Origin of the sequence: Neopararhizobium haloflavum (genome assembly GCF_002750855.1) — a bacterium.
Taxonomy (GTDB): Bacteria; Pseudomonadota; Alphaproteobacteria; order Rhizobiales; family Rhizobiaceae; genus Georhizobium; species Georhizobium haloflavum.
Map to the genome: position 1 here is coordinate 1 of NZ_NWUC01000003.1, position 113,217 is coordinate 113,217.

111 protein-coding genes, 2 tRNA genes and 1 pseudogene (1 of these 114 only partly in view) are annotated in these 113,217 nt (G+C 62.3%); 48 read left to right on the forward strand and 66 right to left on the reverse strand.

From position 1 onward, the window contains the following. Positions 1-259 precede the first annotated feature (259 nt). From CN673_RS07530 to CN673_RS07550, 5 genes are all read right to left on the reverse strand, one after another. Positions 260-892, reverse strand: coding sequence for a tyrosine-type recombinase/integrase (locus CN673_RS07530; RefSeq protein ID WP_099865671.1), 633 nt, complete (start codon positions 890-892; stop codon positions 260-262). Positions 893-1,268: 376 nt separating this feature from the next. Continuing rightward, entirely contained in the window at positions 1,269-4,709 is a 3,441-nt protein-coding gene (locus CN673_RS07535) for an ATP-binding protein (protein ID WP_099865672.1), read from the reverse strand. A gap of 2 nt (positions 4,710-4,711) precedes the next feature. Next, positions 4,712-5,962 carry a metallophosphoesterase family protein gene (locus tag CN673_RS07540; RefSeq protein WP_198585940.1) on the reverse strand — a complete coding sequence of 417 codons (1,251 nt, stop codon included), beginning with the start codon at positions 5,960-5,962 and terminating at the stop codon, positions 4,712-4,714. A gap of 142 nt (positions 5,963-6,104) precedes the next feature. Then, the gene (locus CN673_RS07545; RefSeq protein ID WP_099865673.1) at positions 6,105-7,868 is read right to left on the reverse strand and encodes a UvrD-helicase domain-containing protein; all 1,764 of its coding nucleotides are present in this window, start codon (positions 7,866-7,868) and stop codon (positions 6,105-6,107) included. Continuing rightward, complete coding sequence (locus CN673_RS07550) at positions 7,861-9,936, reverse strand: ATP-dependent nuclease (protein WP_099866077.1); 2,076 nt, start codon at positions 9,934-9,936, stop codon at positions 7,861-7,863. The genes CN673_RS07545 and CN673_RS07550 overlap by 8 nt, the downstream gene beginning before the upstream one ends. A 141-nt stretch (positions 9,937-10,077) precedes the next feature. Here CN673_RS07550 and CN673_RS07555 point away from each other — a divergent pair, with 141 nt between their 5' ends. Further along, a complete protein-coding gene (locus CN673_RS07555) occupies positions 10,078-11,013 on the forward strand; it encodes a hypothetical protein (RefSeq protein ID WP_099865674.1) in 936 nt (311 codons plus the stop codon). Positions 11,014-11,131: 118 nt separating this feature from the next. Here CN673_RS07555 and CN673_RS07560 read toward each other — a convergent pair whose 3' ends face one another. From CN673_RS07560 to CN673_RS07570, 3 genes are all read right to left on the reverse strand, one after another. Beyond that, positions 11,132-11,560 carry a tyrosine-type recombinase/integrase gene (locus CN673_RS07560; RefSeq protein WP_198585941.1) on the reverse strand — a complete coding sequence of 143 codons (429 nt, stop codon included), beginning with the start codon at positions 11,558-11,560 and terminating at the stop codon, positions 11,132-11,134. Continuing rightward, complete coding sequence (locus CN673_RS07565) at positions 11,560-12,375, reverse strand: tyrosine-type recombinase/integrase (protein WP_099865676.1); 816 nt, start codon at positions 12,373-12,375, stop codon at positions 11,560-11,562. Before CN673_RS07565 ends, CN673_RS07560 begins: the two co-directional genes overlap by 1 nt. Positions 12,376-12,547: 172 nt before the next feature. Continuing rightward, positions 12,548-12,632, reverse strand: a tRNA-Leu gene (locus tag CN673_RS07570). Positions 12,633-12,798: 166 nt separating this feature from the next. Here CN673_RS07570 and CN673_RS07575 point away from each other — a divergent pair. From CN673_RS07575 to CN673_RS07585, 3 genes are read left to right on the forward strand one after another with little or no spacing between them, the layout of a single operon-like run. Further along, positions 12,799-13,383, forward strand: coding sequence for a YqaA family protein (locus tag CN673_RS07575; protein ID WP_099866078.1), 585 nt, complete (start codon positions 12,799-12,801; stop codon positions 13,381-13,383). 17 nt (positions 13,384-13,400) lie between these two features. Next, entirely contained in the window at positions 13,401-13,901 is a 501-nt protein-coding gene (locus tag CN673_RS07580) for a disulfide bond formation protein B (protein ID WP_245409827.1), read from the forward strand. Positions 13,902-13,956: 55 nt separating this feature from the next. Continuing rightward, positions 13,957-16,098: a DUF294 nucleotidyltransferase-like domain-containing protein gene (locus CN673_RS07585; protein WP_099865678.1), complete on the forward strand. Its 2,142-nt coding sequence runs from the start codon at positions 13,957-13,959 to the stop codon at positions 16,096-16,098. On the opposite strand, the gene CN673_RS07590 is transcribed toward CN673_RS07585, so the two are convergent. Both CN673_RS07590 and CN673_RS07595 read right to left on the reverse strand, forming a co-directional pair. Beyond that, positions 16,071-16,628, reverse strand: a complete 558-nt coding sequence (locus CN673_RS07590) for an HNH endonuclease (protein WP_099865679.1) — start codon at positions 16,626-16,628, stop codon at positions 16,071-16,073. The genes CN673_RS07585 and CN673_RS07590 overlap by 28 nt on opposite strands. Positions 16,629-16,735: 107 nt before the next feature. Then, positions 16,736-17,386 (reverse strand): DNA-3-methyladenine glycosylase family protein, encoded by a 651-nt coding sequence (locus CN673_RS07595; RefSeq protein WP_099865680.1) that lies wholly within the window; start codon positions 17,384-17,386, stop codon positions 16,736-16,738. 59 nt (positions 17,387-17,445) lie between these two features. On the opposite strand from CN673_RS07595, the gene gluQRS reads away from it, so the two are divergent. After that, positions 17,446-18,333, forward strand: coding sequence for a tRNA glutamyl-Q(34) synthetase GluQRS (gene gluQRS, locus CN673_RS07600; RefSeq protein ID WP_099865681.1), 888 nt, complete (start codon positions 17,446-17,448; stop codon positions 18,331-18,333). 3 nt (positions 18,334-18,336) lie between these two features. Here gluQRS and CN673_RS07605 read toward each other — a convergent pair whose 3' ends face one another. Beyond that, complete coding sequence (locus tag CN673_RS07605) at positions 18,337-18,627, reverse strand: hypothetical protein (RefSeq protein WP_099865682.1); 291 nt, start codon at positions 18,625-18,627, stop codon at positions 18,337-18,339. Between the two features lie 122 nt (positions 18,628-18,749). Continuing rightward, complete coding sequence (locus CN673_RS07610; protein ID WP_099865683.1) at positions 18,750-19,601, reverse strand: YihY/virulence factor BrkB family protein; 852 nt, start codon at positions 19,599-19,601, stop codon at positions 18,750-18,752. A 74-nt stretch (positions 19,602-19,675) separates the two neighbouring features. Here CN673_RS07610 and CN673_RS07615 point away from each other — a divergent pair, with 74 nt between their 5' ends. The 6 genes from CN673_RS07615 (at position 19,676) to CN673_RS07640 (ending at position 24,300) form a co-directional block, all read left to right on the forward strand. Beyond that, positions 19,676-20,509: an SDR family oxidoreductase gene (locus tag CN673_RS07615; RefSeq protein ID WP_099865684.1), complete on the forward strand. Its 834-nt coding sequence runs from the start codon at positions 19,676-19,678 to the stop codon at positions 20,507-20,509. 121 nt (positions 20,510-20,630) lie between these two features. Further along, positions 20,631-20,828, forward strand: coding sequence for a twin transmembrane helix small protein (locus CN673_RS07620; protein WP_099866079.1), 198 nt, complete (start codon positions 20,631-20,633; stop codon positions 20,826-20,828). A 25-nt stretch (positions 20,829-20,853) separates the two neighbouring features. After that, a complete protein-coding gene (locus CN673_RS07625; RefSeq protein ID WP_099865685.1) occupies positions 20,854-21,432 on the forward strand; it encodes a cob(I)yrinic acid a,c-diamide adenosyltransferase in 579 nt (192 codons plus the stop codon). Between the two features lie 188 nt (positions 21,433-21,620). Further along, positions 21,621-22,370 (forward strand): electron transfer flavoprotein subunit beta/FixA family protein, encoded by a 750-nt coding sequence (locus tag CN673_RS07630; protein ID WP_099865686.1) that lies wholly within the window; start codon positions 21,621-21,623, stop codon positions 22,368-22,370. A 14-nt stretch (positions 22,371-22,384) separates the two neighbouring features. Beyond that, on the forward strand, positions 22,385-23,314 hold the full coding sequence (locus CN673_RS07635) for an electron transfer flavoprotein subunit alpha/FixB family protein (protein WP_099865687.1): 930 nt from the start codon (positions 22,385-22,387) through the stop codon (positions 23,312-23,314). Positions 23,315-23,418: 104 nt separating this feature from the next. Continuing rightward, positions 23,419-24,300: a 3-hydroxybutyryl-CoA dehydrogenase gene (locus CN673_RS07640; RefSeq protein WP_099866080.1), complete on the forward strand. Its 882-nt coding sequence runs from the start codon at positions 23,419-23,421 to the stop codon at positions 24,298-24,300. A 27-nt stretch (positions 24,301-24,327) separates the two neighbouring features. Here the strand turns inward: CN673_RS07640 and tlpA are convergent, their stop codons facing one another. Then, positions 24,328-25,008, reverse strand: coding sequence for a thiol:disulfide interchange protein TlpA (gene tlpA / locus CN673_RS07645; RefSeq protein ID WP_099865688.1), 681 nt, complete (start codon positions 25,006-25,008; stop codon positions 24,328-24,330). A 36-nt stretch (positions 25,009-25,044) separates the two neighbouring features. Here tlpA and argH point away from each other — a divergent pair, with 36 nt between their 5' ends. The 4 genes from argH (at position 25,045) to CN673_RS07665 (ending at position 30,750) form a co-directional block, all read left to right on the forward strand. Beyond that, positions 25,045-26,451, forward strand: a complete 1,407-nt coding sequence (argH, locus tag CN673_RS07650; RefSeq protein ID WP_099866081.1) for an argininosuccinate lyase — start codon at positions 25,045-25,047, stop codon at positions 26,449-26,451. An 81-nt stretch (positions 26,452-26,532) separates the two neighbouring features. Continuing rightward, on the forward strand, positions 26,533-26,763 hold the full coding sequence (lptM, locus tag CN673_RS07655) for an LPS translocon maturation chaperone LptM (RefSeq protein ID WP_099865689.1): 231 nt from the start codon (positions 26,533-26,535) through the stop codon (positions 26,761-26,763). 9 nt (positions 26,764-26,772) lie between these two features. Further along, the gene (lysA, locus tag CN673_RS07660; RefSeq protein WP_099865690.1) at positions 26,773-28,038 is read left to right on the forward strand and encodes a diaminopimelate decarboxylase; all 1,266 of its coding nucleotides are present in this window, start codon (positions 26,773-26,775) and stop codon (positions 28,036-28,038) included. 96 nt (positions 28,039-28,134) lie between these two features. After that, entirely contained in the window at positions 28,135-30,750 is a 2,616-nt protein-coding gene (locus CN673_RS07665; RefSeq protein ID WP_099865691.1) for a TIGR02302 family protein, read from the forward strand. A 39-nt stretch (positions 30,751-30,789) separates the two neighbouring features. On the opposite strand, the gene CN673_RS07670 is transcribed toward CN673_RS07665, so the two are convergent. The 3 genes from CN673_RS07670 to CN673_RS07680 form a co-directional block, all read right to left on the reverse strand. Beyond that, a complete protein-coding gene (locus CN673_RS07670) occupies positions 30,790-31,152 on the reverse strand; it encodes a response regulator (protein WP_099866082.1) in 363 nt (120 codons plus the stop codon). Between the two features lie 161 nt (positions 31,153-31,313). Beyond that, positions 31,314-31,868, reverse strand: coding sequence for a hypoxanthine phosphoribosyltransferase (hpt, locus tag CN673_RS07675; protein WP_099865692.1), 555 nt, complete (start codon positions 31,866-31,868; stop codon positions 31,314-31,316). A gap of 119 nt (positions 31,869-31,987) precedes the next feature. Then, on the reverse strand, positions 31,988-32,695 hold the full coding sequence (locus CN673_RS07680) for a hypothetical protein (protein WP_157928829.1): 708 nt from the start codon (positions 32,693-32,695) through the stop codon (positions 31,988-31,990). Between the two features lie 225 nt (positions 32,696-32,920). On the opposite strand from CN673_RS07680, the gene ftsE reads away from it, so the two are divergent. The 4 genes from ftsE (at position 32,921) to CN673_RS07700 (ending at position 36,371) form a co-directional block, all read left to right on the forward strand. Then, a complete protein-coding gene (gene ftsE / locus CN673_RS07685; protein ID WP_198585942.1) occupies positions 32,921-33,580 on the forward strand; it encodes a cell division ATP-binding protein FtsE in 660 nt (219 codons plus the stop codon). Beyond that, complete coding sequence (locus CN673_RS07690) at positions 33,573-34,595, forward strand: cell division protein FtsX (protein WP_099865695.1); 1,023 nt, start codon at positions 33,573-33,575, stop codon at positions 34,593-34,595. Before ftsE ends, CN673_RS07690 begins: the two co-directional genes overlap by 8 nt. 221 nt (positions 34,596-34,816) lie before the next feature. Next, the gene (locus CN673_RS07695) at positions 34,817-35,476 is read left to right on the forward strand and encodes a YdcF family protein (protein WP_099865696.1); all 660 of its coding nucleotides are present in this window, start codon (positions 34,817-34,819) and stop codon (positions 35,474-35,476) included. Between the two features lie 70 nt (positions 35,477-35,546). After that, on the forward strand, positions 35,547-36,371 hold the full coding sequence (locus tag CN673_RS07700) for a lysophospholipid acyltransferase family protein (RefSeq protein ID WP_099865697.1): 825 nt from the start codon (positions 35,547-35,549) through the stop codon (positions 36,369-36,371). Here CN673_RS07700 and CN673_RS07705 read toward each other — a convergent pair. Further along, positions 36,355-36,894 carry a gamma-glutamylcyclotransferase gene (locus CN673_RS07705; RefSeq protein WP_099866083.1) on the reverse strand — a complete coding sequence of 180 codons (540 nt, stop codon included), beginning with the start codon at positions 36,892-36,894 and terminating at the stop codon, positions 36,355-36,357. The genes CN673_RS07700 and CN673_RS07705 overlap by 17 nt on opposite strands. A 53-nt stretch (positions 36,895-36,947) precedes the next feature. On the opposite strand from CN673_RS07705, the gene CN673_RS07710 reads away from it, so the two are divergent. Continuing rightward, positions 36,948-37,952 (forward strand): DUF2125 domain-containing protein, encoded by a 1,005-nt coding sequence (locus CN673_RS07710; RefSeq protein ID WP_157928830.1) that lies wholly within the window; start codon positions 36,948-36,950, stop codon positions 37,950-37,952. A 3-nt stretch (positions 37,953-37,955) separates the two neighbouring features. Here CN673_RS07710 and CN673_RS07715 read toward each other — a convergent pair whose 3' ends face one another. Together CN673_RS07715 and hisC are read right to left on the reverse strand one after the other, a co-directional pair. Further along, entirely contained in the window at positions 37,956-38,888 is a 933-nt protein-coding gene (locus CN673_RS07715; protein ID WP_198585943.1) for a prephenate/arogenate dehydrogenase family protein, read from the reverse strand. Positions 38,889-38,948: 60 nt separating this feature from the next. Then, positions 38,949-40,079, reverse strand: a complete 1,131-nt coding sequence (hisC, locus tag CN673_RS07720; RefSeq protein WP_099866085.1) for a histidinol-phosphate transaminase — start codon at positions 40,077-40,079, stop codon at positions 38,949-38,951. Positions 40,080-40,301: 222 nt separating this feature from the next. Between hisC and metX the strand changes: the two genes are divergently transcribed. Together metX and metW are read left to right on the forward strand one after the other, a co-directional pair. Continuing rightward, a complete protein-coding gene (gene metX, locus CN673_RS07725; RefSeq protein ID WP_099865699.1) occupies positions 40,302-41,477 on the forward strand; it encodes a homoserine O-acetyltransferase MetX in 1,176 nt (391 codons plus the stop codon). Beyond that, positions 41,474-42,088, forward strand: a complete 615-nt coding sequence (metW, locus tag CN673_RS07730) for a methionine biosynthesis protein MetW (protein ID WP_099865700.1) — start codon at positions 41,474-41,476, stop codon at positions 42,086-42,088. The genes metX and metW overlap by 4 nt, the downstream gene beginning before the upstream one ends. 9 nt (positions 42,089-42,097) lie before the next feature. On the opposite strand, the gene CN673_RS07735 is transcribed toward metW, so the two are convergent. Continuing rightward, a complete protein-coding gene (locus CN673_RS07735) occupies positions 42,098-42,880 on the reverse strand; it encodes a class I SAM-dependent methyltransferase (protein ID WP_099865701.1) in 783 nt (260 codons plus the stop codon). Between the two features lie 165 nt (positions 42,881-43,045). On the opposite strand from CN673_RS07735, the gene CN673_RS07740 reads away from it, so the two are divergent. Both CN673_RS07740 and gloB read left to right on the forward strand, forming a co-directional pair. Then, positions 43,046-43,480, forward strand: a complete 435-nt coding sequence (locus CN673_RS07740; RefSeq protein ID WP_157928831.1) for a VOC family protein — start codon at positions 43,046-43,048, stop codon at positions 43,478-43,480. Between the two features lie 75 nt (positions 43,481-43,555). Continuing rightward, complete coding sequence (gloB, locus tag CN673_RS07745) at positions 43,556-44,326, forward strand: hydroxyacylglutathione hydrolase (protein ID WP_099865703.1); 771 nt, start codon at positions 43,556-43,558, stop codon at positions 44,324-44,326. A gap of 13 nt (positions 44,327-44,339) precedes the next feature. Here the strand turns inward: gloB and yddG are convergent, their stop codons facing one another. Together yddG and CN673_RS07755 are read right to left on the reverse strand one after the other, a co-directional pair. Beyond that, a complete protein-coding gene (gene yddG / locus CN673_RS07750; protein ID WP_099865704.1) occupies positions 44,340-45,221 on the reverse strand; it encodes an aromatic amino acid exporter YddG in 882 nt (293 codons plus the stop codon). 77 nt (positions 45,222-45,298) lie between these two features. Beyond that, on the reverse strand, positions 45,299-46,072 hold the full coding sequence (locus tag CN673_RS07755; RefSeq protein ID WP_157928832.1) for a DUF3108 domain-containing protein: 774 nt from the start codon (positions 46,070-46,072) through the stop codon (positions 45,299-45,301). 269 nt (positions 46,073-46,341) lie between these two features. Between CN673_RS07755 and rpmB the strand changes: the two genes are divergently transcribed. Both rpmB and CN673_RS07765 read left to right on the forward strand, forming a co-directional pair. Then, on the forward strand, positions 46,342-46,638 hold the full coding sequence (gene rpmB, locus CN673_RS07760) for a 50S ribosomal protein L28 (RefSeq protein WP_099865706.1): 297 nt from the start codon (positions 46,342-46,344) through the stop codon (positions 46,636-46,638). Positions 46,639-46,714: 76 nt separating this feature from the next. Then, on the forward strand, positions 46,715-47,362 hold the full coding sequence (locus tag CN673_RS07765; protein ID WP_099865707.1) for a VUT family protein: 648 nt from the start codon (positions 46,715-46,717) through the stop codon (positions 47,360-47,362). Here the strand turns inward: CN673_RS07765 and CN673_RS07770 are convergent. The 4 genes from CN673_RS07770 to CN673_RS07785 form a co-directional block, all read right to left on the reverse strand. Continuing rightward, positions 47,346-48,350, reverse strand: coding sequence for an esterase-like activity of phytase family protein (locus CN673_RS07770; RefSeq protein ID WP_099866086.1), 1,005 nt, complete (start codon positions 48,348-48,350; stop codon positions 47,346-47,348). The two genes, CN673_RS07765 and CN673_RS07770, sit on opposite strands and share 17 nt — an antisense overlap. 1 nt (position 48,351) lies before the next feature. Continuing rightward, entirely contained in the window at positions 48,352-50,262 is a 1,911-nt protein-coding gene (gene cobT, locus CN673_RS07775) for a cobaltochelatase subunit CobT (protein WP_099865708.1), read from the reverse strand. A gap of 10 nt (positions 50,263-50,272) precedes the next feature. Further along, positions 50,273-51,268 (reverse strand): cobaltochelatase subunit CobS, encoded by a 996-nt coding sequence (cobS, locus tag CN673_RS07780; RefSeq protein WP_099866087.1) that lies wholly within the window; start codon positions 51,266-51,268, stop codon positions 50,273-50,275. A 73-nt stretch (positions 51,269-51,341) separates the two neighbouring features. After that, positions 51,342-51,968: a J domain-containing protein gene (locus CN673_RS07785; protein WP_370853016.1), complete on the reverse strand. Its 627-nt coding sequence runs from the start codon at positions 51,966-51,968 to the stop codon at positions 51,342-51,344. 164 nt (positions 51,969-52,132) lie between these two features. Between CN673_RS07785 and CN673_RS07790 the strand changes: the two genes are divergently transcribed. Beyond that, positions 52,133-52,414, forward strand: coding sequence for a BolA family protein (locus CN673_RS07790; protein WP_099866089.1), 282 nt, complete (start codon positions 52,133-52,135; stop codon positions 52,412-52,414). A gap of 24 nt (positions 52,415-52,438) precedes the next feature. On the opposite strand, the gene CN673_RS07795 is transcribed toward CN673_RS07790, so the two are convergent. The 3 genes from CN673_RS07795 to CN673_RS07805 are packed head-to-tail and all read right to left on the reverse strand — an operon-like array spanning position 52,439 to position 55,457. Further along, on the reverse strand, positions 52,439-53,746 hold the full coding sequence (locus CN673_RS07795; RefSeq protein ID WP_099865709.1) for an HlyC/CorC family transporter: 1,308 nt from the start codon (positions 53,744-53,746) through the stop codon (positions 52,439-52,441). Beyond that, positions 53,743-54,882: a 3-dehydroquinate synthase gene (aroB, locus tag CN673_RS07800; RefSeq protein ID WP_099865710.1), complete on the reverse strand. Its 1,140-nt coding sequence runs from the start codon at positions 54,880-54,882 to the stop codon at positions 53,743-53,745. The genes CN673_RS07795 and aroB overlap by 4 nt, the downstream gene beginning before the upstream one ends. Beyond that, a complete protein-coding gene (locus CN673_RS07805; protein WP_099865711.1) occupies positions 54,879-55,457 on the reverse strand; it encodes a shikimate kinase in 579 nt (192 codons plus the stop codon). The genes aroB and CN673_RS07805 overlap by 4 nt, the downstream gene beginning before the upstream one ends. 167 nt (positions 55,458-55,624) lie before the next feature. On the opposite strand from CN673_RS07805, the gene CN673_RS07810 reads away from it, so the two are divergent. The 3 genes from CN673_RS07810 (at position 55,625) to CN673_RS07820 (ending at position 57,823) form a co-directional block, all read left to right on the forward strand. Then, positions 55,625-55,792, forward strand: coding sequence for a histidine kinase (locus tag CN673_RS07810; protein WP_099866090.1), 168 nt, complete (start codon positions 55,625-55,627; stop codon positions 55,790-55,792). A gap of 20 nt (positions 55,793-55,812) precedes the next feature. Further along, on the forward strand, positions 55,813-56,769 hold the full coding sequence (locus CN673_RS07815; RefSeq protein WP_099865712.1) for a site-specific tyrosine recombinase XerD: 957 nt from the start codon (positions 55,813-55,815) through the stop codon (positions 56,767-56,769). A 100-nt stretch (positions 56,770-56,869) separates the two neighbouring features. Further along, positions 56,870-57,823 (forward strand): acetyl-CoA carboxylase carboxyltransferase subunit alpha, encoded by a 954-nt coding sequence (locus tag CN673_RS07820; protein ID WP_099865713.1) that lies wholly within the window; start codon positions 56,870-56,872, stop codon positions 57,821-57,823. Positions 57,824-57,906: 83 nt separating this feature from the next. Here the strand turns inward: CN673_RS07820 and soxB are convergent, their stop codons facing one another. The 7 genes from soxB to CN673_RS07855 form a co-directional block, all read right to left on the reverse strand. Continuing rightward, the gene (gene soxB / locus CN673_RS07825; RefSeq protein WP_099865714.1) at positions 57,907-59,598 is read right to left on the reverse strand and encodes a thiosulfohydrolase SoxB; all 1,692 of its coding nucleotides are present in this window, start codon (positions 59,596-59,598) and stop codon (positions 57,907-57,909) included. Positions 59,599-59,714: 116 nt separating this feature from the next. Beyond that, complete coding sequence (soxA, locus tag CN673_RS07830) at positions 59,715-60,527, reverse strand: sulfur oxidation c-type cytochrome SoxA (RefSeq protein ID WP_099866091.1); 813 nt, start codon at positions 60,525-60,527, stop codon at positions 59,715-59,717. 113 nt (positions 60,528-60,640) lie between these two features. Beyond that, positions 60,641-60,964 (reverse strand): thiosulfate oxidation carrier complex protein SoxZ, encoded by a 324-nt coding sequence (gene soxZ, locus CN673_RS07835; protein ID WP_099865715.1) that lies wholly within the window; start codon positions 60,962-60,964, stop codon positions 60,641-60,643. Between the two features lie 27 nt (positions 60,965-60,991). Beyond that, positions 60,992-61,447 carry a thiosulfate oxidation carrier protein SoxY gene (gene soxY / locus CN673_RS07840; protein WP_099866092.1) on the reverse strand — a complete coding sequence of 152 codons (456 nt, stop codon included), beginning with the start codon at positions 61,445-61,447 and terminating at the stop codon, positions 60,992-60,994. A 14-nt stretch (positions 61,448-61,461) separates the two neighbouring features. Then, a complete protein-coding gene (soxX, locus tag CN673_RS07845) occupies positions 61,462-61,941 on the reverse strand; it encodes a sulfur oxidation c-type cytochrome SoxX (RefSeq protein WP_099865716.1) in 480 nt (159 codons plus the stop codon). Positions 61,942-62,078: 137 nt separating this feature from the next. Next, the gene (locus CN673_RS07850; RefSeq protein WP_099866093.1) at positions 62,079-62,663 is read right to left on the reverse strand and encodes a thioredoxin family protein; all 585 of its coding nucleotides are present in this window, start codon (positions 62,661-62,663) and stop codon (positions 62,079-62,081) included. An 11-nt stretch (positions 62,664-62,674) separates the two neighbouring features. After that, on the reverse strand, positions 62,675-63,409 hold the full coding sequence (locus tag CN673_RS07855) for a cytochrome c biogenesis CcdA family protein (protein ID WP_099866094.1): 735 nt from the start codon (positions 63,407-63,409) through the stop codon (positions 62,675-62,677). Positions 63,410-63,513: 104 nt separating this feature from the next. Between CN673_RS07855 and CN673_RS07860 the strand changes: the two genes are divergently transcribed. Together CN673_RS07860 and CN673_RS07865 are read left to right on the forward strand one after the other, a co-directional pair. Next, the gene (locus CN673_RS07860; protein WP_245409828.1) at positions 63,514-63,930 is read left to right on the forward strand and encodes a thioredoxin fold domain-containing protein; all 417 of its coding nucleotides are present in this window, start codon (positions 63,514-63,516) and stop codon (positions 63,928-63,930) included. Between the two features lie 42 nt (positions 63,931-63,972). Continuing rightward, positions 63,973-65,049, forward strand: a complete 1,077-nt coding sequence (locus CN673_RS07865) for a YeeE/YedE family protein (protein ID WP_099865717.1) — start codon at positions 63,973-63,975, stop codon at positions 65,047-65,049. Positions 65,050-65,061: 12 nt separating this feature from the next. Here the strand turns inward: CN673_RS07865 and CN673_RS07870 are convergent, their stop codons facing one another. The 13 genes and pseudogenes from CN673_RS07870 to bcoG form a co-directional block, all read right to left on the reverse strand. Then, positions 65,062-66,021: an MBL fold metallo-hydrolase gene (locus tag CN673_RS07870; RefSeq protein WP_198585945.1), complete on the reverse strand. Its 960-nt coding sequence runs from the start codon at positions 66,019-66,021 to the stop codon at positions 65,062-65,064. A 53-nt stretch (positions 66,022-66,074) separates the two neighbouring features. Next, positions 66,075-67,598, reverse strand: a complete 1,524-nt coding sequence (locus CN673_RS07875) for a fused MFS/spermidine synthase (RefSeq protein WP_099865719.1) — start codon at positions 67,596-67,598, stop codon at positions 66,075-66,077. A gap of 107 nt (positions 67,599-67,705) precedes the next feature. Then, positions 67,706-68,104, reverse strand: a complete 399-nt coding sequence (locus CN673_RS07880; RefSeq protein WP_099865720.1) for a RidA family protein — start codon at positions 68,102-68,104, stop codon at positions 67,706-67,708. 1 nt (position 68,105) lies between these two features. Then, complete coding sequence (locus CN673_RS07885; RefSeq protein WP_099865721.1) at positions 68,106-69,734, reverse strand: AMP-binding protein; 1,629 nt, start codon at positions 69,732-69,734, stop codon at positions 68,106-68,108. Continuing rightward, positions 69,731-70,876 (reverse strand): acyl-CoA dehydrogenase family protein, encoded by a 1,146-nt coding sequence (locus tag CN673_RS07890; RefSeq protein WP_099865722.1) that lies wholly within the window; start codon positions 70,874-70,876, stop codon positions 69,731-69,733. The genes CN673_RS07885 and CN673_RS07890 overlap by 4 nt, the downstream gene beginning before the upstream one ends. Further along, positions 70,876-71,688, reverse strand: coding sequence for an enoyl-CoA hydratase family protein (locus tag CN673_RS07895; protein ID WP_099866096.1), 813 nt, complete (start codon positions 71,686-71,688; stop codon positions 70,876-70,878). Before CN673_RS07895 ends, CN673_RS07890 begins: the two co-directional genes overlap by 1 nt. After that, on the reverse strand, positions 71,688-72,161 hold the full coding sequence (locus CN673_RS07900) for a MarR family winged helix-turn-helix transcriptional regulator (RefSeq protein WP_245409829.1): 474 nt from the start codon (positions 72,159-72,161) through the stop codon (positions 71,688-71,690). The genes CN673_RS07895 and CN673_RS07900 overlap by 1 nt, the downstream gene beginning before the upstream one ends. Continuing rightward, positions 72,158-72,922 (reverse strand): SDR family NAD(P)-dependent oxidoreductase, encoded by a 765-nt coding sequence (locus CN673_RS07905; protein WP_099865723.1) that lies wholly within the window; start codon positions 72,920-72,922, stop codon positions 72,158-72,160. Before CN673_RS07905 ends, CN673_RS07900 begins: the two co-directional genes overlap by 4 nt. Then, a complete protein-coding gene (locus tag CN673_RS07910; RefSeq protein WP_099865724.1) occupies positions 72,919-75,213 on the reverse strand; it encodes a bifunctional salicylyl-CoA 5-hydroxylase/oxidoreductase in 2,295 nt (764 codons plus the stop codon). Before CN673_RS07910 ends, CN673_RS07905 begins: the two co-directional genes overlap by 4 nt. Before the next feature lie 100 nt (positions 75,214-75,313). After that, on the reverse strand, positions 75,314-76,168 hold the full coding sequence (gene panC, locus CN673_RS07915) for a pantoate--beta-alanine ligase (protein ID WP_099865725.1): 855 nt from the start codon (positions 76,166-76,168) through the stop codon (positions 75,314-75,316). A gap of 85 nt (positions 76,169-76,253) precedes the next feature. Then, positions 76,254-77,147, reverse strand: coding sequence for a dihydrodipicolinate synthase family protein (locus CN673_RS07920; RefSeq protein ID WP_099865726.1), 894 nt, complete (start codon positions 77,145-77,147; stop codon positions 76,254-76,256). 61 nt (positions 77,148-77,208) lie between these two features. Further along, a pseudogene (locus CN673_RS07925) lies at positions 77,209-78,201 on the reverse strand (3-hydroxyacyl-CoA dehydrogenase NAD-binding domain-containing protein); the annotation flags it as partial. A gap of 10 nt (positions 78,202-78,211) precedes the next feature. Then, positions 78,212-79,114, reverse strand: a complete 903-nt coding sequence (gene bcoG / locus CN673_RS07930) for a 3-dehydrocarnitine:acetyl-CoA trimethylamine transferase BcoG (RefSeq protein WP_099865728.1) — start codon at positions 79,112-79,114, stop codon at positions 78,212-78,214. 272 nt (positions 79,115-79,386) lie between these two features. Between bcoG and CN673_RS07935 the strand changes: the two genes are divergently transcribed. From CN673_RS07935 to CN673_RS07945, 3 genes are all read left to right on the forward strand, one after another. Further along, entirely contained in the window at positions 79,387-79,764 is a 378-nt protein-coding gene (locus CN673_RS07935; protein ID WP_114149039.1) for an SH3 domain-containing protein, read from the forward strand. A gap of 374 nt (positions 79,765-80,138) precedes the next feature. Then, a complete protein-coding gene (locus CN673_RS07940) occupies positions 80,139-80,465 on the forward strand; it encodes a helix-turn-helix domain-containing protein (RefSeq protein ID WP_099865729.1) in 327 nt (108 codons plus the stop codon). A 128-nt stretch (positions 80,466-80,593) separates the two neighbouring features. Then, positions 80,594-81,025 carry an ion channel gene (locus CN673_RS07945; protein ID WP_099865730.1) on the forward strand — a complete coding sequence of 144 codons (432 nt, stop codon included), beginning with the start codon at positions 80,594-80,596 and terminating at the stop codon, positions 81,023-81,025. A 46-nt stretch (positions 81,026-81,071) separates the two neighbouring features. On the opposite strand, the gene CN673_RS07950 is transcribed toward CN673_RS07945, so the two are convergent. From CN673_RS07950 to CN673_RS07965, 4 genes are all read right to left on the reverse strand, one after another. Next, positions 81,072-81,148: transfer RNA gene (locus tag CN673_RS07950), tRNA-Arg, on the reverse strand. A gap of 98 nt (positions 81,149-81,246) precedes the next feature. Then, on the reverse strand, positions 81,247-82,770 hold the full coding sequence (locus CN673_RS07955; RefSeq protein ID WP_099865731.1) for a sensor histidine kinase: 1,524 nt from the start codon (positions 82,768-82,770) through the stop codon (positions 81,247-81,249). A gap of 39 nt (positions 82,771-82,809) precedes the next feature. Continuing rightward, entirely contained in the window at positions 82,810-84,237 is a 1,428-nt protein-coding gene (locus tag CN673_RS07960) for a dihydrolipoyl dehydrogenase family protein (RefSeq protein WP_099865732.1), read from the reverse strand. A gap of 96 nt (positions 84,238-84,333) precedes the next feature. Then, entirely contained in the window at positions 84,334-85,101 is a 768-nt protein-coding gene (locus tag CN673_RS07965; protein ID WP_099865733.1) for a TVP38/TMEM64 family protein, read from the reverse strand. 331 nt (positions 85,102-85,432) lie between these two features. Between CN673_RS07965 and rpmH the strand changes: the two genes are divergently transcribed. The 4 genes from rpmH to yihA all read left to right on the forward strand — a co-directional run bounded on the left by rpmH (position 85,433) and on the right by yihA (position 88,598). Then, entirely contained in the window at positions 85,433-85,570 is a 138-nt protein-coding gene (gene rpmH, locus CN673_RS07970; RefSeq protein WP_099865734.1) for a 50S ribosomal protein L34, read from the forward strand. Between the two features lie 20 nt (positions 85,571-85,590). Next, positions 85,591-85,974: a ribonuclease P protein component gene (gene rnpA / locus CN673_RS07975; RefSeq protein ID WP_099865735.1), complete on the forward strand. Its 384-nt coding sequence runs from the start codon at positions 85,591-85,593 to the stop codon at positions 85,972-85,974. A gap of 84 nt (positions 85,975-86,058) precedes the next feature. Next, positions 86,059-87,858 (forward strand): membrane protein insertase YidC, encoded by a 1,800-nt coding sequence (yidC, locus tag CN673_RS07980; protein ID WP_198585946.1) that lies wholly within the window; start codon positions 86,059-86,061, stop codon positions 87,856-87,858. A gap of 95 nt (positions 87,859-87,953) precedes the next feature. Then, the gene (yihA, locus tag CN673_RS07985; RefSeq protein WP_099866099.1) at positions 87,954-88,598 is read left to right on the forward strand and encodes a ribosome biogenesis GTP-binding protein YihA/YsxC; all 645 of its coding nucleotides are present in this window, start codon (positions 87,954-87,956) and stop codon (positions 88,596-88,598) included. Positions 88,599-88,616: 18 nt separating this feature from the next. Here yihA and CN673_RS07990 read toward each other — a convergent pair whose 3' ends face one another. The 4 genes from CN673_RS07990 to CN673_RS08005 all read right to left on the reverse strand — a co-directional run bounded on the left by CN673_RS07990 (position 88,617) and on the right by CN673_RS08005 (position 91,138). Beyond that, positions 88,617-88,988 (reverse strand): nuclear transport factor 2 family protein, encoded by a 372-nt coding sequence (locus tag CN673_RS07990; protein ID WP_099866100.1) that lies wholly within the window; start codon positions 88,986-88,988, stop codon positions 88,617-88,619. 83 nt (positions 88,989-89,071) lie between these two features. Then, on the reverse strand, positions 89,072-89,587 hold the full coding sequence (msrB, locus tag CN673_RS07995) for a peptide-methionine (R)-S-oxide reductase MsrB (RefSeq protein ID WP_099865737.1): 516 nt from the start codon (positions 89,585-89,587) through the stop codon (positions 89,072-89,074). A 304-nt stretch (positions 89,588-89,891) separates the two neighbouring features. After that, entirely contained in the window at positions 89,892-90,602 is a 711-nt protein-coding gene (locus CN673_RS08000) for an anti-sigma factor (RefSeq protein ID WP_099865738.1), read from the reverse strand. After that, positions 90,599-91,138: a sigma-70 family RNA polymerase sigma factor gene (locus CN673_RS08005; RefSeq protein ID WP_099865739.1), complete on the reverse strand. Its 540-nt coding sequence runs from the start codon at positions 91,136-91,138 to the stop codon at positions 90,599-90,601. The genes CN673_RS08000 and CN673_RS08005 overlap by 4 nt, the downstream gene beginning before the upstream one ends. Before the next feature lie 168 nt (positions 91,139-91,306). On the opposite strand from CN673_RS08005, the gene argB reads away from it, so the two are divergent. From argB to CN673_RS08025, 4 genes are all read left to right on the forward strand, one after another. Then, a complete protein-coding gene (gene argB, locus CN673_RS08010; protein ID WP_099866101.1) occupies positions 91,307-92,206 on the forward strand; it encodes an acetylglutamate kinase in 900 nt (299 codons plus the stop codon). Positions 92,207-92,364: 158 nt separating this feature from the next. After that, positions 92,365-93,501, forward strand: coding sequence for a helix-turn-helix transcriptional regulator (locus CN673_RS08015; protein ID WP_099865740.1), 1,137 nt, complete (start codon positions 92,365-92,367; stop codon positions 93,499-93,501). A gap of 4 nt (positions 93,502-93,505) precedes the next feature. Further along, a complete protein-coding gene (locus CN673_RS08020) occupies positions 93,506-94,645 on the forward strand; it encodes a helix-turn-helix transcriptional regulator (protein WP_099865741.1) in 1,140 nt (379 codons plus the stop codon). A 179-nt stretch (positions 94,646-94,824) separates the two neighbouring features. Then, the gene (locus CN673_RS08025; RefSeq protein ID WP_099865742.1) at positions 94,825-96,885 is read left to right on the forward strand and encodes a DUF4214 domain-containing protein; all 2,061 of its coding nucleotides are present in this window, start codon (positions 94,825-94,827) and stop codon (positions 96,883-96,885) included. A gap of 51 nt (positions 96,886-96,936) precedes the next feature. On the opposite strand, the gene CN673_RS08030 is transcribed toward CN673_RS08025, so the two are convergent. After that, positions 96,937-97,938, reverse strand: coding sequence for a 2-hydroxyacid dehydrogenase (locus CN673_RS08030; RefSeq protein ID WP_099865743.1), 1,002 nt, complete (start codon positions 97,936-97,938; stop codon positions 96,937-96,939). Positions 97,939-98,116: 178 nt separating this feature from the next. On the opposite strand from CN673_RS08030, the gene CN673_RS08035 reads away from it, so the two are divergent. Then, positions 98,117-98,659: an SH3 domain-containing protein gene (locus tag CN673_RS08035; RefSeq protein WP_099865744.1), complete on the forward strand. Its 543-nt coding sequence runs from the start codon at positions 98,117-98,119 to the stop codon at positions 98,657-98,659. Positions 98,660-98,702: 43 nt separating this feature from the next. Here the strand turns inward: CN673_RS08035 and irrA are convergent, their stop codons facing one another. After that, the gene (gene irrA, locus CN673_RS08040; RefSeq protein WP_099865745.1) at positions 98,703-99,143 is read right to left on the reverse strand and encodes an iron response transcriptional regulator IrrA; all 441 of its coding nucleotides are present in this window, start codon (positions 99,141-99,143) and stop codon (positions 98,703-98,705) included. A gap of 280 nt (positions 99,144-99,423) precedes the next feature. Here irrA and CN673_RS08045 point away from each other — a divergent pair, with 280 nt between their 5' ends. The 4 genes from CN673_RS08045 (at position 99,424) to fabI (ending at position 104,068) form a co-directional block, all read left to right on the forward strand. Further along, positions 99,424-101,199 (forward strand): DUF4214 domain-containing protein, encoded by a 1,776-nt coding sequence (locus CN673_RS08045; protein WP_198585948.1) that lies wholly within the window; start codon positions 99,424-99,426, stop codon positions 101,197-101,199. A gap of 205 nt (positions 101,200-101,404) precedes the next feature. Then, a complete protein-coding gene (gene fabA / locus CN673_RS08050) occupies positions 101,405-101,920 on the forward strand; it encodes a 3-hydroxyacyl-[acyl-carrier-protein] dehydratase FabA (protein ID WP_099865747.1) in 516 nt (171 codons plus the stop codon). Positions 101,921-101,996: 76 nt separating this feature from the next. After that, positions 101,997-103,217, forward strand: a complete 1,221-nt coding sequence (gene fabB, locus CN673_RS08055; protein ID WP_099865748.1) for a beta-ketoacyl-ACP synthase I — start codon at positions 101,997-101,999, stop codon at positions 103,215-103,217. A gap of 17 nt (positions 103,218-103,234) precedes the next feature. Beyond that, complete coding sequence (gene fabI / locus CN673_RS08060; protein WP_099865749.1) at positions 103,235-104,068, forward strand: enoyl-ACP reductase FabI; 834 nt, start codon at positions 103,235-103,237, stop codon at positions 104,066-104,068. Between the two features lie 21 nt (positions 104,069-104,089). On the opposite strand, the gene CN673_RS08065 is transcribed toward fabI, so the two are convergent. The 7 genes from CN673_RS08065 to infB all read right to left on the reverse strand — a co-directional run. Next, on the reverse strand, positions 104,090-104,362 hold the full coding sequence (locus CN673_RS08065; protein ID WP_157928833.1) for a hypothetical protein: 273 nt from the start codon (positions 104,360-104,362) through the stop codon (positions 104,090-104,092). Positions 104,363-104,713: 351 nt separating this feature from the next. Next, positions 104,714-106,837: a polyribonucleotide nucleotidyltransferase gene (gene pnp, locus CN673_RS08070; RefSeq protein ID WP_099865751.1), complete on the reverse strand. Its 2,124-nt coding sequence runs from the start codon at positions 106,835-106,837 to the stop codon at positions 104,714-104,716. 320 nt (positions 106,838-107,157) lie between these two features. Beyond that, a complete protein-coding gene (rpsO, locus tag CN673_RS08075) occupies positions 107,158-107,427 on the reverse strand; it encodes a 30S ribosomal protein S15 (RefSeq protein ID WP_099865752.1) in 270 nt (89 codons plus the stop codon). Positions 107,428-107,615: 188 nt separating this feature from the next. Continuing rightward, positions 107,616-109,343: a sensor histidine kinase gene (locus tag CN673_RS08080; protein ID WP_099865753.1), complete on the reverse strand. Its 1,728-nt coding sequence runs from the start codon at positions 109,341-109,343 to the stop codon at positions 107,616-107,618. Positions 109,344-109,580: 237 nt separating this feature from the next. Then, a complete protein-coding gene (gene truB / locus CN673_RS08085) occupies positions 109,581-110,516 on the reverse strand; it encodes a tRNA pseudouridine(55) synthase TruB (protein WP_099865754.1) in 936 nt (311 codons plus the stop codon). Then, positions 110,516-110,926 carry a 30S ribosome-binding factor RbfA gene (gene rbfA / locus CN673_RS08090; protein WP_099865755.1) on the reverse strand — a complete coding sequence of 137 codons (411 nt, stop codon included), beginning with the start codon at positions 110,924-110,926 and terminating at the stop codon, positions 110,516-110,518. The genes truB and rbfA overlap by 1 nt, the downstream gene beginning before the upstream one ends. A gap of 115 nt (positions 110,927-111,041) precedes the next feature. After that, positions 111,042-113,217, reverse strand: the 3' portion of a protein-coding gene (infB, locus tag CN673_RS08095; RefSeq protein ID WP_099865756.1) for a translation initiation factor IF-2. Its footprint extends 410 nt past the window's final position; only the last 2,176 of its 2,586 coding nucleotides appear in the window; its start codon lies off the right edge, out of view — the gene reads right to left on this strand; the stop codon is at positions 111,042-111,044.

Consider the following 113,217-nt stretch of genomic DNA (forward strand, 5'->3'; position numbering starts at 1 on the left):
GCGCTCCCGTATACCCGTCACATTTTTCATTGCCAGCCCTCAACCATCCCTGTGGATGGTAAATGGATGCTTCATTCCAGATATCAAGCATGGCATCGCCATTTTGCGCTCGAAGCTCAACGACCACCTGAATGGCCCTTTTCCCAGTCCGCCGCCCGGAAGCAGATATCCCGCTGTCCACCCCATGATGGTCGGAGCAACTCGGTATGCCGCGAGTCGAAAGCGGCCATCCACACCGCGTTGGATGGCCGCTCAAACGTCAGATCTCGGTTCGCTCAGCCAAGAGGAGCGCGTCCTCCACGCCGACGCCAAGATAGCGCACCGTTTTCTCGATCTTGGAGTGACCAAGTAAGATCTGGATGGCGCGGATGTTGCCCGTCGCCCTGTAGATCATCGACGCCTTGGTGCGTCGGAGCGAGTGCGTGCCATACTCTTCCGGACGCAGTCCAATCGCGGTCACCCATTCGTCGACCAGACGCGCGTATTGCCTCGTGCTCATGTGGCGGGTGTGATCAACCCGGCTCGGGAATGCATAGTCCTCGATCGACCCTCCACGTCGTTCAAGCCAAACCAGAAGGCTGGCTCTCACGTCGCTGGTAATCTCGAACTGGACGGGTCGACCGGTCTTCTGCTGAACCACCGTCGCGCGAGTCCTTACCTCTGATCCGGCGACTACATCGCGAATCCTGATCTTGACCAGGTCGCAGCCGCGAAGCTTGCTGTCGATTGCCAGATCAAACAGCGCTCTGTACCGAACGCGTCTCTCGCGATCGAGGAAAAAGCGAATTGCCCAGATTTGCTTCTGGGTGAACGGACGCTTGGTGCCGACCTTCTTTCCGGCGTTCCAAGCCGCTCGCTCGCGGATAGCATCATCGAATTGAGAATGGCCCATTTGACTTTCTCCTTGGCCTTGATTGGCCGAGAGAGAAACGTCCCAATATACTGCCGCTCAGGGGCCGGAAGCGGAATGGCAGGCTTTGGTTATCGATGCCGGGAAAGCCGCCGTTCGTTGAGCTGGTTCTAAGTTCCCGGATGATCCAGAGCCGGCTACTCAGCTGCACGAAGCCCCCAGAGTCGGACTGTTGTCTATGCGGGTGGATCGTCAATCCGCATTGCTTAGAGATCGCGTATTGCCACTCTCCTGCTCGTTCTCCGGACGGCCGCCCGATCTTCAAACCGCAATCGCCTCCACGTCCTCGAACGAGGATCGGGGGTCCAGACCGAAGAGGACAGTGGCGTCATCCTCCCGCGTCACATCGCCCCGTGGATCACAAGAGAGCGCATTCCGAATGAAGCTCGGCGCCAACCACGGACTTCGCGATCTGGACTAGGTGCGGATGGTGCGTGAAGAACAGCACCTGTGTGGTCCGGGCGACCTCAGCGAGGACACGGAAGCCTGCCTCAGCGCGCCGGTCGTCGAAGTTCACGAAGAGGTCGTCTGCGAGGAACGGCAAGCCGACCCCTGCCGCAACAGACTGCTCAAGCGCGGCCAGCCGCAGCGCGAGGAAAAGCTGGTCGGTGGTGCCCTCGCTCATCGCGTCAACTTCGACCATGGTCCGCATGTCGTCGCGCATGCCCAGAAGTCGCGGGCTGGGAGCGTCAGTATCCACCTTGAGCGTAGTGTAACGCCCTGTGGTGAGCGTCGAGAAAAGCTCGCCCGCCCGCAGGAGCAACGGATCCTGATGCCGCTCTCGATACTTCTCGATCGCCCACTTAAGCGTCACGGCCTGAGCCCGCTTCAGAATGTAGTCCTCCGCTAGCACCTCCAACTCGGAACGGGCCTGCTCGGCATCGGCAGCCGCGTCTACTGCGGAGGTCCTATCGGTATCAAGGGCGGCGAACGTCGCCCGTGCATCGCCATGCGCGGTAGCAGCCTCGTCGACCGCGGCGTTAAGCTCTTCGAGCCGGGAGCCGAGTGACTCCAGTTGCGCAGCAACATGGTCGGGATCGGCCTCGCCGACGGCCTCCAGCAGATCGTCGAGTCTGAGGCCGTCGCCTGCCTCCAAGATCGTGCGCTCGGTCGCGGCGACCTCATCGACCAACCCGCGCTTGGCCCGCGACCGCTCGATCGCCGCGCCGAGCGCGACCCTGTCCGCCGAACATGTCTTGGCGAGCAGCGTCGCCAGGACCTCCTCGGTCGCTTTGAGCTTGGCTTGCGCCTCCTGAAGCTCGCCATGGCGGCGCTTGTCCTCGTCGTCCAAGGATCCGTTCAGCGTCTCGGCGCTCCGCGCAGCCGCGAGCCGATCGCGAAGTGAGCGCAGGCGTTCCTGAACCTCCCCCGCCGGGACGCCGATCGCATCGGCAAGCTGGCCCACCGCCGCCGCATGCTCGCGCGTGTCCCGGCCGATGCCCTCGATACGCCGCCGCAGCGACGCCTCATACGCCGTCGCCTCGCGCAACTCGTCGAGCAGGTCGAGCACCGCCGAACAGGCCAACACGTCAATGTCCAGACCTGCCTCGGTCAACGCTGCGCGCCACGCATCGCCGTTCGCATCCAGCGCGTCCTCGGCCGCCCTCTGCCTGTAATCAAGCGCCGCCGTCTCGACGTGGAGTTGGTCGAGTTCGGCTTGTGCCAGGAGCCGCTTCCGGGCGACGTCCTCGAATTCCGCGCGGCGCCTCTCCGCCTTGGCGAGCACGGGCGCGATCGGACCGCCTCCGTCCGCGACGCCGAGTGCCGCACTCATCGCCACCCGGGCGGCGTCGCGCCTGGCGCCGGACAGCTCGACATCCGCTATCAGGTTGCGCACCTCGGCCTGTGCCGCCTCAGCGACGTCGCGGTTCGCCTGCCAGGAGTAGAACCTGCCGGGCTCGAGCGTCGGTAGGCATACATCGGCAAGCCGTCGCATCCAGCCGGCCAGCACCTCCTCGTGACGGGTCCGCGCTGACTGTGCGCGAGCTACCGCCTGGCATTCAGCGAGGCCGTGCGACGCTCGCGTCTGCTCGAGCAGCGATAACCTGCCCGAGGCATCTGCGCTGGCGAACCGCGCATCAGCGCGGTCGTCCGCCGCCGCTACGCTCGACTCGTATCCCGCAATGGCTTCAGCGGGTGCCGGCAAGGCCGCGCCATTCAGCAAATGCTCGCGCAGCGGCCGCCACAGACGGTCACGCTCGGTCCGCACCTCAGCCATGTCCTCGGACGACACCGCGGTGCCGGTCGCCGATTGAGAGATTTCCAATGCGGCGGCAGCCGACTGGTCCGAGGCTCGCTGCGCTGCCTCCTCCTCCCGGCGGACCTCAGCCACCAGCGCCGCCAGTGCGTCGCGCGCTTCGTGAACCTCGCTGTCGTCAACCCTTGCGAGGCAGGCCAACGCGTCCCCGTCGCCCGTCCAGGGTGCGAGCCGCGCGAGGGCGTCGTCGGCCCGGCGCGTTGCACCGTCCAGCTTGGCCCGCAACGCATCGCAGCGTGCGTCGACATCGGCTCCGAGCGCACGCGCGTGATCGACGGCGGAGGTCAGCGCATCGACCGCGTCGCTGATGATTGTCGCGCCGAGCGCCGCCGCCGCACGGCCACGCCGATCCTCGACGCGCCGCCGGTCGTCCTCGACCTGACGCATGGCCAGGCGCTGCTCGCTGTCCACGCGGGCGAGTTCGCGCAGCCGGGCCGCCAGCTCGCGTTGAGGCGTCGCGTCGGCGTTCCGGCCGGCCTCGGCGCGAAGCCGACGGACCGTCGCCGCGGCATCGGCATGCTCAGCCTCAAGGCCAACGAGGTCGCGCTTCGCCTTCACTTCGGCACCCGCATCGGCGACCAAGCGATCGATCTGATCGGCGACGCCCACCACCTGTGGGTCAGTCGACACCGCAGCGCGGCGGTCGGCGATGTCGGCCCGAAGCCCCTCCGCGGCCGATATCGCCCGCACTGCCTCTTCGGCCTCGCGCACTAGTTCCTCCGCAGCCGTTTCACGCTGCCGGCCCAGGTCGACGACACCGTCATATCCAACGAGCGCCATGGTCTGCTCTTCGCGCCGACGAACGAGCGGTGCGAGGCGTCGAACGCGCTCGGCGGCCCGCGATTCCGCCTGCACCGCGTCACGATCGCGGCGCGCGGCCTCTAGCGCCTCGCGGGTCCGCTCGGTGGCGGCCCGCGCGTCCGACCACGCCTTCGGCTTCAATGCGTCGTCACGAACCAACCGCGTGGATTCTGCGAGCTGACGCTGGGCCACCGTGAACGTGCGGCTCCCGCGGTTGGTCGGCCCCCATATGGCGTCGGCCTCCGCCTCCAAGCGCCGCAATTCGTCGGATAGGCCGGTCAGCCCGGAGCCGGCGGCGAAGAGCGTCCGCCCGACGTCGTTCTTGGCCTCCACCATCGCCTTTCCGCCAGAGCGGAGAACCTCCTGATCGAGACTGAAGGATAGGCCGAAGGTATCCCGGGTTTGGCCACGCAACATCGCAGCGAGTGGAGCCTCGTCGATCGGGATGTCGTCGACACCAAGCAGTGTGCCGCTGGTACCCTTCTTTCGGCGGCAGGCAAACGTCGTCCCGCCATCCTCCAGCACCGCACCGACGCGGAGCAGGGAATAGTCGAAGAGGAAGTTGTACGGCGAGCGGACGGGGAACCCGAACAGCAGGTCGGAGACAGCCGCCAGCGACGTCGTCTTGCCCGCCTCGTTCTCGCCATAGATGACGTGGAGATCCGGAGTGCCCGGGCGGAAGTTCAGTTCGCAGTCCTCAAAGCGCCCATAGCGCTCGAGCGATAGGCGTGAGAAGCGCATGGTTAGCCCTCCGCCGTGAGGCGCGACCGCAACGCGGTCGACGCGGTGCGCAGGACGCCCGACCAGTCGCCGCGGGCGGCGGCGAGTCGAAGTTCGCCCTCGTCGGGATCGCCGAGGGACGTGCTAGCCGCCAGCATGAAGCGCTCGAGGTCGTGGCTCAGCGCATTGATGAGGTCCGGGTCGCTCGCCGCCTCGTCGATCATGGTGCCCAGGTCGTCGCTGACGACGAGGCCCGTGCGCGCCGGCTCGGTAACTTCGACCCGGACCTTCTCGACGAACAGATCCGGGGATATCGAGGACGCGATCGCGCGGACATCGTCGCGCAGCGTCGCGGCACTATCATGGAGCGCGCCCGCCTCGACCGTCTCGCCGCCCAGCGTGAGGCGCGCGATTAGCGGCCGACCCGATGCGTTCGCGCCGTGAAGCCCCACGAGTGCAGAGCGCAGCAGATCCCCGACCTCATCCATTCGCGCTCCGGCGCAGTTCACGTCGAGACGTACCCATCGGATAACGTCGAGCTCGATCCGCTCGACAGAGGCAACCTCGCCGTCGTCAACTGCAACCAGGACCGCGCCCTTGGCTCCGATCTCTCTGATGGTTCGCCCTTGCACGTTGCCCGGGAAAATTACGTGGGGCTCGGTGCTGACCACCTCGAACTCGTGGACGTGGCCGAGCGCCCAATAATCATAGCCCCGAGATTTCAACTCCTCGACGGTACATGGCGCATAGCCGACATGTCCCGGTCGACCGGCCAGCGCTGTGTGGAGCATACCTATGTTGAACGCATGCGGCTCGGCCGGCGGGTAGGCCAGCACAAGGTTTTCGGTGACCGCCGGCGTCGAAAAGCTCTGGCCATGGACCGCGACGGAAAGCTCGGGAAGGCGATGAGTCTCGGGCCGCCGCGATCCGAACAGCCGGACGTTCGGCGGCCAGGGGACCGTGCGCGAGATCACGGAGGCAGCGTCATGGTTGCCGGCCAGCAGGAACGCTGGAATACCGGCTTGGTCTAGGCGGCCCATCGCTTTCGCGAAGTATAGACCGGTCCCCATGTCGCGCCAGTCGCCATCGAACAGGTCCCCGGCGATAACCACGAAGTCAACGTCCTCGTCGATCGCGCACTGCACCAGGTTGTCGAACGCCGCGCGCGTCGCTGAGCGGATCTCGTCGACCGGTAGGCCCTCGTATCTCGACAAGCCGTGTAAGGGGCTGTCGAGATGGATGTCAGCGGCGTGCAGAAACTTAAAGCTCGTCAAGCTCATTCCCCCTCTGACTGAATAGGTGCCTCGCTCTCGGAGCCCTACCACAATTGGATGAATGTGAGGGCAATTCACCACTACTTACAAGGCCGCGAACGGATCAGGCCCGATTGGACGGTCGGTGGCCGTATGAAGTCAGTCAGGCCGCGTTCGGGTCAGCCGGCAAGGCGATCACGTTCTCCTCACCAAAAAGCTCGCTGACCTTCCCCAACGCTGCCGCGCCGAGCACCTGCGTGAACAGGAGAGCCAGCCTCCTCTTCGGACGCGAACATGCCACGTAAAACAGGTTGCGGTTGCTCTCAAAGAAGGCCGCCCTGTCCTCAGGAGGCCCGGGATCCATCCATTCCAGCATCTGAGCGAAGTTATACTTGTTCCAGCCGCGGCCGACGATGACAATGACGTTCTCGAACTCGGCACCCTTGACGCCATGCTTCGTCGCGAACGGCGTGTGGCCGTCGATGAAGGCGTCCACGGCGATGAGCTCCGCATAGGGCACCTCGCGAAGCTTCCGCAACTGGGTTACCCGGCGCGGCTCGCCTTCAACCGGATCCGCTCCCACGGCGGCAAGCCGATTCTCGCGGTCGACGACCGCCTCGGGAACGCGCATGTGCGCCTGCGCCCTCATGAAGTCGATTACCTGCCCAATTGTCGCCGTCTGCCTAAGCTCGATGAGCTCCTGGAAGGACTGGGACCAAACCGCCTTGTCCTGATGACGACGGATGTTGGGCCGACCGGCGTCGAGACATCCGAACATCTCGCCGTAGCGCTGCGCTTGGAAGGCGGCGCACGCGGGCTCCACCTGATCCGCAAGGAACTTGATGTGCGGATCCTCCTTCTTCAGCCACGCGTCGTTGTACTGACTGTAGATTTGCTGGATCGTTGGATAGCCCTGTTCCCGTGCGAGGACGCTGTGGCTGAGCATCAGGATCTTCGTCCGCTCGACCGAGAAATCCCAGCCTTCGCCGATGAGTCTGGCCTTGAGATGGTCGAAGTAGGCGCGGGCCGCCTCGGCGCTCGTATCTCCGGTCCAGTGCCCGCCTCCCTGGCCTGTGCGGCGCTGCCCCTGCCAGGCGTTGGTATGGAAGAGCCGCGCCTCGCCGCGCACGTCGGCGTCGCTGGGAATCTGTGGAAGCGCAGGCCTCATGCGGTTGAGCATCGAGACGATAGGCCCGGCCGACCGGAAGTTGGCGTTCTTGTCTATGACCTCAAGCGCGGCGTGCTCAACCGCCCCGCATCCCTCGCCGTAGATCTTTTGCCAGTGATCGCCGAAGAGGCCCACGACAGGGCCGGTGCCTGAGTCGAGGAAGTACTGCTTCAAGGCATCCACGAAGCCGGCGTCGGTGTCCTGATACTCATCGATCAGCAGAATGGGATAGCGCGCGGTCATCACGGCCCGGAACTTGGGCCGTGCGAGGAGCGCGGTCATGAGCGTGAGCACGTCCTCGTGCCGCAACGACACTTCCGTTTCGGTTACACGGGGATAGCCCAGTTCATATTGGATGATACGGACACCGATATCGGCGACATCCGCGTCGGCGAGCCGATCGGTCCAGCCCCCTAGCGTCGGCACCAGCGCACGGAGCTCTGGCTGGAAGTCCTGCAGCAGGGACCAGCAGAAGCCGTGGATCGTTTCTGGTCGTACCGCGGGATGCGCCTGGACGCGGGACGTGATCTCGTCCTTCGCGATGTTCGTGAAAGTTATGCAGCCGATCTGCTGCCGGTTACGAAGGAGCTCGGTACCACGCAGCGCGAGAAGCCTGCGGAGTGCCTTCTCCAGCGAGTAGGTCTTGCCCGCACCGGCGCCGGCCTCGAGACGGAAGCTGCGACCGTGGTCGAAACAAGTGAAGACGCGCTCCAAAGCTACGCGGCCGGCGGCGTCGGCTGGGCTCTCTCCATCAGCCATGGGCGGGCTGTCCGCCGTCGGCAACTTCAACCTCGATCACCTCGGCGACTAGCTCCTCTGCCACCGCCTCGGGCGGTAGAACCGGAGCGGGATTTCCTTCGGCGAGCCACCGCAGACCTTCGGCGATGTATCTGGGTGTCCTCCAAGCCGTGCTCTCGATCGCGTGTTCTAGGGCGAAGCTAGACTTCTTCTGTTCGGCCGCATGCTCATAGGCGAGATTCGCTCGATCCCCCTCGCCAAGTTCGAACAGCTCCGCGTTAGCGAGGATGAACGCGTCCTCGAAACTGCGGGCGGAGGGTCCGCCATCCTCCTCAGGGATTTGATAGGCAAGGCGCCTGCCGGCGCTGATCTTCTCGTCCGCCGTCTTCGCCAGAAGCTGCGCCGGGGACACTTCGGGCGAGAACCAATCCTTGATGCACGCGTTGCTGGTAAAAGTCCCATGCGCCACGGGGACCGCCACGCGCTTGTCACTGGCATTGGGAGCCACGGAGTCGATGTCGGTGATTACAAGCGTGCGCAACTCGAGGAAGTTGAGAAGGTCGTAGAACCGGTGCGCGTACGCACCGCCGACCTCCATCACGGTCAGGTATTGGCTGCTGAGCTGCGGCTGCCCGGCTGCTGCCTCGTCAGTCTTGCGGATCATGGAGGGAAGCAGGAGCCGCTCCGACGTGCCCTCAATCAGGATCGCCTTGTCGGCGAAGAACAGGTCACAGCGTGAGAGCGTGAGATATTGGTGAAGGAATTCGCGCACCGCGGGCTCGGCGCCCGCCATGCCCTGACGCAGATCCTTCACGACCGAACTGCGCATGCCCTCGCCATCGGGAATGGAGAGGAAGTAGCGGAGGCTCTCGAACCGCGCCTCGTTCGCCATGTGCGGGGAATGTGTCGTCACAACGAACTGCACCGGCCACGGCCGATCAGCATTCAGCTGCGCCACGAACGCGGCCGCGACACGCTCGAGCTGCCGGATGAAAACCTCCTGCATCTGCGGATGAAGGTGCGCCTCGGGCTCCTCTATGAAGATGAGGTGGATGCCAGCCGACGTCGGTGCCGCCTGATACTCGCGGAAGAAGCGCAGCAGCTGAAGGAGCATATAAACGAGGTTCCTCGTCCCCAGCCCGTTGTAGGTCTCAGGCAAAGTCATGCCGTTGACGCCGCGATACCTAACCCTCGTGTGGTCCTTGAGGAGCTTGTTCACGTCGAAGCTCGTCTCGGTCACAAGCCCAGGATCTGAAAGACCGGGGTATCCAAACAAATCGAACGTGGGCAGCAACGAGGTCAGACCAGAATTGAAGCTGTTGTGGACGTCGCCCTGAATTGCCTCCACCACGTCCTTAAGTTGCTCTGCGGTCGTCCGCCTGTCCGGGTTGATGTCGTCCGTCAAAGCCGACTGAAACAGCACCTCGACAACTTTGCCGAGGACGTCGCGTTCGCGGATGGTGTCGTCGTCGAGACCACGCTGCGCGTTGATGAAGCCGCCTCCGATCAGCGTCGTGAGCAATTTGGTTTCGAGCAACTTGCGGTTGGTGGCGTCGTTGGGATCGACGGCCTCAAGCGTCCCTGCATAGGCGGACGGGAGCCGTTGGCTTAGGTTCCGAAACAAGCGGGACCGGTCGTCTGCGGCGTCATCGAGCGGTATCAGGTGGTCGGCGAAGAAAGCCTCGGGCGCCGTCGCCTTCGGGCCGAAACGAAACTCCAGGCGGGCCTCGTGACAGTCGTCGTTTAGGTCGATGATGCAGTTGCCCAGCGGTCCGAGATCCGGCGCATCCGTGTCGTATCCGATGTCGAGAACCAACCGGATCGACGGCAGCTGTCCTAGGACATCGGCGGCCTGCGGGTCGGCGCGGTAGGCCTGCAGCGCCTGCCAGAAGCTCTCCTGGCACCCGAGAGAGAAGTCCTCGAGCCGGAACGCCAGACTACCGCCGGATAGGAGCCGCCGGAACAGCTCCGCGATCGAAGTCTTCCCGCTGTTGTTCCGTCCGACGATGAGCGTTGTACGTTGCTCGAACCCAACTACGACATCCCGCAAAAGACGGAAGTTCTCAATTCTGGCCCGCACTATCTGCATTCTCATCCTCCCAGCGCAGAGTTTTAGCCGAAGAATGACCGCATGTCGTTAGATGAAAGCGCCCGCGCAGCTATCGCTTGCAACACAACGTGAATTGATCTATTCACGTAACATATACTTTTTGCGTAAGGTGGATCAATCATGGAATTTCGCGCACCTACCGTCGCCGCGCAGCAGAACGCTAAGGCGCTCAACTACCTCACGAAGAACCTGAAGGATCCTGAGACAGGCCGGCGTGCAGTCGAGAATCTGATCGAGGAGCTGGGCAATGCGGTCGACGGTTACCCGGATTGGCATCCGATCCTTACCGCTCCCACTCGACATGGCTCGGAGCATATCGGCAGCCTCTCTCAGGTGGCGACATATGCGGAGGCAGACCATACAACGGAATTCGTGAGGGGTTTCGTGACCTGCCCCTATTCCGACGAAGGAGCTGACAGACTCGTGGAGGCGGTGCGAGGGGTGCCGGCCCTAGATGCCTATCGGCTAGAGCAGCCGCTCTATGCGGACAGCGCCCATCCGGTCGTCGTGGTGGCCGTTAACGTCGAGCTGGAGGCCGACGGCACCATCAGGAGCAGGGACGCCCTGGCCTGGTTTGTGCAGCTCTCAGCCGCCGAAGCCACCGGCGCGAAGGTGGCTGAGACCTGGTGGAACATCCGCTCGCTCTTACTTGGCAGTCCTCATGGATCGCGATCGTCTCTTTTCGTGAACCAGCACACCGGCGTGCACATGCGCAAGATATTGGAGGCCATGAACGCCAGTGGCATGTTCGGCCCGATCAAGGAGTCCTCGCTTGAGATGCTCTCTCAGAAGAAGCGTGATGCGATCAGCGAGACGCTCATCCGAACCGCCGTCGCAAACTGGGATGGAGAGAGCGCATCATTCGACTTCGATCTGCGGGGCGAGACGTGCAAGGCGTCGCTCAGGGACACCTGGAACGACAATCATGAGATCTCGGTGCGTGTGGAGATCGGAAGGTTCGACCTCTACGTAACCGGCTTCTACTATCCCGAGGATCGCAGAATCACGCACGTTGATCCCCGCGGCAAGCGCGAGTTGGCGGAGAAGTTCCTGTGAGCGTCCAGACCAAACGACAGCTTTCAGGATCTCCAATCCTGGATGCGAATGGCGACAATGGGGGCGCAAAGCAGCCCTATGGGACCTAAGCAATCAGTGGAAACTCTTCGCCCCCAGCCTAGACGAGATCACTGTTGTCGCGACGGGGCTTCTTGGACCTGAGTTCGTCGCAAATGTCGGCCCATTCCTGAGCCATCTGGACCCGCTCGTCCCAATACGAATAACGGTTGTAGGTCCGCCTGACGACGTTCGGGTCCAGGTGTGCCAACGAGGCTTCAATGACGTCGCTATGATATCGACGTCCGTTGAGAATGGTGCTGGCACTGGAACGAAACCCATGGGACGTATGCTCATGCTTGTCGTAACCCATGCGGCGCAGCGCAGAGTTCATAGCGTTCTCTGACAGTGGTCGTTCAAGATTCCGGATAGACGGGAAAACGAGCCGCGCCTTACCCGAAAACTCGCCGATGTCTTTCAGAATCGACACCGCCTGCCGGGAGAGAGGGATCACAAAATCGCGGCGCATCTTCGTGTGGGGCGCCGGCATCAGCCATTCCTTTCTGTCAAAATCGATGTGCGACCATTCCGCCTTCCGAAGTTCGATGGGCGCCGAGGGTAGCAGAGTGCCATGATCTGCAAAGCTGCTCGCAGCGTCACCCAGCCGTCGTATTCATCGACCGACCGTAGAAGCCCACCAAATTTAGCCTCATCCGTGATCGCCGCTTGGGGTGTGCTGATGTTAGATCGCAGCGCCCCCTTCAATGCGAAAGTCGGATCCGTATCTGCCCTCAGAGTGGAGACCGCCATCCGGAAAACGGCGCTGATGGCGGAGCGTACCCGATGGGCAGTGTCGATGCGCCCGCTCGCCTCGACGTGTCGAATGGTCGCCAATATGTCGGCGGCTGAGACTTGAGTAATCGGCTTGTCGTTGAGGTCGATGGCCAGACGCTTCAGATACCACGAGTTCTTAGCGAGGGTCTTTTCCGTCCGTCCCTCAGCCTTAAGACGCTCGATGTACTCGTCCGCCAAGGCGCCGAAAGTGTTTCGCACCACGGCTTCTGTTTCATCGGCTTCCCGCTTGCGGACTTCCGAAGGGTCGATCCCCTTGCCGACGAGTTCGGCTGCCGCGTCCCGAGCGTCACGCGCCTCACGCAGCTTCACCTTGGGATAGGTCCCTAGCGACAGGGTCTTCCTCTTTCCGCCGACTCCATAGTCATAGCGCCACCAAACCGCCCCGTTCGGACGGACAATTGCATAGAGCCCCTTTTCATCGGAAATCCGGTACGGCTTATCCCGACCCTTCGCCTTGCGAATCGCCAATTCACTGATTGCCATTTCCTCAAGCCCCTGACGCAGTAACATGGCCACACAAGCAGTAACTGCATCCAAAAGCTACTGCAGATCAAGCGGGATTGGGTGGATTTGGATGGAACGGAGTGGATAGAAGCAGGCGGTAATGGCCCAAGAAAAACATCGAAAATCAAACCATTAGTCTTCTAATTGGAACTGTTTCAAACAGCTTGAAAAGTGCCTTTGGTGCCCCTGGCCGGGATCGAACCAGCACTCCTTGCGGAACTCGATTTTGAGTCGAGCGCGTCTACCAATTCCGCCACAGGGGCCCTGCCCACGCCCGTTCTTGCCGAGCGCGGAGCGGCAGCCGGACTATACAAATCGACTGCCGGGCGTCAACTTGCTTTTGCCGCGTTCTCGCGGCATTGGTGCGGCGCGCGGTCGATGCCGTCTGCGCGCCCGCTCCGCTCCGTTGCCAGCCGAACCAGGACGTTCATGCTCCGCCGCCTCTATGACTGGACGATGTCGATCGCCGCGACCCGGCATGCCGAAAAGGGTCTCGCTACGGTCTCCTTTGCCGAAAGCTCGTTTTTTCCGATACCGCCTGACGTGCTGTTGATCCCGATGGTCCTCGCCGACCGGCGCAAATGGCTGCGGATTGCAACCATCTGCACCGTCGCCTCGGTCGCAGGCGCGCTGCTGGGCTACGCGATCGGCATGTTTCTCTACGAGGCGATCGGCCAGCCGATCCTGAACTTCTATGGCAAATCCGATGCGTTCGAGGAGATGCGCGCGCTCTACAATTCACCATGGGGCGGCTGGGCGATCCTGTTCGGCGCCGTCACGCCATTTCCCTACAAGGTGCTGACAATCTTTTCCGGTGCGACAGGCTTCAATCTGGCACTGTTGATCGTGATAAGCATCGTTGGCCGGGGGTTTCGATTCTTCCTCGTCGCGGGCCTCCTCTACTGGATCGGCGAGCCGATCCGGCTCTTCGTCGAGAAGTATCTCGGCATCCTGTTCACCCTCTTCATCGTGCTGCTTTTCGGCGGGTTCTACGCCGTGCGCTACATGTTCTGACTGCAGGGATCATGATCATGACATTCTCCCTCCGCAATCCAGTCTTCCTCGCGTCGTTGCTGCTTTTCGGGATGATGGTGACCGTCGGAGGCGCGCTGGCTTTCGAACATATCGGCGGTTTCATTCCCTGCGCGCTCTGTCTGCAGCAACGCACGCCCTACTACATCGGAATTCCGATAGCCGCTCTGGCGCTGGCATCGCTCCTCGGCAGGGCGCCTTTTCTTGTCACGCGCCTCCTGTTCCTGGCAGCCTTCGCGCTGATGGCATATGGGGCCGGGCTCGGCGCTTATCACTCCGGGGTCGAGTGGGGTTGGTGGGAAGGGCCGGTCAGTTGCGGTGGCGGCGGCTTCACGAGCGATGCAGGCAGCCTGCTGTCGCAACTCGATGCAACCCGCCCGCCCTCCTGCAACGACGCTGCAGGTCGATTCCTCGGACTGTCCTTTGCCGGCTGGAACGTGATCGCAAGCCTTGGGCTGGCCGCCATCGCGCTGAGAGGATTGCTTCTGCGTCGCGCTTGATGGCGCGGCGCGATTCTGCTTGCTTGGTGACAATTACAGGCCGGGAGGCGGCGTCATGAAAGCAGCGACTGGCGCGATACCGCTCAAGGCGCTCGATGCGGTCGCCTTCGACACCGAAACGACAGGGCTCGATACCGCGCATGCACGCATCGTGCAGATCGCGGGCATTGCCATTAGCCACGGAGCGATTCGCGAGAGCGAAACATTCGAAACATTCGTCGATCCTTCGATGGATATCGCGCCGTCCTCCACCGCGATCCATGGCATTGACGGCAAGATGGTCGCAGGCGCACCGACGATCGGCACGGCGCATGGCGCATTCGAAACATTCCGCAACAAACGCATTCTGGTCGGCTATTCGGTGGGTTTCGATTTCGCGATTCTCAAACGTGAGGCGGAGCGCGCCGGGTTCTCCTGGAGCCAGCCGCGTTCGCTCTGCGTGCGGCTTCTCGGCACGATCGCCAACCCTACCCTTCCCGACGAATCGCTCGAAACGCTGGCCAGTTGGCTCATGCTGGACATCAGCGGTCGTCACACCGCCATCGGCGACGCGCGCGCGGCGGCCGCGATCTTCCTTCGGTTGTTACCATCGCTGGAGAAACGTGGCATCCGCACCCTTGCGGAGGCAGAACGCGCCTGTCTCCAATTGACGGAGCAACTCGGCAATCACCGTCGCGCAGGCTGGGAGACACCCGTCACGCCGCCACAGGTGAGCCGGCTCTATGCCGATGTCGATCCTTACGCCTATCGCCATCGCGTCGGCGAGATCATGAGCCACCCCGTTGCCATCATCCCGCCGGACACCACCACCGGACAGGCAATCGCCGATATGGTGGAAAAACGGATCAGTTCGGTGCTCGTCAGCGGCGAGGCGCAATCGCGTGCGGTGTCGGATTACGGCATCCTGACCGAGCGCGATGTGATGCGCCATTTGGCCAAAGCCGGTCCTGCCGCCCTTCATCTCACCGTCGGCGAAATCGCGTCCCGACCGCTTGTCACGATCGCCGACGAGGCGTTCGTCTACCGTGCAATGGGCCGTATGGAGCGACACCGCATCCGCCATCTGGCGGTGCGGGACAAGGACAACCAGCTGAAGGGGATCGTCTCGGCGCGCGATCTGTTGAAGCTGCGTGGCGGCGCAGCGATCCGCCTCGACGACGCGATCGAAGCGGCGCGCACTTCGGCTGAGATGGCCCGCGCCTGGGCGATGCTGCCAGAGGTTACGGAACGCCTGATCGACGAAGGCATCGATGCGCGGATCGTCGCAGGCATAATTTCGGAGGAACTGCGCGTTCTGACGCGGCGCGCTGCCGTGCTCGCGGAAGCGGCCATGGTCGAGGCGGGCCAGGGGGCCCCACCGTGCGCCTACGCGCTGCTGGTTCTCGGCTCGGGCGGCCGCGGCGAAAGCCTTCTCGCAGCCGATCAGGACAATGCGATCGTCTACGAGGACGACGCCGCGGGCGGTTGCGACGCATGGTTCGCCGAACTCGGCAAGCGCGTTGCCGATGCGCTCGACACGGCCGGAATTCCCTATTGCAAAGGTGGGGTCATGGCGATGAACCCGCCATGGCGCGGTTCGCTGGCTACCTGGCTCAAGCGGGTCAACCACTGGATCGGCCGCTCGGAGCCTCAAGACCTGCTCAATGTCGATATTTTTTTCGACATGAGACCCGTCCACGGCAGCCAGGCTTTGGGTGCGGCACTGTTTGAAAGCGCCTACCACGCCGGTCATGCCCACCCGCCCTTCGCCAAGTTTTTGGGGGATCGCCTTGGCGATTTCGGCTCGCCCTTTGGCCTCTTCGGGCGACTGCGCCTGGTCGAGGGGCGCATCGACCTGAAGAAGTACGGGCTGTTCCCGATCGTCGCCTTTGCCCGTGCCCTTGCTATCCGGCACGATCTGCGCGTCAGGCGAACCGAGGAGCGAATCGAAGGGCTGATGGCGCTCGATATAGGCGGAAAGGAGGACCTGCGCGCGATCCTCGATGGGCACGCCCAACTTCTCGCACTGCTGCTTGCACAGCAATCACGTGATCTGCATGATGGCATCCCGGTTTCCAACCGGGTCGAGGCGCATGCGCTGACGCCCGGCCAGGAAGCCGAGCTCAAGATCGCGCTGCACGCGGTCGAGCGTATCCCGAACCTCTTCCGATCGCTCGTTACGGCTCGTTCTCAGGGCTGGAGTTCGACGTCCCAGTAGAGATAGTCCATCCAGCTTTCGTGCAGATAGTTGGGTGGGAAGAGCCGGCCATTGTTGTGCAGATCATGCACGGTCGGCTGGAAGGGGGCCTGTTTGGGCAGCATTTTTGCCTCTCTCGGCAGTTTGCCACCCTTTTTGAGGTTGCAGGGTGAGCAGGCGGCGACGACGTTCTCCCATGTCGTCTGGCCACCGCAGCGGCGCGGCACGACATGATCGAACGTCAGTTCGTCCGGGGAGCCGCAATACTGACACTCGAAACGGTCGCGCAGGAAGACGTTGAAGCGCGTGAAGGCTGGGTGGCGCGAAGGCTTGATGTAGCTTTTGAGGCAGACGACGCTCGGCAACCGCATGGAGAAGCTCGGAGACGAGACGGCGTGCTCGTATTCGGCGACAATGTTCACGCGGTCGAGAAAGACCGCCTTGATCGCGTCCTGCCAGGACCACAGCGACAAGGGATAGTAACTCAACGGCCGGAAGTCGGCGTTCAAAACAAGCGCCGGCAAGGCCTCCGGTGAAACTGCAATCGTCAAGCATCTGCTCCTGATCGATTCGTCCGCTTCTCCTCTATATTAGGCACCATGTTACAGGAATGTGAAGCCAAATCAGAAACCTATGATCCATTAACCCCAGGCTTCGCTCACATGATCGGCGAAGTGGGACGCTTTTGCAGGCCTGCATAGTAGGCCCACAGGACACGAGCTGCGACCGACCTCCATGGCTTCCAGCGATCGGACAAAATCCTCATCGCCCGCGCGTCCGGCCGCCTGTCCAGCGAGAGTGCGCGGGCCGCTGCTGTTTGAAGGGCAATGTCTCCGGCAGGAAATACGTCACAATGGCCGGCGCAGAAGAGAAGATAGACCTCCGCCGTCCACGGCCCGACACCCTTGAGCGCGGTCAGATGCGCCGTTGCCTCATCCGAGGGAAGATCACAGACAGCCTCAAGATCGATTATCCCGGTCACGGCCGCCTTTGCGATAGCGCGCAGCGTGTCCCGCTTGGCGCGGGACAGCCCAACCGTCCTGGCACTCTCGTCGGTGAGCGTCAGCAGGGTCTGCGGCGTCACCGTATCCACTTCGGCCACAAGGCGGCGCCAAATCGCCTCGGCGCTGGCGCGCGAGACCATCTGCCCGACCACCACGGACGCCAGCCCCTCGATACCGGGACCACGGCGACGCAAGGGGATGAGGCCCGCCGGCTCGATGATGGCCGCGAGACCTGGGTCGAGTGCGGCAAGAGCGTCGACGCCCTCGGTGATATCCGCCATGGTTTCGATACGTCGTGCTGTCATTGACCCGGAACTGTCCTCGATGCGAAATCGGTCCTAGCAAATCCTCATCATGCAGACCAATGACCGCATCATCGCAACCCGTTTTCCGCTTCGCTCCGAGCCCGAACGGGCGGCTTCACCTCGGCCATGCCTATTCAGCCCTGATCAACAGGACACTGGCCGACGAGACAGGCGGCCGTCTGCTCCTGCGCATCGAAGACATCGACCGCGTCCGCTGCACGCCGGCGCTCGAGGCGGCGATGATCGGCGATCTGGATTGGCTGGGCGTGCGGTTCGATCCGCCGCTTCGCCGACAATCCGAGCATTTCGACACCTACCGCGCATTGCTCGACCGGTTGGTTGAGATGAACATTGCCTATCCCGCCTTCCTCAGCCGCGGGGCGCTTTCGACACGGATCGCAGAGGCAGAGGCGGGCGGGCAGCCCTGGCCGCGTGACCCTGATGGTGCACCGATCTATCCGCCGGACGACAAGCATCTGGATGCGAAAGAGCGCCGCACGCGGATCGCCGCCGGGGAGCCTTTTGCATGGCGCCTCGATATGGAAGCAGCGCTGAAAACAACGGGCACTCGCCTCACCTGGCGCGAGAACGGGAAGGGGCCCGGCAATGAAACCGGACTCATTGCTGCCGATCCCATGGCCTGGGGCGATGTAGTCCTCGCCCGCAGCGACACGCCGACCAGCTATCACCTCTCGGTCGTCGCCGACGACGCCGCGCAGAAGATCAGCCATGTCGTACGTGGTCAGGACCTTTTTCACGCCACCGCCGTGCACCGTTTGCTGCAGGTGCTTCTTGGCCTGCCCGAGCCCCAATACCGCCACCACGCGCTCGTGAGAGACGCGACGGGCCGCAAGCTTTCCAAATCCGACAACGATACGGCATTGGCGGCGCTTCGCGACAGCGGAAGCACACCCTCCGACATTCGATCGCAACTCGGCGTAGGCTGAGGATCAGGTATCGAGCAGAACACGCTTCAGGAGAGCCGCAGCGAAGAGGCTGAGGAAAGCACCGGCTATCCCGATCGCAAAACGAACTTCAAGCGCCGAGTATCCGAGATTTGAATGATCGTGGAGCGTCAGGCCCAGATAGAAGCCAATCGCGAGGATGATCATGTTGCCGAAGGCACCGAACCCTTGGCGGCCCATTAGAGAATGCATGGCCTGGCCGACGAGGAACCCGGCCATCAATGCAAGTCCTGCGAAGATCACCGACCAGTCAATAGAAAGCTGTCCGATCGTCATGGGACGCACCTTCGACCTCTTTCGATGGCGCTAATATAACACAATCCGGCAGTTCGGCAGACGCTGCCGCGAAATGCGGTAAATAATCCTTTTCCACCATAAGCCTTGCGGCCTCTTCTCGCCTACTCTTCGTCGGCGTGGAGGGTCCGATAGCGCAGGATGGCCGCATTGACTTCCGCGCCAAGGATGAAGATCGCGGCGATGATATAGAGAAACAGCAATGCAATGACGATCGACGCCAGGCCCGCGTAGGTTGAAACGTAGTTTGCGAAGCGCTGCAGATAGGAAGCGAAGATGCTGGCCGCGATGAGCCAGAAAAGGATCGTCAGGCTGACGCCGGGCAGCACCTCGATGAGCTTTCGCCGGCCCGCGGGGAGCCAGAGGTGGGATATGGCGAGCCCGACGACAAGGACCACGATCGCCACGATGATGCGCCAACTGTCGATCATGGAAGTGGTCGCTTCCATCCAGGGAAGCCATTGCCGGGCAAGACGCACGGCAAGAGGCGCAAGGACCAGCAGGAAACTGATTGCCATGAAGACGAACGCCGCGACGAGGACGAAGCCGAGGCTCTGTGCCCGGGTCGTATACCACGCTCGCCGATCGGCAACGCGGTACGCCCGGTTGAGCGAAACGCGCAACGCCTCCACACCATTCGAGGCAAAGAGTGCAGCCGCCAGCACACCGATGGTCAGAAGGTCGAAACGCTCCTGCGTCAACACGTTCTCCACCTCGCGCGCGATCGGCTCGGCGATCGTCTGCGGCCAGGTATCGAACACAAGATGCACTGCGGTCTCGGAGAATGCGTCGGCTCCGAGGTAGCTGGCCAGCGCCGTTCCGAAGATCATGAACGGAAAGATCGCCATGATGGTGGACAATGCCACATGGCTCGCCATCGCCCATCCATCCTCGTCATTGAAGTGGTTGAAGGCGTCGAGCGCAATCCGATACGTCTTCTTGTAGATGCTGCTCATGCGTCCGTTCGAAAATAGTGGCGCACACTCGATAGGAGATAACCGCCGGTGAAGGAACATGTCCGAGGGCCACAATGACAGAAATACGTAGCATTCTGGTAACCGGATGCTCTTCAGGCATCGGGGCCCATTGCGCAACAGCGCTGCGACGCGATGGATGGCGCGTCTTCGCCACGGCGCGGCGCGGCGAGGACATAGCGGCTCTCGAGGAGAAAGGACTGGAAGCCTTCTACCTCGACTACCGCGAGCCTGAAAGCATCGAATCCGTTTTCAACGCCGTCGCCGCGTGCACGGGCGGCCGGCTCGACGCCCTGTTCAACAATGGCGCGTACAGCCAGCCGGGTGCGGTCGAGGATCTGCCGGTCGAAGCATTGCGCGAGCAGTTCGAGGCCAATGTCTTCGGCTGGCACGACCTGACCCGGCGTGTCGTTCCCCTGATGCGGCGGCAGGGGCATGGACGCATTGTCCAGTGCTCCTCGATCCTCGGATTGGTACCGATGCGCTGGCGCGGAGCCTACAATGCCTCCAAGCATGCGCTTGAAGCCCTCAACCTCACCATGCGAATGGAACTGAAGGGATCGGGTATCCATGTCAGCATGATCGAACCGGGACCGATCGAATCGAAGATCGCCCTCAATGCCCTCGCCTATGTCGAGAAGTTCATCGACACGAAGGAATCTGTGCACCGTGAGGCCTATGAACGGCAACTCGCGCGATTGAAGCAGGGTGGCGTGCGCTCGCGCACCAAACTCGGTCCCGACGCTGTCTACAGCGTCTTGAAGCACGCGCTGGAAGCGTCCGTACCGCGCCCCCACTACCTGGTGACGAGGCCGGCGAAGATCGGCGCGACGATGAAGCGGCTGTTGCCGGCGCGCCTCTTCTACGATCTCCTTTCACGGCAGGATTGATCGCAAATCGCGCGATGCAGCGACAATATGCAACGCGGGTGGCTGGACCGCCGCCCATGACAATCGGTCCTCAAGGCCCTATGTGCGGGACACCGCCAACGCTCAGCAGCCGGACACATCCATGGAAACCGTATTCTACATTCTAGCCATTCTCGCCATGGCGGCCGTCGCCGTCGTGCTGGTGCGCGGTCTTTTCAACATGATGAAGGGCGGCGATGCCAACAAGTCGAACAAGCTGATGCAGATGCGGGTTCTGTTGCAGTTCGTCGCCATCGTGCTGATCGTCATAACCTTGTGGCTGACCGGCGGCGGCCGGTAGTCAAACAGAATTCGGGAGGCAGGCCATGGTCCGGCTGAACAAGATCTACACCCGCACGGGTGACGCGGGAACGACCGGACTGGGTACGGGCGAGCGACGCGCCAAGCATGACCTCAGGATCGAGGCATTCGGTACGGTGGACGAGACGAATGCCGCCATCGGAATGGCTCGGCTTCATGCCGCACACGATGCCGACCTCGACCGGATGCTTTCGCGCATCCAGAATGATCTCTTCGATCTCGGGGCCGATCTTGCCACGCCCGAGGGCGATGAGCCGCCCGCCTATGAACCACTGCGGATCGTCGACAGCCAGGTCATTCGCCTCGAAGAGGATATCGACCGGTTGAATGCATCACTCGAACCGTTGCGTTCCTTCGTCTTGCCGGCAGGCACGGCCTTGTCGGCTCATCTGCACCTTGCCCGCACCATAGCGCGGCGGGCCGAACGGGCGATGACGGCGCTTGCGGAGCGGGACGGCGAGCGCGTCAACGCCGCCGCGATCCGCTACATCAACCGGGTATCCGACCTCCTTTTCGTGGCCGCACGCTTCGCCAATGACGCTGGCCAGGCGGACGTTCTGTGGGTGCCGGGCGAGAACCGATAGATCTTTACCCCACCGTCTCAGCAATTGACTTTTACGTAAACGTAATTTATCGGGCATGCATTATCCGACTGGCCCTCGCGATTGAATTTCGTGCCAAATAGCGTATCCATGTCGCAAAATGGCGGGCCCGGCCGCCGGTTTCATGGCCGATCTGCTCACTTTCGTTTCCGACAAGAAGAGGGAAGAGAATGAAGATCCTCGTACCAGTCAAAAGGGTGGTCGACTACAATGTGAAGATCCGCGTGAAGCCTGACGGCTCGGGCGTCGAACTGAACAATGTGAAGATGTCGATGAACCCGTTCGACGAGATCGCGGTCGAGGAAGCGCTTCGCCTGAAGGAAGCCGGCAAGGCAGAGGAAGTGATCGTCGTCTCGATCGGCCCGGCCAAGGCCGAGGAGACGCTGCGCACCGGGCTTGCGATGGGCGCCGACCGTGGCATCCTTGTGCAGACCGACGACCAGACCGAACCGCTGACGGTCGCCAAGGTGCTGAAGGCAATCACCGAGGAGGAAAAGCCCGACCTCGTCATTCTCGGCAAGCAGGCGATCGACGACGACTGCAACCAGACCGGCCAGATGCTTGCGGCGCTGCTTGGATGGGCCCAGGGCACCTTTGCCTCGAAGCTTGAGCCGGGAGACGGCAAGGTGGCAGTCACCCGCGAAGTCGACGGCGGATTGCAGACGGTGGAACTGAAACTGCCGGCGATCGTCACGACGGATCTCCGGCTGAACGAGCCGCGCTACGCCTCGCTTCCGAACATCATGAAGGCCAAGAAGAAGCCGCTCGACAAGAAGACGCCCGATGATTACGGCGTCGACACCAAGCCACGCCTGACCATCGTGAAGACCGAAGAGCCGGCTGGCCGCAAGGCCGGCGTGAAGGTCTCCTCGGTCGAGGAACTTGTCGGCAAGCTCAAGAACGAAGCTGGCGTGCTTTAAGGAGGCCGAACATCATGACCATTCTTCTCGTCGCTGAACACGACAACGAAACGCTTTCCGACCAGACCGCAAAGGCGCTTTCGGCCGCCGCGGCGATCGGCGGCGATGTCCACATCCTCGTCGCCGGCAAGAACGCCAAGGCTGCCGCCGATGCTGCGGCAAAGCTCGACGGTGCCGCCAAGGTCCTGCATGCCGAGGCCGATGCCCTGGAGCATCGCCTGGCCGAGCCGCTCGCTGCGCTTGTCGCCAAGCTCGCCGCCGCCTACGACACCGTGATCGCACCGTCGACCACGATGGGCAAGAATGTGCTGCCGCGTGTCGCAGCGCTTCTCGACGTCATGCAGATTTCCGACATCATCGAGGTCGTCGACGCATCGACCTTCAAGCGTCCGATCTATGCCGGCAACGCCATTCAGACGGTCAAGACCGATGAGGCCAAGAAGGTGATCACAGTGCGCACCGCTTCGTTCCAGGCGGCTGGGGAAGGCGGCGGTGCCTCCGTGGAAAGCGTCGATGCGGCAGACGATCCGGCCGTCTCCACCTTCGTCAAGGAGGCGATCGCCGAGAGCGACCGGCCCGAACTGACCTCGGCGAAGATCATCATCTCCGGCGGCCGTGCGCTCGGCTCCAAGGAAAAGTTCGAAGAGGTCATGCTTCCCGTCGCCGACAAGCTCGGCGCAGCGGTCGGCGCGTCGCGCGCTGCCGTCGATGCGGGCTATGCACCCAATGACTGGCAGGTGGGCCAGACCGGCAAGGTCGTCGCCCCGGACCTCTACATCGCCTGCGGCATATCCGGTGCCATCCAGCATCTCGCGGGAATGAAGGATTCCAAGGTCATCGTCGCGATCAACAAGGACGAGGAAGCACCGATCTTCCAAGTTGCCGATTACGGCCTCGTCGCAGATCTCTTCGAGGCACTGCCGGAACTGCAGAAAAAGCTCTGATCCGCGGCCTTTCGTCGAAATGCGCGTGGCCGGTCTGGACGTGATGCATCCGGCCACGCTAGATGCTTCTTGTCAAAAATCGGGCACCGCGGAAAAGCGATAAGATGAGCAGCACAATTCGTAGCGTCGGCATCGTGGGCGCAGGCCAGATGGGGTGCGGGATCGCACAGGTCTGCGCCGTTGCCGGCTACGATGTCAGGCTGCATGACGTGACCGAGGACAAGGTCGAGGCCGGGCTGGCGACGATCAATGGCAATCTGGCTCGCCAGGTCTCATCTTCCAAATTGAGTGAAGCCGAGCGCGCTTCCGCCCTGGAACGCATAACGGCGGCGCCCGGCGTCGACGACCTGGCTTCCATGGATCTCGTCATCGAGGCGGTGACGGAAGACGAGACGGTCAAACGCAAGATCTACCAGCAGCTTTGTCCGGTGCTCAATCCCGAGGCAATCCTCGCCACCAATACCTCGTCGCTCTCGATCACACGCCTTGCCTCGGCGACGGACCGGCCCGAGCGCTTCATCGGCATGCACTTCATGAACCCCGTGCCGGTCATGAAACTCGTGGAACTCGTGCGCGGCATCGCGACCGAGGACGTGACGTTCAAATCCGCCAACGCGTTCATCGCTTCACTCGACAAGACGATCACCGTGGCAGAGGATTTTCCCGCCTTCATCGTCAATCGCATCCTGTTGCCGATGATCAACGAGGCGATCTACACGCTCTACGAAGGCGTCGGCACCGTCGAGGCGATCGACACCGCGATGAAGCTCGGCGCGAACCATCCGATGGGTCCGCTTCAGCTTGCCGACTTCATCGGCCTCGACACCTGCTTGTCGATCATGCAGGTGCTTTATGATGGGCTTGCCGATTCCAAGTATCGGCCCTGCCCGCTCCTGGTGAAATATGTCGAGGCCGGCTGGCTCGGCCGCAAGTCGGGCCGCGGGTTCTACGACTATCGCGGCGACACGCCGGTGCCGACCCGCTAAAGCGCCTCGCTCTTGCACGGCGGCGGTCTAGATTCCCTTTGCGGCCTCGACCAGTCTCAGCGCATCGTCGCTCGCCCATTCGGCCGGTCCGTTCATTGCGGCAAGAAGACAGCCCGTTTCGTCGACAAGCAGAGTGACCGGCAGTCCGAATGCGAAACCCTGGCGCTTGAGGTCATTGAAGACACCCATCGACGCATCCCTGTACAGCGGCAGATGCTCGACGCCGATCTCCTCCAGAAAAGCCCGCGGCTTTTCATCATCGCCGGTGTCGATGTTGATCGTGACGACCTCGAAGGCCTCTCCGCCGGCAGTCTGCTGAAGCGTCTCGAGGGCCGGCATCTCTTCTCGGCACGGCGCGCACCAGGTCGCCCAGAGATTGACGAGCAGGGTGCGACCGGAGAAATCCTCGATCGAGACGTCGGATCCATCCGGCGCCTTGAAGGCCAGACCAGCCATCGACGCGGGCTCCTCCTGCGGCGCCATTGCGGCCACTTCGCCGGTTGCAAGCGGCGTAAGCGCCGCGACCTGCTCGTTCGTGGCCGGGCAGGAACCCTGTTCGACATCGGCGGATGCGACGGGCATCTCGCTCATCGGAGGGGCGGGATCATTGCCAGAGGCGCTTCCCTTCACGTATACCGCCCCGGCACCGGCCACGAGACCGAGGACAACGGCGATCATCGCCAACTTCGCGGTGGAGAGGCTGTGCATTCCTCGATGATCCTCATTCAAGACAACGGGCTTCTCATGCCGGACAAGACCGCCGATAGCAAATCCTCGAACCAGATGTGGGGCGGACGTTTTGCCTCGGGTCCGGCCGCAATCATGGAAGAGATCAACGCCTCGATCGATTTCGACCGCAAGCTTTACGCCCAGGATATTGCAGGTTCGCTCGCTCATGCGGAAATGCTGGCCGAAACCGGCATAATTTCGGCCGAGGACCGCGACACGATCACGCATGGGCTTAAGACGATCCGCGATGAGATCGAAGCCGATACGTTCACCTTTTCCCGCCGGCTCGAAGACATTCACATGAACATCGAGGCGCGGCTTGCCGAGCTCGTCGGTCCTGCTGCCGGACGCCTGCACACGGCCCGCTCGCGCAACGACCAGGTGGCCCTCGATTTCCGGCTCTGGGTCAAGGAAGAACTGGGACGGACGGAAGCTGCGCTCACCGACCTCATCGCCGCGTTCCTGGATCGGGCAGAGGAGCACGCCGAAACGGTGATGCCCGGCTTCACCCATCTGCAGACGGCGCAGCCCGTGACGTTCGGGCACCATTGCCTTGCCTATGTCGAGATGTTCGGCCGCGACCTTTCTCGTGTCAGGGACGCGATCGCACGGCTGGACGAATGCCCGCTCGGCGCGGCCGCGCTTGCCGGCACCGGCTTCGCCATCGATCGGCATCAAACAGCCGAAGCCCTCGGGTTTCGCGAGCCGACGCGCAACTCGATCGATACGGTCTCTGACCGCGATTTCGCGCTGGAATTCCTGTCGATTGCGGCCATAACTGCCACGCATCTGTCGCGGCTGGCCGAGGAGATCGTCATCTGGTCGACCCCGCAGTTCAATTTCGTTCGGCTCTCCGACGCCTTCTCAACCGGCTCGTCGATCATGCCGCAGAAGAAGAATCCAGACGCGGCCGAACTGGTGCGCGCCAAGACCGGCCGCGTAAACGGCGCGCTGATCGCGCTGCTGACCGTCATGAAAGGCCTGCCTCTTGCCTATTCCAAGGACATGCAGGAGGACAAGGAGCAGGTCTTCGACGCTGCGGAAAGCCTCGATCTCGGGCTTGCGGCAATGGCCGGGATGGTCCGCGATCTCAAAGTGAACGCGACGGCGATGCGTCATGCCGCTGGATCCGGTCATGCGACTGCGACCGACCTTGCCGACTGGCTGGTGCGCGAAGCCGGATTGCCGTTTCGCGAGGCCCATCACGTCACGGGAAGGGCCGTGGCCATGGCCGACCGGGAGGGATGCACGCTTGGCGAGCTGTCACTCGATGCGCTGCGGTCCATCAACGATGCCATCACGCCCGCCGTCTTCGACGTGCTGACGGTCGATGCTTCGGTTGCCAGCCGCACCTCATTTGGCGGAACCGCCCCGGCCAATGTGCGTCGCCAGATTGCATGGTGGCGTGAGCGGATGGGCTGAAGCCATGGTGCAACCGGCTGCCAAAGCCGCTAAGGAATACGCGGTCCACAGCACGGTTCGCAGCAGCACGGAGTATCGACCATGATAGCAAGGAATAGGACGCGATCGCTGACGACGGGCCTTCTGGTCCTGCTTGCGGCGGCAATGGCACTTTCGGCCTGCGGCCGCAAGGGTCCGCTCGAGCGCCCGGGCGTTTCTGCAAGCGCGCAGAGCGGCACGATCGCGGGCGGCTTTTCCAACGCCGACGCCGACCAGGACACACCGCCGCAAGCGCCTGAACGGCGCTTCATCCTCGATCCCCTGATCGACTGAGGACCAGCCTTGAATCATTTCGACTACAAGGACGGCGTGCTTCACGCCGAAGAGGTGGCGATCCCCGCGATCGCCGCGGCTGTGGGCACACCGTTCTACTGCTATTCGACAGCCACCCTCACCCGGCACTACACCGTCTTCGCCGAAGCGTTCGCCGATATCGATGCGCTCGTGTGCTATGCGATGAAGGCGAACTCCAACCAGGCGGTCCTCAAGACGCTGGCCGACCTCGGATCCGGCGTCGACGTCGTCTCCGAGGGCGAACTGCGACGGGCGCTGGCGGCCGGCATTCCCGCCGAAAAAATCATGTTCTCGGGCGTCGGCAAGACCCGCGGCGAGATCGAATTCGCGCTTGATGCCGGCATTCATTGCTTCAACATCGAATCCGAGCCGGAACTGGAACGCGTGAACGACTGCGCGCTCGCCGCCGGCCAGGTCGCGCCGATTTCCTTCCGCATCAATCCCGATGTGGATGCGCGCACACATGCCAAGATCTCGACCGGAAAGAAGGACGACAAATTCGGCATATCGTGGCGCGAAGCCCGTCGGGTCTATGGTCACGCGGCAACGCTGGCCGGCATTCGCGTTGTTGGCATCGACATGCATATCGGAAGCCAGATCACCGAGTTGCAACCTTATGACGATGCGTTTCGCCTGCTACGCGACCTCGTCGAGACGCTGCGCGCCGACGGCCATACGATCGAGCATGTCGATCTTGGCGGCGGGCTCGGCATTCCGTACCGGGACGACAATCAACCGCCACCCGAGCCCAGCGCCTATGCCGAGATCGTCAAGCGGCACGTGCGCGATCTCGACTGCCGCGTGATCTTCGAGCCGGGACGGATGATCGCCGGAAACGCCGGTATCCTCGTCACCGAGGTTCTCTACATCAAGGATACCGACAGCAAGACTTTCGTGATCGTGGACGGGGCCATGAACGACCTCATACGCCCGACGCTCTACGAAGCCTGGCACGAGATTCGTCCCGTGATCATCGGAGCGGCGAATAGCGGCCGGATCAGCGCCGACATCGTCGGGCCGGTTTGCGAGAGCGGCGATTTCCTTGCCAAGGACCGCGACATCAACCGGCCAAAGGCGGGTGACCTGCTGGCCGTCGGTTCGGCTGGCGCCTACGGAGCCGTGCAGGCTGGCACCTACAATTCCCGCCTGCTCGTACCGGAGGTCCTGGTCAAGGGTGACCGCTTCCACGTCGTGCGGCAAAGGCCAACCTATGAGGCATTGATCGGCCTCGACAGCCTGCCAGATTGGCTTTGAGATCGGCCAAGGTGGACCGCCTGTCACATTCTGGTGTCCCACCTCGTCTTTGACACAAAATCGTTTATCCTTGTCACCGCGAACCGGGAGTCGCGGATGGCATTTACTCGTCTGACCGAAACAGCCGACGCGTTGACGGCCAAGCTGGCGCGCAAGCGATTGTCGGTTCTTGCCGTTATCGCGGCTGAGCGGTTCTGGCTTCTGGTGCTTCCCTCATTCGCACTCCTCGCTCTTTTCGTCACGCTGGCCTGGGTCGGGTACTTTCGCAGCGTTCCTGACTGGCTCAGACTGTCGACGCTGGCCGTTTTCGCCGGCGGCTTGATCTATGCCGTCGCACTGCTGCGTCATTTTCGCATGCCCGACCGCACTGCTGCCGACCGTCGGCTGGAAGCGACGAACGCGATCGGCCACCAGGCGATCTCCACGCAGAACGACCGGATCGAGAGCGAAACTCCCTTCTCGCGGGCACTTTGGGAAGAGCATCGGCGACGGATGGCCGAACGTATCCAGGCGCTCAAGGTCGGCTTTCCCGAGCCTGACACGCCGCGGCGCGATCCTTTTGCCCTCAGAGCCGCCGTCGTGCTGCTTCTTGTCTGCGCATTCGGATACTCCCATTCCAACCAGGCTGGCCGGGTATCGGATGCTTTCGTCAGCCATGCGGTCAGCAACGCGCCGGCCACTCGTATCGATGCGTGGATAACGCCGCCCGACTATACAAAGAGAGCGCCGATCTTTCTGAGTGCGATCGAGGCGGACGACAGCCGTCCGATCGCAATTCCGCAGGACAGCGAGATCGTCGTTCGGGTGAGCGGCGGAGTCGGACAGGAGACGGTCGCCTTTCAGGCGGCCAATGCGCAAGCGGCCGCGGGGCTGGCTGTCGCTGAAAGCCAGAGCGCGGCCGCGTCTCCGCCAGATGGTGCGGCGGCCCAGGAAACCGCCCGCAGCTACGCAATGCGCGCGCAGGAAAGCGGCAGCCTGTCAGTTTCCGGAGCAGGCGAAGGCAACCGCAGCTGGAGGTTCGACGTCATCACGGATGCACCGCCGACGATCGCCTTTGCCAGTGATCCACGCCGCGCGGTCAACGGTGCGCTCGAAATCGCGTTCAATGCGCAGGACGATTACGGCGTGCAAGCGGCCCGAGCCATTATCGAGCAGGTTGAACCGGGCACCGGCGCGCGCCCACTCTACGACGCGCCAGACTACCAGCTCGGCCTGCCTCGCCGTGGCGCGCGAACGGCAGAGGGGCGCGCGAGCCAGGATTTCACCGATCATCCGTGGTCCGGCACAAAGATTCGCATCACACTCGTCGCGACGGACGCTGCCGGGCAGGAGGGTCGGTCCGAATCACATGAGATGGTCATGCCGGAACGCGGCTTCAGCGAGCCGCTGGCGCGCGCGGTGGTCGAGCAGCGGCAAATTCTGGCTCGTGACGCCAACGCCGTCCCCGACGTGCTGGCGCTCAATGACGCGCTGACGATCGCGCCGGAGGAGACGATCGACAATCTTGCCCATTTCCTGCTTTTGAAGTCAGCGCGGTCGCGGATCGAGCAGGCGTTCAACGACGATATGCTGCGCGATGCGGCCGATTATCTCTGGGACATCGCCCTCGGCATTGAGGACGGCGACCTTTCCCTTGCCGAGCGGCGTCTGCGTGATGCCCAGCGCGAGTTGGCCGAAGCGCTGGAGAACGGCGCCACGGACGCGGAAATCCAGGCTCTCATGGATGAATTGCGCGAAGCCATGCAGGATTATCTCCAGGCGCTCGCCGAGGAACTGCAGAACAGCGATCAGGCCATGCAACTGCCTGAAGGCGCCATGGACAATCTGCTGCGCGAGCAGGATCTCAACTCCATGCTTGACCAGATCGAGAATCTGGCGCGTCAGGGCGCACGCGACGAGGCGCAACAGATGCTCTCGGAACTGCAGCGCATGATGGACAACCTGCAGGCCGGACGTCAGCAGCAGCAGGGCAACAGCCCGATGCGCCAGCAGATGGACGAACTCGGCGAACTGATGCGCGAGCAGCAGCAGTTGATGGATGAAACGTTCCGCATGGATCAGGCGCTGCGCGAACGCATGCAGCAGGGCATGCCGAACCAGCAGCCACCCGGACAACAGGGTCAGCAAGGCCAACAAGGTGAACAGGGCCAGCAGCCCGGTCAGCAAGGTCAGCAGGGCGGCGGCGCGGGAGAAATGACCACCGAGGAACTTCAGCAGGCATTGCGTAGCCTGCGCGAGCAGCAGGAAGCCCTGCAGGAACAGCTGGGCCAGTTGCAGCAGGAGCTTGAAGGCTTGGGGATCGAACCGGGCGAAGGGTTCGGTCAGGCTGGCGAAGCGATGGGCGATGCCGCCCGTTCACTCGGCGAGGGACGCGGCGAACAGGCCGTCGGCGAACAAGGGCAGGCGCTCGAGGCACTGCGTCAGGGCGCCCAGGACATGATGAACCAGATGATGCAGGCCATGGGACAGGGTCAGGGCGAAGGCGAGGGACAAGGCCAGGGCCCTCGGCAGATGCGCCGGTCCGAAACCGATCCGCTCGGTCGACCTCGCTCCACGCAGGGACCGGATTTCGGCGACGACGTTCGTGTGCCTGACGAGATCGACATCCAGCGAGCCCGTGAAATTCTCGACGCCATCCGGGACCGGCTCGGCAATGCGCTGAGCCCTGAACTGGAGAAACGCTACCTCGAACGGCTTCTCGATCTGCAATAGCCGCGATCGACAGCCTTGAGCGATGCGCTGAGAAGAGCTTCAGGCAGCGAGAGCCCGACTGACCGCAGCGCGAATTTCCGGCAAGCTGAAGGGCTTGGAGACGACGTCAACGATGACCGCCGCCAAGCCGTCGGCGCGCTCGCGCTGCTCGGCATAACCGGTCATCAGCAGAATCTTCATCGCGGGCGCCATGCCCGATGCCTTGTGGGCAAGCTCGATGCCATCCATCGCCGGCATGCGGATGTCGGACAAAAGCAAGTCATAGCGCTGACCGGTGTCGAGCCGATCAAGTCCTTCGGCACCGTCGCCGACTTCCTCTACGTCGTGGCCGTCCAGTTTCAGTGCTCTGGCCACGAAGGAGCGTAGCGCCGATTCGTCTTCCGCAAGCAGGATTTTCGCCATCACCATCTCCATGTGCCACTGCGCCAGGAGATCGCGATGCGGTCCGCCTGGCTCGCCGGTTTCTTCTGCCCAGCCGCCACCGAGGTAACCACCGATTGGTTTTCGTCGAGTAAAGACAAGCTGTGAAATTTGCCGCTGTTTCCAACACCGGCACGCTCGGCTCAGCCGTCGCTGGGCGCATCCCCCTTGACCACGCCGACAAATGGCAGTTCGCGAAAGGCATAGGCCACGTCCATGCCGTAGCCGACCACGAAGTAGTCCGGGCATTCAAATCCGACGTGGTCGGCGTCGAGAGTCCCCTCGCGCTTTGAATGCTTGTCGAGCAGCACGGCGATCGAGACCTCGTTCGCTCCGCGCTCATACATGAGATCGCGGGCGAACCGCAGCGTGCGTCCGGATTCCAGAATGTCGTCTATCAGGAGCACATCGCGGCCCTCGACCGAACTGTCGATGTCCTTGATGATCTTCACGCCCTGGCTCTGCGTTCCCTTGCCGTAGCTCGACAGAGTGATGAACTCGACCTCGGGCGCAAGGCCCACGTCGTGCATGGCACGGATGAGATCGGCGGCAAAGATGAAGGAGCCTTTCAGGATCGCCACCACCAGCAGGTCGCGTCTTGGTTTGCCGGCGATTTCGGCTGCAATCGCGAGGTTGCGTTCAGCGATTGCGTTGGTCGAAAAAAGCGGCTCGATGATCTTTCCGCGAACGACGGGCATGAAGCGGTGATCCTCCTGGAGAACGGGACGAAGTCACCGCTTTAGCCGCTTTCCCGGCCATACGGAAGCCGCCCCGGCGCTTGCATGCCCGCTCTTTTGGCCACGATCGTGCTCATCGGCTAGCGCAATGACGCCAGATGCGCCAGGTCGGCCTCTTGCGCCAGGGAAATGCGCAGATGGCTGCTTTCGTCCTCGCCGAGCGCCAGGCGCGTGGCGAACGCAAGCGAGGCGCCAGCGCCGAGCCGCGATGACGCCGGCTCGACGGCGACTGCCCGCCCGTTTGCCGTTTCCAGCAGGATGAGCGGCACGGCGGCTCCGCGCCGGCCCCTGTTCTCCACCTTCCCCTTGACGTCCAGCAGCCACTGCCCGTCGGCTTCGACAAATTTCGTTTCGACGTCACTGATCGCCAGTTGATCGGCAACGGCGCGCCCCGCCAGCGCATGACCACCAAAAAGCCAGAACGAGGCGGCCGAGAGCACGACAACACCGGCGGCAAACATTCCAGGTCCGGTCAGGGACAAGCGGGAGGCTGCAAAGCGATCGGCACGCGGCGCTGGCTGAGGGGTGGACGCTGCGGAATGCCTCGGAACCTCGTGAAAGCGCTCCCCATCACCTGGAACCCCAACGGACTTTCCGAGATCGCGAAACTCGGCATCACTCACTCTCGCGTCATCGAGGAAAAGCGGCTGCAGACGCATCGGCGCACCGCGTTCCGGGGGAATGATGTCAATTGCCATGGGTCGCGCCGTGAAAGGATTGGCGACGCCGAAGCCGAAGAGGTTGTGGGCGAACACCGACATCAGCGATTTCTCCTCCGACACGGTCAAGCATTTGCCGCCTTTGACCCGCATCAGGGTCTGAATGTCGCAAGAGCGGGATTCATTCAGCGGCGGCGAAGTCCTTTCCCAAGCGTAAACGCCAATGGTTAACGATTTGGTAACGACGCTTGGGCAATGAGGGCCAATTGCGACGGTGGCGATATCGCGTTACCCATCTGGGGTCGGGCCCCTTGGGGCATCGGTATCGCGTTTGCGAGAGTTGGGAACCCAGCGTTGATACACTTTGAAAATGTCGGCCTGCGCTACGGGATGGGGCCCGAGATTCTGCGCGACCTGACGTTCGACATTCCGAAGCGGTCGTTCCAGTTCCTGACCGGACCGTCAGGCGCCGGCAAGACGACGCTGCTACGGCTGTTGTTCATGTCATTGCAGCCCACACGCGGCCTCATCAACATGTTCCAGCGCGACATTGCCACGATCCCGCGCGAAGAACTCCCGCTGCTGCGCCGGCGGGTCGGCATCGTCTTCCAGGATTTCCGGCTGCTCGATCATCTGACGACGTTCGAAAACGTCGCTCTGCCGCTGCGGGTGCGCGGCAAGGAAGAGGCGACCTATCGCCGCGACGTGCTGGAATTGCTGAACTGGGTGGGACTGGGCGACCGCATCAACGTCCTGCCGGCGGTTCTCTCGGGCGGCGAGAAGCAGCGTGTGGCCATCGCCCGCGCCATCATCGATCAGCCGCAATTGTTGCTGGCAGACGAGCCGACAGGCAACGTCGACCCGCCGATGGCGCGCCGCCTGCTGCGTCTCTTCATGGAATTGAACAGGCTTGGAACGGCCGTGGTGATCGCCACGCACGACCTGTCTCTGATGGATCAGATCGATGCGCGGCGCATGATCCTCTCGCAGGGGCGGCTCGACATCTATGACTAGTCTTCAACAAAAACCCGCCCGCCCCACGGCCGAAGGAGCCGACGAAGCCGCGGAGGACAAGCGGGCATCGCGGCCGCAACTGCAGGTGCGGGCGATGGCGCCGATCGTGCCTCCGGCCAATGTCTCGGCCAATGCGCTGACCATCGTGATCGCCATCATGGCGTTTCTGGCCTGCCTGACGCTCGGCGCGGTCTCGATGATCCAGGACACGGCCGCAAACTGGCAAAGCCAGATCTCGCGTGAGATCACGATCCAGATCAAGCCGGCCGATGGACTCGACATGCAGGACGCACTGGAGACGGCGCGTGAGACTGCACTGGCAATTCCCGGCGCGCGGGACGCCCAGATCGTCGGAGACGCTGCGACCGCTCGTTTGCTGGAGCCTTGGCTGGGCGACAATTTCGACATCGATCAGCTGCCTGTTCCACGTCTCGTCATCGTCACGATCGACCATTCCGACCCACCCGATTTCGACGCGATGCGGGCAGCGCTCGCCCAGGCCGTCCCTGCCGCCTATCTCGACGACCACCGCACCTGGGTCGACCGTCTCGTCTCCATGGCCCGCACCACCGTGCTAATCGGCGTATGCGTGCTGGCCCTCGTCTTCATCGCAACGGTGCTAACCGTGGTGTTCGCAACACGCGGCGCACTCACCGGCAACCAGCATATCGTGGAGGTGCTGCACTTCGTCGGCGCCGAAGCCCGGTTTGTCGCCAGCCAGTTCCAGAACCATTTTCTGATCATCGGAATCAAGGGCGCGATCGCGGGCGGCGTTCTGGCAGCGCTTGTCTTCCTTGCGGCCAATTTCTGGACCGGATATGCCCCCGCAACGCCCGAAAGCGACCAGGCGATGGCGCTGTTCGGGGCGTTCCGCATCGGCCTCAGCGGTTTTTTCGGCATTCTTGCGATCATCGCCGTCATCGGCCTGCTGACAGCGCTGACGACGCGCATTACCGTAATCCGAACGATTCGCGAGATAGATGTCGTGCGGTCGGACCCGTCGAGAATGGAATAGCGACCGTGCATGATGTTGGGGCACATCGATTGAGCGCGCCAATCCTGGCAAGGGGCTGCGGCGGGGCCGGTCTATCCCTCGCCGCAATCGCACGGTAAATCTGGAGCATGGTGGAAGTGTCGACGAACGCGAAGACGCCTCCCGAACACGACACGGCGCCACCCCGGGAGAAAACTCAGGAGACTCCGGTTCGAGTGCAGGGCAGGACGGGACGATGGGCGATGCGCTCTGTATCGCTGGTTCTCCTGTGCCTGTTTCTCATTTCCGGGCTGGCAGTTGGCGGCTTCCTGCGTTTCGCCGAAGAGGTGGCCATGCTCGAACCCCCGGCAGCCATCAGCGAAACCGATGCGATTGTCGTTCTCACCGGAGGATCTCATCGCATCGATCACGCGATCCGGCTCTTCAACGATGGTGTCGGCGACAGGCTGCTGATCTCCGGGGTCAATCCGCTGACCACCGGCAACCAGATCAAGAACATGACGTCTGGATCGGATGCGCTTTTCGAGTGCTGCGTGGATATCGGCCACGATGCGATCGACACGATCGGCAATGCCAACGAAACCGCACGATGGATTCGCGAGCATGGTTTTTCTCGCGTCCTCATTGTCACGAGCGATTATCACATACCCCGCAGCCTGCTTGAGTTGCGAAGGGTCGACCCGCTGACGACCTATACCGCGTATCCGGTGGCATTCGGCAATCTGAAGACCGAGAACTGGCTGACCAAACCGGAAGTGCTGCGGCTGATGATCGGCGAGTACAGCAAATACGCATGGGCACGGCTCAGCGAAGTGGCGGGCACCCGCACGGCCAGTGGACTTCGCACCGACCAGGAGCCAAGTCTGCCCGAAGACGATATGGTGCAGGTGGGCACGGAGTGAACCGGCATCCGCCGTACCGTTCGCTCGTCGCCCGTTCGCTGAAACTGCCGATTGAGATGCAATGCCTGGAATGATCGCCGCCCGCTCCGTTCTCTTCAATCTCGCCTTCTACCTCAATCTCATCGCTCGGATGATCGTCCTGTCGCCGTACTACTTCCTGGCGCCGAGACGAAAGGCCTGGTCGGTGCCCAAGAACTGGGTGCGTTCCAACCACTGGCTGATGGAAAGTCTTGTCGGAACGACCTTCGAGATCGAGGGGCTGGAGAACATTCCCGCTGGTGGCTTCATCCTCGCGCCGAAGCACCAATCGTTCTGGGACGCCTACGCGCTGCTGCCGTGGATCCCCGACGCGGTCTACATTCTCAAGCGCGAACTGATGTGGATTCCGCTCTTCGGCTGGTATATCGCCAAGATGCGCATGATTCCGGTCAATCGCGGCGCGAGGGGCCGGGTCATGGCTCAGGTCATGGAGCGCACGCGGGCCGAGATGGCCAAGGGCCGCCAGCTGATCATCTATCCGGAAGGCACGCGGCGGTCGGCCGGGGCACCGCCGGATTACAAATACGGGATCGCGCGGATCTATGCGAATGTCGGCGTCCCCGTGGTGCCCGTCGTGATGCATCCCGGCCTTTTCTGGCCGCGCCGCAAGTTTCTGCGCTATCCAGGACACTTCAAGGTCAAGGTCTTGCCGCCGATTGCGCCGGGACTGGATCCTGACACCTTTCTGGAAACCCTGATCGCCCAGATGGAAGAAGAAAGCGACCGGTTGCTCGTCGAGACGATCGAGGCCAATCCGCATGTACCGCTGCCACCAACGGCGCGCATTCGCTATGCGCAGCTGAGGGCCGCACAGCCGGCAAGCGGGCAGATACCCGCCCCTACTCCGACGCGCTAGCGCCCGGCCTTTCGACCGCGCTCGCCACACGTTCCAGCCAATGGTCGCGGATGTTCATCTGGTTGAGGTGATTGACGGTGTTGATCACATATTCCTCATTCGGCCCGGAGACGCCCACAGCACCGCAAACCTGGCGAACAGCCTCCTCGGTGGACAGCGCCCCGGCATATTGCGCATGGCCACGATCGACGACGAAAGCCAGCGCCGGAACGCGGCGCCCGGACCTCAATTGCAGCTGGACGTGCCGCTCCTTGTAGACATGCGTCACCAGTTCACGCGCGCGCAGATAGTCGACCACCTTGTCGGCGTGATCCATCTTGACCCGAAATGCGATACCAAGACAGGAGCCACCCTTGTCCAGCCCCAGGACGAGGCCCGGCCGCTCCGGCGTGCCGCGGTGGACATGGGAGCGTACGCACAGCGCACGGTGGTATCCATATAGTCGCGCGTGGGACGCATCGACGTAGTCGAAGCCTGGCCGCCACATCAGCGAGCCGTAGCCAAAAACCCAAAATTCGTCCATATCGCCGCTCACGGTCGCCGCATGATTCACGAGGCGCACAATTGGAGATCGGCATGGTGAGGTCAAGCACGGACGGAAGACGCAAACCATCGACGAAGCTCGTCGGCCTGGCCATCTTCATTCTCGCGGCCATCCTCTGCTATTCCGCCGTCTGGTACTACCTCGCCGATCAGCTCAAGGGGCGTGTGCAGGGTCTGATCGCCGATCTTGCAGCTGAAGAGGTCGTCGCCAGTTGCGACGACCTGGAAGTCCGCGGCTATCCGTTCAGGCTTGGCGTTTTTTGCAGCCGCGTAACTGCCGACGGCGCACAGGAAGGCAGTGTTTCGGCCGCCTCGTTCAGGTCTGCGGCGCAAATCTATCGGCCGGGTCACATCGTTTCCGAACTGGACGGGCCGATGGAAGTTTCGCGCCCTGACGGAGAGAACGTCACCGCAGACTGGTCCTCGCTGCGGGCCAGCACCGTATTCGGAACATCCGGCCTTCAGCGTGCATCGATCGAGGGGCGCGACGTCGACGCGGCGATCAACAGCCCGGATATCGGCTCGGTCGGCTTCGATGCGTCAACGCTCGAAATGCATGGTCGTGCCAATGGTCCCGACCTCGACTTCGCCATACGGACGACCGGCGCGATACTGGAAAATCCGGCGTTGCCGGTCGACCTGCCGCAACTCGATCTCGTCGGAGAAGCGCAGATCACGAACGGCCGGGATTTCCTCAGCGGCCGGGCAATAGAGGTCGAGGCGCTTCGCGGCGCCAGCGGCCGGCTGACCAATGTCAGTGTCGTGCTGGATGGGGGAGCATCGCTTCGTTTGAGCGGCCCTTTCGCCTTCACCGAAAGCGGGCTGCTCAGCGGCGAATTCGATGTGGCGATCGATCAGCTCGAGATCTGGACAACGACGCTCAGCGAGTTGCTGCCGGGCGCGCGCAGCATGGTGCGCACGGCCGGTGGCCTGATGCAGTCGATGGGCGACGGCGAAAGTCTTTCGGTCACTCTGCAGGTGCGCGAAGGCCGGGTGGCCTTCGGCATTATCCCCATCGGTGAAATTCCACCGATCTGACAGCTACTCGGCCGGCGCCTTGCCCGCCTGTCGGCCGAAGTCCGGCACATCGACATCCTGACCCGCTTCGATGATCGAACGGCGGATCGCCCGTGTGCGATTGAAAAGGTCGAACAGCTTGTCGCCGTCGCCCCAGCGAATGGCCCGCTGAAGCGAGGCCAGGTCCTCCGAAAAGCGGGCCAGCATTTCCAGGATCGCATCCTTATTGTGCAGACAAACGTCGCGCCACATGGTGGGATCGGACGCGGCCAGACGAGTAAAGTCGCGAAAGCCCGAGGCCGAATATTTGATGACCTCCGATTTGGTCACCGTCTCGAGGTCGTCTGCCGTGCCGACGATATTGTAGGCGATGAGATGCGGCAGGTGCGAGACCATGGCGAGCACCATATCGTGATGCACCGGGTCCATGCTGTCGACATCCGACCCACAGGCGCGCCAGAAGGCTGCAAGACGTGCCATCGCGTCAGCATCGGTCCCCTCAAGCGGGGTGAGGATGCACCAGCGACCTTCGAAGAGTTCGGCAAAACCCGCGTCCGGGCCGGAGCGCTCGGTGCCGGCGATCGGGTGGCCGGGAATGAAATGCACATGAGACGGCAGATGGGGCCGCATCTGCTCGATGACGGATCCCTTGGTGGAACCGACATCCGTAACGATGGCGCCTTCTTTCAGGTCGCCGGCGATATCGCGGGCAACGCTTTCGGACGTGCCAACCGGAACCGATGCGATTACGAGATCAGCATCGCGCACCGCTTCGGCGTTGGACGTTGTGTAGCTGTCGCCGAGGTCCAGATGGTGCGCCTGTTCAAGCGTTTCGGAGGATCGGGTGGCGATCGCCAGATGGCGTGCGAGGCCCTCGCGTCGGATGACGCGTGCCAGTGAAGAGCCGATCAAGCCGATGCCTATCAGCGCGATCTTGTCAAAAATTATGGTCTGCATGGAATCCAGTCGTTTCCGCATCCCGCTGCGGAGACCTTCGTCTCGCCGTCGTGGACGCTATTATCTCAGGAATTGCTTGAGAGCGTCGATGACGCCCTGGTTCGCTTCGGCCGATCCGATGGTCATACGCAGCGCGTTGGGGAAGCCGTACCCCGTGACGCGCCTGAGGATATAGCCGCGGGCGGTCAGATAGGCGTCGGCTTGCTCGGCCTGCTTGCCGGGCGTTTCGGGAAAGTGGATAAGCACGAAATTGCCGACCGATGGCGTGACCGTCAGTCCAAGACCCTCGATCGCCTCGGTCACCTTGACCAGCCATTCATGATTGTGCGCCAGGGCGCGGTCGATGTGTGCGCGATCGCGAACCGCCGCCGCACCGGCGGCGATTGCCGCCGCGTTGACGTTGAACGGACCGCGAACCCGGTTGACGGCGTCGACGATCGCCGCCGGCGCGTACATCCAGCCGATCCTGAGGCCGGCCAGCCCGTAGATCTTGGAAAATGTCCGGGTCATCACGACGTTCCGGTTGCCCGACACGAGTTCGATGCCGGATTCATAGTCGTTGCGACGAACATATTCGGCATAGGCAGCGTCGAGAACCAGAATGACATGGGGCGGCAGACCTGCATGGAGGCGGCGCACCGCCTCTGCCGGAAGGTATGTCCCGGTCGGGTTGTTCGGATTGGCCAGGAAGACGATCCGTGTGCGCTCCGTGACGGCAGCAAGGATTGCGTCGACATCAGCCGTCAGATCGGTTTCGGACACGACAACAGGCGTCGCGCCGGCGGCCATGATCTGTATCTTGTAAACGAGAAAGCCGTGCTCGGTGAATATTCCCTCATCGCCAGCGCTCAGGTAGGTCTGGCACAGAAGGCCGAGAAGTTCATCCGAGCCATTGCCGCACAGGATGTTCGCGGGATTGAGGCCATGAATCTCGGCGATCGCCTCGCGCAACTTCGTGGCGGCGCCGTCGGGATAGACTTCGAGATGGGAAAGGACATTGGCCAGCGCGTCGCTCACCTTGGGGCTGGCGCCAAGCGGGGTCTCGTTCGAGGAGAGCTTGTGCACCTTGGCAACTCCGGGAGCGGACTCCTTGCCGGGGACATAGGCGGCGATGTCCATCACGCCCTTGTTCGGCCAGGGAGCGGTGTTTGCAGGGTTCGCAGTCAGGGCATTCTCGGCAGCGGCAGTCATCTCGCGGCTTTCCAATGAACGAAAAACCTCGCCGGAATATCGGCTGGCGCACGAAAAGTCGAGAGCATCGACATTGCCGGTGAAGTTGGGCTACCACCGACCGCCCGCTCGCCAACGCTTGATCCTTCGCAGCGACATCGGCCTTGAGGGATTGACAGCGCCGATCACGCGACCATACCTCTCGGCTCCGCTTCAGCGGCGGACGCGAAGGATCGAAAGCAGATGAAAAGCAGCGCCAATACGGTGGTCAATGCCGGTTCGGAGGCGGTAACGCCCTCGAGCGAGGTTGCGCGCTTTGACGAGACGCAGCCTTTGCAACTGGACGCGGGAGTCGAACTGGCTCCTTTCCAGATCGCCTACTGCACCTACGGCACGCTGAACGCCGACAAGTCGAACGCGATTCTCATTTGTCACGCGCTGACGGGCGATCAATATTGCGCGAGCACGCATCCCGTGACGGGCAAGCCCGGCTGGTGGGAGGTCCTCATCGGTCCCGGAAAGCCGATCGACACGGACAGGTATTTCGTCATCTGCTCCAACGTTATCGGTGGCTGTCTCGGGACGACCGGGCCGGCCTCGCCCAATCCCGCCACGGGCCAGCCTTTCGCGCTCGACCTTTCCGTCGTGACCATAAGGGATATGGTCCGGGCGCAGGCGATGCTCGTCGACCGGTTCGGCATCGATCAGCTCTTTTCCGTGATCGGCGGATCGATGGGCGGCATGCAGGTGCTGCAATGGGCCTCAAGCTATCCCGAACGCGTCTTCACGGCAGTGCCGATCGCGACCGGCGCCCGGCACACCTCGCAGAACATCGCCTTTCATGAAGTCGGGCGTCAGGCCATCATCGCCGATCCGGACTGGCGGCAGGGCCGCTATCTGGAGAAGGGGACGCGCCCATCCAAGGGGCTTGCCGTTGCGCGCATGGCCGCCCACGTCACCTATCTCTCGGAAGCCGCGCTGCACCGCAAGTTCGGTCGCAATCTGCAGGACCGCGATGTTCCCTCGTTCGGCTTCGACGCCGACTTCCAGATCGAGAGCTACCTGCGACACCAGGGAATGAGTTTCGTCGATCGCTTCGATGCGAATTCCTATCTCTACATGACGCGGGCGATGGACTATTTCGACCTGGCCGCCGATCATGACGGGCAACTGGCCGAGGCATTTCGCGGTACACGCACCCGGTTCTGCCTTGTCTCCTTCACTTCCGACTGGCTGTTTCCCACCGGCGAGAACCGCGCCATCGTCCATGCGCTCAACGCGACAGGCGCATCCGTCTCCTTCGTCGAGATCGAGACCGACAAGGGCCATGACGCCTTCCTGCTCGACGAACCCGAGATGTATGCCACGATCAGCGGCTTCCTGATGTCGGCCGCGAAGGCACGGGGGCTTGCCAGATGAGCGTCAACAGCACGCAGCGTGTCGATTTCCAAGTGATCGCCGATCTGGTGGCAGAAGGCGCGCGCGTCCTCGACATCGGTTCGGGCGACGGCTCCTTGCTCGAACTTCTTGCAGCCGAGCGCGGCATCGACGGGCGTGGCATAGAATTGTCGCAGCAGGGGGTGAACGAGTGTGTGGCCCGTGGTCTTTCCGTCATCCAGGGCGATGCGGACCACGACCTCGTCTATTATCCCGACGAGAGCTTCGACTACGTCATTCTGTCCCAGACTATCCAGGCGACCCACAATCCCAAGATCGTACTGAAGGAACTCCTCAGGATCGGACGCTATGCCATCGTCTCCTTCCCGAATTTCGGGCACTGGCGCGTCAGGCTCTCGCTGCTTTTCGGCGGGCAGATGCCGGTGACGAAGGACCTGCCCTATTCGTGGTACGATACGCCCAACATCCATTTCTGTACGCTGCAGGACTTCGTCCGGCTGACCGAAGAGGTCGGAGCCAAGATCGAGCGGGCAGAAGCACTGGATGCCTCCGGCCAGAAAATCGCCGTTTCCCTGCCCTGGTCACTTTGGAACCTTTTTGGCCAACAGGCCGTCTTCCTGCTGAGACGCTGATCGCTTGTCTTACGGCTCGCCGATGCGCCTGGCCTTTGCGGCGCGTTGGCGCGGCAATGCACGCCCGGCCCGCACGCCTTGCGGCGCCAGAACCGGTACGAAGACGCGGCGCGAAGCGCGCGCCGTGACAGGCAGACCCTGATAGAGTCTTTTCTGCGCCTCGATGACGATCACACCCGAGAAAACCGGCCAGAGCCTGCGCCCGAGCCGCTCAATCGCCATCCTCATCCGCATCATCGACTTGCGCCTCGAGGGCGGGAAGAAAAGCGCCTCGGAGACCGGACCGGGCGTGAAGTTTGTTTCCCGCAACAGCCGCGTGACCTGGCCGCGCGAATAGGGCCTCCCGGCTCCGAAGGGCGTGTTGTCGAAACGGGCCCACAGGCCGCGACGGTTGGGCACCACGATGACCAGCCGCCCGTTGGGCGCCAGCACCCGCCACATCTCCTTCAACGTCTCTTGTGGATTTTCCGCAAATTCCAGCGAATGAACCATCAGGATGCGGTCCAGCGATGCATCGGGCAGCGGCAGTTCCTCATCAAAGACCAGAGCAGTGGCGGACGGCTCACCGATCGGCCAGTTCACCGCCCCCTGCCCCGCAGCCATGAATGCCAATGTGCGCTCGGTATCGGCACGAAACCGATCAAGATAAGGCAGGGCATAGCCAAGGCCCAACAATCGCTCATTGCCGACGGAAACCCACATGCCGGTTAGGGCCATGGCAATGGCCTGCGATGCCGCAAGGCCGAGCGGCGAGTGATAAAACTGGCGTAAATCAACGATGTCGACGCTCATTTCGGGACCGTAGCAGCGCGGCAGCGGACATCAAGCGATTTGCGACTGCGTCGAACTGCCCCGCCCTGCCCCAGGCTTGCCACGCCAGCGGCCCGATATGGGCCAATTGTCGGAGCACTCTGAAGATCAGGGACGACCATGTTTGCCCGATGGAGGCACCCAGCCATGATGAAACCCATCCTGATCGTCGAGCACGGCGAGGAACCCGCAGCCGCCCGCTTCTACGAACGCGCCTTCGGCGCGTCGATCGTCGAGATCCACCGGCTGCGCGATGGTACGCCGTTTTCCTACCAGATGCGCATCGGGGAACAGGTCTTCGGTGTATCCGGCGCCAATCCACGCCGGCAGGCCGATGAAGTACCGACCGGACCCAAGTCGCCAGAATTTCTCGGTGCCTCCACCTGCCTCATGACGCTCGCCGTCGGCGATGTCGGTGCTATCGTCGACAAGGCCGAAACAGCTGGCGCGACCGTTCGCGTGCGTCCGACAATCGCCGTCCATGGCGGGCTGGCCAGCAGCATCGTCGACCCCTTCGGACATCTTTGGAATGTCTATGAGGCCGCCGAAATGCGACACCATGAGAATCAGGCTGCGGCGTAAGGCGCGTCATGCATCCCTCTTGAACCCGGCCGGCGGATAAGCACATTGGGCCGACTGGGAAAAAGAGGAGAGCTGATGGCACCCCTTCAAATAGAACTGTTCATGTGCCGGACCGACAATTTCGGCGTTCTGATGCACGACCCCGAAACCGGGGAGACGGCGTCGATCGACGCGCCGGAAGAAGAGCCGATCCGCATCGCGCTCAACGACAAGGGCTGGCCGCTCACACACATCCTGACGACCCACCGTCACGGCGACCACATCGAAGGCAATGTCAATCTGAAGCAACGCTTCGGCGCCACCATCATCGGCCCGCAGTCGGAAGCGGACCGCATTCCCGGTATCGACCGGACCGTAAAGGATGGAGACCGGTTCACATTCGCCGGACGTCCCGTCGACGTCATCGCGACGCCGGGTCATACGATGGGCCACGTCTGCTATCATCTGCCGCAAGACAAGCTGCTCTTTTCCGCCGACACCTTGTTTGCACTTGGTTGCGGTCGCGTTTTCGAAGGAACGGCTGACGATATGTGGACGTCGCTGCAAAGGCTCATCGCCTTGCCGGACGATACGACCGTCTATTTCGGCCATGAATATACGCTGGCCAATGCTCGGTTTGCGGTCACCGTCGATCCGGACAACCAACAGTTGGCTGATCGGCTTGCCGAGATCGAGACGCTAAGAGCGGATGGACGGCCCACGGCTCCGACCACGCTCGGTATCGAGAAGGCGACCAACCCCTTTTTGCGGCCCGGCGACGCGGGGATTCGCAAAACGCTGGGCATGCAGGATGCGAGCGACGTGGATGTCTTCGCCGAAATCCGCGGCCGCAAGGACCGCTTCTAGCGCTCTTCGTGGGCTACATGGAGCCGTTCCGCCGATCGGCGAAGATGAGGTTCTTGGCGGCGAGGGCAGCGCCGCCTGTGATGAGCAGACATGCTATGGCGATACGCCAGGAAGGCTCGCCATAGCCAAAAAGGATGAGGATCACCGTGGACAGGAGCGGCGCTGCGTAGCTCGATGCGCCGAGAACCTGGATGTCGCCATTCTTCACGCCATAGTCCCACACGTAGAAGGCGCCACCGACCGGCCCCAGTCCGAGGCCGAGCACTGCTAGCCATTCCATCGGTCCTGCTGGCCAAACGGTCTGTTCCAGCAGTACGTGACACAGCAGCGAAAGAAGGGCGGCGGCCAGGCAAAAGCCGGTGACCGCATCCGTCGGAACGCTGCCGAAGCGCCGCGACAGCAGAGAATAAGCGGCCCAGGTGAATGCGCAGAGAAGTGCCATCGAGTAGCCAAAGCCGTAGGCACTGTCGAAGCTCATCCCTCCACGCGCGATGATCAGCGCCGTTCCCAAAAGCCCCGCGAGCACACCCGCGACATGATTCCATACCAGTTTTTCGCCAGGCAGAAGCGCGGAACCAACAACGATCAGCAGCGGCCAGAGGTAGGCGATCAACCCCGCCTCGACAGCCGGAGCATTTCTGAGCGCGGTGAAGTACAGGAAGTGATAGCCGAACAGCCCGCCGACGCCGACGAGCCAGACTGGCAAGGGCTGACGCAGAGCGACGCGCCGTTCGGGGTGGCGCATCAGAAAGACAACGCCGATGGCCCCTCCGACGAGGAAGCACATCGCGGCCAGTTGAAATGGTGGGACGGTTCCCGACGCAGCCGTGAAGAGCGCGAGGAACGACCACATGAGGATGGCGGTGAAGCCGATTGCCGTGGCCCTGATTTCCATCTTGCCCCTTCGCAGCAACTATTCCACGTCGTCAACGACGGGTCTGTGCGAGGGTTAGCGAGCCGCGACTCTCATCGTCAAGAACCGAAATGCGTTGCGGTGATCGTCACCGGACCCAGCTTAGTGGGCACCCGCGCGTAGACAGGGGCATAGACGTCCGCCGCCTCGTTCTTGGCAAACCAGACCTCAACGCTGGTCTGACGCACGAACGCGACCGAACTGTGCTTGGCGTGATAACCGGATTTGGGCTCAGCGCGTGCGCTGCAGACGATCGCTTCGCCTTCGAAACCTTGCGTGGAGAAAGGCTGCCGCCCGGCTTCGGTCAGGACCACGTCGAACCGTGTCTCGCCGTCGAAGATCGGCAACGTCCTGTTGCACACGTCAGCGCCGCCGGGGGCCATGAGCCCTCCGATCGGATCGATGACAGACTGAAGATCGGCCTGCTCGACGGGAATCCAATCTTCGCGCGTACGTTTCTTTTCCGGCGTCAACTTTGCCGACACGACGGTCCCGTTATCGAACGCGACAGCCATCTGCTGCGACTTGCGGCCCGAGTTGTAGGCGACGACATAGCTCGACGCCTGCAACCTGTCGTCCGTCTTCACCCCGGTCACGCTGGTCGACCCGCTCGTGCGGCCGACGATATTGCCGACGCCGGCGGAATTCATCTCGCCCGCTATAGAGAAGCGTTCGCCGTCGAAGATCGTGCTGAATGTGGCCTCGGCGACCGGCAACCCGATAAAGGATATCCGGTAGTCGGCTCGATGTATCGTCTGCTGGGCGCCCGCCGCAACGACCGTGACGCCGTAAAGGACAAGTGCGGCAGCGATTCCGCCGAATGCATGGCGCATCATCGATCTCCTCAACCGTGCTCCAACCGCCCACACCATAGGTCGATCAATGCGACCTTTTTTGGGGATCGCCTCTTGCGCTGTCGGCGCGAACGCGGCAACACTCCCGCCGATGAAGGAAACAGGCGGTCTCGGCTTGACTGGAACGGTCATGCTGACTATAGAACCGCGACTTTCCGATAACGGGCGGCGACATGCGGCCGGAGCGATGGCCCCGGCGACCTTGTCGTTCAGAGCCCTGACGATATGCGAAGAACGAAGGTGTACCCATGTCCCGCAGTTGCGAATTGACCGGCAAGGCCGTCCAGTCGGGCAACAATGTCAGCCATGCCAACAATAAGACCCGCCGCCGGTTCCTGCCGAACCTGTGCAGCGTGACGCTGATTTCCGAAGCTCTGGGCCAGAGCTATCGCCTCCGCGTTTCGGCAGCCGCACTGCGCACGGTCGAGCATCGCGGTGGTCTTGATGCGTTTCTGGCGAAGGCAAAGGATGGCGAGCTCTCCATGCGCGCACGCCTCCTTAAGCGCCAGATCGCCAAGAAGGTTGGCGAGCAGGCAGCCGCCTGATCTGACGCGTCCATCCGGGCGCGTGTTTCGCACGCGCTCCACATCTGCAACTGGTGGCATCACCCAGGATAAAAAAATGCAAGGCATACGGTCTTACGCGCCCTTCGTCGCCGCAATGGCGATTGTGGTCATCGCTTCAAACTATCTGGTTCAGTTCCCGATCCATGCGACGATCGCCGGATTCAATCTGGCCGATCTGTTCACCTGGGGCGCATTCGCCTATCCGATCGCATTTCTCGTCACGGACCTTACCAACCGACGCTTCGGCGCGCGGGTGGCGCGAGGCGTCGTCGTTGTCGGCTTCCTGATTGCCGTCACCCTGTCCTTCCTGCTGGCGAGCCCGCGAATCGCGATCGCATCGGGATCGGCCTTCCTGATCGCGCAACTCCTGGACGTCTCGATCTTCGATCGACTTCGCCATCAGCGCTGGTGGAAAGCGCCGCTGATCTCGAGCGTTGTCGGCTCGCTCGTCGACACGGCCATCTTCTTCTCGATGGCATTCGCAGCCAGCTTTACCTTCCTTGGCGCAAATGACGATTTTGCCATTTCGCTGGCACCGCTCCTTGGCATGGCCGCTCTGGAGGCACCCCGCTGGGTTTCCTGGGCGCTCGGCGACCTCGGCGTCAAGCTGGCGGTCGGCACCGTGATGCTGATCCCTTACGGCGTACTGATCACCGTAGTGAAGCCGAAGGCGTCGGTCGACGGCTTCACTCAGCGAGCCTGAATTCCAGCAGCAGGCTGCGCTGCAGGATCGAGTGGTTGTCGTCGGATACGAGAATGAGCGACACGTCCCCGTCCGGCCCTTCGACGACGTCCAGCCCCTCCATATTGTCGATCTGAAAGCCGAAATCGGCTTCCAGAACGATTTCACCGTCAACCGTGGCATCGGGACGGATCGCATCGGCCTCGATCCGTCGAATCCGCATGCCGATGCCATCGGCAATGTTGAACCGGCGCTCCAGCAGCAACAGGTCCCCATCGGGCAGGAATGCACCGTCCGTGACGTCGAATGGCGGATCCCGGCGGACGAAGAAGACGCCAGCACGCGGGCCGTCCAAGACTGCGCCGTAGATATTGCCCGCAGTGTTCAAGCTGCGCTCGCTGATGATGATCAGCGCACCACCCAGGGGCCCTTCCGGCGGTGCGAGCGCCACCGTTTCCAGTCCCCGATTGTTGCGGAACTCCTCGATCGGGATGCGCAGGGGCAGACTTTCTACGGCAGCCCCATAGGAAAACGCTTGGCGCTCGTAGCGATCGACGCGATGCTCCCGCTCGAAGCCCACGAACAGATCCGTTTCGCTCACGGCGAGGCTTTCGGCATCGACCAGCCATTTGCGGTCTTCTTCACTGCCGGTCGCATCGCGCATCACGGTCACGCGAAAATCGCCGATCGCCGCCATGCGTCCGCCATCGTCGCGCTCGATGCGGCCTGAAAACCATTTTCCGGTGTCCATGACGCCAATGAAGTGCTGGCGATCGCTGTCCATGCGGATCGACGACATGCCGCCGAGATGCCTGCTCGACGATGTCAGTTCCAGGCCACCGACAAACTTGAACGAGCCGAAACGCGTCTCGTCCGAGCCGACTTCGAAATGTTCGATGACGCGGGCATTGATCGGAATTTCACCGGACGTGTCCTGCCCGATGGCAGAGGACGAAAGAAGCAGCGCAACAAGCAGCGGCGCGCCGGCCGCCAGATGCCGGACCGGCACCTCAGCCTGCCATGCGCATGCCGCGCACCATTCGCCCACCGGGCGTCCAGGCCTCTTCCTCGAACAAGGAGGCGAGCTGTTCGGTCATCGCGCCCGCCAGTTCCTCGGCATCGATGATCGTCACGGCACGGCGATAGTAACGGGTCACGTCATGCCCGATGCCGATTGCCAGGAGTTCTACCGGGGAGCGGGTCTCGATCTCCTCGATCACGGCGCGCAGGTGCCGTTCGAGGTAGTTGCCGGGGTTGACGGACAAGGTGGAATCATCGACCGGCGCGCCATCTGAAATCATCATCAGGATACGGCGCTGTTCCGGCCTTGCCAGAAGACGGTTGTGCGCCCAGATCAGCGCCTCACCGTCGATGTTCTCCTTCAGCAGGCCCTCGCGCATCATCAGGCCGAGATTGCGACGGGCACGCCGCCAAGGTGCATCGGCCGATTTGTAGACGATGTGACGCAGATCGTTGAGCCTGCCCGGATTGGCCGGCTTGCCGTCGACCAGCCATTTCTCCCGCGCCTGGCCGCCCTTCCAGGCCTTGGTGGTGAAGCCGAGTATCTCCACCTTGACGCCGCAACGCTCCAGGGTACGAGCAAGAATGTCTGCGCAGGTGGCCGCGACGGTGATCGGCCGACCCCGCATCGAACCCGAATTGTCGATAAGCAGCGTCACGACCGTATCGCGGAAATTCGTGTCGCGTTCCATCTTGTAGGAAAGCGGCTGCATCGGATCCATGATCAGGCGCGAAAGGCGAGCCGGATCGAGATAGCCTTCTTCCAGGTCGAAGTCCCAGGCCCTGTTCTGCTGTGCCATCAGGCGGCGCTGCAAACGGTTGGCCAAGCGCCCGACCACGCCTTGCAGATGAGCCAGTTGTTTGTCGAGGAAGGCACGCAAGCGGTCGAGTTCGGCTTCGTCGCACAGATCGGTGGAGGCAACTTCCTCATCGAAGGCCTCGGTGAAGACCCGATAGTCCACCTTTTCGTTGATATCGGACAGCGGGATATTGGGGCGCCGCGTTTCGCCGGGCGTTTCGGCCTCGTCGTCCATGTCGTCGTCCATCTCCTCGTCGGAGACTTCTGCGCCATCCATCTCACCCGCCTCGGATTGCTCCTCGGCGGAATCGTTTTCCTCCGCCGGCGCCGAATCCGAGCCGGCCTGCTCGTCGGCACCTTGCTCGTTTTCTTCGTTGGAGCGGGGCTGATCGTCCTCGTCGCTGTCCTGCTCGTCGCTCTGTTGGTCCTCGTCCTCGCCGTAATCCTCGGCCATCTCCATGGAGGCGAGGATATGGCGCATGGTGCGGGCGAAGGCCTGCTGATCATCCACCGAACCGACCAGATCTTCCAGATCGCCGGCGGCCTTCTCCTCGATCCAGTCACGCCAGAGATCAACGACCCGACCTGCAGAGACGGGCGCCTTGCGCCCCGTCAGCCGCTCGCGCACCAGCAATGCGACGGCTTCCTCCAGCGGAGCGTCTTCCTGGCGCAGAATGCCCTTGTAGTTGGCCTTGGCATATTTATCCGAGAGCATCGAGGCGAGATTGTCGCCGACGCCCGACATTCGGCGGGTTCCGATAGCCTCAACGCGCGCCTGCTCGACGGCATCATAAACCGCGCGCGCCTCCGTGCCCGCAGGCGCCATCGTCGAATGGACGCGGGCATCGTGACAGGCCTTTCGCAAGGCCATGGAGTCGCCGATGCCGCGTGTTACGGCCAGATCGTGCCGGCTGGGTCGCTTCGGCAGGTCAGGCAGGCGTGCCCGCTCGCCAGCGAGACCAGGCTTATCGTTGGCGAAGACGACCTCGAGTTCGTGATCCGCCGCGATCGAACGGATGCAGCCGGTCAACGCCCGCTTGAACGGCTCTGTATCCACCGGCCCGCCCGGCTTGCCTCGCAGATTGTCGCCTCGCCCGGCCATCGTGCGCTCGTCAGCTCGCCGCGTCGAGCACGATGTTCGCGGCGCTTTCCTTCAGCTCTTCACCGAAGGCGCGCTGATATTGCTCGGCAACCAGTGTCCGCTCCAACTCGTCGCACTTGTTCAGGAAGGTGACGCGGAATGCAAAAGCGATGTCTCCGAAGATCTCTGCGTTCTCCGCCCAGGTGATCACCGTGCGCGGGCTCATCACCGTCGAAAGATCGCCGTTCATGAATGCTGCGCGCGTCATGTCGGCCAGGCGCACCATGCGCGAGATCGTGTCACGGCCGTCCTCCGTATCGAAGCTCTTGACCTTGGCTATGACGATGTTGACCTCATTGTCGTGCGGCAGGTAGTTGAGCGTCGTGACGATGGACCACCGGTCCATCTGTGCCTGGTTGATCTGCTGCGTGCCGTGGTAGAGACCGGTCGTGTCGCCAAGCCCTACCGTGTTGGCCGTCGCGAACAGCCGGAAGGCCGGATGCGGCCTGATGACGCGGCTTTGGTCGAGCAGCGTCAGTCGGCCCGACGATTCAAGCACACGCTGAATAACGAACATGACGTCCGGGCGGCCGGCATCGTATTCGTCGAAGCACAGCGCGACATTGTGCTGGTAAGCCCATGGCAGGATGCCGTCCTTGAATTCGGTGACCTGCATCCCGTCCTTGACGACGATGGCATCCTTGCCGACGAGATCGATGCGGCTGACGTGGCTGTCGAGATTGACGCGAACGCACGGCCAGTTGAGGCGCGCGGCGACCTGCTCGATATGGGTCGACTTGCCGGTCCCGTGATAGCCCGAAACCATGACGCGACGATTGTGGGCGAAGCCGGCGAGGATCGCGAGCGTCGTATCCCGGTCAAAAAGGTAATCCGGATCGAAATCCGGGACATAGGCGTCGCCTGCCGAATAGGCGGGCACCTTCATGTCACTGTCTATGCCGAAGGTTTCGCGGACCGAAACGGTCGTGTCCGGCAAATTCGAAATGTCGAGATCGATCTTGTTCATCATGCCTTCCGCGAGACGCGGTTTCTCTTGATCTGGGACTTGGGCTCTCAGCTGGCGAGGCTTGCAGGATCGCTTAGCAGAAACCGGACTGCTTTAACAATTGATAGGCCTGCACAACAGCGCGAAAACGCTCCTCGGAGGAACGGTCGCCGCCATTGGCATCCGGGTGGTGCTTCTTGACCAGCAGCTTGTAGCGCGCCTTGATGTCGGCCGCGTCCGCCCCTCCGTCGAGGCCGAGCGTCTCGAAGGCCTTTGCTTCCAGCGATTTCAGCTTGCGCTGCGGTGGACCGCCGCGCTGGCGCCGTGCACGGCTTTCGTTGAAGAAGCCGAAAGGGTCGCGCATTCTGGCTGCGGACGCCGCGCTGCCCGAGCGCGCCTGATTGTGTGCCGGGCCGTGGCGCGCGGCTTTGTTGACACCGACGGTCCAGGTTGGCCGATGGCCCGTCAGCGCCTCCTTCTGATAGCGCGCGATCTCTCCATCCGACAGACCGGAGAAATAATTGTATCCCTTGTTGTACTGACGCACATGGTCGACGCAAAAAAGGAAATACTCACCTTCCGCATCGCGGCCCACGGGCGCACGGTGCGTGCCCTTGGCATCGCACCCGTCCCACTGACACACGGGCGTCGACGGCTCGGCGCGCGCACGGCTCTTGCCACGCGTGCGGATGCCGTCAAAATATTTCGAATCCAGCTTCATCTCCCGTATTATGGAGTGCGCCCCGAGCGCGAACAAGGATTGACAATGCGCAAGGTTGCTCTCTATCGCAGCGAAACAGGTTCGCCGTTTCGTGGCATGGATCGCGCGCGCCATCGAGCTTCGCAGGAAAGCTGCGCCTCACCATCTCGAAAATGGACCTTGCCATGACCATAGCAGCGACGATCGACCGCAAGCTTCGCGATGCCTTCGCACCCGAACGCATCGAGGTGATCAACGAGAGCCATCTTCACGCGGGCCATAAACCGGAGTTCAATGGCAGCGGCGAAACCCATTTTCGCATCCGCATCGTGTCCGGCAGCTTCGCCGGGATGTCGCGCATCGCGCGTCACCGTGCACTCAATGAGTTGCTTCGGCCGGAAATCGAGGCGGGGGTTCACGCGCTGGCTCTGGAGCCGGCAGCGCCGGGCGAGCCGACCCGCTGGTAGGCAGTCGCTGCCGCATTTCCTTGTCTATCGACCCAATTCTCCCTCTTCCAGGGGCTTTATCCTGAGCCGGGTGATGCGGTTCTTTTCCCGTTTCATCACGATGAATCGCTTGCCGTGGAAGGTGAACGCCTGACGCTCATTGGGGATCGTCTGCGATTCGTGGATGACGAGACCTGCGATCGTTGTGGCCTCTTCATCCGGAAGGCTCCAGTCGAGGGCCCTGTTGAGGTCGCGGATCGGCACCTGACCGTCGACAACCACCGAACCGTCCGCCTCGGTGCGCACGCCTTGCATGTCGATATCGTGCTCGTCGGAGATGTCGCCAACGATCTCCTCCAGAATGTCCTCCAGCGTCACAAGACCTTCCAGCTCGCCGTATTCGTCGACAACGATGGCAAAGTGCGCCTTGCGCCGCAGAAACGCGTTGAGCTGATCCTTGAGATTCGTCGTATCGGGGACGAACCACGGCTTCTGCGCTATCTTGGAGATATCGATGCGGCCGGGATCGTTGCCGACATCGGCGAGCGCGCGCAGCAGATCCTTGGCATGGACGATGCCGATGATGTTGTCGGTTTCTCCACGCCATACGGGCATGCGCGTGTGCGGGCTGTCCAGGATCGTCCTCACCACAGCTTCCGGAGGGTCGTCGGCGCTGACCATGCGCATCGACGTGCGATGCACCATGATGTCCGAGACTTCCAGCTCGTCGAGATCGAGCACACCGCCCAGCCGATCGCGATCGGCTTTGACCACAGAGCCTTCCCGGTGCAGCAGGTCGACGGCGCCTCGAAGTTCCTCGTGCGCCGTCAGCATCGAGCTTTCGGCTGACAGGGTGACGCCGAAAAGCGCCAGAATGCGGCGCACGATCCAATTGACCGCTGTCGACAGCGGTCCTGCGACACGCACGAAAATATTGACCGGAGCCGAAACCGTCAGCGCGAACCGATCGGGCGTCGAGATCGCCCAGCTTTTGGGCAGAACTTCGGCAAAGATAACGAGCAGCACGGTCATGGCGATCGTTGCGACCGCCACGCCGGAATCACCGAATATCCCGAGGAGCAGGCTCGTTGCCAGCGACGAGGCGAGGATGTTGACCAGATTGTTTCCGATCAACAATGCGCCGATCAGTCGATCGCGTCTATCGATCAGACGGGCAACCACGCCGGCACGCGGATCACCGTTCGCCTCGAGCGTGTGCATGCGCGAGCGCGACGCGGCCGTCAGCGCCGTTTCCGAGCCGGAGAAGAAAGCAGACGTTCCGATCAGCACCAGGATCGCGAGCCCGGTGAGCCAATACTCCGACAGAATGGACATGAAACCATCGATGGTCATCGGGATTGCTTATCCTTTAGGAAGGCCAGAACTTCGGATGGCGGTACGTCGTCAGCAATGAATGCCTCGCCGACGCCACGCGTCAGAATGAAGGTGAGTTTGCCGCGCTTGACTTTCTTGTCCTGTCCCATCAGGTCCAGCAACGTTTCGGCGGGGGGCAACCCGCCTGGAATCTCGTCCAGCCGCGTCGGCAGTCCGACCGCCTCAAAATGTGCGGCGACGCGGTGGGCGTCATCCGGGCTTGCAAGGTTCATACGTGCGGAGAATTCATGCGCCAGCACCATGCCGATGGCGACGCCCTCGCCATGGACCAGACGCGCGCCATCATAGCCGGTCGCCGCCTCCAGTGCATGCCCGAAGGTATGGCCCAGGTTCAACAGCGCGCGCGCGCCGGCCTCGTGCTCATCGGCCGCAACAACATCGGCCTTGGCCTGGCAACTCGCCGCGATCGCCTCCACCCTTCCCGCGCCGCCGGTGAAGACGTCACGCCAGTTTGATTCCAGCCAGGCGAAAAACTCTGGCTTGTCGATCAGACCGTATTTCGCGACCTCGGCGTAGCCGGCACGAAATTCCCGGTCCGACAGCGTATCGAGCACTGCCGTATCGGCGATGACCAGATGCGGCTGATGGAAGACGCCAACCAGATTCTTGCCCTGCGGCATGTTGATGCCTGTCTTTCCGCCGACGGAACTGTCGACCTGCGCAAGCAGCGAGGTAGGGATCTGGACGAAGCGCATGCCGCGGCGCACGATACCGGCCGCAAAGCCCGCCAAATCACCGATCACGCCTCCCCCCAGCGCGATCACCACGTCGGCGCGTTCGAGCCGCGCATCGAGCAGTGTCCCCGTCACCTCGACCAGCCGATCGAAGCTCTTGGTCTTTTCACCGGCGGGAACGACGATATCGCAGGCCTTGATGCCCGCGGCTTCGAGTGCCTGATGCAGGGTTGCCAGATGGTGGGCGGCGACGGTCTCGTCGGTGACGATCGCAGCCCGAACGCCAGGCAGCCGCGCGCCGATCAGTTCTCCCGCCCGGGCAATCAGCCCCGGCCCGATATGAATGTCGTAGGAACGCGTGCCGAGCGCGACACGAACCGTTCTTGCACCGTCTCCGGTGCGGCCTTCGATGGATGTCATTGGCAGCCTCGGCCGGCGATGGCCGCCAGCGTTTCCTCCACGATGGTTTCCTTGCGCACGGCGCGCGAACGCACCGTGATGTCGGCTTCGGCGTAAATGGGGTACCGCGCCGTCATCAGCGTCTGCAACGTGCCTCTCGGATCGGGCGTCTTCAGCAGCGGCCGGTTGTCGCGTTTGCTGACGCGCTCCCACAGCACTTCGAGATCGGCCTCCAGCCACACCGACAGAGCGCGTTCCTTGATGAGTGTACGGCTTTCGCCGTTGACGAAGGCGCCGCCGCCTGTGGACAGAACGCGTGGGCCGGTTTTCAAAAGACGGCGGATTACCCGCGCCTCAAGCGAACGGAATTCTGTTTCGCCGTATGTTTCGAAGAGTTCTGCAATGGTCATGCGTGACACACGCTCGATTTCGGCATCGGAATCAATGAACGGAATCTGAAGCGCGCTTGCGGTCATCCGGCCGATCACCGACTTGCCCGCGCCCATCAATCCGACGAAAACGAGGTTGCGTGTGCCGATCGCTTCGCGCGCCTGGCGACATAGATCAGGCAAGCTAAGGGCGGCGGCCGTCGACATGGAAGCTCGGCTTTCTCATCATGGTCTTTCCTATCGCGAAATCGGCCGATAGGGTCAAGCAGCAGCGGCATCGCACTGTCTTCCATGCAGTTGCGCAACTTGCACTCGTTCTGCCCCTCGCTCATAAAGGGAATCAGCAGCGCGCCTCGAACCGGCCGGAAGAATTGATGCCGTCTCTCATCCGTTTTCTCGTTTTCTGTGGCATCGTGGCCGGGCTTGTCTACGGTGCCATGTTCGCGCTGATCATGTTCGTCGAGCCGAAACCGCGGGAAATCACGGTGCGCATCCCGACGGAGCGGGTCAACCCCGAGCCCGGGAGCCGTGTCGCCAACTGACGTGACATCGGATCGAAGCGATGCGTGATCTCAGCGCCGCCCACATAGAAGCCTTCCTGGAAATGCTGAGCGTGGAACGCGGCGCGGCGGTCAACACCTTGTCCTCCTATGGCCGGGATCTCGATGATGCGCTGTCTTTCCAGCGCGAGCACGGACGAAGCCTGACCGAGGCGGGCGTTTCCGATCTGAAGGCTTATCTCGCCGACGTCGCCGGCCGTGGTCTTGCTCCAGCCTCGCAAGCCCGGCGCCTGTCAGCGCTTCGGCAGTTCTTTCGGTTTCTTTATGGGGAAGGTCTGCGCGCCGACGATCCGACGGCAACACTCGATTCGCCGCGCAAGGCACAAGCGCTGCCGAAGACACTGTCCATCGCCGAGGTCGACCGCCTCATCGCGCAGGCTGAACGGGAGGCTGGCGAGGACGAACTATCACGCTTCGAGCAGCAGCGGCGCTTGCGGCTCCTGGCCTTGCTGGAACTGCTCTACGCCACGGGCATGCGCGTCAGCGAACTCGTCAGCCTGCCGGCCGACGTCCTCTCGCAGGATGGGGTTTTCCTGATGATCCGCGGCAAGGGCAACAAGGAGCGGCTCGTTCCGCTTTCGAGCCGATCGCGCGACGCGATGACCGCTTTCCGCGCGCTCGATCCCGAGGGGGAAGAGGATCAGCGAAAATGGTTATTCCCGGCAGATTCGGCTTCCGGGCATCTGGCGCGGCAGGTCTTCGCGCGGGATTTGAAGGCGCTCGCGATGCGGGCCGGACTGCCTGCCGCCGCCGTCTCGCCGCACATTCTGCGGCATGCCTTCGCCAGCCATCTGTTGGCCAATGGAGCCGATTTGCGCATCGTGCAGGAGCTTCTTGGCCATGCCGACATCGCAACGACCCAGATCTACACGCACGTCCTCGAAGAGCGGCTGCACCGCCTTGTGAGTGAGCACCACCCTCTTGCAAAACAGGCCAAAAAGCCCGAAGAGAACCGATAGAACGGGACAGGCCTCATAACGGCCATGTCGGGCGCATGGCCGCCTTGTCGCCATCATTTCAGGCTTCTTCTCATCCTTTCCACGTTGATCCAAAGGCCTCATGCATAATTATCTCGATTTCGAAAAGCCGCTCTCCGACCTCGAAGGCAAGATCCACGAGCTGAAGAAGCTTGGCGAGGAAGACGAGAGCGTCGACACGCACGAGGAGATCGCCAGGCTGGAAGCGCGTGCGAGAGACGCGATGGCGGACATCTACGCCAAGCTGACGCCCTGGCAGAAGACTCAAGTGGCACGCCATGCGGCACGGCCGCATTTTCTCGATTACGCCCGCGAGCTCTTCACCGAGTTTACGCCGTTGGCGGGCGACCGCAATTTCGGCGAGGACGAGGCCATCCAGGCCGGCTTTGCCCGCTTCGAAGGTGCGCCCATCGCGTTGATCGGCCAGGAAAAGGGGCACGACACAAAGTCGCGCATCCGGCACAATTTCGGAAGCGCGAAGCCCGAGGGTTATCGCAAGGCGATCCGCATCATGGAGATGGCGAACCGGTTTCACCTGCCGATCGTCACGCTCATCGATACAGCCGGGGCCTATCCAGGTGTCGGCGCTGAAGAGCGCGGCCAGGCGGAAGCCATCGCCCGGTCGACCGAGATGTGCCTCAAGGTCAAGGTGCCGATCGTCTCGGTGATCATCGGCGAGGGCGGCTCTGGTGGCGCGATAGCGATCGCGACGGGGGACCGCGTCTACATGCTCGAACACGCGATCTACAGCGTCATTTCGCCGGAAGGCGCGGCGTCAATCCTTTGGCGGGATTCGGCGAAGGCGAAGGAGGCCGCCACGAGCATGAAGATCACCGCCGATGACCTGAAAGGGCTCGGTATCATTGACGGGATCATCAAGGAGCCCGTGGGCGGCGCACACCGCGATGCAGCTGCCGCAATCGCGCAGACGGGCAAGACGATCGCAAAGGCGCTCGCCGACCTTACCACCAAGGACGGCCCGACGCTGCTGAAGGAGCGGCGTGAAAAATATCTGGCGATCGGCCGGCACCACTAGGTGCTTCAACCTTGCACGGAAGCGGATGGACACGGTTCAGGCTTCCGGCCCGCGCAGCAATCGCACGGCGCCGGAACGCCTGATCACGGGCGGACGATCACCGTCTCGTTTTCGCTGATCGCGACATCGGGATTGCGGCTCAGATAGCTCTCGACCACTTCCCAGATCGGCGGGCCCTCGGTCCCTTCGTTGACTGAAGCCCAGCCTGCAACGGCATATTCCCGCTCCGGCTCGATCGGATCGCCACTGGCCAAGTGGGTCATATCCGAAATACGCGATCCCATCGGCGCCGTCACATCGATCGTGTAGCCCATCCCGCCGACGCGGACCATGTCGCCGCCCTGCTGGTAGTAGGGGTCGGGATTGAAGAGATTGTCCGCGACATCCTCGAGAATGTCTTTCAGCATCTGGCCGCTCATCGGCTGGCGATATGCGCTCGGATAGCTCATGGCGCAGGCCGAGTGCAGGTCCTCGACCGTTATCGACTGCCCGGGCAGCAAGGAATTTCCCCACCGGAACCCCGGAGACAGCGAAATCTCCGCATCGCGTTCGCTGATCAGCGCCTGACAGAAGAGATCATCGAACGTGCCATTGAAGTTTCCACGCCGATAGAGAAGCGAATCCGTCGTCCCAAGCTCGCGGGCCAATTCCTCTTCATAGGGCGCGCGGACCTTGTCGACGAGGGCCGCCATATCCGCGTTGGGGGTGATGACGTCGGAGAAGACCGGAATCAGACGATAGCGATAATCGCGGACCTCACCGCCGGCGACGTCAAGATCGAGACGGCTGAGGAACTTGCCGGCGCAACCGGACGCGACGACCAGCGTCTTGCCGACGATGACAGGCTCTGGCAAGGCGTCGTGCGTATGGCCGGTCAAGATGACGTCGATCCCTTCGACGCGGCTCGCCAGCTTTCGGTCGACATCGAAGCCGTTGTGGGAAAGCAGAACGACAAGTTGCGCCCCCTCGGCGCGCGCTGCGTCCACGTTGGCGGCGATTTCTTCCTCCCGGATACCGAACGACCACTCGGGAAACATCCAGCGGGGATTGGCGATGGGCGTATAGGGAAAGGCCTGTCCGATGACGGCGATCTGCACTCCGCCCTTTTCGAACATGCGGTAGGCCTCGAAAGCCGGCTCGTCCCACTCGGCATCGAAAATGTTGCTTCCGAGGAAGGGAAAGGGCAGCCCGTCGATGATCTCCTGGACCCGCTCCGTGCCGAGCGTGAACTCCCAGTGACCGGTCATCGCATCCGGCTGAAGCGCGTTCATGAGTTCCACCATGTCGGCGGCTTTCGTCTTCTCTGCCGTGTAGGAGCCCTGCCAGGTGTCGCCGCCATCGAGAAGCAGCATGTTGTCACCCCGTTCGGCGCGCACACGCTTGATGATCGTCGCGATACGGTCGAGACCACCCATGCGGCCATAGCTCTCGGCAAGCGCAGCGAAATCGACATAGGTCATCGCATAGGCCTCGGGCGTACCGGCCTCAATGCCATATAGCTTGAGGAAGTCCTTGCCGGTGACGTGCGGCGGCAGTCCCTGGACCTCGCCGACTCCGATGTTGATCGAAGGCTCGCGAAAATAGAGCGGCTTCGTTTGAGCATGAATGTCGGTAATGTGCATCAGCGTCACATTTCCAAAATTCTCGAAACCGAGGAGATCGTCTTCGGTCAGTCGCTGCTGGGCGGCGGCGCGCGACCAGTTCCCCGCCAGCCCGGAGCCGGCAAGCGCGGAAAGCGCGACGGTGGCTGTCAGGAACTCGCGGCGATTGAACATGGACTAACCTCCAAGCACGGACTATCGGGCGGCCGGGATTGCCCCGCGGCCACACTGCTTCTCAACGATCGTTCTGAACCATGATGGTGCGGCACACATGATGCCGCACACAGATGCTACTGGCGGACAGCCGGGGTTTCGACCGAAAGCCCCTCGCCGCGCCAGGTCACATAGACTTCGAGCGCCATCAGCTCATCGGAAAACGCATCGGGGAATTCTGCGCGCGTGTCGCGAATGCAGCCGCGGAAACGGTTGTGCAGAGACACCATGTTCGCCTGCTTGAGCCGGTAGGTCGGGAAGCCGTTGGCGTTGCCCTGGCTCAAATGGTCGGCGCGGATATACTGGCCGTTATAGCCCTCGTGGCAGGTCGCGCATGCCAGATCGAGCTGACCGGTGCGGGTGTAGTAAAGATCTTCACCTCGGTCCCACCAGCTTTGCATCTCGCCAGCTTCCAGATCGATGTCCACGGGCTCACCCAGCGACTGGTGTTTGATGAACGTCGTGAGGGCCTTCTGCTGCGGCGCATCGAACTTGTAGGGCTCTGCCCCCATGTTCTGTTCGCGGCAGGCGTTGATCTGCAGTTCGATGTTGAAAGGCTTGCCTGCTTCCTCGTTCCACTTCGGATAGGAGGCGCCGACGCCAGCCATGCTTTCGGCGGCATCGTCGTGACAGGAAGCGCAGGACTTGCCCTGCGAGCCCTCGACCGTATTCCAGATTTCTTCGCCTTCCTCCACGTAGAGCATGCCTGGATTGGCGAAGCTGTCGGCTTCGAGTGCGCGGGTTTCTTCCGTGCGATAGTGCCACCCCGAGATGACTTCATCGAACGGGTGATCCTCGGCAGCCTCCACCCGTGTCTGCATTTCGATCTCGCCGTCAATGACAAGCTCTTCGTCCGCCGGCTCGGCAAAGACGAGCGACGTTGCTCCCATTGCCAGCGCCAAGGCGGCGGCAGCCAAGATACCTGGTGTTCTCACGCGAATTCCCTCCCCGGACATTAACGGACGGGCAAGGCCCGTCCGCGATCCATGTTGCCCCTTCGACGTCAGCTGACTTCGATCTGCTCTTCGGTCTCGTAGACCGAGCCGTCATCGTCAACCCAGGTGAACTTGAACGTACCGCTCTCATTCACCTTGGCCTTGAACTCCATATAGGGGTTCGCCGAAACGGCCGGCTGAATATCACAAGCGAACACGACCTGGCCGTTGAACTCGCAGGTGAAGGAATTGATGATCTGGCGCGGGATGGTGTTGCCATCGGCATCCTTGCGCTGCCCCGACTCCATCTGGTGCGAGATCAGGGTCTTGATGTCGATGACGTCACCTGCCGAAGCGGTCTTCGGCACACGAACGCGTGGTCTTGATGCCATTTGTGTGTCTCCTTGTCCGGTCTGTCCTCAGCCGCCGCAGCCGCCGATGGTGACCTTGACTTCCTTGGTATCCATGAAAACGGAGCCATCGTTCATCTTGGCGACGGCAATCACGTTCTGCGAACTGGCAAGGCGAATCCGGGTGGTCGCGTCCGCGCTTCCGCTCATCGGCGAAAACTTGAAGGTCGCGACGTGCGCTTCCGGGTTGCCTTCGGCGAAGAGTGAAACCTCTTCCACGTAGGATTCTTCCGTCATATCGCTCTCGACGGACACCGAAATCGGAACGGTGTTGCCGTTCTCGGCGATTTCCGGCGCATCGAGCGTGATCCGGCCGGTTTCTGGCTTTGCACCCCCGGTAAACGCGTCGATCGCTTCCTGGGTCGCTTCCGGCGTGGCGCGGGCCGGCGAAATCCTGAAGCCAGTCGCCACGAAGGCGGCCGCGCCTGCCGTTGCCGCCATCATCTGGCGTCTGTTCATCTTCATGTGCATTCTCCTGATTACTGCTCTTCCTTGAGGGTCGAGAGATATGCGACGACGTCCTCGACCTCTTGCGCGGTCAGGATCGTCTTTCCTTTGAGATCTTCGCGGACATTGATGCCGACGTCCAAGCTATAGAATGCCGGCATGATCGTCTGATCGCCAAAAATTTTCTTCGCATCCGATACGATGGCGCGCAATTGTTCCGGCTGCCAGCGATCGCCGACACCATCGATGGATGGGCCGACATTGCCCTGGAAGTCCGCTTCCGGCATTTCCGAGTTGACGTGGCATGCCACACAATTGCCGCGCGACCGATCGGCGAATATCTCGCGGCCACTGGCCACGGCGCCATCCTCACCCGTCAACGATGCCTCGATGGCATACTCGGAATAGTCGAGTTCGTCGGGAGCGGTCTGGGCGCCTGCGGCGCCCGTCCAAAGGATACCCGCCGCCACTGCGACCACAACGGAAAAAGGACGGTTCAGCCCTTCGATCATCACAACTCTCCTCCCCGTGCCCCGGGCGCCCAATCTATTCGGACCGCCCGATCGTTCTGGACGTTAAAGCAGCTTCGCCTGCATGACAATACAAATATGAATTTTTGAATATGTCGGATATTTTCGAACATCCGCACTCATTCCTCGCCCTCCAGACGCCCTTCTGCGCGCATCTCGTTTATGATCCGTGCATGATAGGTCTGGAAATGCTCGTCGCTCTCATACCCCTTTTCATTGACCCAGCGAAACATATTGAGGAACGTCCACTTGCCGAAGGCGCCTGGCATCGTCGCCACGGCCGCCTGTGAGACGCTGTCCTCTGAAACGTCATCCGGTAGGAAGACGATCGTGGGCGTAAAAACGTAGCCCCATTTGCGGGCCGCCGTGCGCTCCGTCAATACCTCTCCGTCAAGATCGGTGACTTCCTCGTCACCGAACATGTTGAACTGCACGACCATGAAGTTTTCCCGGATGTAATCGGCGACTTCAGGATCGGAAAGCAGGGTCTCGTGCATCTCGCGGCAATAGATGCAGCCGCGCTGCTCGAAGACATAGGCCAAACGTTTGCCGGCCGCATTCGCCTCCTCGATGTCTTCAGCGACATCGCGAAACGTCAGCGAGAACCAGGGCTGCTTGTGCAGCCCATCATCGCCGATTTCCACGGCATGCACCGGCACAACGATGGTCAGGAAAGTCAGAGCGAGAGCAAAGAGACGCGTCATGAGGTCCACTCCTATCCTATGGTGGAAAAGATGGGAAACGTGTTCAGAAGCCAGAACGCGATATTCGCCATCTGGCCCGTCGCAAACAGAACTCCGGTGATCACGAGCAGCACGCCCATCGCGATCTCGACCTTGCGCATGTGGCGGCGCATGCGGGCCGCCGCCGACAGGAACCGACTGGCGAAGAGCGCGGCCACGACGAAAGGAATGCCGATCCCGAGAGAGTAGGCGAAGAGAAGTGCCGCGCCTCGCGCGATCGTATCCTCCGACCCCGCGATGAACAGGATGGCAGCGAGGACCGGGCCGACGCAGGGCGTCCAGCCGAATGCGAAGGCAAGTCCCATCAGATAGGCGCCGACAGGGCCGGCCGGCTTTCGCGCAACCTGCACCCTGGCCTCACGATACAAAAGACCGATCCGGAAGACCCCGATGAAGTGCAGACCCATCACGATGATGACGATGCCGGCGACCAGCGAAAGCGTGTCGAAATAGCGGGCCATCGACTGGCCGATGACGCTGGCCGTGGCGCCAAGGGCAACGAAGACCGTGGTAAAGCCCAGCACGAAGGCAATTGCGGCCCAAACGATGCGGCGCGAAGCTTCGCGTCCCAGATCGTCCTGACGCAGCTGGTCGAAGCTCATTCCGGCAAGGTATGCCAGATAGGGGGGAACGATTGGCAAGACGCAGGGCGAAACGAACGAAAGCAAACCTGCCAGCAATGCGCCACCGATCGTTACGTCCAGCATGATCTCTCCCCAACCGGCGTTTCGCATGCTGCGAACAGCAACGATCACGCTGGAAGATATTCGAATTTTTCTATATGTTGCAAACAAATTTGCGGAGTTTTGCGATGTCCTGGCCGAAAACAGCCTCAAAGTCACGCACGGCAGGACTTGTTCTGGCGGTCGTCGGCCATGTCGCGCTGGGGCTTCCGGTATCGGCGGCCGAGCTTGTCATGCTCGAACAGCCCGGATGCCCGTGGTGCGCGCGGTTCAACGAGGAGATCGCCCCGGGCTATTCAAAGAGCGAGGAAGGCGAGCAAGCGCCGTTGCGACGTGTGGATATCACCGAGCCCATCCCGCAGGACCTGCAGCATCTGACGATCGAACGCTTCACGCCCACCTTCATATTGATGGATGATGGACGGGAGATCGACAGGCTGCGCGGATATCCGGGCGATGAATTCTTCTACGCGTTGATTGGCGAGATGCTGGAGGCACTTCCGCCGCAGATCGAAGAGGCATCGGACGTGCGCTCAAACGAATAAAGGCAGAGCGAGGAGCATTGCTTTTGCCGGTGGGGAGGACAGATGGATTCATTCCTTTGGTTGCCGCTTGCCGGGCTGGCCGCGGGTCTGCTGCTCGGCTACACGGCACGTCGAGCGCATTTCTGCACGCTGTCAGCACTGGAGCGGCATTGGTATGCCGGCGACAGCCGCGGGCTTAGAACATGGGTCCTGTCGGCCGCGCTGGCCATCGTCTTCACACAGTCGCTCGCGTCCGCCGGCGCGGTGGACCTATCGCAATCCTTCTATCTGTCCCCGAGCTTCGGCTGGCTCGGCGCGATTGCCGGAGGGCTCATGTTCGGCCTCGGCATGTCGCTGGTCGGCACCTGCGGCTTCGGCGCACTCATCCGCCTTGGCGGCGGTTCGCTGCGCGGCCTGATTGTGCTCATCGTCATCGCGCTGACGGGACTGGTGACGCAGAGGGGCGTCATCGCACCGCTGCGCCAGATCATGGAAAGCACTGCCACGATCGACTTCACTCGCGCCGGAAGCCAGTCGATCGGAGCGATAGCGACCGCGGCGACTGGGATCGAACTCGGTGCTGCGGCAAGTATCCTCACCGTGCTGGCTCTTGTTCTATGGGTGTTTACCGATGCGGATTACCGGGTTCATCGATCCGGGATCGCGGCAGCCGTGGCCATCGCCCTCGCCATCGCGTTCGGGTGGCTCGCCACATCCATCGCTGCCGATCACAGCTTCTATCCTGTCCAGGTCGAATCCGCATCGTTCGTCACGCCCGTTGCCGATTTGGTGATGCTCTTCGGCATCCATACCGGCGGAGGCTTCCCAGACTATGGCGTCGGTGTCGTCTTCGGCACGGTTCTCGGCGCAGCCTTTGCGGCTTGGCGCAGCAACGACATGCGCTGGGAAGCCTGCGACGACGCGCGCGAGCTTGGTCGCCACCTTGGCGGCGCTGCATTGATGGGGATTGGCGGCGTCTTTGCCCTCGGCTGCACGATCGGGCAAGGAATCTCGGCCATGTCGACCCTGGCGGTCTCGGCCCCGATCGTCATGGTGTCGATCGGAGCCGGCGCACGTCTCGGCCTTGCCCATCTGATTGAGGGATCAGCCCTGGCAGCCTTCGGGCGGCCAGCGGGCTGAAGTGTCCTTCGGCTATTCGCCCGCGACGAAGCGGTAGGCTTCACCGTCCCTTTCCACACGCCCATTGCCCGGTTCCGGCATATGGAAGCCGACAATCCGCATATTCTCAGCAGCCAATCGATCCAACAGCATCTTGCGTGTCTCGATCGCACGGTCGGGGTTCTGATCGGTGCCGGAGCGCCAATCGGGACGCTGAAAGGAGACCACGTGATTGTTCAGCGCATCGCCGACGATCATCACCGGCTCGTCGCCGCCATGGATGACGAAGGACGTATGGCCGGGCGTATGCCCGCCGGTGTCCATGGCCTCCACGCCAGACAGGACCTCCGCGCCGGGTTTGAAGAGATTGATCCGATCGGCGAGGACGTCCAGCCGGCTCTGGGCGCCGACGACGAAGCTCTGCGCTGCCTCAGGCGTCTTTTCCAGCGTATCGGGCGCCGTCCAATAGGCATGTTCGGCCTCGGCCATGTGATAGGCCGCATCAGGGAACATCAGCTCATCGAAATCGTCGAGCAGGCCCCAGAGGTGATCGGGATGGGCGTGGGTGAACACGACATCTGTCACCTCATCAATCGAAAAGCCAGCAGCTTCGAAATTCTGCAGGAATTCGCCGGCACTCGGCATGAAGTTCGCGCCGGCGCCCAGATCGAAGACGACGAGCCCGTTCGGCGTGCGCAGTACCGAGACATTGCAATCAGGCTCCAGACCATCGGCGGAAAGGCCGCTTGCCTCGAGCAACGCGATGAGCTCCTGCTGATCGACGTCGGGAAAGGCGAAGTCGAGCGGCAGCATCAGGTTGCCGTCGGAGACGGTGGTCAGTGTGTTCTCGCCGAGTGCCAGGGACATGTCCTGCGCCCGCGCTCGTATTGCTGCGAAGCCCGGTAGTGCGGCCGCGAGCGTGGTCAACGCCGAAAGTTGGACAAAGCGCCGCCGCGTCAGTCTGATCGTCCGGCTGGCCGTTTGGTTGCGCATGCGTGCCTCCCACATAGAATTTATTGAATATTTGCATCGCCGCAGCCATGCGGTCAATCGGGCGGCAGGTCCCAGCCCAAAAGCCGATCGATCGGCGCGAAATCATCGGTCATCACGATCGTGTCGCGTTGGAGCAACGCCTGCATCGATCGCGCCGGCATCCGGCTCATCAACCGGCCGAAGAGCGGATCGACGAAGGTCGGCTTCGGCGTCGGGTTCCCGCCTGCAAAGATCACGAACGTCACGCGATTGCCCGGGATGATCTCGGACTGTTCCGCCCATACCTCGACAACAGGAAACACCGCCTCGATCGTCGCAACCATCGAGGCGAGGGCATCGAGGCGATCGGTATGGTCGATGATGTTCATCATGAAGACGCCGTCATCGGCGAGCTTTGCGCGAACGAGCTCGACATAGTCCCTTGTTATCAAATGCTGTGGGGCGGCGATGTCGGTGAACGCATCGGCGACAATGGCATCGAAGCCGCCCTCTTCCCTGCTCAACGCCAGCCGCGCGTCTTCCTGGCGCACGGTGAAGCGAGCGCTCTCAGCCCAAAACTCGTCATCGGCAACCTCCAAAACCTGCGGATCGATCTCGGACACGACAATGGATGCGGAGTCTTCCTGTCGCTCGGCCCAGGCGCGCGGTAGCGTGAAAGCGCCGCCGCCGACGAAGAACGCCCGGCGTGGGGCGTTGCCAAGATGAACATTCGCCAGATTGTCGATGATGGCGGCATAGGCGTGATAGAGCGCGGTCGGCTCCTCCAGATTGATGCCGTGACCAAGATGATCCAGCACCATGAGGCGTGCCTCCTGTCCGGCCTCGGCGCTGTAGTCCATCGTGCGGATGCAGAAATACTGGCTCTCCACGTCGCATGGACTGCGTCCAATCGTCAGGCCGGCGCCGGCGGTCGCGAGCAGCAGGAAGGCGGCAAGAAGCACGGACGCCAGGCCCATGGCAGGGCGCGACGCGCGCGAAGCAGCGAGATAGAAGGCGAGCGCCAGAGCGATTTCGATCGCTGCCACGGTCAGGAGCGTCGTGCGCGTCCCCCAGAACGGGATGAACAGGAATCCCGCCGCCACGGTGCCGCCAATGGCCCCGAGCGAGCCTGCCGCGAAGAGCGCGCCCAGCCAGGGGCCCGAACGCTCCCCCGTCAATCCGATCAAGAGCTTGGCGAACGGCGCCGACGGCACGCTGACGGCCAGGCTCGGGACGAAAAAGATGATCGTGGCGAGCAGAACAATCGCGGTCAGGGCCGTGCCCGAAGCGCCGATGACGGGCTGGGCGACAGCTGCCAGCAGTTGTGGCGCGAAAGCGGTCGTCATGGCTGCCAGAGCCATGAAATGGCCCGTCAGCCGATAAATTTCCCCGGCGCTCCGATCGGCGTAGTATCCACCGACGGCATGGCCGGCGGAAAAGCCTGCAAGAACCACGGCGATGACGGCCGTCCACGTGTAGATGGACATGCCGAGATACGGCGCGAGCATGCGCCCGCCGACGATCTCGACAACAAGGCCAGCCGCCGAAATGACGAGACTCGCCGCAACGATGAGCGTTGCCGTTTGCTTGCCAGACACAGCTGCCAGTCGCCTCCCCTGCCATCGACAGACCGACTGCTAGCGCCATTCGGCAGGCTTTGCCATTCAAAACATAGGATAAAGCGAATATTAGTCCGTTGTGGCGTTCAAAGGACCGCTGTCGCCTCGATCTCGACGCGGGCGCGATCCTCGACCAGCGCCTTCACCTCGACCATCGTCATTGCCGGAAAATTCCGTCCCATCACGTCGCGGTAAACCCGCCCGAGTTCCTTCAGCGTTTGGAGATAGGCACGCTTGTCGGTGACGAACCAGGTCAGCCGGACAAGATGCTCAGGACCCGCGCCACCCGCCTCGAGAACGGCACGCACGTTCTTGAGCGCCTGCTCGCACTGACCCACGAAGTCGTCGGTCTCGAACACCTGGTCGGCCGTCCAGCCGATCTGGCCGCCGACGAAGATCATGGTTCCCGTCGCCTTGACGCCGTTGGCATAACCCTTGGCCGGCGCCCACCCGTCCGGCTGTATCACTTCATTGGAATGCGTCATCTCATGCCCCTTCGCGCAGCTTGAATCGTTGGATTTTCCCTGTCTGGGTCTTCGGCAGCGCGTCGACGAAATGTATCTGACGGGGGTATTTGTAAGGCGCGATCGTCGCCTTGACGTGATCCTGCAATCTCTTGGCCATCGCATCCGAGGCCAGCGCCGGGTCGTTCAGGACGATGTGCGCGCAGACGATCTGTCCACGTGCCTCGTCGTCAACACCGATGACGGCGCATTCGGCCACGTCGTCATGCGCAAGCAGAGCCGCCTCCACTTCCGGTCCGGCGATGTTGTATCCGGCGGAAATGATCATGTTGTCGGAGCGCGCGGCAAAATGGAATGCGCCGTCCTCGTCCTGAAAGAAACTGTCCCCTGTCAGGTTCCAGCCGTCGCGAACATAGTTGCTTTGCCTTGAATCGGCGAGATAGCGGCAGGCCGTCGGCCCCTTGACGGCAAGCTTGCCCACCGTGCCGCGCGGCACCTCCCGCATGTCGTCATCGACGATGATTGCCCGATACCCATTGACCGGTGTGCCGGTGCAAGCGGGCCTGGCGTCGTCAAACCGGTTGGTGATGAAGATGTGGAGCATTTCCGTCGAGCCGATCCCGTCGAGCATCGGCTTGCCGGTCTTTTTTGCCCAGGCTTCGAAGACCGGGCCGGGCAGCGTCTCGCCGGCCGACACCGCGGCGCGCAGCGAGGAAAGGTCGGCCCCCTCGTCCATCGCCGCCAACATTGCGCGGTAGGCCGTCGGCGCGGTGAAGCAGACCGTCGCGCGGTAGGTCTGGATGATCTCGATCATGTCGGGCGGCGTCGCCTTTTCGAGGAGCGTCGCCGCGGCTCCGAACCGCAAGGGGAAGACCGCCAGCCCACCTAAACCGAAGGTGAAGGCAAGCGGGGGCGAGCCGACGAAGACATCGTCCGGCGTGACGTTCAGGACTTCCCTGGCATAGCCATCGGCAATGACCAGGAGGTCCCGGTGAAAATGCATGGTCGCCTTGGGCTCTCCGGTCGTGCCCGAGGTGAAGCCGAGCAGCGCCACGTCGTCGCGGCCGGTTTTCACGGCATCGAATCGAACCGGCTTGTTGAGCGCGATCCGATCGAGCTCGGCATCGAAATTCGCGGTGCCGTCGAAACCGACGACCTTCTTGAGGAAGCGGCTGTCCTTGGCGCAGGCGACGAGTTCATCCATCAGCCGCGTGTCACACAGCGCCAGCGAAATCTCCGCCTTGTCGACGATCTTGCCCAATTCGACGGCGCGCAGCATCGGCATGGTGTTGACGACAACTGCGCCAGCCTTGGTCGCGGCAAGCCAGCAGGCGACCATCGCCGGATTGTTGGCGGAGCGGATCAGAACGCGGTTGCCCGGCTTGACGCCGTAATCCTCCGTCAGCGCATGCGCCAGACGGTTGGTCCAGTCCGACAGTTCCTTGTAGGTGCGACGGCGGCCATTGCCGATCAACGCCGTATTGTCGCCGTAGCCCTTCTCGACCAGCCTGTCGGTGAGCTCGACGCCCGCATTCAGATAGTCGGGGTAGTCGAACCCGGACAGGTCGATTTCAGGCCATTGGTCGAAGGGCGGCAAGTTGTCCCGCGCGAACGTGTCGACGTGACCCGTCGGTCCCAGCTGCATCGTCATCCTCCCATCACCTGGCGCGCGATCACGACCTTCTGGACGTCAGAGGCGCCCTCATAGATCCTCAGTGCGCGAATTTCGCGGTAAAGGCTTTCCACGATGGAGCCCTTGCGAACGCCGTCACCGCCATGAATCTGCACGGCTTTGTCGATGACCTGTTGTGCGCGGTCGGTGGCATAGAGCTTGGCCATCGCCGCTTCCCTCGTCACGCGCGGGGCGCCCATGTCCTTGGTCCAGGCCGCCCGGTAGACCAGAAGTGCGGCGGCATCGACATCGAGCGCCATGTCGGCGATATGCCCCTGGACCATCTGCAGGTCGCCGAGCGGGGCGCCGAAAAGCTCGCGATTGCGCGCGCGGTGGATCGTCTCGTCAAGCGCCCGGCGGGCAAAGCCCAGCGCCGCGGCGCCGACCGTGGAGCGAAAGACGTCAAGCACCGACATCGCGATCTTGAAGCCCTCGCCCGGCTTGCCGATCATGGCCGACGCCGGCACACGGCAGTCACGGAACGTCAGTCTGGCCAAAGGATGTGGGGCGATGACCTCGAGCCGCTCGGCGATTGCCAGTCCAGGTGTATCGGCCGCCACCAGAAAAACGGAAATGCCACGCGCCCCCGGCGCTTCGCCGGTGCGCGCGAAGACACAATAGAGATCGGCGATCCCGCCATTGGATATCCAGGTCTTCTCACCGGACAGTACATAGCTGTCGCCATCTCGTTCCGCGATCATCTCCATATTGGCGACGTCGGAGCCGGATTTGGGCTCCGACAGTGCGAAGGCAGAGATCGCTTCGCCAGCCCGCGTCCTTCTGAGCCATCCCCTTTGCTCGTCCGTGCCGAACAGCGATATCGCGCCGGTGCCGAGCCCCTGCATGGCGAAGGCGAAATCGGCGAGACCGTCATGGCGCGCCAGGGTCTCGCGGATCAGTGCCAGCGAGCGCACGTCGAGCGGGCCGCCACCGTCCGGTTCGATCGCCGAATGTGAGAGGAAACCGGCCTTGCCCAGCGCCATGACAAGATCCCTGCAGGCGGCGTCGACGTCGCTGTGGTCGACAGGCAGGTGCGTTTTGCACCATTCTTCCAGCTGTCCAGCAAGTGCGCGGTGGCGATCTTCGAAGAAGGGCCATTCCAGGAAGGAGCCGTCAGCCATCAGTTGCCCTCGAAAACCGGCTTCTGCTTCGCCACGAATGCGTGGTAGGCGCGATGGAAATCCTGGGTCTGCATGCATATTGCCTGTGCCTGCGCCTCAGCCTCGATCGCCTGTTCCAGACCCATCGACCATTCATGGTTGAGCTGGGTCTTGGTGATCGAATGGGCGAAGTTCGGACCGGCAGCGATGCGGCTGGCGATCTCCATGGCGTCCGTCTCAAGATCGTCGGCGTCCACAAGCCGATTGTAGTAACCCCAGCGCTCGCCTTCCTCGGCGCTCATCGAGCGGCCGGTATAGAGGAGTTCTGCGGCCCTTCCCTGCCCGATCAATCGAGGCAGCATGGCGCAGGCGCCCATGTCGCAACCGGCAAGACCCACCTTTGTGAACAGAAACGCTGTCTTCGCGGCAGGCGTGGCAATCCGGATGTCGGATGCCATGGTGATGATCGCGCCGGCACCGACGGCGACACCATCGACAGCCGAAATGATCGGCTTGCCGCAATTGAGCATGGCCTTGACGAGGTCGCCGGTCATACGCGTGAAGGACAAGAGGGCCTTCATGTCCATCCCCGTCAGCGGGCCAATGATGTCGTGCACATCGCCACCGGAGCAGAAATTGCCGCCATTGGGGAGAAAAACCACCGCGTCGATATCGTCGGCATAATGGAGATCGCGAAAGGTGTCGCGAAGTTCGGCGTAGCTTTCGAAGGTCAGCGGATTCTTGCGGTCGGGACGGCTTAATCGAATGCGTGCGATCGATCCGTCGGTTTCCCATTCGAAATGTGTCGGCTTCAGACCCTTCATTGACGTCATCATTCGCGTTCCCGTTTCCTGTCGATCAATCCCAGCAGCGAAAGCAATTCGTCAGCGGTGCCGTCATCGACATCCTGCAACAATTCGCTGACCCAACCGCGGTGAACGGTCGCCATTGCCGCGAAGTCCGCCCGGCCCTTGTTGGTCAAGCGCACCAGCATGGCGCGGCGATCGCCCTTGACCGAAACGCGCACCACAAGGCCATCGGTGACGAGACGCTCGACGATGCCGGTGACGTTGCCATTCGAGACCATCAGTTCGGCCGACAGCTCGCTCATCTTCATGCCCTTCTCGGCCCGATAGAGCGCCGCGAGCACATCGAAACGCGGCAGCGTGGTGCCGAACTCCAGACGAAGGCGCTCACGCAACTCCGCCTCGATGCCGCGCTGCGTCTTCAGTAGCTTGAGCCAGACACGCAGGCGCTGCCGCGCGATGTCGGGACGCGCCAGATCCATTGGCTCGATGTCGCTCATGTCTCCCCCCCGGAGATGGAGATTGCCTGTCCGGTGACGGATGCCGCACCTGTCCCGCAAAGCCAGAGCACCGTGTCGGCGATCTCGGAAGGCTGGATCAAACGTCCTTGGGGATTGTTGGCCGTCAAGGCGGCCTCGGCCTCCGGGCGGCTCTTTCCGGTCTTTTCGATGATGTTGTCGATCGAGCGCTCGAGCAGAGGCGTTTCGGTGAAGCCGGGGCAGATCGCGTTCACGGTGATCCCGGTCCTGGCCGTTTCCAGCGCCAGCGCCCGCACGAGGCCGACGACCCCGTGCTTGGCAGCGCAATAATGGGCCACATAGGGATAGCCCTTCAGGCCGGCGGTGGAGGCTATGGCGATCAGGCGTCCATGTACTGCCGCGCGCATTGAAGGCAGCGCCACCCTGAACGTGCCGAAGACACCGGTCAGATTGACCGCAAGCATCGCCTGCCAGTCCGCCATTTCCATGCGGTGCAAGGGTGTGCTTTGCGCGGCACCCGCATTGGCAACGACGATGGAGGGCGCGCCGCGCGCCGCCGTCGCCTCGGCAAAGGCGCCTGCCAACGCACTTTCGTCGGTGACATCGGCTACGACCGGATGGATGCGATCGCTCGATCGCGCAACATCTTGCAACGCGTCGATGCGCCGACCCAGGATAGTGACACTCGCGCCCGCGTCAGCGAGGGTCCGCGCGATCACAGCGCCGACACCGGAACCACCGCCCGTGATCAGGGCGTGACGATCTGCAAGCCGATCCGTCACACCGCACCACCTGTCTGGTCGGCCCGTTCGGCCAGACGATTGAGCTGGTCGCGTCCGGGCCAGTAAGGTGCGGGCCAAGCCTCTGCGCGGTCGCCGAGCTGCGCCGCCGCATGCAGCGTCCAGTAGGGATCGGCGAGATGGGGTCGGGCGAGACAGACCAGGTCAGCGCGTCCGGCCATCAGGATCGAGTTGACATGATCCGGCTCGTAGATGTTGCCGACGGCCATGGTCGCCATGCCCGTTTCGTTGCGGATGCGGTCGGAAAAGGGCGTCTGGAACATGCGGCCGTAAACAGGCTTCGCCCGCTTCGATGTCTGGCCGGCGGAGACATCGCAGATGTCGACCCCCGCCGCCTGCAGCATGCGCGCGATTTCCACCGCTTCGGCCGGCCCAACACCCTCGCCTTCGACCCAGTCATTGGCGGATATGCGCACGGAGATCGGCTTGCCTTCCGGCCAGACCTGGCGGACGGCGTGAAAGATCTCCAGCGGATATCGCATGCGATTTTCCAGGCTGCCGCCGTATTCGTCGGTGCGCCGGTTGGTCAGCGGCGTAATGAAGGCCGAGAGCAGATAGCCATGCGCCATATGGATTTCGAGCATGTCGAAACCGCAGCGACGGGCCATTTCAGCGGCCGCGACGAACTGGTCGCGGACAAGGTCCATGTCGTCGCGGTCCATCTCCTTCGGCGCAGAATTGCGATCCGACCACGGCACCACGGAGGGGGCGAGCAGTTGCCAGTTGCCCGTCTTCAAGGGGGCATCCATCTCCTGCCAACCGAGCTGGGTCGAACCCTTGGCGCCTGAATGGCCAATCTGGGCACAGATCTTCGCATCGGTTTCGGTGTGAACGAAATCGACGATCCGCTTCCAGGCTGCCTCGTGCGCAGGGTCGTAGAAGCCTGGGCAGCCCGGCGTGATGCGGCCCTCGGGGGAAACGCAGGTCATTTCGGTATAGACGAGACCGGCGCCGCCCTTGGCGCGTTCGCCATAGTGGACCAGGTGCCAATCGGTCGGACAGCCGTCGACCGCCTTGTACTGCGCCATCGGCGAGACCACGATGCGGTTCTTCAGCTCCAGATCGCGCAATCGGAATGGCGTAAACATGGGACGGCGCACCGGCTCATTGCCGTTGAGACCGGCCTGGCTGCGGAACCAGCCCTCGGCGCTTTCCAACCATTCGGCATCGCGCAGCCGCAGGTTCTCGTGACTGATCCGCTGCGAACGGGTGAGCAGCGAATAGTTGAACTGGACCGGATCGAGGTCGAGATAGCGCTCGACGTCCTCGAACCAGGCCAGCGAATTCTTCGCCGCCGACTGGAGTCGCAGCACTTCGAGGCGCCGCGCGTCTTCATATTTGGTGAAGGCGGCCTCCAGCGTTGGTTCGGAATGAACGTAATCGGCCATGGCGATCGCACTTTCGAGCGCCAGCTTGGTGCCCGAACCGATGGAGAAATGTGCCGAAGCGGCCGCATCTCCCATCAAGGCAAGGTTTTCGTGAGACCAGCGCTCGCAAAGCACGCGCGGAAAATTGATCCAGGCCGAACCGCGGATATGGTTGGCATTGGTCATCAGCGAATGACCGTCGAGATGGTCCTTGAATATCTCCTCGCAGACCGCGATCGACTCCTGCTGGCTCATCGCACCAAAGCCGAAATTGTCCCAGGTCTCTTGCGAGCATTCGACGATGAAGGTCGCGGTGTCGGGATCGAACTGGTAGGCATGAGCCCAGACCCAGCCGTGCTTCGTCTTCTCGAATATGAAGGTGAAGGCGTCGTCGAATTTCTGATGGGTGCCGAGCCATACGAACTTGCATTCGCGCACGTCGATATCGGGCTTGAAGACCTCTTCGAACGTCTTGCGCGCCTTGGAGTTCAGGCCATCGGCCGCGATCACCAGATCGTACGCGTCCATATAGGACGTCACGTCTTCGATCTCGGTCTGGAATCTGAGATCGACCCCGAGTTCGCGGGCGCGCTCCTGGAGCAGCATCAGCAGTTTCTGGCGGCCGATGCCGCAAAATCCATGTCCGGTCGAGACTGTTCGCGTTCCCTTGTGGAAGACGGCGATGTCGTCCCAGTATGCAAAGTGGCCGCGGATCGCTTCGGCACTTTTCGCGTCGTTCGTCATCAGGTTGTCGAGTGTCTCATCCGACAGCACAACGCCCCAGCCGAATGTGTCGTCGGCCTTGTTCCGCTCGAAGACGACGACCTCGTGAGACGGGTCGCGCAATTTCATCGAGATCGCGAAATAAAGCCCTGCGGGTCCTCCGCCCAGACATGCAACACGCATCGCGCTCGCTCCCTTTTGTCATCTCGACAATGGCAGAGCGGCAAAACAGTTTCAAGTATGAAATTTTAAGTTTGAATTTCTTCCGTGCGCTTCGATTTTCTCAGCCGGAATGGTTCACGGCGACATTGTCGATCAGGCGGATATCGGCAAACCAGGCTGCTACGAGAAGCCGCGCCGGGCGGTCTGCTTCCGGCAGCGGAGCAAGATCATGTGCAGCGCGCAGTTCGAGATATTCGAGCCGACATCCGGGAAGCGCTGCGATAGCGACCCGTGCCTCGTCCAGCGCCTTGGCGACCGGCACGCCTGCCTCGATATCGGTCTGCGCGGCGATCAGAGCCGCCGACAGACCGGCAGCAGCGCCGCGCGTATCATCAGGCAGACGCCGGTTGCGCGACGAAAGCGCCAGCCCGTCGCTTTCGCGCACTGTGGGACAACCAACCACCTCGATCGGGATATCCAGATCGCATGCCATGCGGCGCACCACGAGCAGTTGCTGATAATCCTTCTCGCCAAAGAAGGCGTAGTCCGCCGCGGTCTGAAGGAACAGCTTTGCCACAACCGTCGCGACACCGTCGAAGTGGCCAGGGCGGAACGCGCCGCACAGACCTTCGCTAACGCCCGTCACCGAAACGCTGGTCGCAAAACCGGGCGGATAGACCTCCTCGCCGTCCGGAACATACAGCAGATGCGCGCCGAGCGGCGCCAGCTTCTCCGCGTCCTCGTGTTCCGTTCGCGGATAGGCGGCGAGATCGGCAGCGCTGTTGAACTGTCTGGGATTGACAAAGAGAGTAACGATCACCCGGTCGGCGCGCGCGAGCGCTGCGCGCACGAGACTGAGGTGACCCTCATGCAGCGCGCCCATCGTCGGCACCACGGCTATCTTGAGCCCGTCGCACTTCCAGCCTCGAACCCGATCGCGTAGTTCCTCGCGCGTTCGGCAGATTGCGATCCCCATCGGGCCCTCCCTTTCTTGCAACGCAGCGCTTTTTGCACGGGTGGGCGCGAATGGAAATGGCGGGCCTGAGAGCGTCAGCTAGCCGCTAGAGTTCCGGCAACGCCGGACGCGTCTCCATGGCGGCGGTGATAATGCGGTCGACCGCTTCGGAAAGCGGGCCGGAAAGCGGCTGACGCGGGGCGCGGACGCGATCGTTTGAACCGATCGCATGCACTTCGGCCCGCTTGATGTTCTGGACCAGATAGGAAGAGACGTCGAGATCGAGCAGCGGGCGGAACCAGCGATAAATTTCAAGCGCCTCCCTGGTACGGCCGGCCTGAACGAGTTTGTAGATCGCCACCGTTTCCTTCGGGAATGCACAGACAAGGCCCGCCACCCAGCCGACCGCACCGACCGACAGCGCCTCGAAGGCAAGGTTGTCGACGCCGGTCAGGATCTTGTAGCGGTCTCCAAGCCGGTTGATGATCTCGGTAGTGCGACGAATGTCGTCCGACGATTCCTTGATCGCGACGAACCGCGCATCGCTGGCCAACTCCTCCATCAGGTCAGGCGTGATATCGACCTTGTAGGCGACGCGGTTGGAATAGATCATCACGGGCAGATCGGCCGCCTCCGTCACCGCACGGAGCGTTGCCAGGGTTTCGGCCCTGTTGGTCTCGTAGACGAGGCTCGGGACCACCATCAGCCCATCGGCGCCGGCCTTCGCTGCCGCCTTGGCGAGCGCGACGGAATCGCGTGTGGCCGCTGCGGCGACCGTCATCAGGACCGGCTTCCCGCCGGCTGCGTCCCGCGCAGTCTTCAAAAGGTCCAGCTTCTCCTCCAGCGACAGCATCGGACCTTCGCCCAGCGATCCTGCGACGATGAGGCCGTCGCAGCCTGCATCCATCTGCAGCCCGTAGCAGCGGGCGTTCTCCGCATGGTCGAGCGTGTCGTCCGCCTTGAACTTGGTCGTGACGGCGGGGAGGATTCCGGTCCACATCGATCGTCTGTCCTTCTTGATGCTGAGATCTTTCAGGCGACTATGGCACATCCTTTCGTCCGGCGCGAAGGCCGGCCTCGTATGCCTGCAAGAGCGCACCTGCGCCCCACCCAGCGCCGTCCTCGGCGCCCTTCAGCGCGTTGAGGATCGCGGTCAGATTGTCGTCGCGTATCGCTTCCAGTTGGCGCACCGAACGGCCCCTGGCCTGCGCGTCGGACTGCTCGGCGATGCGGCCGACAAGCGCCTCATCAAGATCAGGAACATCGGTCAGATGCGTCCACGGCCATTTCAGCGCGGGGCCGAACTGGGCAAGGAAATGGGCCATACCGGCCCTTCCGCCCGCGATACGGTAGGTCTCGAAGATGCCCATCTGCGCAAAGCGCAGACCGAAACTGTAGCGGATGACATCGTCTAGCGTCTCGGTGTCACAAACCCCATCCTTGATCAACCACAGGGCCTCGCGCCAGAGCGCCTCCAAAAGCCGGTCGCCGATGAACGCATCGATCTCGCGCCGAACGAGGAGGCCCTTCATGCCGATGGCCGCAAGCGCGGTCCTGGCCTTTTCGATCGCCTCGGGGGCTGTCTTTTCGCCGGCCACCAACTCAACGCCGGGCAGCAGATAGACCGGGTTGTAGGGGTGGGCGACGAAGAAACCAGACGCCGCCTGCCCGCTGCCGAACGCTTCGGCAAGCACGCTCGGGCGAAAGCCGGAGGTCGACGAGCCGATCAGCGTGTCCGGCCCCGCCGCCCTGCCGATCGAGCCTAGGACCTCGTGCTTCAAATCGAGGCGCTCCGGCACGCTCTCCTGTACCCAGTCGGCACCGGCAACGGCCTCTTCCAGGCTTGCGCAAAAGGTGACGCTGCCTTTTTCCGGCAGCGGTGCATCGGTGAGCCGGCGATAGGCCCGTTCGGCGTTCGCGAGGATTTCTCCGACCACGTTCTCGGCATCAGACGCCGGATCGAAGACGGCAACGTCGATGCCATTCAGCGCGAAGCGGGCGACCCAGCCACCGCCGATCACACCACCCCCAATGGCTGCGGCCTTGTCGATCATCGTTCGTCTCCTATTGCTTTTTCAGCGCGAGGCGCCGGCGCACAGCATCCGGGCCGACGACGCTTGCGCCCATGCCCTCCACCACCTTCACCGCCTCTTCGACGAGGTCGGTATTGGTCGCCAACACACCTTTCCTGAGATAGAGATTGTCTTCCAATCCAACGCGCACATTGCCCCCGGCCAGGACAGCTGCCGCGGGATAGGCGCGCGCGTTGCGGCCGATGGAGAAGGCCGAGAAAGTCCAGCCGTCCGGCACGTTCGCCACCATGGCGAGAAAGGTCGTCAGATCGTCGGGCGCACCCCAGGGAATGCCCATGCACAGTTGCAGCAGCACCGGCGCCTCGATCAATCCTTCTTCGACGAGGCTCTTCGCAAGCCACAAATGTCCTGTGTCGAAAGCCTCGATCTCGGGACGTACGCCCAGATCGCGCATGCCGACGGCCATGGCGCGCAGCATGGCCGGCGTGTTGGTCATTACATAGTCGCCGGCCGAAAAATTCATTGTGCCGCAATCAAGCGTTGCGATCTCGGGGCGGCATTCGGCGATGTGTAAAAGCCTCTCGGCGGCGCCAGCCATGTCCGTGCCCGCGTCGTCGAGCGGCAGCGGATGCTCAGTCCCGCCAAGCACAAGGTCGCCGCCCATACCGGCTGTGAGGTTGAGCACAACATCGGTCTCGGCGTCACGGATGCGCTGCGTCACCTCGCGAAAGAGTGCCGGATCGCGCGACGGCGCGCCGGTCTCGGGATCGCGAACATGGCAGTGGACAACCGCCGCACCGGCCTTGGCCGCATCGATGGCCGCCTCGGCGATCGCCTTCGGCGTCACCGGCACATGCGGCGACTTGCCGGCCGTGTCTGCCGAACCGGTGACGGCGCATGTGATGAAAACCTCGCGGTTGATGGCTAGCGGCATGACAGGCTCCCTGATCGGTCTCGCGCGGTCGAGCCATAAAGGCAAAAGCGGCCCGGCGAAAGGCGGACGGTCAAAGCCAGCCTGGTCGGTCCTTGCGCCCCCGTCAGGTTTGCCGCAACTGCAACGCGCAATGGACCTGAAATGTCGCTTTCGCTGCCATTTTCGACCTGGATTGCGTTGTCGCATCCTTGGCGGCAGGGCATCCTTTTGCGGGGCGAAAGCCGCCTCGCGTCCAGGAACGGCGCAGTTGGCCGGCAAGGGGAGGCAAGACCATGCAGCGCACGAATGGTCCGTTGGGCGCACTTCTATTCATCGCCCTTGGGGCAGGTGCAAGCGCCAACGATCTGCATGTACCAATCATCGAACATGCCTCGGACGGCCAAATGGCCTCCTGCTCGTCCAGCATGGTCAGCGGGCTCGACCCGAACGGCGACGGCTTCCTTGCCGTGCGCGCCGGCCCCGGCAGCCATTACCCGAAGCTCGGTGAGCTCTACAATGGCGAAATTGTTCTCGTCTACGATCAGAAAGGCGAATGGGCCGGCGTCGTCTACCGTGGCAGCTTCGGCTGCGACTCGATCGTCACCCGCGAGGTAACGCATCCCAACCGGGGCTGGGTGCACACGAACTGGCTGCGGCACCATGCCGGCTGAGGCCGCCCAACAGCGAACTGGCCGCACGAATCCGCTCGACGGTTTAGCAACATTTATACATTGCTGGCTTTATCGTATCGTCACATGTGGGGACCAAACCAAGCCGTCGAGCTAGGGCGCCGGACAACGTCGACGCCTCCCGAAATTCCACGGTTGTATATCGGATTTGGCATGGCGATCGTTGTTCGTCGCTTCAATTATTCCACATCACTGAATGAATAACCAATTGCGGCAGAATCAGACATTATTGCTGCACCGCAGTATTTCTTTCCAATAGAGACGGTTTGACGGTTGCCCCTGGGACGCTTCCCGTCTAAGCAGTATAGTGACCTGAATAGCCGTGTGGCTGCTGGTCTTGGGCAGGGAGCGGACAGATGTATGGTCATCCACAACACGGCATGGACACCGACGAGGTGACACGCCTTCGCCATCTGGGCGGGCGCTGGCTGCGGATACTGCGCGAGAACGCCAACCTGTCGCAGCGGGGATTGGCCGACCAGGTGGGGATCGAATATTATTCCTTCATCTCTCAGATCGAAACCGGGCGTGGCCGCATTCCACCGGAGCGCTACGTCGCCTTTGCCAAGGCCTTCAAGATCGACCCGCAGATTTTCGTCCGCGAGTTGATGCGCTACTACGACCCGCTGACACACGAACTGCTGTTCGGCGAAGAGGACGGGCAGGACAAGACGCAACGCTAGCACCTTATGGTGTAGATCCCCCCGCCGCGCCATTTTCGAGAGGCATTCCAGTTCCAGAACCCCGGCTCCCCGAAAGGCGGAGGCACCGGCGGGTTCTGCTGCACGGTCGCGGAGACTAGAGTGGAACAATGGAATTCGTCGTCGCCATAGGCCTGTCGCTTCTCCTTACCGCGCTCTCGGTGCTCATGCACTACGAGACCTTGCGCATCACCGGACGGCTCATCAATGCCTTTCCGGCAATCCATCGCGGCCGCATCGGCATCGGCATGGCCGGCGTGCTGATCGCGCACATCCTTTCTGTGCTGCTTTACGCCTTCGCCTACGGGGTGGCTGACGGACACCTCGGCACGATCGCCGGCAAGACCGAGGGCTATCCGCTCGATCCGCTGTATCTCTCGCTGATGAGCTTCACGACACTCGGCGTCGGCGACATATACCCGACCGGCAATCTGCGGCTCATCAGCGGATTCCAGGCGCTGAACGGCTTCGTCCTGATCGGCTGGTCCGCCTCTTTCACCTATGTCGCGACAAGGATGGCCTGGGAGCCGGACCCAAGCTGACCCGCACGGATCGATCACGGGCAATACATTGATAATTTTAGGAAAATGGCGCGCCCGAAAGGATTCGAACCTCTGACCCCCAGATTCGTAGTCTGGTGCTCTATCCAGCTGAGCTACGGGCGCGTTGGCGGAGAAGACGTGGCGCTTCGTCCGCGAGGCCGTCTCCTATCGCCTCGGCGGGGGCATTGCAAGGCTTGAAGGCAAATTTTTCGCCGCAGCGCTCAGGGCAGACTGTGGCGACCGGAGTCGTCGCCGGGGTCCTTGCGGGCGCGGAAGGCGGACATGGAAACCGGCTGGTCGGGCAGCACGATGCGAAAGGCGGTGCCGGGGTCCGGCTTGTCGACCAGTTCGAGCGTGCCGCCATGTGCGGTGACCAGCTCGCGGGCGATCGCCAGACCGAGCCCCGTACCACCGGAGCGGGCCGACCCCTTGAAGGCGGTGAACAGGTTGGCGCGTGCTTCGGCCGGCATGCCTGGTCCCGTGTCGTCGACGAGGATGGTGACGACGCTGCCCGATCGGCGCGCGGTGAGCGTGATGCGGCGCACTAGGGCGCTGTCGCCTTCCATCGCCCGCAGCGCCTCGAACGCGTTGCGGACCAGATTGTGGATGACGCGGAAAAGCTGTTCGCTGTCGGCCTCTACCTCCAGGCCCGGCTCGACATCGACGACGAAAGCAATATCGGGCTGCGGCTCGACCATGACGAGGTCGCGCACGTCCTCGACCAGCCGAGTGAGATCGACCCAACGGCGTTTCGGCTCGGCCTCGCGGGCGCGGCCATAGGCGAGCACCTCGCCCGAATAGGCGACCGCGCGATCGATGGTGCGCAGCAGCTTGGGCGCGAAGCGCTTGACGACGGGATCGTCGACGCCGGCCAGGCGGTCCGACATCAAATGGGCAGATGCCAGGATGTTGCGCATGTCATGGTTGATCTTGGAGACGGCGAGGCCAAGATCGGCCAGGTTCTTCTGCTGCTTCAAGGTGCGTTGGAGCTGGCGCTGCATGGCAGCCAGATGGTCTTCGGCTTCGCCCAGTTCGTCGTCGCTGCCGCGCGGGATGATGACGCGATCCGGGTTCTCGGGATGCTCGGCAAATGCTTCCATGCTTCGCGTCAGCCGACGGATCGGGCGTATCATCAGCCGATTGATGGCGAAGAAGACGAGGCCGGCGGTAATGAAGGAGATGATCAGCGACAGAAAAAGGACATTGCGGGCGTAGACGAGCATGGCGTCCCTCAGCGGACGCTCCTCCATCACCACCTCGATAACCATCTGGCTCTCACCGACCGGTCCAAAGACGCGGATCAGCCTGTCGCCGCCGAAGAAAAGCGTATCGAAGGCATCGATCATCGCACCCGCCGGCCCTACGGCGGCAAGGTCGTACTGCCCGTCCACCTCGGTCGGCATGTCGGCGCTGGCAATGAGGCGCGAGGCGCCGTCGCGCCTCAGCACGATCGCCTTGGTTCCGGTGCTCATGAGCGTTTCCGTCTCGACCGGTTCGGGCAAGTCCATTTCGTCGAAGCCCTCGATGACGAGGCTCGCCGACGCGGCGGTGGAGAGCTTGTCCTGCAGCCAACGCATACGCATGTTGGCGACCGAGGGCACGAAGATCAGCACTTCGGCGATCATGACGAAGAGCACCGTCAACAAGAGCAGCTTGCCCGACAAGCCGCGTCCCGGTCGCGGACCCTGATGCGACCCCGTCACTGTCGCGCTCCCAGCTGCCGGCGGTGCTGTGCTTGCTGTCATTCCGTCTCCAGCCCTTGGCGACACGGCGCGCGGCCCGCCTCAGCCGAACCGCCGGAGAAAAGCGACGATCCTTCGCACGAACGGTTTGCGCGTCATCGGGGCATAATAGGAGATCGCGGCGCGCTTTCCTATCTCGGCGATCGTCGGATAGGGCGCGATGACGGCGCGCATGTCGCCGAGTGTCATGCGCTTGGTCACGGCGAGCGTCCAGGCGCCGATCATCTCACCGGCGCCCGGCGCCATGATCGAGGCACCGAGGATACGGCCCTTGCGATCCGCGATCACCTTGATCTCGCCATCCAGCCGCCGCTCCGCCTGCGCCCGGTCGTTCTCCGCCACCGGCCAGCGAAGGACGGAAAGGCGGCGATGGGACCGGCGCGCTTCGGCCTCGCCAAGACCGACATGCGCGATTTCCGGATCGGTATAGGTAACGCGTGGGACGAGGTGACGCTTCTCGCGTGCCGGAAGACGGAAGAGGATCTGCTGAACGACCAGTCCGGCATGGTAGTTGGCGACATGTGTGAACTGAAGCCCGCCGGCAACGGCATCGCCGATGGCGAAGACACGGCGGTTGCTCGTCTTGAGATTGGCGCCGACCTTCACACCCTTTTCGTTGAAGGCGATCTTCGCCGCCGCCAGGTCGAGACCGCCCAGTGCCGGCGTTCGACCGGTGGCAAGAAGAATGTCGCTGCCGCGCACCACGATCTCGTCATCGCCTTTGCGGCAAAGCACAGCGATCCTGGTCTTGCCGCGACGCTCGACCCTTTTCACGGAGGCGGTTTCGATCAGCGTCACGCCTTCCCGTCGCAGGCAGTCGGCGATCTGGGACGCAAGCTCGGGATCTTCGCGCGCAAGCACCCGGTCTCCCTCGATCACCGTGACCTCGGCGCCGAGACGGCGATGAGCCTGCGCCATCTCCAATCCGATCGGTCCGCCGCCGATGACGATCAGGTGCTGCGGTTTGGTCGTCCGATCAAAAAGGGTCTCGTTTGTCAGGAACCCGGTTTCGGCAAGTCCCGGTATGTCAGGCACGAACGGCGCCGAGCCGGTGGCGATCACGAAGCGGCGGGCACGGATCCGGTAGCCATCAGCCTCCACGGTGTGCGGGTCGGCAAAGCGGGCCTCGGCCTTGACGACCGTTACGCCCAGGGCAGTAAACCGCTCGACCGAATCGTTCGGGGCGATGGCGGCGATGACATTACGCACATGCCGGTTTACGCGGCCGAAATCGACTTTCGGTGCGCCGGCGCTGACGCCGAATGCCGGCGCCTCGCCGATGGCATGGGCATGCTTTGCTGCGGCGATGATGGCCTTCGACGGAACACATCCGAAATTCAGGCAGTCGCCGCCCATCGCACCCTTTTCCACGAGGACCACCTTGACGCCGAAAGCTGCCGCGGCGGCAGCCACGGTCAGGCCACCCGATCCGGCACCGATGACGCAAATGTCGGGTTTGAGCTCTTTCATGGCCTGACCTTTCTGCCGCTCGCACGTTGCCTGGCGAAAGGCTCTATCACAGCGACGCAACCAGATCGTTTACGCGCACCGACACGCTCAGGATCGTCACGGGCGCTTGAGCAGGCGCAACTTCCGGATCACGACGGGCAGCGCGGCGACCGCGGCCAGAAGGAGAAAGGCGATGGTGATCTTCGGCGTGACGATATCGGCAAGCGTGACGGAGCGTCCGGCCTCGGCCGCCGCCGCCAGGACACTGTCGATGCCGGCGCCGAGATAGGCATAGGCGAACGTTCCGGGCAGGATGCCGAGCAGCGTCGCGGCCATATAGGTGCGTGTCCTCACGCCGAAAAAGGCTGGGGCGATATTGACCAGGAAGAAGGGGAAAACCGGCGCAAGCCGCAAAACCAGCAGATAGGAGAAGGCATCTTCGGAAAAGCCGCTGCGCAGTCGCTCCAGACGTGGACCGAGCTTGCGGCGCAGCAGGTCCGAGAGGGCCGAGCGCGCCGCGATGAACAGAACGGTGGCACCGAGGGTGGCGGCGAGTGCCGTCACGATGCCCCCGGTGAGCCAGCCGAAGAGAAACCCGCCGAAGATCGTCAGCACAGACGCGGCAGGAAATGCAAAGGCGACCGCCAACAGATAGACGACGAAATAGAGCGAGACGGCCAGAAGGCGGTTGGCCTCAACATAGCCAAGGAGCGCCAACCGGCGCTCTGCCAGCGCGTCCAGCGTTAGATATTGGTGAAGTCCGAGCAAATAGCCGATGGTCAGACCGAACAGGATCACCATGATCGGCAGAAATTTCAGTGCCCGCGGCCACCCGTTCGGTCGTTCGTTCATCTGCGCCACGCTTCGTGCGCCTTGCCTGCTCATCTCAGCCCTCGCGAGGTCGGCGGTTCAACATACTCCCGGCCCAGGGACAGAACCCTAGCTATTTGGCGTGGCCGACGATAGGCAACGCGTAGCGCCTTGCGGCCTGCCTCACCAATGACGATCGCTCGCGGACGGGCACGTCTGCGTGAAAGCGCCTTGCCGCCAATCCCACCAATCATTGACTTTGCCGGCCGACCTTGCCTATAAGCCGGCCACGTCCGCGATCGGCAATGCCGATGACGGTCTCGATTGAGAGCCGGATGCGGGCGATATTCACACGCTCCTGTTTTCGACAGATCAAGAAGGGCCGCACCCCGCGGTATTCAAATAAATGACGAAGCGTACATTCCAGCCTTCCAAACTCGTGCGCAAGCGCCGTCACGGCTTTCGCGCGCGCATGGCAACCACCGGCGGCCGCAAGGTCCTCGCCGCACGCCGCGCACGCGGCCGCAAGCGTCTGTCGGCATAGTCGCGCGACAGAGACGGTCTATGCGCAAGCCAACGCATTCAGGAAAGTCCGAGCGGCTCAAACGCCGCCCGGACTTTCTTGCCGTGCAAAAGGGCGAGCGGCGCAAAGGCCCGTTTTTTCTGCTGGAGGTCCTGCAGCGGCAGGCGCCAGCCGACACGACACCGGCACGCGTCGGCTTCACGGTCACACGGCGGCAGGGCAATGCCGTCGAGCGCAACCGCATGCGCCGACGTCTGCGCGAAGCGGTGCGGGTGTCTGCGGAGCCGTGCCTGAAGGCGGGGCATGACTATGTTCTTGTCGCCCGCCGCGACACCTTGCGTGCGTCCTTTTCGCGCTTGACCTCATCACTCAAAGCCCGCATCGAAGGTCAGCGTGCCAACCGGCCACCGGGCGCGACCCGGTAGACGACCACCGCCTCGCCTTCCGTCGCCGATCGGCGGACACAGCCCGAGGGCGGCGAAGTCCAATGCCCAATCCAGGGAAACATGATGGATAACAACCGCAACTACTTCGTGGCAATCGCACTTTCCGTGCTTGTGCTCGTGGTATGGCAGTTCTTCTACATCAATCCGCGCGTTGAAGACGAGCGTCGCGCCAACGAAGTCCAGCAGGAGCGCGTGTCACGCGATCCGAGCCCCGGCACCGAAGGCCAGCCGGCGCCCGAGGCCAACCTGCCGGAGGGTGCGCAACAGGAAACCGCAGCTCCCACGACTGTCAGCCGCGAGGCGGCGGTCGACGCCAGCGATCGCGTTCAGATCGATACACCGTCGTTGTCCGGCTCGATAAACCTCAGCGGAGCGCGGTTCGACGACCTCAGCCTCAAGGATTACCGAGAGACCGTCGACGACGACAGCCCGATCATCACGCTCCTCTCGCCGGCCGCAATCGACACCGGCTACTTCGTAGAATTCGGTTTCATCGGGAACGAAGCATCCGGCACGGTGCCGGGACCGGATACGGTCTGGCAAGCACCGGAGGGCGCGACGCTTACCGACGACCAGCCCGTGACACTGACCTATGAGAACGAAGCGGGCCTCGTCTTCACGCGTACCATATCGGTCGACGACGACTTCATGTTCCAGGTCGACGACGCTGTCGAGAATACCGGCGAGGACGCCGTTTCGCTGTCGTCCTACGGGCGTTCGACCCGCTTTTCGAAACCGACGACACCGTCCATCTTCGTCCTTCACGAAGGCATGCTCGGCTATTTCGGCGAGGACGGCCTGCAGGAAGTTGACTACGGTGACATCGAAGAAGATGGCCGCATCGATGTCGCGACGGTCCCGGCAGGCTGGATGGGCATCACGGACAAATACTGGGCAACGGCGCTCATCCCGGATCAGGGGAATCCGTTCACCTCCCGCTTTGCCTATTTCGACGATGGACGTGCACGATATCAGACCGATTTTCGCTCCGAGCCGATTACGATCGGCGCCGGCGAGACCGGCGAGGTCAGCAATCTGATGTTTGCCGGCGCCAAGCAGGTGCCGATCATCGACGGCTACGAGGAACAGTTCCAGATTCCGAGCTTCGATCTGATGATAGACTGGGGCTGGTTCTATTTCATCACCAAGCCGCTCTTCTACGTGCTCGATTTCTTCTATCGCGTGCTCGGCAATTTCGGCGTGTCGATCCTGATCACGACGGTCATCATCAAGCTCATCTTCTTCCCGCTCGCCAACAAGAGCTACGTCTCCATGGCGAACATGAAGAAGGTTCAGCCGAAGATGGAGGAGATCAAGAAGAAGCACGGCGACGACCGGATGGCCATGCAGCAGGCCATGATGGAGCTCTACAAGAAGGAAAAGATCAATCCGATTGCCGGATGTTGGCCGGTCCTTCTCCAGATTCCCGTCTTCTTCGCGCTCTACAAGGTGATCTACGTCACGATCGAGATGCGCCACGCGCCGTTCTTCGGCTGGATCCAGGATCTTTCCGCGCCGGACCCGACCTCGATCTTCAATCTGTTCGGGCTCCTGCCTTATGACGTGCCAGGCTTCCTGCTCATCGGCGTCTGGCCGCTGATCATGGGCGTCACGATGTTCATGCAGATGCGGATGAACCCGACGCCGCCGGATCCGACCCAGCAGATGATCTTCAACTGGATGCCGGTGGTCTTCACCTTCATGCTGGCGACCTTTCCTGCAGGTCTGGTCATCTATTGGGCATGGAACAATACCCTCTCGATCATCCAGCAGGGCTTCATCATGAAGCGCCAGGGTGCGAAGATCGAGCTTTGGGACAATCTCAAGGGACTGTTCCGGAAGAAGCCGAAACCGGCGGAATAGTTCGAGGAAAGCTGGGACCCCGGTCGAAGGATCGGGGTCTTTTGCTTGCAACGACGCACCGCGAGCGGCCGGGCATACGAGAAATGACCAACGACATGGCGATACCGAAAGACGGCAATTTCTTCCTGCGCCCCTGGGTCTTCATAAGGGGCGTTCCGGCGATGAAGTTCCTGCCGCCCGAGGGCCCGCCGGAAGTCGCCTTCGCCGGCCGGTCCAATGTCGGCAAATCATCTTTGATCAATGCGCTCTTGGCCCAGAAAGGTCTGGCGCGCACCTCGAACACGCCCGGACGGACGCAGGAACTGAACTATTTCGTTCCCGACGGCCATACCGGTGAAGGCGAAGACCTGCCGGGGCTCGCCGTCGTCGACATGCCTGGCTACGGCTACGCCAAGGCGCCGAAGGCGCAGGTCGACCAGTGGACCAAGCTCGTGTTCGACTACCTGAGGGGGCGCGCGACGCTGAAACGCGTCTATGTGCTGATCGATGCCCGGCACGGCATCAAGCCGAACGATATCGAGGTGCTTGAACTGCTCGACAAGGCAGCCGTCTCCTACCAGGTGGTGCTGACCAAGATCGACAAGATCAAGCAACCCGCGGTGGCCCGCCTGCTGAACGAAACGACTGATCGGATCGCCAAACGGCCTGCGACGTTCCCAGAGATTTTGGCGACCTCGTCGGAAAAGGGGTCCGGCATCGTCGAAATGCGTGATGCCATCGTCACCGCTGTGCGGTCGTAGCGCGCCTGCGGCCGGCGCCTACTCGACGATCTTCCAGTAGGAGTCCTTGCGGACCACCTTGCCATCGCGAAACGTATAGAAGTCGCAGCCGCGCACTTTCTTGCGGGTGCCGTCCCGCGCGGTTCCCGTCAGGAGCCATTTCGACATGCCCGTCCTGGCCGCCTCGTCCGCGAAGTGCTCCTCGTCTGCGTAATGGACGTCGGGAAGGCCCTCAAAGCGTGTCAGGAGGGCGGCGCGCACGTCTCTCCGGCCCGTGAAGCGGGCGCCCCACGGCTTTTCGCCACGCGGCATCTCAAGGATACAATCGTCGTGGAAGCATGCCATGATGCGATCGATGTCGTGCGCATTGAAGGCAGAACAGAGCTCCGCAAGCGTCGCTCGGATATCCATCACCCCGGTCTCCTGCAGCAGGGCGATTTTCGACCGCTTTGCCGTCCAAGACAAGCCGGCGACGGCAATGGCAGCGCAATGCGTCAGGCAGGTGTCGCCGCGCCCGGTTTGAAGGTCAGGGCGAGCCCGTTCAGGCAGTGGCGCTTGCCGGTCGGCGGCGGGCCATCATCGAAGATGTGGCCGAAATGGCCGCCGCATCGACGGCAATGGCATTCGGTGCGGGTCATGAAGAGCGTGTTGTCGTCCTTCGTGCCGATTGCGTCCGGCAGCGATTCCCAGAAGCTGGGCCATCCGGTGCCACTGTCATACTTCGTCTCCGAGGAATAGACCGGCAGGTCACAGCCGGCACAGTGGAAGAGGCCGGCGCGCTTTTCCTCGTTTAAAGGACTTGTGAAGGCCCGCTCGGTGGCCTCGTTGCGCAGGACGTCGAACTGCTCGTCGCTGAGCAGTGCGCGCCACTCCGCTTCGCTCTTCGTCACTTCGAAGTCGCCTTCCGTTGCGGCGTGAGCGTCAAAGCGGCGCATCGACATGAGACCCACTCCCGTCACCGCAGCCAGTGCGGCACCGGACAAAAGAAAATCGCGTCGCTTGATCGTCATGGCGTTCTCCCGGCCAGCATTTCGGCTTCAAAAAGTCCTAGTATCGCTTCCACCAATCTAGGGCGATATCGGCTCACAGGCGAACCAAACCTTCTCACGCTCGCGTGTGGCCCGGAAAAAGGCCCCCTACCGTGTGTTTGGAGTGCGTTGGGGTGCTCACACGGCAGGAGGCACAGTTCGCGCCGCATCCGGACAGCGTGGCAGCGACGCGAGGTGAATTCATTTCTCGCGCATCAGTTACGGGGTCCGCCGCGAAGAAGTTTCACGGCGCCCCGAAAATGTTGAAATGGACCGTCTGGGACGTTTACGGCCGGCGGGCCGCTCCCGATGCGACCACAGGCCCGGTTGGGGCCCCAGTCGGCGAGCCGCCCTCCGGTTCGAGGCTGAGCGCAAGGATCGCGCCCTCGGCCATCAGGGCGCGCACATCGTCTTGCACGACGATTGCCCCTCGGCCGGTCGGCGGTATCACGCCGAGCGACAACGGTGCCGCGCCCTCGTTTTCGATCAGCCAGAGCTCCAGAGACTGACGCTCCGGTGCACCGAAGGCAGCGGGCACGATTTCGATGGATCCACTTGCGGCATCGTAGTGCGCAACGAGATCGAACGCCGAATTCTCGGCGGTCAGCTCGGCCGTGAGCGTATCTCCGCCGCCCGGTCTGAAACCGACAGTGGCCGCCAGAAGGCCGATGGTGACGAGCAGCGAGGCGAAGGCCAGACCGCGCCATAGGGTGAGCGAATGCCAAAGCCCCGGCCGCGCGCGTTTTTCGTCCGGGAAAAGACGCTGTTCGATCCGTGTATAGAGGGCGCGCGGCGGCGCAACCGGCTCATAGGCAGCATCGAGCGGCTCCAGCCTCTCCTGCCATGCCGCAACAAGCTTTGCGAATACCGGATCGCGGGCGATGCGGATTTCCACCGCTCGACGCACCTCGGCGTCCAGGACACCGAGCACATATTCGCCGGCGAGGACGTCGTCCCCGCCTTCGAACCTGCCATCATCCGGGCCAACGACACTCATCGTTCCAGACACTCTTTCAGCTTCATCAGGGACCGGCGAAGCCAGGTCCTCATGGTGTTCAACGGCACATCGTAGCGAGCAGCAAGCTCGTCATAGCTCAGCCCTTCCACATATGCCTTGACCACGGCTTCCGCCCTGGCCGGCTCCAACTCCTCCATGCACTTGGCGATGCGGCGCCCCTCTCCGCCCAGGACGGCCAGTTCCTCCGGATCATGCGCCGGGTCGGAGAGATGGTACGCCTCGTCAAGGTCGACAGATACGGCGCGACGCGCACGAATCCTGTCGATCGCATGATTGCGCGCGATCGCCGACAGCCAGGACAAACCGCTTGCCCTTCCAGAGGAAAATCGGTCGGCGCGCCGCCAGACCTTGACGAAAATCTCCTGCAGCGCCTCTTCCGCCTCGCCCCTTTCGCCAAGAATACGCAACGTTATGCCGAAAAGTTTCGCGCCTGACTTTGCATAGAGCGCCGAAAAGGCCTTTCGATCCTTCAGCGCCACGCGGGCAAGCAGCTTGTCTATCTCTTCATCGGCCATGGTGCCGTCGCGTTCCGGGGCTCGCACTTCGCAGTGGATGTCGAGCGAACATAGCGTGGCAACTGCAAATTGACACCCCACGTGACATTTCGGCCGGGCTTCAGGCGATTGCCCGGCGCCGACATTCCCGATAAGAACCCGCGTGATTTTCTCTCCGGGACGATGCGGATGGCCGACAGCGACACAACGAACAACAGCGAGATCAAGGCGGAACTTCTTTCGCAGGCCCTGCCCTACATGCAGCGCTACGAGAACCGCACGGTCGTCGTCAAGTATGGCGGACATGCCATGGGTGACGCCGCACTCGGCCAGGCATTCGCCCGCGACATCGCGTTGTTGAAGCAATCGGGCGTCAACCCGATCGTCGTGCATGGCGGCGGGCCGCAGATCGGCGCGATGCTGACGAAGATGGGCATTGAATCCAAATTCGAAGGCGGCCTGCGCGTCACCGATCAGAAGACGGTCGAGATCGTCGAGATGGTTCTGGCCGGATCGATCAACAAAGAGATCGTCGCCATGATCAACGCGGAGGGAGAGTGGGCCATAGGCCTGTGCGGCAAGGACGGGAACATGGTCTTCGCCGAGAAGGCGAAAAAGACGATCATCGACGCCGACAGCAATATCGAGAAGGTGCTCGATCTCGGATTTGTCGGCGAGGTGGTGGAAGTCGACCGCACGCTGCTGGACCTGCTCGCACGCTCGGAAATGATCCCCGTGATCGCGCCGGTCGCGCCGGGCCGCGACGGGCATACCTACAACATCAATGCCGATACGTTCGCCGGCGCGATCGCAGGATCGCTGAATGCGACGCGACTCCTGTTTCTTACCGATGTGCCGGGTGTGCTCGACAAGTCTGGCGAACTGATCAAGGAACTCTCCGTCAGGGAGGCCCGCGCCCTTATCGCCGACGGCACCATTTCGGGGGGAATGATCCCGAAGGTCGAGACCTGCATCGACGCGATCGAGGCCGGCGTGGAAGGTGTCGTCATCCTCAACGGCAAGGTCGCCCACGCCGTATTGCTGGAACTCTATACCGAGCACGGCGCAGGAACGTTGATCGTCGGCTAGCCGGACGCACATCGATGCTGCCGCACGCCTTGGTTTAGCCAGACGAAAGTCTGCGGCCACAAGTTTTACTTCTCAGAAATTCCGTGTATATTTTGCCGGTGGTGGACGCTCTACTCGCCCGCCGCACCGTTTGTTGTCTGACAGGGGGACAGACGACGGTGAAACGCTTTGACGAAGCAGAGATTAATCGTATCGGTGCCGCAGTCGGTGAGGCGATCGACTTGGCAGCGGTCGGCGCAGGCGATTGGGATGCCGTAACATCCCTTACCGCAAACAGCTTTCCCGGCTCCTACGCCGCCGTCATCAACGTGGACAGCAATGCGGATCGGCTCAATCATTACTCGGTCTGCAATATCCTTCCCGACTATCTGGACAGCTATCTGACCCACTACGCCTTCTGTAATCCTTGGCTCCCGGTCTTTGGGCGGCTTCCCTCCGGCGGTCTCTTGATCTCGGAAGAAATTGCACCGGCGCGCTCGTTTCTTGATACCGAATTTTATCAGGATTGGCTTCGCCCTCAGCGCCATTACGACGCCGGAGCCGGAATGCGCATCCACGGTTCGCCGAAAGACATGATCTTCTGGGCAACGCATTTTTCGCCCGACTGGCAAGCGTCGTATGGCCCTGCCCTGGCTGCGTTCTATCGCCAGATACGCGGACCAATGAAGCGTGCGGTGCGGCTTGCGCGTCAGATCAGCGATGCCCAGGAGCGTGGTGCTGGACGCGGCGCGGTGGTCGACCGGCTTGATCGGCTGGCGGTCGTGGTGGATGCCAATTTGGCGATCGTCGATGCGAACGAGGATGCGCTGGCGAGTTTCCAGGCCGCCGGTTTCATGCGCTCGCTGGCGGGCCGGCTGCATCTGCCCGCTGCAGCGGCCAATTCGGTGCTGGCCCAAAGCGTCAGGCAGATCGCGTTCGGCAAGGCCGTCGCTTTCGACAGTCTGCTCGTCACGCATGGTGAAACGCGCTTTCTCGTCCATCTCGCCTCGATCCGCGTTGACGCAGCGCCCGGCGCGGCCTTGATGCCCCCACGTCCGCTCGTTCTCATTCTGGCGCGTGACATCGACGATCCGCGTCATTCGACGGCACTCGAACGCTTTTCGCGCCATCACCAGCTTACCCCGTCTGAACTGCGCTTTTGCGAGCGCCTCGCCGCGGGCGACAGCGTCAAGGCCGCCGCGGCGCATCTTGCAATCAGCAAGAACACGGCACGTCAGCGTCTCAAGACCATCTTCCAGAAAACCGATACCAACCGCCAGGCGGAACTCATGCGCCGCATGCTGGCCTTTGGGTGAGGCGATGATGCGGGCCTATGACGACGATCGCATTGCCCGCATCAGCGCCGACGTGAGCGAGGCGATCGAACTGGCTGCATTGGGCCAGGCGGACTGGAGCGACGTTGCCGCCCGATTTGTCGACGGATTTCCCGCCGCCTTCTTCTCGATCATCAATCAGGACTTCACGAACGACAGGGTCAATTTCTTCGCCGAGTGCAATGTCGCGCCCGACTATCTCGCAAGCTACATGGAGCACTATGCCTACGTGAATCCGTGGGTGGACATCTGGGCGCGCACGCCCGCCGGCGTCGTGCTCGTGGCCGAGCAGCATTGTCCGGCGCGTGCCTTTCCAGATTCGGAATTCTACAATGACTGGGTGCTGCCGCAGCGAACGGTCGAGGCGGCGTCCGGCGTGAAGATCGACGGCGGGCTGCGCGACCTTGTCCACGTGCCCGTGCATTATCCCATGCATCTGCGCAAGGGCTACGATCCGGCGACATCGGCTGTCTTAAAACGTATCGCCGGCCCCTTGCGGCGCGCCGTGCGCCTGGCCCGCCACCTCAGCGATGCGTGCCGCACTGCCGCCGCTGCCGGTGCCGTCGCCCAGCGCTTCGACCACGCGGCTATCGTCTGCGATGCCCGAATGACGGTTATCGAGGCGAATGAACGGGCGCTGGCCCAATTTGGTTCAGGCCGGGTGATCCGATCGGTCGGCGGAAAGCTGTCGATGACAAACCCGGCCCACCACGGCGTTCTCGCGCGGCATGTCCATTCGTTGGTCGCGGGTCATGCGCCAGAGTGCGACGAATATTGTTTCGTCGCGGACGGCGACGTCCACCTTATGCAATTGTGCAGGATCCGGCTGCCCGCCAGCCGCGTCGGCGTGTTGTTTCCCTACCCGCCGCACGCGCTCATTCTTCTCAAGAATGTCACGCGAAGCACGTCAGGCGGTGCCGTGGCCCGCTTTGCCCGTCACCACCGCCTCACCCCGGCGGAGACAAGATTTTGCGAACGATTGCTCGCTGGAGACAGTCCCGTTGAGGCAGCCGGAAGGCTGGCCATCACCGAAAACACCGCCCGCCAACGCCTGAAGACGATCTTTCACAAAGCAGGTGTCGGTAGGCAGGCGGAGCTGGTGCGGACCATGCTCGCCTTCAAGTAAAACCCCCGGCATCCCCCATATGGGAGCCGACAAGTCACTTTAGCCTCCCCTACCATCATTCCTGCAACGGGATTGCGCTCGTGAGGTCAAACGGCGCTTCGCCCGGTTGCATTGGGGACAACCGGTTTCGCGGTCAACGCTGAGATGGCCGCTGGACCTCATCAGGGAGACTGAGGAAGATGGCAACGATCCAGGGTATCTATATCGCGGTGCTCGGCCGCCCGGCCGATCCGGCGGGGCTCGTCTATTGGACGGAAGCGACGAATGGCGGACAGGACCTGTCCGTCATGCTCGCGGCCCTGTCCAACACCGCTGAGTATCAGGCGCGGTTCGCGGAAATGACGAACACGGAGATCATCACCTCAGTGTATCAGTCGCTGTTCAATCGCGGACCGGACGATGCCGGGCTTGCCTATTTTCTCGACGCACTGGAGGACGGGACGCTCAACCTCGCATCGATCGCGGTCGGCATCCTCGATGGCGCGCAGGGCGCGGATGCGACCACCGCCGCCAACAAGGAAGCAGCCGCCACCGCCTTCACCATGGCGCTCGATAGCAACGCCGAGATCGCCGCCTATCAGGGCCAGGCCGCCGCCGATGCAGCGGGCGCGCTGCTCGTGCCGGTAACTTCGGACCCGGCAAGCATTCCGAGCGAGGATGAGATCGACGCGGCGATCGACGAGATCGAGGCGATCGCAGGCGAGGACACCGATCCGCCGACGGCACCCGACATATTCGTGATCGAGAATGACGATGGCACCTATTCGATTGGCGTGGTCGGGGAAGCCGGTTCGCGCATCGACATACTGCGTAATGGCGAAGCGTTTGCGTCCGTTACGCTGGATGGGCAGGGCACTGGACAGATCGCGCTTGACACGCTGGACGCGTCCGCCCGTTTCACCGCAACCGCGATGGATGCCAGCGGAAACGAGAGCGGAATTCTTGGAACGCTCATCGTCGGCACGGGTGATGGCGACGCAATCGACGCGACCGACCTGACCGAACCGGCGCGTCTCGTGGGGCTAGGTGGTGATGATGAACTCATCGCTGGCGAAGGCGACAGCGATCTGCTCGGGGGCGACGGGAATGATTTCCTTCTCGGCGGAGTCGGGGCGGATTTCCTGTCGGGCGGCGATAGCGAAGACGCCTTTATCGGTGGCGACGGGGCTGACCAAATGGACGGAGGCGCGGATTTTGATGAACTCATCTATGTCGAGGAGCAAGGCGGTGGCACCGTCCGTATAGACCTCAGCGAAAGGGTCGCCGGTAACGCCACCGACACTTATGGCAATCTTGATACCGTCTGGGATTTCGAAGGTTTCACACTGACGGATGGAAACGATGTTTTTGTCGGTCAGGACGGCCTGCTGCACATTATCCGTCCGCAACGCGGAGACGATACGATCGACGGTGGAGTCGGCGGTCTCAAGGAAATCAATTACGGCTCCGGCAATCTTTTCGCACGTGTGGAAGTCGACCTGACGACCGGCGAAGCGATCAAGTTCTACGACGATGAGAGCTTCAATACCGATACGCTCTCAAACATCGATCGCGTTCGCGGCTCGAACGGAGACGATTTGCTCCTCGGAGACAGCAACGACAACCGCTTTCGTGGATTGGATGGCGTTGACACGATTGACGGCGGTGCCGGTATCGATGAGGTCGACCACTCCACTGAGTCTGGTTCCGCGGGCGTTACCGTCGACATGCGCGCCGGAACGCATATCGACACCTACGGCAACATCGACGTCGTTTCGAACGTCGAGGTTGTGACCGGCTCAAGCATGGCAGACAAGATTCAGGGTTCGGATGATGGCGATCAAATCCGCGGCAATGGCGGCGACGATCGCATCACCGGTCGCGGCGGAGCTGATACGATGTCAGGCGGCGACGGCATCGATACCTATATCTTCAATCGAACGCACACACTTGCTTCATCGACAGAGGACGACTCGGTGATTGACATCATCACCGATTTCGAAGTCGGCGTGGACCTTCTCGGTTTTGGCGCCGATGGCGGCGTGCCGGCCGTGCAATCGTCGGAAAACACCTCCTTCGGCGACGGTTCGGCCAGCTATGAAGACGCCTACGTCGCTGCCAATGCCGGATTTGGCGGACTGCGCTATTTCGCCGACGAAGTGAATGGCAGCACCTTCGTCTTCGTCGACCGCGATGGGGATGGCACGGCCGACGAAGTGGTCCAGCTGAGCGGCACGGCCCTCACCGATCTCATCGCCTGAGGAACAGGCCAATTGCATTCGGACCGGCGCGATACGCGCCGATCCGCCGCTCTAGAGCCGCCCCGGCAGCACTCTGTCGGGCGGCCGGTGGCCGTCGGCGAAGGTGCGGATGTTGACGATGACCTTCTCGCCCATGTCGATCCGGCCTTCGACGGTTGCCGATCCCATATGCGGCAGGATCACCACCTTGCCCTCGTCGGCCAAGCGAACCAGCTTTGCATCGACGGCCGGTTCGTGCTCGAAGACGTCGAGGCCAGCGCCGGCGATGGCGCCATCGCGCAATGCCTGGATCAGCGCGGTTTCATCGATGATCCCGCCGCGTGCCGTGTTGACGATGTAAGCGCCCGGTTTCAACAGCGCCAGGCGGCGCGCGGACAAGAGATGGAAGGTCGCCGGCGTCGACGGGCAGTTGACCGAGACGATGTCGACCCGCGCGAGCATCTGGTCGAGGCTGTCCCAATAGGTCGCCTCCAGTTCGTCCTCGGTCCGCTGATCGACGCGCCGCCGGTTATGATAGTGAATCGACAGGCCGAATGCCTTCGCACGACGGGCGACCGCCGTTCCGATCCGGCCCATGCCGACGATGCCGAGGCGCTTTCCCCAGATCCGATGGCCGAGCATCCATGTTGGCGACCAGCCCGGCCAGACGCCATCACCAGCGAGAATCCTCGCGCCTTCCGTCAGACGGCGCGGGACGGCGAGGATCAATGCCATCGTCATGTCCGCCGTATCTTCCGACAGGACGTTCGGCGTGTTGGTGACGGTGATGCCCTTCCTTGCCGCCGCATCGACATCGATGTTGTCGACACCATTGCCGAAATTGGCGATCAGTTTCAGGTCCGGCCCCGCCTGTTCGATCATCGCGGCATCGATCCGATCCGTCACGGTGGGCACCAGCACCTGAAAGTCGCGCATGGCTGCAACGAGCTCGGGCTGCGTCAGCGGCTTGTCGTCGATGTTGAGCGTCGCATCGAACAGTTCGCGCATGCGCGTTTCGACCGGATCGGGAAGCTTGCGTGTGATGAAGACTTTCGGCTTCTTCCGGTTCGACATGGTGGCCTCGGTCCCTTTCGTTGAGAGCTCGTTAACCAAACTCAGCGACAATTCCCGTCAGTTCAAGCTTCTACCAGACCGCCCGGCGATGACAATCACATCTGGCAGCGCGCTGCGCGCGGTTGAGCGAAGTGCAAGCCGAACCAAGACACCAATGCCGGGATTTTTCCTACCAGCCATGCGTAAGCAACCATCGACACGCCTCACCGCTATCTTGCTTTCAGCATTCGTGTTGCTTGCCTCGCCCTCGCCGGCCGACGCGCAAAGTGGCGCGCGTGGTGCGAGCGGCCTGCCGCTGCCGCGATTCGTCAGCTTGAAGGCCGAGAAGGTCAACATGCGGATCGGTCCGGGGATCGACTATGCCATCGCCTGGCGATACATGCGCTCGGGCATTCCGATCGAGATCATCCAGGAGTATGACAACTGGCGGAAAGTCCGCGACGCAGAAGGCGCGGAAGGCTGGATCAATCAGGCATTGCTGTCCGGCGAGCGCACGGCCATGATCGCGCCCTGGCGGCGGGACCAGGCAGAGGCGGCGATGGTCTCCATGACAAGCCAGAAAGACGACCGGGGGCGCACTGTCGCCAGGCTTCAACCGGGTGTGGTCGTCCATATCATCGGCTGCGACGGCGAATTCTGCGAGACATCTGTTGACGGCGTCGAAGGATGGGTCGCGCAGAACGAGTTGTGGGGCGCTTATCCCGGCGAGGCTTTCCGCTGAAGCGGAACTCACGCCAGGGCGGCCGGACAACGATCTGAAAACGTCAGGATTTGCGACGCAGCCGGATGATGACGTCGACGTGGGCGATCTCCATCCCTTCCGGCGGCGCCGGCAGGTTACCCACCTCGACATCGCCGGTTTCGATGTCGCGCACCTCGTTCAATCCCTCGATGAAGAAATGGTGATGGTCCGAGGTGTTGGTGTCAAAATAGGTCTTTGCGGTTTCCACCGCCAAGACGCGCAGCATGCCAGCTTCCGTGAACTGGTGCAGCGTATTGTAGACCGTCGCCAGCGAGACCTGGACGCCGACCTTCACGGCCTCTTCATGCAGCTCTTCAGCCGTCAGATGCCGATCGCCCTTGGCAAACAGCAACCCGCCCAGGGCGACACGCTGGCGCGTCGGGCGAAGGCCCGCGGCACGCAGTCGCTCGTCGATCGTGCGCGTCGGGCAAAGGGCAGCATGGGTGTCGAGGTTATTGGTCATCAGGTCACGTATTGGTCCAGAACTTGCTTCGATATAACTTTTCCGCTGAACGCATGCAAGAGAGCGGCGCGGCGAGACCAGTGACGGTCTCATCAGCGACCTTAGCGGAGATCAGCAATACAACCCGTTGGGGTCGGATCGATTCAGGCTTCCCTTTTTCAGCAAGGTGTCAATTATAGAGTAACTTGCGCACGGGTCTGGGGGGAACATGCCATTTCGTGAAACCGGGATTTTCGCGTCGATCGAGTCTTATGCCTTATCGGCTGACGGCCTCGCGCGAATGGACAATTTCAGGGTTTTCGATCTCGACGATGATGGCGACGATGATCTTGTCGCCTTGGGCGGAACGTTTCCCGGCCGCGAGGACGCGGCTGCGCGCCCGGGCTTCATCGTCTGGAACGACACAGACGGCTACCGCGTCGAGCAATTGGCCGGATTTGCGGCCTTCGCGACGCGGGATTTCGAGTTTGCCGACTTCAATGGCGATGGCCGGACGGATATCTTTCTGTCGGCTCATGGCTTCGACGACGAGGCAGCGGTCGGCGAACCGAACTTTCTCTTCCTTCAGGGCGACGGCGGCTTTGCCAACGCGTCGGATCGCCTGCCCCCGATCATCGACTTCGCACATGGCGCAGATCATGGCGACATCGATGGGGACGGCGACCTCGATATCCTCGTCAATGCTCAGTACGGCAACAACAAGACAAGCCCTTATTTCCTCATCAATGACGGCCAGGGATACTTTCAGCTGGCGCGCGACCAAATGCCGGATTTGGCAATCGGCGATGAGACCTATGCCCATCAGCGCTTTCACTGGCTGGGATTGGCCGACGTCAATGGGGATGGGCTGGCAGACATGATCTCCGGCAAGGAGCGCGACTTCTTCAACTCGACGGCCAGTCACGTGTTCTACAATGTCGGCGGCCGGTTTTCCGACACCACGCGCTCGGACCTTCCCCATCACGCCGATTTCGGAGCGAACAGCGTCATCGTCGAGATACTCGACGTGGATCTGGACGGGGATGGAGATCTCGACATTGCCATGCTCAGTCAGCGCGCCGATCCCTACGGTTCTGGCTGGGGGCTGCAATTGCTGGCGAATGACGGAGCGGGAAACTTCTCCGACGTTTCCAGCAGCTTCGTCGAAGGACCTCTGTCCAATCCCGATGGTGCCTGGATGGTCTATCTCACCGCCCGCGACCTCAACGATGACGGTCATATCGATCTCGTCGTGGAGGGACTCAGCGGCGGCATGGTGACGCTCGATACGCCGCTGGCCTGGTTCGGTGACGGAACCGGCCATTTCGTGCCCCTTCGCGCGGGCGACTTCCTTGGTCAGGACGATGGCTGGCTGCTGGGCTATTCCACCTTCGTGCGCGATGGCGATACGCTGAAATATGTCGGACTCGGCGCCGGGGATGGCCGGCTGGACGTGCACGAACGCGGCGCGATCGACCTGCCTCAGTTGCCGACGAGCGATCGCGACGATCGCATCCACGCTTCGAGCAGCGGCGCCACGATCGACGGTCGCGGCGGACTCGACTTTTTCATTATATCCGAGGCGCGATCGGATGTCGGTCTGGAGCGTGACGGATCTGAGATGACGTTGGCGCATCAATCCTCGATCCAGTCGGTCCACAATGTCGAGCGGATCGCGTTTATCGACGGAACGCTCGCTTTCGACTTCGCCGGCACGGCCGGCCAAGCCTACCGGGTCTACCAGGCCGCCTTCGATCGCGTTCCCGATGCAGCGGGGCTCGGTTACTGGATCGAGGCGATGGACAACGGCATGGACCTGCTTCGGGTCACCGGCGGCTTTCTGGACTCGGCCGAGTTCGAAGCGCGCTATGGCCGCGATCTGTCCAACACCCAATTCGTCGAGAAGCTCTATGAGAATGTTCTGGGGCGGGACGGCGAACCGGCGGGAATCGCCTATTGGACCGGCGAACTGGAAGCAGGCGCGTCGCGCGCCCATGTCCTGGCCAGCATTGCGCAGAGCAACGAGAACATTACCGGCGTCGCGCCGATGATCGATGATGGCATCTGGTATCTCTGAACCTGCCTTCTCGATCGATGCGACGCATGGCGCGCGCTTGAATTCGGCCACGCATCTGGTGCTTGCCTGAAACATCGGTTAAGCGGTGTCGGCGAGAAAGGGCCGGTTTTGTCCGCCTGAACTGCTGTGATAGGTTGCGCGACCGCCGGCTGATGACCTAACGGAAGATTTCGAGTGGGCGGGCGTCAGGGAGAAGCGAGTCTTAATGGACACGAGACAATCCAGTTTCAATTACGAAGAGATTCTGAAATGCGGTCGCGGTGAATTGTTCGGCCCGGGCAATGCCCAACTGCCGTTGCCACCGATGCTCATGTTCAACCGCATCACCGAAATCTCCGAGACCGGCGGCGAACACGGCAAAGGCTACGTCCGCGCCGAATTCGACATCACCCCTGACCTTTGGTTCTTTCCCTGCCATTTCCAAGGCGATCCGGTGATGCCGGGGTGTCTCGGCCTTGATGCCATGTGGCAGCTCACCGGCTTTTTTCTCGGATGGCTCGGGGAACCCGGTCGCGGCCGGGCGATCTCGACCGGCGAGGTCAAGTTCACCGCGATGGTGACACCGGAAACGAAGCTCGTCGAATACGGCATCGATTTCAAACGGGTCATGCGCGGCCGACTGGTCCTAGGCACTGCCGACGGCTGGCTGAAGGCCGATGGCGAGACGATCTACAAGGCCAGCGACCTCCGGGTCGGCCTGTTCAAGGACAAGACCGACTAGTGTCGCAAATCTGCGCGCAAATGCCCATGTCCGCAGCCGGACACCATCAAGCGAAAGAACGAAGAGGATGACCCGGATGAGACGAGTGGTTGTCACTGGAATGGGGATCGTATCCTCCATCGGTAATGATACCAAGGAAGTGACGGCGTCGCTGCGCGATGCCCGTTCGGGCATTTCACGCTCGGAAGACTTTGCCGAACACGGATTCCGTTGCCAGGTTTGGGGCGCGCCCGACATCGACACCTCCGAGCTCGTCGACCGTCGCGCCATGCGTTTCCTCTCGCAGGGCGGCGCCTGGAACCACGTCGCCATGAAGCAGGCGATCGCCGATTCCGGGCTCGAAGAATCCGACATCACCAACGAGATGACGGGGATCGTCATGGGCTCGGGGGGACCTTCCACCCGGACTATCGTCGAGGCCGCGGACACCACGCGCGAGAAGGGCAGCCCGAAGCGCATCGGACCGTTCGCGGTTCCGAAGGCGATGTCGTCCACCGCGTCGGCGACCCTGGCGACATGGTTCAAAATTCACGGCGTCAACTACTCGATCTCTTCGGCCTGTTCGACCTCCGCGCACTGCATCGGCAATGCGGCGGAACTGATCCAGTGGGGCAAGCAGGACATCATGTTCGCCGGCGGTCATGAGGACCTGCATTGGTCGATGTCCAACCTGTTCGATGCCATGGGCGCCATGTCATCCGATTTCAATGAGATGCCCGAACGCGCATCGCGGGCTTATGATGCCAAGCGCGACGGGTTCGTCATCGCCGGCGGCGCCGGAGTACTGGTCCTTGAAGAGCTGGAGCATGCCAAGGCGCGCGGCGCGACAATCTATGGCGAACTCGTCGGCTATGGCGCGACCTCGGATGGCCATGACATGGTGGCGCCGTCGGGCGAAGGCGCTGTGCGCTGCATGCGCCAGGCGTTGAAGACCGTCGACGGCGATGTCGATTACATCAACACGCATGGCACCTCGACGCCGGTAGGCGATTCCAAGGAGATCGGTGCGATCCGAGAGGTGTTCGGTGAGAAAATGCCGCATATCGCCTCGACCAAGTCTCTGACGGGCCATTCGCTGGGCGCCGCCGGCGTTCAGGAAGCGATCTATTCCATCCTGATGATGAATGCCGGATTCATCGGAGAGAGCGCGCATATCGAGGAACTCGATCCGGAATTCGAAGGCGCGCCGATCGTCCGCAAGCGCATCGACGATGCTACGATCGACCGTGTTCTGTCGAACTCCTTCGGGTTCGGCGGAACGAACGCAACGCTGGTCTTCCAGCGCTATCAGGGCTGAGACCGGGGCAAGATACGATGACGGAACTGATGCAGGGAAAACGCGGCCTCATCATGGGGGTCGCCAACAACCACTCCATTGCCTGGGGCATTGCGAAGGCGTTGCGCGCGCAAGGAGCGGAGCTGGCCTTCACTTACCAGGGCGACGCATTCGGCAAGCGCGTGCGCCCGCTCGCCACGGAACTGGGGTCGGATATCCTGCTGCCCTGCGATGTCGAGGACATCGAAACGGTGGATGCCGTTTTCGATACACTGAAGGAGAAGTGGGGCAAGCTCGACTTTATCGTTCATGCCATCGGGTTCTCCAATCGCGGCGAACTGAAAGGGCTTTACGCCGACACCTCGCGCGAGAATTTCTCGCGGACCATGGTGATCTCATGCTTCTCCTTCACCGAGATCGCCAAGAGAGCGGCCGAGATGATGACCGACGGGGGTTCGATGCTGACATTGACCTACGCCGGCTCGACGCGCGTGATGCCCAACTACAACGTCATGGGTGTCGCAAAGGCGGCTCTGGAAGCCAGTGTGCGCTATCTGGCGGCCGACTATGGCCCGAAGAAGATCCGCGTCAACGCCATATCTGCGGGCCCTGTGAGGACGCTTGCCGGCGCCGGCATAGCCGATGCGCGCGTGATGTTCAGCTACCAGGCCCGCAATTCGCCCATGCGGCGCACCGTCACGATCGACGACGTCGGCGGCTCGGCTCTCTATCTCCTGTCCGACCTGTCGCGCGGCGTGACCGGCGAAGTGCATTTCGTCGATTCGGGTTATCACATCACCTCGATGCCGGTGCTCGAGGAGCTGAAGCGTCAGGATCCCGAAGAGGGCGAGGAGGCCGTGGCCGCCAAATAGCGGCCGGGCCTGCCCTGCCGGTCAATCGTCGTCGCGGTCACGTCCCGGACCACGCCGTTCATTGCGGCTCTTGCGCTCCATCGCGTCGATGAGCGGCTGGGCTCCACGCACACAGGTCTCAATATCCGCGCTGCCGCATTTGACGTGCAGTTCGTCGTGTCGACCGGCCTTGAGATGGAACTCGGCGCCGCCCACCATCATGCGGTGGTGACCGCGCATATGATGGTAACCGCGCTCCTTCGGCCCATTTGCATGGTGGCGCGCCGGCCCTTCCCTTCGTTCTTCCCGCTCCATGCCAGGGCCTCCCGGACCCCTCCGGTCGTCTTGGCGCGCGCCGTCGGGTGCCGGTGGCGCAGGCATTTCGGCGGGAGCTTCCGGTGGTGCATCGACACCCGGAACGTCCATGGCCGGCGGCCGAGACGTGTCTGGCTCTGGCGATGGCGCGGTCTGGGCGAAAGCTGGAAAAGCCAAAAGCAGAGCGGCAGATGCAAGGAGCAGTGAGCGGCAGCGCATGGTCTTGTTCCTCCATTGACCTGCCGCAACAACATTAATCACCACGGACTGGTTCCGTCGTGAAGGGCTCTGCACGAAGAAAGCCCCGTGGCGGGGCCACGGGGCTTTCCAAAAATGCTCCGTCAGGAAAGATCAGGCGTCCGCCTTTTCCTTCTCCTGACCGGTTTCCTGGTCGACGACCTTCATCGAAAGACGAACCTTGCCACGCTCGTCGAAGCCCATGAGCTTGACGTAGACCTTCTGGCCTTCCTTGACCACATCGCCCGTCTTGCCGACGCGCTCTTCCGCGAGCTGCGAGATGTGCACCAGGCCGTCACGCGGTCCGAAGAAGTTCACGAAGGCACCGAAATCGGCAATCTTGACGACCGTTCCCTCGTAGATGTGACCGACCTCTGGTTCATCCACGATCGAATGGATCCAACGCTTCGCCGCTTCGATTTCCTTGGCCGATGCCGAGGCGATCTTGATCGTACCGTCGTCCTCGATGTTGATCTTGGCGCCGGTCTTCTCGACGATCTCGCGAATGACCTTGCCGCCCGAGCCGATGACGTCACGGATCTTGTCGACCGCGATCTGCATCACCTCGATGCGCGGGGCATATTCGCCGAGCTCGTCACGGCTCGACGTGATCGCATTGGCCATCTCGCCGAGGATGTGGCGACGGCCATCGCGAGCCTGGCCGAGAGCGATCTGCATGATCTCCTCGGTGATGCCCTCGATCTTGATATCCATCTGCAGGGACGTGACGCCATCTTCGGTGCCGGCGACCTTGAAGTCCATGTCGCCGAGGTGATCTTCGTCACCGAGGATGTCGGAGAGCACGGCAAAGCGCTCGTCTTCCTTGATCAGGCCCATCGCGATGCCAGCGACCGGCTTGGCGATCGGAACGCCCGCATCCATCAGCGCAAGCGATGTGCCGCAGACCGTCGCCATCGACGAGGATCCGTTCGATTCGGTGATCTCTGACACTACGCGCAGCGTGTAGGGGAACTGCTCGGGAGCCGGCAGCATGGGGCGGATGGCGCGCCATGCCAGCTTTCCGTGACCGATCTCACGACGACCCGGCGAACCGATGCGGCCCGTCTCGCCGACAGAGAAGGGCGGGAAGTTGTAGTGCAGCAGGAACCGCTCTTTGTACATGCCGGTCAGCGCGTCGACATACTGCTCGTCTTCGCCCGTGCCGAGCGTGGCAACGACGATCGCCTGGGTTTCGCCGCGGGTGAAGACGGCCGAGCCGTGGGTACGCGGGAGAACCGAAACTTCCGAATTGATCGGGCGGACGGTTTCCAGGTCACGCCCATCGATACGGCTCTTGGTATCGAGGATGTTCCAACGAACGATCTTCGCCTGCAGCGACTTGAAGACCGAACCGATCTGCTCTGGCGTGAAACGGGGCTCTTCGCCTTCAGCCGGCGCGAAGTGCGCCTTGACCTTTGCCTTCACATCATCGACCGCGGCGTAGCGCGTCGTCTTGTCCGTGTTCTTGTATGCTTCACGCAGATCGTTTTCTGCGAAGGAGAGCATTTCGCCTTCCAGTGCCGAGAGGTCTTCCGCAGCGAATTCACGTGGTTCCTTGGCTGCGACCTCTGCGAGCTTGATGATGGCATCGATGACCGGCTGGAAGTTCTTGTGGCCGAACATGACTGCGCCGAGCATCGTCTTTTCGTCGAGTTCCTTGGCTTCCGATTCCACCATGAGAACGGCGTCCTGCGTGCCGGCGACCACGAGGTCCAGGCTCGACTCGGGCATTTCGTCGACATGCGGGTTCAGAACGTATTCGCCGTTGATGTAGCCGACGCGCGCGCCACCGATCGGGCCCATGAAGGGAACGCCGGAAAGCGTCAATGCCGCCGAGGTGGCGACCATCGCCAGCACGTCCGGATCATTCTCCATGTCATGCTGCATGACAGTGATGATGACCTGGGTGTCGTTCTTGTAGCCATCCGGGAAAAGCGGCCGGATCGGACGGTCGATGAGGCGCGAGGTGAGCGTTTCCTTTTCGCTCGGACGCCCTTCACGCTTGAAGTAGCCACCGGGAACGCGGCCGGCCGCATAGGTCTTTTCCTGGTAGTTCACGGTCAGCGGGAAGAAGTCCTGGCCAGGCTTGGGCTCCTTGGCGGAGACGACGGTGGCGAGCACGACCGTCTCGCCATAGGTCGCCAGTACCGCGCCGTCGGCCTGACGTGCGACTTTGCCTGTTTCGAGGATGAGAGGGCGACCGCCCCACTCGATTTCCACTTTGTGATGATCGAACATGGATTGTCCTTGGGTTCTTTCGGGGATCGGGCGCGGCCGTTGTGCGGGCGCAGCACCGTTCCCTGCTGCGGTTTTCGACGCGCCACGGGCAAGACAACGGGAGGCTTGTTTGTCTGACAATGCGCGGGCGTTGCTGCCGTGCTCCGCGCTCTGACAAGCGTCCTGCAATCCTGCCCCATGACAGGTCGCGTTTTTGAGCCTTTGGGCTCTTGGGCGCCCCATTGCATCGCAAGGGAGCGTTTGGATGACGACGCCTGCAAGGCCTCGCCGAAACGAAGTCCGGCGGGCCACATCGCTGTCGGCCCGCCGGCATGAATGGCCTAGCGGCGAATGCCGAGGCTGGAGATCAGCGTCTTGTACCGGCCTTCGTCCTGCTTCTTCAGGTAGTCCAGAAGGGAACGACGGCTCGAAACGAGCTTGAGAAGACCACGGCGGGAGTGATTGTCCTTCTTGTGGTCCTTGAAGTGCTCGGTGAGGTTGATGATGCGCTCGGTAAGGATCGCAACCTGCACTTCGGCCGAGCCAGTGTCGCCCTCTTTCGTGGCGTACTGCTTCATGAGTTCTGCCTTGCGTTCAGCAGTGATCGACATCGGGCATCCTTTCTTGTCTTGAGGATTTGTCGGGTCGCCTGCGGCCGGGATGTCGTCCAGCGGAGGCCATGCTTTCAAGGGCGCGCGGTCTGTGACCGCGAGCGCTGGCGTGGCTATAGGGGAAAATCGCGAGAATTGAAAGGGGAAAGACGGTGCAGCGCCATTCGGCCGCCTGACCGGGGCAGTGTCTAGCTCTCGCCCTCGTCGGGCTCGGTGCGCAGCCGGTCGAGCGGAATGGCGAAGTGCCATTCGATGCCGTTGGCGTGCAGATTGCGCGTGATCTCCGCGTCCATCGTTCCGCCCATCATGCGCTCGAGCACCACCGATCCGAAACCCTTGCGGTCGGGCATCTGAGGCAATGTCCTGACATATTCGCGCCAGGTGAGCGACAGCATGCCCTCGCGTTTCCACCAGGTGATCTCCAGGCGGCTCTCCTCATCGGACAGCGCGCCGTATTTCGAAGCATTGGTCGCCAGCTCGTGGATGGCCATGCCGATCGTCTGGGCCGGCTGCGCGTCGACCTTGACCTTGGGGCCGAGCATGCGAACGCGCTCGGGATCGCTGGGCAGAAACGGCTCCAGCTGGCTCTCCACCAATGCACGGAAATCGATGCCCCGCGCCGCATTGGCCAGCAGCAGGTCTGTCGATCGCGCCAGACCGCTGATCCGGCGGCGGAAGCTGTCGACGAATTCGTCCACGCTGACGGCGTTCTTGGCGGTCTGCCCGACCATCGCGTTGATAACGGTGAGCTGGTTCTTGGATCGGTGGGCCACTTCCCGCATCAGCAGCCGAATTTCATTCTCGGATTCCTCACGATCGCTGGCCGCTTCCGTTAGCGCGGTGGACACAACTGCAAATTCAGAGATCGTGTGGTTCACCGGCTGGACCGGCTCACCGGCGCCGAGTTGCTTGGCGCTTTCGGAGAGACGCTTTGCAGAACGCGTGACACGGCGACCGACAAACCAGGCGGCGATGGATGCGGCGACCCCGATCGTCAGACCGCCGATCAGCAGCAACATGATGGAACGGATAATGGGCGCCGAGATCGTCGTCATCGGTGTCCATGCCACAACGGACCATTGCGTCAACGGCGATCGTTCACGGATGATCTGGTAGCTCTGCCCCCACATGTCGAGTTGCGTGATGCCACGGTCGAAACTGTCAGCGAAGGTGAAGGGCAGCGTCGCCCCGGGGTTGAGCCGGTCGTCGGACGACTCGATGACGTTTTGCGCCGCATCGACGATCGCCACCTGCCATGCGCCCGGCAATCGCCCATCCTCGACGGATTCGGACAGGGACGTTGCTTCTCGGGACAGAACAAGAAGAAGCGGGGGCGCATCTTCGCGGAAAACCGGCAGCGCCGCGTAGAAGACCCAACTGAGGGACGTTTCGCTGAAGACGACGTTGGAAATCACCGGGGTCCGGTTTTCCAGCGCCCGACGCGGCGTAGTTCGATCGGATACGCCCGGTAGTGATTGCCCGAATTCGACGTCGGTATTCATGACCTGATTGAGTCCGGCGTCGAGCACGACGAGGCGCATGCTTCGTCCGACCAGCGCGCGCTGCGCGCGGCCGTGGAAAGCTTCAAGGTCGTTTGCGTGGAAGGTCGGGTCGGAGGAGAGCACGCGAAGCGTGGTCAACATGCCCGAAATTTCCTGCTCGACCACCTGAACGATCGAACGGGTGTTGGATTGGAACAGCGTCTGCAGCCCCTCCTGCTGAACGTTATTCGTGCGCAGCAGCAGGTAGCCGGAAAAGATGAGCGAGGGAACGAGGCAAACGAGAACCAGGAACGACAAATAATGAGCGACGGGCCGGGATCGCGGCGCGGGCTTCTTGGTTGCTGCGACCGGCCCCGATGGCGCAGCCGCATCCGGCGGCTCATGGACGTCCACGTCGGAACGAACATCGTTCATGCGTCAAGAATCCCGCAGCCCGCGTCGGCCCGGATCGGTCGTCGAGTCGATATCGGCAACCAGTTGGACATGACGCCGGCTCTTCAAACCTAATGAACGATGGCCCTCCATGGCACGTTTCACCGCGGAATTGGAGAGCACGTTTAAGTGTTTCTTCATAAAGACGGGAATTTTCCGGCTCGCCCTCAAAGGCGGCCGGTTCGTTCTCATCACGCTAGGCAACGGAGCGGCGCCGAATCAGTTCCCGAAGACTCGACGCGGATGAAACTGGCCCTGGCCGATCGTTCCGATTGCAACCAGCTTGCCGCGCGCGGTGATCCATACGTCGGGCTCGTCAAGGGGCGCATCACGACCACGCAGCACGATCGGATTGCCCATCCGGATGCGCTGCGCCTGCTCGTCTGTCACGGCGAAATGTGGAAGGTTGGCGAGTGCGTCGCCGGTCTCGACCAGATAGCTGTCGAGCGCCTCCAGACGCTCTGTATCGTCCTGCATCTCCTCGAGTGCAGTCAAAGTGGAAAGCGGCACCATGTCGGAATCGGCGAAGGGAGCGACCGCGATCCTGCGCAGTCTCGCAATGTGGCCGAAGCAGCCGAGATCGCGGCCGAGGTCGCGCGCCAGCGAACGCACATACGTGCCTTTGCCGCATTCGACGAGAAACACCGCCTCATCGGCATTCGGGCACCCGATAAGGACGAGCCGATGAATGTCGACCTCACGAGCGGGAATATCGACGGCTTCGCCCTCGCGCGCCAGGTCATAGGCGCGATTACCCTCGATCTTGATCGCCGAGAACTGTGGCGGAATCTGCTCAATTCTGCCGGTATAGTGTGACAGCCGATCCTCGATATCGGGCTGAGACGGCCGCGCGTGCGAGGACGCGGTCACCTCGCCTTCAAGATCGTCGGTCGCGCGTTCCTCGCCCCACTTGACCGTGAATTCATAGATCTTCCGACCGTCCATCACATAAGGAACGGTCTTGGTCGCGTCGCCGAGCGCGATCGGCAGCATGCCGGAGGCGAGCGGGTCGAGCGTGCCGGCATGACCGGCCTTCTGCGCCTTGAAGAGCCACTTGATCTTGGAGACCGCCTCAGTGGATCCGAAATCCTCCGGCTTGTCGAGAATCAGCCAGCCGGAAACGGGTCGCCCCTTGTTCTTGCCTCTACGTCCCATTAGTCGCGACCGTCGCCGTCTTCGTTGTCGAGATCGCGAGCGACTTCGGGCGAGCGCAGGAGTTCGTCGATCTTCTGGTAGTTGTCAAAGCTGGTATCGTCGCGGAAACGCACATCCGGCATGTATTTCATCTGGCGCAGTGCCGGCGTGATGTACTTGCGAACGGCCTTGGCATTGCGGTTCAACGCATCGACAAGCGCCGCGTGGTCACGCTCCCCGAGCGGCGTGACATAAGCCGTCGCATGCTTGAGATCCGGCGACATACGCACTTCGGAGATGGCGATGACCGTGTTCTCGATCAGCGGATCGCGAATCTCGCCGCGCTGCAGGACCTGCGTGATCGCGGCGCGAACCTGTTCGCCGACGCGCAACATGCGCTGGGAAGGATCGGATGAAGAAGATCGGGCCATGGGTGTTCACACTTTCAGTGAATGAACCGCGCGCCTTCGCACTTGGCGGGCATTCAATAGATATGAAAACGGGCGCAACGCGGCGCCCGTCATTTTAGGTGGCGAGCAGTGTGCGCTAGAGCGTGCGGGTCACATGCTCGACGCGGAAGCACTCGATGACATCGCCTGCGCGGATGTCGTCGTAGTTCTCGAAAGCCATGCCGCATTCCTGTCCGACAGGAACTTCCGAAACCTCGTCCTTGAAGCGCTTGAGCGTCTTGAGCTTGCCTTCGTGGATGACGACGTCGTCGCGTACGAGACGCACGCCGGCGCCACGCTCGACCTTGCCTTCCGTGACCCGGCAGCCAGCGACCTTGCCGACCTTGGTGATGTTGAAGACCTCGAGAATCTCCGCATTGCCGAGGAAAGTCTCGCGGCGCTCCGGTGACAGCAGACCCGACATCGCCTTCTTCACGTCATCCACGAGATCGTAGATGATGTTGTAGTAGCGGATTTCGATCCCGGCCTGTTCCGCGGCATCGCGAGCCTGCTTGTTGGCACGGACGTTGAAGCCGATGATCGCCGCATCGGAGGCTTCCGCCAGCGAAATATCCGACTCGGTAATGCCGCCGGCGCCGGAATGCACGATTCGTGCGCGGACTTCGTCCGTGCCGAGCTTGTCCAGCGCTCCGGCGATCGCTTCGATCGAGCCCTGCACGTCGCCCTTGATGACCAGCGGAAACTCCTTGAGCCCGCTGTCCTGCAACTGCGTCATCATCTGCTCGAGCGAACCGCGCGAACCAGCCTGACGCGCCACCGCCTTTTCGCGGGCAAGCCGCTGACGATACTCGGAAATCTCGCGGGCACGCGCCTCGTTCTCGACGACGGCGAAGCGATCGCCCGCCATAGGCGTTCCCGAGAGACCGAGAATCTCGACCGGCATGGAGGGGCCGGCCTCCTTCAGGTTGTCACCGCGATCATTGACGAGGGCGCGGACCTTGCCCCACTCGTCGCCCGCGACGATGATTTCGCCGGGGTGCAGCGTGCCTTTCTGGATAAGCACGGTTGCCACGGCGCCGCGACCACGATCCAGCTGCGCCTCGACCACGATGCCTTCGGCTGTGCGATCGGCGTTGGCCTTGAGATCGAGGATTTCGGACTGGAGAAGGATCGCTTCAAGCAGCCTGTCGAGATTGGTCCCCTTGGTCGCGGATACCTCCACGTCGAGAACCTCACCGCCCATCGATTCCACGAAGACTTCGTGCTGGAGCAGTTCGGTGCGGACCTTGTTCGCGTCCGCGGAAGGCTTGTCGATCTTGTTGATCGCCACAATGATCGGGACGCCAGCGGCCTTCGCGTGATTGATCGACTCGATCGTCTGCGGCATCACGCTGTCGTCGGCGGCGACGACCAGGATGGCGATGTCCGTCGCCTGGGCGCCGCGTGCACGCATGGCGGTGAAGGCCGCGTGACCCGGCGTGTCGATGAAGGTGATCTTCTGACCATCCTGCTCGACCTGATAGGCACCGATGTGCTGGGTGATGCCGCCTGCTTCGCCGGACACCACATTTGCGTGACGAATGGCATCGAGAAGCGACGTCTTGCCGTGATCGACGTGACCCATGATGGTGACGATCGGCGGGCGCGAACGCAGGTCGCCGTCCTCGTCCTTCACGTCGAAAATGCCTTCCTCGACATCCGATTCGGAGACGCGCTTGACGGTGTGACCGAATTCGGTCGCGATCAGTTCGGCTAGGTCGGCATCGATGATGTCGCCGGGCTTCATCATCTGCCCTTCCTTCATCAGATACTTGATGACTTCGACCGACCGCTCGGCCATGCGCTGGGACAGCTCCTGAATGGTGATGGTTTCAGGCAGCGTCACCTCGCGCTGAATCTTCTCCCGGCTTTCCTGCTGTTGAGCACGCTTGAACTTTTCCTGACGGCGGCGCATGGCCGACAGCGAGCGTCCACGCTGATTTCCGTCCTCATCGAGCGCCCCGGTCAAGGTCAGCTTGCCGCGACGACGCTCACCGTCGGTACGCGGGCGGGTCGGCTTGGGTGCCTCGACGCGGGCGCCTTTGGCCTTGGCGCCCCGATCGCGCGCATCGTCGTCCTCGCTCTCGGCCTTGCGTCCGCGCACGGGTGCCGGCTCTTCCTTCGGCGCCGGTGCACGCTTGGCACGGGGATCGTTTTCGGCGGAAATCGCCTGAGCTTCGGCGTCCGCCTGCTTCAGGGCCGCCTCTTCCGCCTCGGCGCGCTCGCGCTCGGCCTTTTCGGCGGCAAGGCGTTTTTCTTCCTCGGCGCGGCGC

Bases quoted from the DNA above. Each gene is read 5' to 3' on its own strand.
- CN673_RS07870 (WP_198585945.1), bottom strand. From the start codon at position 66,021: ATGCGCAACCAAACGGCCAGCCGGACGATCAGACTGACGCGGCGGCGC.
- CN673_RS07560 (WP_198585941.1), bottom strand. From the start codon at position 11,560: ATGCCGGCGCCCCACACGAAGATGCGCCGCGATTTTGTGATCCCTCTC.
- CN673_RS07790 (WP_099866089.1), top strand. From the start codon at position 52,133: ATGACCATAGCAGCGACGATCGACCGCAAGCTTCGCGATGCCTTCGCA.
- CN673_RS07805 (WP_099865711.1), bottom strand. From the start codon at position 55,457: ATGTCGACGGCCGCCGCCCTTAGCTTGCCTGATCTATGTCGCCAGGCG.
- CN673_RS07885 (WP_099865721.1), bottom strand. From the start codon at position 69,734: ATGACGATGCAGCTGGGACCGACGGGTCACGTCGACACGTTCGCGCGG.
- soxA (WP_099866091.1), bottom strand. From the start codon at position 60,527: ATGGGAGCAACGTCGCTCGTCTTTGCCGAGCCGGCGGACGAAGAGCTT.
- CN673_RS07900 (WP_245409829.1), bottom strand. From the start codon at position 72,161: ATGAGCGACATCGAGCCAATGGATCTGGCGCGTCCCGACATCGCGCGG.
- CN673_RS07855 (WP_099866094.1), bottom strand. From the start codon at position 63,409: ATGCTGGACGTAACGATCGGTGGCGCATTGCTGGCAGGTTTGCTTTCG.
- CN673_RS08000 (WP_099865738.1), bottom strand. From the start codon at position 90,602: ATGAGTGTCGTTGGCCCGGATGATGGCAGGTTCGAAGGCGGGGACGAC.
- CN673_RS07810 (WP_099866090.1), top strand. From the start codon at position 55,625: ATGCCGTCTCTCATCCGTTTTCTCGTTTTCTGTGGCATCGTGGCCGGG.
- CN673_RS07555 (WP_099865674.1), top strand. From the start codon at position 10,078: ATGGAATTTCGCGCACCTACCGTCGCCGCGCAGCAGAACGCTAAGGCG.
- aroB (WP_099865710.1), bottom strand. From the start codon at position 54,882: ATGACATCCATCGAAGGCCGCACCGGAGACGGTGCAAGAACGGTTCGT.
- CN673_RS07740 (WP_157928831.1), top strand. From the start codon at position 43,046: ATGATGAAACCCATCCTGATCGTCGAGCACGGCGAGGAACCCGCAGCC.
- CN673_RS07860 (WP_245409828.1), top strand. From the start codon at position 63,514: ATGTCCTGGCCGAAAACAGCCTCAAAGTCACGCACGGCAGGACTTGTT.
- CN673_RS07990 (WP_099866100.1), bottom strand. From the start codon at position 88,988: ATGGATATCCGAGCGACGCTTGCGGAGCTCTGTTCTGCCTTCAATGCG.
- CN673_RS07535 (WP_099865672.1), bottom strand. From the start codon at position 4,709: ATGCGCTTCTCACGCCTATCGCTCGAGCGCTATGGGCGCTTTGAGGAC.
- CN673_RS07920 (WP_099865726.1), bottom strand. From the start codon at position 77,147: ATGTGGACCGGAATCCTCCCCGCCGTCACGACCAAGTTCAAGGCGGAC.
- argB (WP_099866101.1), top strand. From the start codon at position 91,307: ATGGCCGACAGCGACACAACGAACAACAGCGAGATCAAGGCGGAACTT.
- cobS (WP_099866087.1), bottom strand. From the start codon at position 51,268: ATGAACAAGATCGATCTCGACATTTCGAATTTGCCGGACACGACCGTT.
- CN673_RS07935 (WP_114149039.1), top strand. From the start codon at position 79,387: ATGCAGCGCACGAATGGTCCGTTGGGCGCACTTCTATTCATCGCCCTT.
- CN673_RS07710 (WP_157928830.1), top strand. From the start codon at position 36,948: ATGGTGAGGTCAAGCACGGACGGAAGACGCAAACCATCGACGAAGCTC.
- CN673_RS07620 (WP_099866079.1), top strand. From the start codon at position 20,631: ATGGAAACCGTATTCTACATTCTAGCCATTCTCGCCATGGCGGCCGTC.
- rpsO (WP_099865752.1), bottom strand. From the start codon at position 107,427: ATGTCGATCACTGCTGAACGCAAGGCAGAACTCATGAAGCAGTACGCC.
- CN673_RS07690 (WP_099865695.1), top strand. From the start codon at position 33,573: ATGACTAGTCTTCAACAAAAACCCGCCCGCCCCACGGCCGAAGGAGCC.
- CN673_RS07545 (WP_099865673.1), bottom strand. From the start codon at position 7,868: ATGGCTGATGGAGAGAGCCCAGCCGACGCCGCCGGCCGCGTAGCTTTG.
- CN673_RS07735 (WP_099865701.1), bottom strand. From the start codon at position 42,880: ATGAGCGTCGACATCGTTGATTTACGCCAGTTTTATCACTCGCCGCTC.
- cobT (WP_099865708.1), bottom strand. From the start codon at position 50,262: ATGGCCGGGCGAGGCGACAATCTGCGAGGCAAGCCGGGCGGGCCGGTG.
- yddG (WP_099865704.1), bottom strand. From the start codon at position 45,221: ATGGAAATCAGGGCCACGGCAATCGGCTTCACCGCCATCCTCATGTGG.
- soxY (WP_099866092.1), bottom strand. From the start codon at position 61,447: ATGAAGATGAACAGACGCCAGATGATGGCGGCAACGGCAGGCGCGGCC.
- CN673_RS07890 (WP_099865722.1), bottom strand. From the start codon at position 70,876: ATGGCTGACGGCTCCTTCCTGGAATGGCCCTTCTTCGAAGATCGCCAC.
- hpt (WP_099865692.1), bottom strand. From the start codon at position 31,868: ATGCCCGTCGTTCGCGGAAAGATCATCGAGCCGCTTTTTTCGACCAAC.
- hisC (WP_099866085.1), bottom strand. From the start codon at position 40,079: ATGACTGCCGCTGCCGAGAATGCCCTGACTGCGAACCCTGCAAACACC.
- CN673_RS07850 (WP_099866093.1), bottom strand. From the start codon at position 62,663: ATGACGCGTCTCTTTGCTCTCGCTCTGACTTTCCTGACCATCGTTGTG.
- CN673_RS08025 (WP_099865742.1), top strand. From the start codon at position 94,825: ATGGCAACGATCCAGGGTATCTATATCGCGGTGCTCGGCCGCCCGGCC.
- rpmH (WP_099865734.1), top strand. From the start codon at position 85,433: ATGACGAAGCGTACATTCCAGCCTTCCAAACTCGTGCGCAAGCGCCGT.
- CN673_RS07765 (WP_099865707.1), top strand. From the start codon at position 46,715: ATGCAAGGCATACGGTCTTACGCGCCCTTCGTCGCCGCAATGGCGATT.
- yihA (WP_099866099.1), top strand. From the start codon at position 87,954: ATGGCGATACCGAAAGACGGCAATTTCTTCCTGCGCCCCTGGGTCTTC.
- tlpA (WP_099865688.1), bottom strand. From the start codon at position 25,008: ATGCACAGCCTCTCCACCGCGAAGTTGGCGATGATCGCCGTTGTCCTC.
- truB (WP_099865754.1), bottom strand. From the start codon at position 110,516: ATGGGACGTAGAGGCAAGAACAAGGGGCGACCCGTTTCCGGCTGGCTG.
- CN673_RS07945 (WP_099865730.1), top strand. From the start codon at position 80,594: ATGGAATTCGTCGTCGCCATAGGCCTGTCGCTTCTCCTTACCGCGCTC.
- argH (WP_099866081.1), top strand. From the start codon at position 25,045: ATGCCGGACAAGACCGCCGATAGCAAATCCTCGAACCAGATGTGGGGC.
- CN673_RS07605 (WP_099865682.1), bottom strand. From the start codon at position 18,627: ATGACGATCGGACAGCTTTCTATTGACTGGTCGGTGATCTTCGCAGGA.
- CN673_RS07635 (WP_099865687.1), top strand. From the start codon at position 22,385: ATGACCATTCTTCTCGTCGCTGAACACGACAACGAAACGCTTTCCGAC.
- CN673_RS08045 (WP_198585948.1), top strand. From the start codon at position 99,424: ATGGACAATTTCAGGGTTTTCGATCTCGACGATGATGGCGACGATGAT.
- CN673_RS07580 (WP_245409827.1), top strand. From the start codon at position 13,401: ATGACATTCTCCCTCCGCAATCCAGTCTTCCTCGCGTCGTTGCTGCTT.
- fabB (WP_099865748.1), top strand. From the start codon at position 101,997: ATGAGACGAGTGGTTGTCACTGGAATGGGGATCGTATCCTCCATCGGT.
- lptM (WP_099865689.1), top strand. From the start codon at position 26,533: ATGATAGCAAGGAATAGGACGCGATCGCTGACGACGGGCCTTCTGGTC.
- CN673_RS08005 (WP_099865739.1), bottom strand. From the start codon at position 91,138: ATGGCCGATGAAGAGATAGACAAGCTGCTTGCCCGCGTGGCGCTGAAG.
- CN673_RS07820 (WP_099865713.1), top strand. From the start codon at position 56,870: ATGCATAATTATCTCGATTTCGAAAAGCCGCTCTCCGACCTCGAAGGC.
- CN673_RS07910 (WP_099865724.1), bottom strand. From the start codon at position 75,213: ATGCGTGTTGCATGTCTGGGCGGAGGACCCGCAGGGCTTTATTTCGCG.
- gloB (WP_099865703.1), top strand. From the start codon at position 43,556: ATGGCACCCCTTCAAATAGAACTGTTCATGTGCCGGACCGACAATTTC.
- CN673_RS07565 (WP_099865676.1), bottom strand. From the start codon at position 12,375: ATGTTACTGCGTCAGGGGCTTGAGGAAATGGCAATCAGTGAATTGGCG.
- CN673_RS07575 (WP_099866078.1), top strand. From the start codon at position 12,799: ATGCTCCGCCGCCTCTATGACTGGACGATGTCGATCGCCGCGACCCGG.
- CN673_RS07705 (WP_099866083.1), bottom strand. From the start codon at position 36,894: ATGGACGAATTTTGGGTTTTTGGCTACGGCTCGCTGATGTGGCGGCCA.
- CN673_RS07670 (WP_099866082.1), bottom strand. From the start codon at position 31,152: ATGGCGAAAATCCTGCTTGCGGAAGACGAATCGGCGCTACGCTCCTTC.
- CN673_RS08035 (WP_099865744.1), top strand. From the start codon at position 98,117: ATGCGTAAGCAACCATCGACACGCCTCACCGCTATCTTGCTTTCAGCA.
- CN673_RS07755 (WP_157928832.1), bottom strand. From the start codon at position 46,072: ATGCGCCATGCATTCGGCGGAATCGCTGCCGCACTTGTCCTTTACGGC.
- CN673_RS07715 (WP_198585943.1), bottom strand. From the start codon at position 38,888: ATGCAGACCATAATTTTTGACAAGATCGCGCTGATAGGCATCGGCTTG.
- irrA (WP_099865745.1), bottom strand. From the start codon at position 99,143: ATGACCAATAACCTCGACACCCATGCTGCCCTTTGCCCGACGCGCACG.
- CN673_RS07585 (WP_099865678.1), top strand. From the start codon at position 13,957: ATGAAAGCAGCGACTGGCGCGATACCGCTCAAGGCGCTCGATGCGGTC.
- rpmB (WP_099865706.1), top strand. From the start codon at position 46,342: ATGTCCCGCAGTTGCGAATTGACCGGCAAGGCCGTCCAGTCGGGCAAC.
- CN673_RS07865 (WP_099865717.1), top strand. From the start codon at position 63,973: ATGGATTCATTCCTTTGGTTGCCGCTTGCCGGGCTGGCCGCGGGTCTG.
- fabI (WP_099865749.1), top strand. From the start codon at position 103,235: ATGACGGAACTGATGCAGGGAAAACGCGGCCTCATCATGGGGGTCGCC.
- metW (WP_099865700.1), top strand. From the start codon at position 41,474: ATGAGCGTCAACAGCACGCAGCGTGTCGATTTCCAAGTGATCGCCGAT.
- CN673_RS07785 (WP_370853016.1), bottom strand. From the start codon at position 51,968: ATGAAGCTGGATTCGAAATATTTTGACGGCATCCGCACGCGTGGCAAG.
- CN673_RS07595 (WP_099865680.1), bottom strand. From the start codon at position 17,386: ATGACAGCACGACGTATCGAAACCATGGCGGATATCACCGAGGGCGTC.
- CN673_RS07895 (WP_099866096.1), bottom strand. From the start codon at position 71,688: ATGACGTCAATGAAGGGTCTGAAGCCGACACATTTCGAATGGGAAACC.
- CN673_RS07965 (WP_099865733.1), bottom strand. From the start codon at position 85,101: ATGAGCAGGCAAGGCGCACGAAGCGTGGCGCAGATGAACGAACGACCG.
- panC (WP_099865725.1), bottom strand. From the start codon at position 76,168: ATGGGGATCGCAATCTGCCGAACGCGCGAGGAACTACGCGATCGGGTT.
- CN673_RS07700 (WP_099865697.1), top strand. From the start codon at position 35,547: ATGATCGCCGCCCGCTCCGTTCTCTTCAATCTCGCCTTCTACCTCAAT.
- yidC (WP_198585946.1), top strand. From the start codon at position 86,059: ATGGATAACAACCGCAACTACTTCGTGGCAATCGCACTTTCCGTGCTT.
- soxX (WP_099865716.1), bottom strand. From the start codon at position 61,941: ATGATCGAAGGGCTGAACCGTCCTTTTTCCGTTGTGGTCGCAGTGGCG.
- CN673_RS07530 (WP_099865671.1), bottom strand. From the start codon at position 892: ATGGGCCATTCTCAATTCGATGATGCTATCCGCGAGCGAGCGGCTTGG.
- metX (WP_099865699.1), top strand. From the start codon at position 40,302: ATGAAAAGCAGCGCCAATACGGTGGTCAATGCCGGTTCGGAGGCGGTA.
- fabA (WP_099865747.1), top strand. From the start codon at position 101,405: ATGGACACGAGACAATCCAGTTTCAATTACGAAGAGATTCTGAAATGC.
- soxZ (WP_099865715.1), bottom strand. From the start codon at position 60,964: ATGGCATCAAGACCACGCGTTCGTGTGCCGAAGACCGCTTCGGCAGGT.
- CN673_RS07795 (WP_099865709.1), bottom strand. From the start codon at position 53,746: ATGACCATCGATGGTTTCATGTCCATTCTGTCGGAGTATTGGCTCACC.
- pnp (WP_099865751.1), bottom strand. From the start codon at position 106,837: ATGTTCGATCATCACAAAGTGGAAATCGAGTGGGGCGGTCGCCCTCTC.
- gluQRS (WP_099865681.1), top strand. From the start codon at position 17,446: ATGACCGCATCATCGCAACCCGTTTTCCGCTTCGCTCCGAGCCCGAAC.
- CN673_RS07615 (WP_099865684.1), top strand. From the start codon at position 19,676: ATGACAGAAATACGTAGCATTCTGGTAACCGGATGCTCTTCAGGCATC.
- rnpA (WP_099865735.1), top strand. From the start codon at position 85,591: ATGCGCAAGCCAACGCATTCAGGAAAGTCCGAGCGGCTCAAACGCCGC.
- CN673_RS07815 (WP_099865712.1), top strand. From the start codon at position 55,813: ATGCGTGATCTCAGCGCCGCCCACATAGAAGCCTTCCTGGAAATGCTG.
- CN673_RS07630 (WP_099865686.1), top strand. From the start codon at position 21,621: ATGAAGATCCTCGTACCAGTCAAAAGGGTGGTCGACTACAATGTGAAG.
- CN673_RS07625 (WP_099865685.1), top strand. From the start codon at position 20,854: ATGGTCCGGCTGAACAAGATCTACACCCGCACGGGTGACGCGGGAACG.
- CN673_RS07940 (WP_099865729.1), top strand. From the start codon at position 80,139: ATGTATGGTCATCCACAACACGGCATGGACACCGACGAGGTGACACGC.
- CN673_RS07665 (WP_099865691.1), top strand. From the start codon at position 28,135: ATGGCATTTACTCGTCTGACCGAAACAGCCGACGCGTTGACGGCCAAG.
- CN673_RS07610 (WP_099865683.1), bottom strand. From the start codon at position 19,601: ATGAGCAGCATCTACAAGAAGACGTATCGGATTGCGCTCGACGCCTTC.
- CN673_RS07640 (WP_099866080.1), top strand. From the start codon at position 23,419: ATGAGCAGCACAATTCGTAGCGTCGGCATCGTGGGCGCAGGCCAGATG.
- CN673_RS07955 (WP_099865731.1), bottom strand. From the start codon at position 82,770: ATGACAGCAAGCACAGCACCGCCGGCAGCTGGGAGCGCGACAGTGACG.
- CN673_RS07960 (WP_099865732.1), bottom strand. From the start codon at position 84,237: ATGAAAGAGCTCAAACCCGACATTTGCGTCATCGGTGCCGGATCGGGT.
- bcoG (WP_099865728.1), bottom strand. From the start codon at position 79,114: ATGCCGCTAGCCATCAACCGCGAGGTTTTCATCACATGCGCCGTCACC.
- CN673_RS07880 (WP_099865720.1), bottom strand. From the start codon at position 68,104: ATGACGCATTCCAATGAAGTGATACAGCCGGACGGGTGGGCGCCGGCC.
- CN673_RS07550 (WP_099866077.1), bottom strand. From the start codon at position 9,936: ATGCAGATAGTGCGGGCCAGAATTGAGAACTTCCGTCTTTTGCGGGAT.
- CN673_RS08020 (WP_099865741.1), top strand. From the start codon at position 93,506: ATGATGCGGGCCTATGACGACGATCGCATTGCCCGCATCAGCGCCGAC.
- CN673_RS07695 (WP_099865696.1), top strand. From the start codon at position 34,817: ATGCGCTCTGTATCGCTGGTTCTCCTGTGCCTGTTTCTCATTTCCGGG.
- msrB (WP_099865737.1), bottom strand. From the start codon at position 89,587: ATGACGATCAAGCGACGCGATTTTCTTTTGTCCGGTGCCGCACTGGCT.
- CN673_RS08065 (WP_157928833.1), bottom strand. From the start codon at position 104,362: ATGGAGCGGGAAGAACGAAGGGAAGGGCCGGCGCGCCACCATGCAAAT.
- CN673_RS08030 (WP_099865743.1), bottom strand. From the start codon at position 97,938: ATGTCGAACCGGAAGAAGCCGAAAGTCTTCATCACACGCAAGCTTCCC.
- CN673_RS08080 (WP_099865753.1), bottom strand. From the start codon at position 109,343: ATGAACGATGTTCGTTCCGACGTGGACGTCCATGAGCCGCCGGATGCG.
- soxB (WP_099865714.1), bottom strand. From the start codon at position 59,598: ATGTTCAATCGCCGCGAGTTCCTGACAGCCACCGTCGCGCTTTCCGCG.
- rbfA (WP_099865755.1), bottom strand. From the start codon at position 110,926: ATGGCCCGATCTTCTTCATCCGATCCTTCCCAGCGCATGTTGCGCGTC.